Annotated in this window: 106 protein-coding genes, 19 tRNA genes, 4 pseudogenes and 2 riboswitches (1 of these 131 running past the window's edge); of the genes and pseudogenes, 23 read left to right on the forward strand and 106 right to left on the reverse strand. The window is 39.9% G+C overall.

What is annotated here, in order from left to right:
- Positions 1-25: the 5' portion of a hypothetical protein gene (locus B5D59_RS12275; RefSeq protein ID WP_040759370.1), read on the reverse strand. Its footprint begins 212 nt before the window's first position; the window shows 25 of its 237 coding nt (coding positions 1-25); it begins with the start codon at positions 23-25; its stop codon lies off the left edge, out of view.
- An 89-nt stretch (positions 26-114) separates the two neighbouring features.
- Here B5D59_RS12275 and B5D59_RS12280 point away from each other — a divergent pair, with 89 nt between their 5' ends.
- Together B5D59_RS12280 and B5D59_RS12285 are read left to right on the forward strand one after the other, a co-directional pair.
- Positions 115-552 carry a YaiI/YqxD family protein gene (locus B5D59_RS12280; RefSeq protein WP_040759371.1) on the forward strand — a complete coding sequence of 146 codons (438 nt, stop codon included), beginning with the start codon at positions 115-117 and terminating at the stop codon, positions 550-552.
- Positions 553-591: 39 nt separating this feature from the next.
- Positions 592-900, forward strand: coding sequence for an FtsX-like permease family protein (locus B5D59_RS12285; RefSeq protein ID WP_040759373.1), 309 nt, complete (start codon positions 592-594; stop codon positions 898-900).
- 121 nt (positions 901-1021) lie between these two features.
- Here the strand turns inward: B5D59_RS12285 and B5D59_RS12290 are convergent, their stop codons facing one another.
- From B5D59_RS12290 to B5D59_RS12340, 11 genes and pseudogenes are all read right to left on the reverse strand, one after another.
- Positions 1022-1669 (reverse strand): zf-HC2 domain-containing protein, encoded by a 648-nt coding sequence (locus tag B5D59_RS12290; protein WP_139366010.1) that lies wholly within the window; start codon positions 1667-1669, stop codon positions 1022-1024.
- A 4-nt stretch (positions 1670-1673) separates the two neighbouring features.
- Entirely contained in the window at positions 1674-2156 is a 483-nt protein-coding gene (locus tag B5D59_RS12295; RefSeq protein WP_009497909.1) for an RNA polymerase sigma factor, read from the reverse strand.
- 456 nt (positions 2157-2612) lie between these two features.
- Positions 2613-3712, reverse strand: a pseudogene (locus B5D59_RS12300) (threonine synthase).
- A 610-nt stretch (positions 3713-4322) separates the two neighbouring features.
- Positions 4323-4961: a FusB/FusC family EF-G-binding protein gene (locus B5D59_RS12305; protein ID WP_040759375.1), complete on the reverse strand. Its 639-nt coding sequence runs from the start codon at positions 4959-4961 to the stop codon at positions 4323-4325.
- A 395-nt stretch (positions 4962-5356) separates the two neighbouring features.
- Positions 5357-5683: a YnfA family protein gene (locus B5D59_RS12310; RefSeq protein ID WP_009497914.1), complete on the reverse strand. Its 327-nt coding sequence runs from the start codon at positions 5681-5683 to the stop codon at positions 5357-5359.
- Positions 5684-5771: 88 nt separating this feature from the next.
- Positions 5772-6335 carry a phosphoglycerate mutase family protein gene (locus B5D59_RS12315; RefSeq protein WP_078818167.1) on the reverse strand — a complete coding sequence of 188 codons (564 nt, stop codon included), beginning with the start codon at positions 6333-6335 and terminating at the stop codon, positions 5772-5774.
- 168 nt (positions 6336-6503) lie between these two features.
- On the reverse strand, positions 6504-7025 hold the full coding sequence (locus tag B5D59_RS12320) for a GrpB family protein (RefSeq protein WP_078818241.1): 522 nt from the start codon (positions 7023-7025) through the stop codon (positions 6504-6506).
- Between the two features lie 126 nt (positions 7026-7151).
- Positions 7152-7346: a DUF6980 family protein gene (locus B5D59_RS18715; RefSeq protein ID WP_078818168.1), complete on the reverse strand. Its 195-nt coding sequence runs from the start codon at positions 7344-7346 to the stop codon at positions 7152-7154.
- 120 nt (positions 7347-7466) lie between these two features.
- Positions 7467-7814, reverse strand: a complete 348-nt coding sequence (locus B5D59_RS12330) for a hypothetical protein (protein WP_009497916.1) — start codon at positions 7812-7814, stop codon at positions 7467-7469.
- A 295-nt stretch (positions 7815-8109) separates the two neighbouring features.
- Complete coding sequence (locus B5D59_RS12335) at positions 8110-8493, reverse strand: hypothetical protein (protein WP_245799518.1); 384 nt, start codon at positions 8491-8493, stop codon at positions 8110-8112.
- 588 nt (positions 8494-9081) lie between these two features.
- Complete coding sequence (locus B5D59_RS12340; RefSeq protein WP_078818169.1) at positions 9082-9645, reverse strand: DUF6434 domain-containing protein; 564 nt, start codon at positions 9643-9645, stop codon at positions 9082-9084.
- A 230-nt stretch (positions 9646-9875) separates the two neighbouring features.
- Between B5D59_RS12340 and B5D59_RS12345 the strand changes: the two genes are divergently transcribed.
- Positions 9876-11276, forward strand: a complete 1401-nt coding sequence (locus tag B5D59_RS12345; protein ID WP_078818170.1) for a vWA domain-containing protein — start codon at positions 9876-9878, stop codon at positions 11274-11276.
- 60 nt (positions 11277-11336) lie between these two features.
- Here B5D59_RS12345 and B5D59_RS12350 read toward each other — a convergent pair whose 3' ends face one another.
- Positions 11337-12095 (reverse strand): class I SAM-dependent methyltransferase, encoded by a 759-nt coding sequence (locus tag B5D59_RS12350; RefSeq protein ID WP_078818171.1) that lies wholly within the window; start codon positions 12093-12095, stop codon positions 11337-11339.
- A gap of 174 nt (positions 12096-12269) precedes the next feature.
- Positions 12270-12367: riboswitch (guanidine-I (ykkC/yxkD leader) on the forward strand.
- A gap of 65 nt (positions 12368-12432) precedes the next feature.
- Between B5D59_RS12350 and B5D59_RS12355 the strand changes: the two genes are divergently transcribed.
- Together B5D59_RS12355 and B5D59_RS12360 are read left to right on the forward strand one after the other, a co-directional pair.
- Positions 12433-12774 (forward strand): DMT family transporter, encoded by a 342-nt coding sequence (locus tag B5D59_RS12355; protein ID WP_078818172.1) that lies wholly within the window; start codon positions 12433-12435, stop codon positions 12772-12774.
- Positions 12774-13088, forward strand: coding sequence for a DMT family transporter (locus B5D59_RS12360; RefSeq protein WP_078818173.1), 315 nt, complete (start codon positions 12774-12776; stop codon positions 13086-13088). The genes B5D59_RS12355 and B5D59_RS12360 overlap by 1 nt, the downstream gene beginning before the upstream one ends.
- 50 nt (positions 13089-13138) lie before the next feature.
- Here the strand turns inward: B5D59_RS12360 and B5D59_RS12365 are convergent, their stop codons facing one another.
- The 9 genes from B5D59_RS12365 to B5D59_RS12405 all read right to left on the reverse strand — a co-directional run bounded on the left by B5D59_RS12365 (position 13139) and on the right by B5D59_RS12405 (position 18126).
- The gene (locus tag B5D59_RS12365) at positions 13139-13414 is read right to left on the reverse strand and encodes a hypothetical protein (RefSeq protein ID WP_078818174.1); all 276 of its coding nucleotides are present in this window, start codon (positions 13412-13414) and stop codon (positions 13139-13141) included.
- Positions 13415-13514: 100 nt separating this feature from the next.
- On the reverse strand, positions 13515-14732 hold the full coding sequence (locus B5D59_RS12370) for an MFS transporter (RefSeq protein ID WP_040759677.1): 1218 nt from the start codon (positions 14730-14732) through the stop codon (positions 13515-13517).
- Positions 14733-14783: 51 nt separating this feature from the next.
- On the reverse strand, positions 14784-14981 hold the full coding sequence (locus B5D59_RS18720; protein WP_040759380.1) for a hypothetical protein: 198 nt from the start codon (positions 14979-14981) through the stop codon (positions 14784-14786).
- A gap of 264 nt (positions 14982-15245) precedes the next feature.
- A complete protein-coding gene (locus B5D59_RS12380) occupies positions 15246-15755 on the reverse strand; it encodes a YfiT family bacillithiol transferase (protein ID WP_078818175.1) in 510 nt (169 codons plus the stop codon).
- A gap of 55 nt (positions 15756-15810) precedes the next feature.
- Positions 15811-16335, reverse strand: a complete 525-nt coding sequence (locus B5D59_RS12385) for a hypothetical protein (protein ID WP_078818243.1) — start codon at positions 16333-16335, stop codon at positions 15811-15813.
- A gap of 73 nt (positions 16336-16408) precedes the next feature.
- Positions 16409-16636 (reverse strand): hypothetical protein, encoded by a 228-nt coding sequence (locus B5D59_RS12390; RefSeq protein ID WP_078818176.1) that lies wholly within the window; start codon positions 16634-16636, stop codon positions 16409-16411.
- 71 nt (positions 16637-16707) lie between these two features.
- Positions 16708-17160, reverse strand: a complete 453-nt coding sequence (locus B5D59_RS12395) for a GNAT family N-acetyltransferase (protein ID WP_078818177.1) — start codon at positions 17158-17160, stop codon at positions 16708-16710.
- Positions 17161-17270: 110 nt separating this feature from the next.
- Positions 17271-17564 carry a hypothetical protein gene (locus tag B5D59_RS12400; RefSeq protein WP_009497931.1) on the reverse strand — a complete coding sequence of 98 codons (294 nt, stop codon included), beginning with the start codon at positions 17562-17564 and terminating at the stop codon, positions 17271-17273.
- A 91-nt stretch (positions 17565-17655) separates the two neighbouring features.
- Positions 17656-18126, reverse strand: a complete 471-nt coding sequence (locus B5D59_RS12405) for a methyltransferase family protein (protein ID WP_217698592.1) — start codon at positions 18124-18126, stop codon at positions 17656-17658.
- Between the two features lie 436 nt (positions 18127-18562).
- Between B5D59_RS12405 and B5D59_RS12410 the strand changes: the two genes are divergently transcribed.
- Entirely contained in the window at positions 18563-18979 is a 417-nt protein-coding gene (locus B5D59_RS12410; protein WP_342746531.1) for a hypothetical protein, read from the forward strand.
- A gap of 50 nt (positions 18980-19029) precedes the next feature.
- Here the strand turns inward: B5D59_RS12410 and B5D59_RS12415 are convergent, their stop codons facing one another.
- The 26 genes from B5D59_RS12415 to B5D59_RS12540 all read right to left on the reverse strand — a co-directional run bounded on the left by B5D59_RS12415 (position 19030) and on the right by B5D59_RS12540 (position 48569).
- Entirely contained in the window at positions 19030-20214 is a 1185-nt protein-coding gene (locus B5D59_RS12415; protein WP_078818179.1) for an MFS transporter, read from the reverse strand.
- Positions 20215-20389: 175 nt separating this feature from the next.
- Entirely contained in the window at positions 20390-21247 is an 858-nt protein-coding gene (fba, locus tag B5D59_RS12420; RefSeq protein ID WP_078818180.1) for a class II fructose-1,6-bisphosphate aldolase, read from the reverse strand.
- A 101-nt stretch (positions 21248-21348) separates the two neighbouring features.
- Positions 21349-22437, reverse strand: a complete 1089-nt coding sequence (locus B5D59_RS12425) for a tartrate dehydrogenase (protein WP_078818181.1) — start codon at positions 22435-22437, stop codon at positions 21349-21351.
- A gap of 27 nt (positions 22438-22464) precedes the next feature.
- Positions 22465-23892: an aldehyde dehydrogenase family protein gene (locus B5D59_RS12430; RefSeq protein WP_078818182.1), complete on the reverse strand. Its 1428-nt coding sequence runs from the start codon at positions 23890-23892 to the stop codon at positions 22465-22467.
- A 186-nt stretch (positions 23893-24078) separates the two neighbouring features.
- Positions 24079-25038 (reverse strand): transketolase family protein, encoded by a 960-nt coding sequence (locus B5D59_RS12435; protein WP_078818183.1) that lies wholly within the window; start codon positions 25036-25038, stop codon positions 24079-24081.
- On the reverse strand, positions 25035-25892 hold the full coding sequence (locus tag B5D59_RS12440; RefSeq protein WP_078818184.1) for a transketolase: 858 nt from the start codon (positions 25890-25892) through the stop codon (positions 25035-25037). Before B5D59_RS12440 ends, B5D59_RS12435 begins: the two co-directional genes overlap by 4 nt.
- 91 nt (positions 25893-25983) lie before the next feature.
- Complete coding sequence (locus B5D59_RS12445; protein WP_176132582.1) at positions 25984-26964, reverse strand: sugar ABC transporter substrate-binding protein; 981 nt, start codon at positions 26962-26964, stop codon at positions 25984-25986.
- Positions 26965-27038: 74 nt separating this feature from the next.
- Positions 27039-28070, reverse strand: coding sequence for an inositol 2-dehydrogenase (gene iolG, locus B5D59_RS12450; RefSeq protein WP_139366014.1), 1032 nt, complete (start codon positions 28068-28070; stop codon positions 27039-27041).
- A gap of 52 nt (positions 28071-28122) precedes the next feature.
- Positions 28123-29106, reverse strand: a complete 984-nt coding sequence (locus tag B5D59_RS12455) for a sugar ABC transporter substrate-binding protein (RefSeq protein ID WP_078818187.1) — start codon at positions 29104-29106, stop codon at positions 28123-28125.
- Between the two features lie 137 nt (positions 29107-29243).
- Positions 29244-30224, reverse strand: a complete 981-nt coding sequence (locus B5D59_RS12460) for a sugar ABC transporter substrate-binding protein (RefSeq protein WP_176132583.1) — start codon at positions 30222-30224, stop codon at positions 29244-29246.
- A gap of 182 nt (positions 30225-30406) precedes the next feature.
- Positions 30407-31426 (reverse strand): zinc-dependent alcohol dehydrogenase, encoded by a 1020-nt coding sequence (locus B5D59_RS12465; protein WP_078818189.1) that lies wholly within the window; start codon positions 31424-31426, stop codon positions 30407-30409.
- Between the two features lie 21 nt (positions 31427-31447).
- Positions 31448-32278 (reverse strand): sugar phosphate isomerase/epimerase family protein, encoded by an 831-nt coding sequence (locus B5D59_RS12470; RefSeq protein ID WP_078818190.1) that lies wholly within the window; start codon positions 32276-32278, stop codon positions 31448-31450.
- Positions 32279-32302: 24 nt separating this feature from the next.
- A complete protein-coding gene (locus tag B5D59_RS12475) occupies positions 32303-33289 on the reverse strand; it encodes a sugar ABC transporter substrate-binding protein (protein ID WP_176132584.1) in 987 nt (328 codons plus the stop codon).
- A gap of 60 nt (positions 33290-33349) precedes the next feature.
- Positions 33350-34378 carry a Gfo/Idh/MocA family protein gene (locus tag B5D59_RS12480; RefSeq protein WP_078818192.1) on the reverse strand — a complete coding sequence of 343 codons (1029 nt, stop codon included), beginning with the start codon at positions 34376-34378 and terminating at the stop codon, positions 33350-33352.
- Between the two features lie 39 nt (positions 34379-34417).
- On the reverse strand, positions 34418-35428 hold the full coding sequence (locus B5D59_RS12485; protein ID WP_078818193.1) for an ABC transporter permease: 1011 nt from the start codon (positions 35426-35428) through the stop codon (positions 34418-34420).
- Positions 35429-35434: 6 nt separating this feature from the next.
- On the reverse strand, positions 35435-36919 hold the full coding sequence (locus tag B5D59_RS12490) for a sugar ABC transporter ATP-binding protein (protein ID WP_078818194.1): 1485 nt from the start codon (positions 36917-36919) through the stop codon (positions 35435-35437).
- Between the two features lie 239 nt (positions 36920-37158).
- Positions 37159-38001: a sugar phosphate isomerase/epimerase family protein gene (locus B5D59_RS12495; protein ID WP_078818195.1), complete on the reverse strand. Its 843-nt coding sequence runs from the start codon at positions 37999-38001 to the stop codon at positions 37159-37161.
- Between the two features lie 43 nt (positions 38002-38044).
- On the reverse strand, positions 38045-39070 hold the full coding sequence (locus tag B5D59_RS12500; RefSeq protein WP_078818196.1) for a Gfo/Idh/MocA family oxidoreductase: 1026 nt from the start codon (positions 39068-39070) through the stop codon (positions 38045-38047).
- 94 nt (positions 39071-39164) lie between these two features.
- The gene (gene iolE / locus B5D59_RS12505; protein WP_078818197.1) at positions 39165-40088 is read right to left on the reverse strand and encodes a myo-inosose-2 dehydratase; all 924 of its coding nucleotides are present in this window, start codon (positions 40086-40088) and stop codon (positions 39165-39167) included.
- 37 nt (positions 40089-40125) lie between these two features.
- On the reverse strand, positions 40126-40932 hold the full coding sequence (gene iolB / locus B5D59_RS12510; RefSeq protein WP_078818198.1) for a 5-deoxy-glucuronate isomerase: 807 nt from the start codon (positions 40930-40932) through the stop codon (positions 40126-40128).
- Positions 40933-40953: 21 nt separating this feature from the next.
- Positions 40954-42825 carry a 3D-(3,5/4)-trihydroxycyclohexane-1,2-dione acylhydrolase (decyclizing) gene (iolD, locus tag B5D59_RS12515; RefSeq protein ID WP_078818199.1) on the reverse strand — a complete coding sequence of 624 codons (1872 nt, stop codon included), beginning with the start codon at positions 42823-42825 and terminating at the stop codon, positions 40954-40956.
- A gap of 27 nt (positions 42826-42852) precedes the next feature.
- Positions 42853-43854 (reverse strand): inositol 2-dehydrogenase, encoded by a 1002-nt coding sequence (gene iolG / locus B5D59_RS12520; protein ID WP_139366015.1) that lies wholly within the window; start codon positions 43852-43854, stop codon positions 42853-42855.
- A 116-nt stretch (positions 43855-43970) separates the two neighbouring features.
- Positions 43971-45161: a diphosphate--fructose-6-phosphate 1-phosphotransferase gene (locus B5D59_RS12525; protein WP_245799519.1), complete on the reverse strand. Its 1191-nt coding sequence runs from the start codon at positions 45159-45161 to the stop codon at positions 43971-43973.
- 677 nt (positions 45162-45838) lie between these two features.
- The gene (locus B5D59_RS12530; RefSeq protein WP_078818202.1) at positions 45839-46843 is read right to left on the reverse strand and encodes a LacI family DNA-binding transcriptional regulator; all 1005 of its coding nucleotides are present in this window, start codon (positions 46841-46843) and stop codon (positions 45839-45841) included.
- A gap of 411 nt (positions 46844-47254) precedes the next feature.
- Positions 47255-47554 carry a cupin domain-containing protein gene (locus tag B5D59_RS12535; RefSeq protein WP_078818203.1) on the reverse strand — a complete coding sequence of 100 codons (300 nt, stop codon included), beginning with the start codon at positions 47552-47554 and terminating at the stop codon, positions 47255-47257.
- Positions 47541-48569, reverse strand: coding sequence for an LLM class flavin-dependent oxidoreductase (locus B5D59_RS12540; protein WP_078818204.1), 1029 nt, complete (start codon positions 48567-48569; stop codon positions 47541-47543). The genes B5D59_RS12535 and B5D59_RS12540 overlap by 14 nt, the downstream gene beginning before the upstream one ends.
- Positions 48570-48662: 93 nt before the next feature.
- Here B5D59_RS12540 and B5D59_RS12545 point away from each other — a divergent pair, with 93 nt between their 5' ends.
- Both B5D59_RS12545 and B5D59_RS12550 read left to right on the forward strand, forming a co-directional pair.
- A complete protein-coding gene (locus tag B5D59_RS12545) occupies positions 48663-49742 on the forward strand; it encodes a type III polyketide synthase (RefSeq protein WP_078818205.1) in 1080 nt (359 codons plus the stop codon).
- A gap of 1 nt (position 49743) precedes the next feature.
- On the forward strand, positions 49744-50271 hold the full coding sequence (locus B5D59_RS12550) for an isoprenylcysteine carboxyl methyltransferase family protein (RefSeq protein WP_078818206.1): 528 nt from the start codon (positions 49744-49746) through the stop codon (positions 50269-50271).
- Between the two features lie 307 nt (positions 50272-50578).
- Here the strand turns inward: B5D59_RS12550 and B5D59_RS12555 are convergent, their stop codons facing one another.
- The 3 genes from B5D59_RS12555 to B5D59_RS12565 all read right to left on the reverse strand — a co-directional run bounded on the left by B5D59_RS12555 (position 50579) and on the right by B5D59_RS12565 (position 53897).
- Complete coding sequence (locus B5D59_RS12555; RefSeq protein ID WP_078818207.1) at positions 50579-51691, reverse strand: TolB family protein; 1113 nt, start codon at positions 51689-51691, stop codon at positions 50579-50581.
- Between the two features lie 64 nt (positions 51692-51755).
- Positions 51756-53222: a HAMP domain-containing sensor histidine kinase gene (locus B5D59_RS12560; protein WP_078818208.1), complete on the reverse strand. Its 1467-nt coding sequence runs from the start codon at positions 53220-53222 to the stop codon at positions 51756-51758.
- 3 nt (positions 53223-53225) lie between these two features.
- Entirely contained in the window at positions 53226-53897 is a 672-nt protein-coding gene (locus B5D59_RS12565; protein ID WP_340759523.1) for a response regulator transcription factor, read from the reverse strand.
- A gap of 375 nt (positions 53898-54272) precedes the next feature.
- Here B5D59_RS12565 and B5D59_RS12570 point away from each other — a divergent pair, with 375 nt between their 5' ends.
- Together B5D59_RS12570 and B5D59_RS12575 are read left to right on the forward strand one after the other, a co-directional pair.
- Positions 54273-54602 carry a PadR family transcriptional regulator gene (locus B5D59_RS12570; protein WP_078818210.1) on the forward strand — a complete coding sequence of 110 codons (330 nt, stop codon included), beginning with the start codon at positions 54273-54275 and terminating at the stop codon, positions 54600-54602.
- A gap of 15 nt (positions 54603-54617) precedes the next feature.
- Positions 54618-55814, forward strand: coding sequence for a chromate transporter (locus tag B5D59_RS12575; RefSeq protein ID WP_078818211.1), 1197 nt, complete (start codon positions 54618-54620; stop codon positions 55812-55814).
- 161 nt (positions 55815-55975) lie between these two features.
- Here B5D59_RS12575 and B5D59_RS12580 read toward each other — a convergent pair whose 3' ends face one another.
- A complete protein-coding gene (locus tag B5D59_RS12580; protein ID WP_078818244.1) occupies positions 55976-56533 on the reverse strand; it encodes a YdhK family protein in 558 nt (185 codons plus the stop codon).
- Between the two features lie 341 nt (positions 56534-56874).
- Positions 56875-58365, reverse strand: a complete 1491-nt coding sequence (locus B5D59_RS12585) for a multicopper oxidase family protein (protein WP_425441355.1) — start codon at positions 58363-58365, stop codon at positions 56875-56877.
- Positions 58366-58628: 263 nt separating this feature from the next.
- On the opposite strand from B5D59_RS12585, the gene B5D59_RS18585 reads away from it, so the two are divergent.
- Both B5D59_RS18585 and B5D59_RS18590 read left to right on the forward strand, forming a co-directional pair.
- Entirely contained in the window at positions 58629-59252 is a 624-nt protein-coding gene (locus tag B5D59_RS18585; protein WP_281250672.1) for an HAD family hydrolase, read from the forward strand.
- Between the two features lie 22 nt (positions 59253-59274).
- Positions 59275-59715 carry an HAD-IC family P-type ATPase gene (locus tag B5D59_RS18590; RefSeq protein WP_281250673.1) on the forward strand — a complete coding sequence of 147 codons (441 nt, stop codon included), beginning with the start codon at positions 59275-59277 and terminating at the stop codon, positions 59713-59715.
- Positions 59716-59814: 99 nt separating this feature from the next.
- On the opposite strand, the gene B5D59_RS12595 is transcribed toward B5D59_RS18590, so the two are convergent.
- From B5D59_RS12595 to B5D59_RS18260, 10 genes and pseudogenes are all read right to left on the reverse strand, one after another.
- A complete protein-coding gene (locus tag B5D59_RS12595; RefSeq protein ID WP_078818213.1) occupies positions 59815-60525 on the reverse strand; it encodes a cytochrome c biogenesis CcdA family protein in 711 nt (236 codons plus the stop codon).
- Positions 60526-60606: 81 nt separating this feature from the next.
- Entirely contained in the window at positions 60607-61341 is a 735-nt protein-coding gene (locus B5D59_RS12600; RefSeq protein ID WP_078818214.1) for an urease accessory protein UreH domain-containing protein, read from the reverse strand.
- Between the two features lie 92 nt (positions 61342-61433).
- Positions 61434-61598, reverse strand: coding sequence for a hypothetical protein (locus B5D59_RS18255; protein ID WP_176132585.1), 165 nt, complete (start codon positions 61596-61598; stop codon positions 61434-61436).
- Positions 61599-61613: 15 nt separating this feature from the next.
- Positions 61614-62291, reverse strand: coding sequence for a response regulator transcription factor (locus B5D59_RS12605; protein ID WP_078818215.1), 678 nt, complete (start codon positions 62289-62291; stop codon positions 61614-61616).
- A gap of 18 nt (positions 62292-62309) precedes the next feature.
- Complete coding sequence (locus tag B5D59_RS12610) at positions 62310-63617, reverse strand: HAMP domain-containing sensor histidine kinase (RefSeq protein ID WP_245799520.1); 1308 nt, start codon at positions 63615-63617, stop codon at positions 62310-62312.
- A 504-nt stretch (positions 63618-64121) separates the two neighbouring features.
- Complete coding sequence (locus B5D59_RS18595) at positions 64122-64331, reverse strand: excalibur calcium-binding domain-containing protein (protein WP_425441356.1); 210 nt, start codon at positions 64329-64331, stop codon at positions 64122-64124.
- Positions 64332-64391: 60 nt separating this feature from the next.
- Positions 64392-64669 (reverse strand): annotated as a pseudogene (locus tag B5D59_RS18600) (thermonuclease family protein); the annotation flags it as partial.
- Between the two features lie 54 nt (positions 64670-64723).
- Positions 64724-65182: pseudogene (locus B5D59_RS18725) on the reverse strand (M56 family metallopeptidase); the annotation flags it as partial.
- A 385-nt stretch (positions 65183-65567) separates the two neighbouring features.
- Entirely contained in the window at positions 65568-65855 is a 288-nt protein-coding gene (locus B5D59_RS12635; RefSeq protein WP_342746532.1) for a BlaI/MecI/CopY family transcriptional regulator, read from the reverse strand.
- Positions 65856-65913: 58 nt separating this feature from the next.
- Entirely contained in the window at positions 65914-66153 is a 240-nt protein-coding gene (locus B5D59_RS18260) for a hypothetical protein (RefSeq protein ID WP_078818220.1), read from the reverse strand.
- Positions 66154-66648: 495 nt separating this feature from the next.
- On the opposite strand from B5D59_RS18260, the gene B5D59_RS12645 reads away from it, so the two are divergent.
- On the forward strand, positions 66649-67641 hold the full coding sequence (locus B5D59_RS12645; RefSeq protein WP_078818221.1) for a M23 family metallopeptidase: 993 nt from the start codon (positions 66649-66651) through the stop codon (positions 67639-67641).
- An 888-nt stretch (positions 67642-68529) separates the two neighbouring features.
- Here B5D59_RS12645 and arsC read toward each other — a convergent pair.
- From arsC to B5D59_RS12680, 7 genes and pseudogenes are all read right to left on the reverse strand, one after another.
- Positions 68530-68943: an arsenate reductase (thioredoxin) gene (arsC, locus tag B5D59_RS12650; RefSeq protein ID WP_078818222.1), complete on the reverse strand. Its 414-nt coding sequence runs from the start codon at positions 68941-68943 to the stop codon at positions 68530-68532.
- Between the two features lie 26 nt (positions 68944-68969).
- Positions 68970-69200: pseudogene (locus B5D59_RS12655) on the reverse strand (ArsB/NhaD family transporter); the annotation flags it as partial.
- Between the two features lie 92 nt (positions 69201-69292).
- Complete coding sequence (locus B5D59_RS12660) at positions 69293-69640, reverse strand: ArsR/SmtB family transcription factor (protein WP_078818223.1); 348 nt, start codon at positions 69638-69640, stop codon at positions 69293-69295.
- A 141-nt stretch (positions 69641-69781) separates the two neighbouring features.
- Complete coding sequence (locus B5D59_RS18605; protein ID WP_078818224.1) at positions 69782-70510, reverse strand: thermonuclease family protein; 729 nt, start codon at positions 70508-70510, stop codon at positions 69782-69784.
- 19 nt (positions 70511-70529) lie between these two features.
- Positions 70530-70871 (reverse strand): fluoride efflux transporter FluC, encoded by a 342-nt coding sequence (locus B5D59_RS12670; protein ID WP_078818225.1) that lies wholly within the window; start codon positions 70869-70871, stop codon positions 70530-70532.
- The gene (locus B5D59_RS12675) at positions 70872-71243 is read right to left on the reverse strand and encodes a fluoride efflux transporter FluC (RefSeq protein ID WP_078818226.1); all 372 of its coding nucleotides are present in this window, start codon (positions 71241-71243) and stop codon (positions 70872-70874) included. It lies immediately after the preceding gene.
- A gap of 29 nt (positions 71244-71272) precedes the next feature.
- Positions 71273-72061 carry an alpha/beta fold hydrolase gene (locus tag B5D59_RS12680; RefSeq protein ID WP_245799521.1) on the reverse strand — a complete coding sequence of 263 codons (789 nt, stop codon included), beginning with the start codon at positions 72059-72061 and terminating at the stop codon, positions 71273-71275.
- Positions 72062-72178: 117 nt separating this feature from the next.
- Between B5D59_RS12680 and B5D59_RS12685 the strand changes: the two genes are divergently transcribed.
- Positions 72179-72694, forward strand: a complete 516-nt coding sequence (locus tag B5D59_RS12685) for a gamma carbonic anhydrase (RefSeq protein ID WP_009497963.1) — start codon at positions 72179-72181, stop codon at positions 72692-72694.
- 182 nt (positions 72695-72876) lie between these two features.
- On the opposite strand, the gene B5D59_RS12690 is transcribed toward B5D59_RS12685, so the two are convergent.
- Positions 72877-73518 carry a metal-dependent hydrolase gene (locus tag B5D59_RS12690; protein WP_009497964.1) on the reverse strand — a complete coding sequence of 214 codons (642 nt, stop codon included), beginning with the start codon at positions 73516-73518 and terminating at the stop codon, positions 72877-72879.
- Between the two features lie 169 nt (positions 73519-73687).
- Positions 73688-74845, reverse strand: a complete 1158-nt coding sequence (gene tnpB / locus B5D59_RS12695) for an IS200/IS605 family element RNA-guided endonuclease TnpB (RefSeq protein ID WP_078818228.1) — start codon at positions 74843-74845, stop codon at positions 73688-73690.
- Between the two features lie 171 nt (positions 74846-75016).
- Between tnpB and B5D59_RS12700 the strand changes: the two genes are divergently transcribed.
- Positions 75017-76729 (forward strand): ABC transporter ATP-binding protein, encoded by a 1713-nt coding sequence (locus B5D59_RS12700; RefSeq protein WP_078818229.1) that lies wholly within the window; start codon positions 75017-75019, stop codon positions 76727-76729.
- A 42-nt stretch (positions 76730-76771) separates the two neighbouring features.
- Here B5D59_RS12700 and B5D59_RS12705 read toward each other — a convergent pair whose 3' ends face one another.
- A complete protein-coding gene (locus B5D59_RS12705; RefSeq protein WP_009497968.1) occupies positions 76772-77629 on the reverse strand; it encodes a YitT family protein in 858 nt (285 codons plus the stop codon).
- Positions 77630-77893: 264 nt separating this feature from the next.
- Here B5D59_RS12705 and B5D59_RS12710 point away from each other — a divergent pair, with 264 nt between their 5' ends.
- Complete coding sequence (locus B5D59_RS12710; protein ID WP_009497969.1) at positions 77894-78058, forward strand: Fur-regulated basic protein FbpA; 165 nt, start codon at positions 77894-77896, stop codon at positions 78056-78058.
- A 131-nt stretch (positions 78059-78189) separates the two neighbouring features.
- Here B5D59_RS12710 and B5D59_RS12715 read toward each other — a convergent pair whose 3' ends face one another.
- Positions 78190-78423, reverse strand: a complete 234-nt coding sequence (locus B5D59_RS12715; RefSeq protein WP_040759390.1) for a YkuS family protein — start codon at positions 78421-78423, stop codon at positions 78190-78192.
- A 187-nt stretch (positions 78424-78610) separates the two neighbouring features.
- Between B5D59_RS12715 and B5D59_RS12720 the strand changes: the two genes are divergently transcribed.
- Positions 78611-79186 (forward strand): hypothetical protein, encoded by a 576-nt coding sequence (locus B5D59_RS12720; protein ID WP_245799528.1) that lies wholly within the window; start codon positions 78611-78613, stop codon positions 79184-79186.
- A gap of 24 nt (positions 79187-79210) precedes the next feature.
- Complete coding sequence (locus B5D59_RS12725; protein WP_245799522.1) at positions 79211-79630, forward strand: hypothetical protein; 420 nt, start codon at positions 79211-79213, stop codon at positions 79628-79630.
- 31 nt (positions 79631-79661) lie between these two features.
- On the opposite strand, the gene B5D59_RS12730 is transcribed toward B5D59_RS12725, so the two are convergent.
- On the reverse strand, positions 79662-81098 hold the full coding sequence (locus B5D59_RS12730; RefSeq protein ID WP_245799523.1) for an amidase: 1437 nt from the start codon (positions 81096-81098) through the stop codon (positions 79662-79664).
- Between the two features lie 108 nt (positions 81099-81206).
- Complete coding sequence (metK, locus tag B5D59_RS12735) at positions 81207-82418, reverse strand: methionine adenosyltransferase (RefSeq protein ID WP_078818230.1); 1212 nt, start codon at positions 82416-82418, stop codon at positions 81207-81209.
- Between the two features lie 177 nt (positions 82419-82595).
- Positions 82596-82715: riboswitch (SAM riboswitch) on the reverse strand.
- Between the two features lie 170 nt (positions 82716-82885).
- Between metK and pckA the strand changes: the two genes are divergently transcribed.
- Complete coding sequence (pckA, locus tag B5D59_RS12740) at positions 82886-84472, forward strand: phosphoenolpyruvate carboxykinase (ATP) (RefSeq protein WP_009497976.1); 1587 nt, start codon at positions 82886-82888, stop codon at positions 84470-84472.
- Between the two features lie 47 nt (positions 84473-84519).
- Here pckA and B5D59_RS12745 read toward each other — a convergent pair whose 3' ends face one another.
- From B5D59_RS12745 to B5D59_RS12770, 6 genes are all read right to left on the reverse strand, one after another.
- Positions 84520-85317 (reverse strand): alpha/beta hydrolase family protein, encoded by a 798-nt coding sequence (locus tag B5D59_RS12745; RefSeq protein WP_078818231.1) that lies wholly within the window; start codon positions 85315-85317, stop codon positions 84520-84522.
- Entirely contained in the window at positions 85310-85768 is a 459-nt protein-coding gene (locus B5D59_RS12750; RefSeq protein WP_009497978.1) for an NUDIX hydrolase, read from the reverse strand. Before B5D59_RS12750 ends, B5D59_RS12745 begins: the two co-directional genes overlap by 8 nt.
- 47 nt (positions 85769-85815) lie before the next feature.
- A complete protein-coding gene (locus B5D59_RS12755; protein ID WP_040759391.1) occupies positions 85816-86130 on the reverse strand; it encodes a hypothetical protein in 315 nt (104 codons plus the stop codon).
- 319 nt (positions 86131-86449) lie between these two features.
- The gene (locus tag B5D59_RS12760) at positions 86450-87772 is read right to left on the reverse strand and encodes an NAD-dependent malic enzyme (RefSeq protein ID WP_078818233.1); all 1323 of its coding nucleotides are present in this window, start codon (positions 87770-87772) and stop codon (positions 86450-86452) included.
- 111 nt (positions 87773-87883) lie between these two features.
- Positions 87884-88057, reverse strand: coding sequence for a putative motility protein (locus tag B5D59_RS12765; protein WP_009497982.1), 174 nt, complete (start codon positions 88055-88057; stop codon positions 87884-87886).
- A gap of 65 nt (positions 88058-88122) precedes the next feature.
- Entirely contained in the window at positions 88123-88572 is a 450-nt protein-coding gene (locus B5D59_RS12770) for a Dps family protein (protein ID WP_009497983.1), read from the reverse strand.
- A gap of 95 nt (positions 88573-88667) precedes the next feature.
- On the opposite strand from B5D59_RS12770, the gene yidD reads away from it, so the two are divergent.
- Both yidD and B5D59_RS12780 read left to right on the forward strand, forming a co-directional pair.
- Positions 88668-88901 (forward strand): membrane protein insertion efficiency factor YidD, encoded by a 234-nt coding sequence (gene yidD, locus B5D59_RS12775; protein ID WP_425441354.1) that lies wholly within the window; start codon positions 88668-88670, stop codon positions 88899-88901.
- Positions 88902-88997: 96 nt separating this feature from the next.
- Positions 88998-89978, forward strand: a complete 981-nt coding sequence (locus B5D59_RS12780) for a metal ABC transporter solute-binding protein, Zn/Mn family (RefSeq protein WP_009497985.1) — start codon at positions 88998-89000, stop codon at positions 89976-89978.
- 25 nt (positions 89979-90003) lie between these two features.
- Here B5D59_RS12780 and B5D59_RS12785 read toward each other — a convergent pair whose 3' ends face one another.
- The 5 genes from B5D59_RS12785 to B5D59_RS12805 form a co-directional block, all read right to left on the reverse strand.
- On the reverse strand, positions 90004-91443 hold the full coding sequence (locus B5D59_RS12785) for an o-succinylbenzoate--CoA ligase (RefSeq protein ID WP_009497986.1): 1440 nt from the start codon (positions 91441-91443) through the stop codon (positions 90004-90006).
- Between the two features lie 69 nt (positions 91444-91512).
- Positions 91513-92331 (reverse strand): 1,4-dihydroxy-2-naphthoyl-CoA synthase, encoded by an 819-nt coding sequence (gene menB / locus B5D59_RS12790; RefSeq protein ID WP_009497987.1) that lies wholly within the window; start codon positions 92329-92331, stop codon positions 91513-91515.
- 12 nt (positions 92332-92343) lie between these two features.
- Positions 92344-93174 carry a 2-succinyl-6-hydroxy-2,4-cyclohexadiene-1-carboxylate synthase gene (gene menH, locus B5D59_RS12795; protein ID WP_139366016.1) on the reverse strand — a complete coding sequence of 277 codons (831 nt, stop codon included), beginning with the start codon at positions 93172-93174 and terminating at the stop codon, positions 92344-92346.
- On the reverse strand, positions 93164-94885 hold the full coding sequence (gene menD, locus B5D59_RS12800) for a 2-succinyl-5-enolpyruvyl-6-hydroxy-3-cyclohexene-1-carboxylic-acid synthase (protein WP_078818234.1): 1722 nt from the start codon (positions 94883-94885) through the stop codon (positions 93164-93166). Before menD ends, menH begins: the two co-directional genes overlap by 11 nt.
- Entirely contained in the window at positions 94878-96254 is a 1377-nt protein-coding gene (locus B5D59_RS12805) for an isochorismate synthase (protein WP_078818235.1), read from the reverse strand. The genes menD and B5D59_RS12805 overlap by 8 nt, the downstream gene beginning before the upstream one ends.
- A gap of 234 nt (positions 96255-96488) precedes the next feature.
- Between B5D59_RS12805 and B5D59_RS12810 the strand changes: the two genes are divergently transcribed.
- Positions 96489-97400 (forward strand): 1,4-dihydroxy-2-naphthoate polyprenyltransferase, encoded by a 912-nt coding sequence (locus B5D59_RS12810; protein ID WP_078818236.1) that lies wholly within the window; start codon positions 96489-96491, stop codon positions 97398-97400.
- Between the two features lie 149 nt (positions 97401-97549).
- Positions 97550-98293, forward strand: a complete 744-nt coding sequence (locus B5D59_RS12815) for a TraR/DksA C4-type zinc finger protein (protein WP_245799524.1) — start codon at positions 97550-97552, stop codon at positions 98291-98293.
- A gap of 215 nt (positions 98294-98508) precedes the next feature.
- Here B5D59_RS12815 and B5D59_RS12820 read toward each other — a convergent pair.
- The 19 genes from B5D59_RS12820 to B5D59_RS12910 form a co-directional block, all read right to left on the reverse strand.
- Positions 98509-98580 (reverse strand) — tRNA-Glu (locus B5D59_RS12820).
- Between the two features lie 8 nt (positions 98581-98588).
- A tRNA-Ser gene (locus B5D59_RS12825) sits at positions 98589-98679 on the reverse strand.
- 4 nt (positions 98680-98683) lie between these two features.
- A tRNA-Asn gene (locus B5D59_RS12830) sits at positions 98684-98758 on the reverse strand.
- Position 98759: 1 nt separating this feature from the next.
- A tRNA-Ile gene (locus B5D59_RS12835) sits at positions 98760-98836 on the reverse strand.
- Between the two features lie 4 nt (positions 98837-98840).
- A tRNA-Gly gene (locus B5D59_RS12840) sits at positions 98841-98914 on the reverse strand.
- A 5-nt stretch (positions 98915-98919) separates the two neighbouring features.
- Positions 98920-98995: transfer RNA gene (locus B5D59_RS12845), tRNA-Phe, on the reverse strand.
- A 25-nt stretch (positions 98996-99020) separates the two neighbouring features.
- A tRNA-Asp gene (locus B5D59_RS12850) sits at positions 99021-99096 on the reverse strand.
- A 1-nt stretch (position 99097) separates the two neighbouring features.
- A tRNA-Met gene (locus B5D59_RS12855) sits at positions 99098-99172 on the reverse strand.
- Positions 99173-99263: 91 nt separating this feature from the next.
- Positions 99264-99356: transfer RNA gene (locus B5D59_RS12860), tRNA-Ser, on the reverse strand.
- 15 nt (positions 99357-99371) lie between these two features.
- Positions 99372-99448 (reverse strand) — tRNA-Ile (locus B5D59_RS12865).
- Between the two features lie 5 nt (positions 99449-99453).
- A tRNA-Met gene (locus B5D59_RS12870) sits at positions 99454-99527 on the reverse strand.
- A 29-nt stretch (positions 99528-99556) separates the two neighbouring features.
- Positions 99557-99632: transfer RNA gene (locus B5D59_RS12875), tRNA-Ala, on the reverse strand.
- A 6-nt stretch (positions 99633-99638) separates the two neighbouring features.
- Positions 99639-99715, reverse strand: a tRNA-Pro gene (locus B5D59_RS12880).
- Positions 99716-99745: 30 nt separating this feature from the next.
- A tRNA-Arg gene (locus tag B5D59_RS12885) sits at positions 99746-99822 on the reverse strand.
- A gap of 11 nt (positions 99823-99833) precedes the next feature.
- Positions 99834-99922: transfer RNA gene (locus B5D59_RS12890), tRNA-Leu, on the reverse strand.
- Positions 99923-99933: 11 nt separating this feature from the next.
- Positions 99934-100005, reverse strand: a tRNA-Gly gene (locus B5D59_RS12895).
- Between the two features lie 7 nt (positions 100006-100012).
- Positions 100013-100094 (reverse strand) — tRNA-Leu (locus tag B5D59_RS12900).
- Positions 100095-100119: 25 nt separating this feature from the next.
- A tRNA-Lys gene (locus tag B5D59_RS12905) sits at positions 100120-100195 on the reverse strand.
- Between the two features lie 10 nt (positions 100196-100205).
- A tRNA-Thr gene (locus B5D59_RS12910) sits at positions 100206-100281 on the reverse strand.
- Between the last annotated feature and the right edge of the window lie 7 nt (positions 100282-100288).

Below are 100288 nucleotides of genomic sequence, written 5' to 3' on the forward strand. Positions count from 1 at the left end.
TTTCGCCCTTCGGTAAATCAGCCATACATGTCACCTCAGTCTCCTGTTTTCCCTTATCTTTCCCCAAATTTGTTATACTAAACCTACTAAGTGAAGCGGAAGGAGTTCGACATTTTGACAACTATTTTAGTGGATGCGGACGGCTGCCCAGTCATTCAAGAAACCATTGCGCTTGCCAATGAATTCAAGTTGCCTTGCGTGTTGATTTGCGACACGGCCCATGAAATGCATCGAGAAGGCGCGGAGACAATTACCGTTTCAAAAGGCGCAGATGCCGTGGACTTTGTATTGGTGAACCGAATCAAAAAAGGCGATATTGTCATCACTCAGGATTATGGATTGGCTGCAATGGCGTTGGCGAAACAAGGTTTGCCAATCGATCAAAATGGCAGACTGTATACAAACGAAAACATCGACCAATTGCTTGCCGCGCGACACCAAGCGCAGAAAATCAGACGTGCTGGAGGAAGATTGCGGGGTCCGAGAAAACGGACGGCTGAGCAGACGGAAGGATTTGTGTCCAGCTTGCGGAAATTGTGCAGCTCGTTATAGAAGGAGTAAATTCTATGGATACAGGCAGGTGTTGAAGAAGTGTTAAAATTATTGATCATGCTTTTTTGTCTATTCATTGCACTGCGGCTTCTTTTTAAAAAAAGACAAATCATTTTAGGTTTATCCGTTAAACAAGTCTTCCTTTCAGTTGTTGCATACCTAGTTGCCGTATTAATTGGGACCGTTTGTATTTATTATATTGGGAACTGGATTGCAAAGAGCTTTGCAAGTCCCTTTCTTCAATATGCTGTATTCATATTGATCATTATTGTTACGTTTGCGTTCGTTCAACCCTTATTGCACAAAGCGGTTAACAGAATCACTGACGGCAAATTGTTCAATGATTAAAAAGCATCGGATAAAAAAGATCCCTTTTGATTTTTCAAAAGGGATCTTTTTATTGAAGTGAATGCTTATTTTCATAGACCATCTCGCAGGTTTGTTTCTAAACTTTAACTCTCTGTTTATATCATTCAATTTCGTATAGATCTTTTACAAGTATTTCCTCAGTTCTATCTTTATAATGTATGGTTACTTTATCTTCATCTTTTATTTTTAGTTGTTTTCCATCATCAAGCAAAAGTGTATTGTTATCTACAAAAGTATATCGAACACTAATTCCATCTTTCAAAAGTTTTGCCGAAGGAGAAAAATCGTCTCTCATTTCATAGACAAATATAGAATTTATATATCCTTCATCCGAATTTTCCATCGTTAAAAGATAGCGGTTTTCTTTAGATGGTTTGAAGGTAAGTGTAGTAGTCATATCTTGGCTATGAATGTTTGCCTCCACGTTGTCGGCATCTGCTAATCGCATGTCTACAAACGCAAAATAATAAATCGCAATCAATAGAAGAAAAACGGATACTAATGATGAGACAATAACCAAAACCTTTTTTCTGTTGTTGCTGCGTACTTTTTTGAAGTAATCAATATTTCTTTTTTCCTTTGTTCGCTCATTTTCATCTTTTCGGAAAAACTCTTCTTTCATCTCGTTTAGATAACTTCTGCATTCTTCACATTGCGCCATGTGTTTATTCATTTGATTGTTGGTCTTCTCACTAGTTAGCCCTTCGATATAAGCAGAGGCTAAATCCTTAAAAACATTATGTTCCATTGCTTTATTCACCCTTCCTTAATTCTAATTTTGCTCGGTAAAATGTTACTCTTGCCCAGTTTTCTGTTCTTTCAAATACGGTTCCTATCTCTTTAAAAGATAAGTCACCCAACAATCGAAGATATAGTATTTCTCTTTTTTCCTCACTAAGCCGCCGTGCTTTTTTAAAGAATTCCATTACATCTTCATGTCGTATATACTCTTCCTCCAGATCGTAAAATTTTGTTTCTTCAAGACTTAGTGATGTTACCAGCTGCTGTTTTTTATTATTGCGATTGGTTTCTTGTAACCAAACGTTTTTAGCAATCGAACAAAGCCATGTAGAGAATTTTGCTTTACCATTGCTATGATAGTTATTAATGGACTTTACTGCTTGATAAAATGTTTCTTGTGTTAATTCTTCTGCTGAATGAAAGTCATTCGTTAAAGTGAACAAATACTTGAAAATAAAATCTCCATATTCTTGATATATAGTATCTTTATCCACTGCCTACCTCCCTCGTCCAACTTGGAATGATTCGAATTCGAGTAACCTATCTCAATGATAGGTATTTTGTTGATCTAATTTACCATTTCTTTATAGTAAATCAACATCTCAAATGGCTAATCACTTATATATCCATAAATTTCAGGTTTCGTTACAACATTTTTAAATTTTCCATTCAAAACTTTGCATAAAAAAATAAACATCTTATAAAAAGACGCAGATATGCATTTATTTAACTATACGAAAGGATCGATCACAAGACTTATTGAATAAAAGAACTAATTACTTAGGAGACCGAATAGGATAAGGTCTACTTTGCACATTCAAAAAAACACAAGTGGTTTCAATCCTCCACTTGTGTTTTTTGCGTATTTATGAAAGTTTATAAGCTAATTCCTCGCTAACAATATAGGGCTTTGAACTAAAGTTTGATTTTTATGGAAGCATCCTTTAATTCTAATTCGACTTAATGCCAGCTCCACATAAAAGGACCATAATCACCTCATCTTGAGATTTCGAATACTTTAAGTACCCTGCATAATTAATAGCTGAAGTGATTTCTACATAGAATCCTTTCGCTGCAAGTTTTTTACGAGATTCAGCTATTGCTTCTTCGCCAAATGTAATAAATGTGCCTTCAGTTTCTCGGATTGCTTCTAATATTTGCTTCGACCTTGCTGGCACTGCAATGGCAATCCCCTCTGCTAAAGTTCCTTCAATACGAACGGGCTTTGCAATTAACTCTTGTTTTTCAAACGCTTTAGCCAGTGGTGCGCAATTTTCAGCTTGAATGGCTACAATCTTTGGCATACGTTCAATTTTTTCCACCTCTAAAAGTTCCTTGAAACCATAATATACACCTAATACTAATGTTCCGTTGCCTACTGGAACAATCACTGTATCGGGTGCTTTTTTAACTGCTTAAAAATCTCAAACGCATATGTTTTCGTTCCTTCGTAAAAATATGGATTATAGACATGCCTGGCATAAAAAACTTGTTCTTCTTCAACAGCTAATTGGGCCGCAACAGCCACATCTTCTCTTATCCTTTTAATAGCTTTAACCTTTGCTCCATGTGCCTTAATTTGCGCAAGTTTTTTGGGTGAAGTATCGGCACTCACATAAACATCACATTCAATTCCGGCTCTTGCACCATAAGCAGCAATTGCTGTTCCTGCATTCCCACTACTGTCTGCAATCATTTTTTTCACGCCTAGTTGTTTTGCCAGAGTTACTAATACTGCAGCGCCACGATCTTTAAATGAAAGTGTCGGCATCATAAATTCTTTTTTCACAAAAGTACTTGACTCTGCTTCATCTAATACAAGTAAAGGCGTTTGACCTTCACCTAGAGTAACAGATGACCATCCTGCCAAATCTTCTCCAGCGTTCACTGAAGACGCATATCGCCAAATCGATGGATGGCTTGTCCATGGATCTTTTATTGAACCTACTTCGGATTTTAACAGGTTCAGCAGTTCGCCACATTCACATTTCCAGCGAGTTTCTTAAATCGGAAAAGTTTCATTACATACTGAACAAATATAATTAGTCATTTTCATCGTCTCCATTATTCGATATTCCCTATTGCTTCATATTCAATTTTAATACAAAGATGTAGAAGGAAATGAAGCAGCCCTCCCAATGGAATAAGCATGAATGTGTATCCATAAAAACTTGTCCCGCAGACCTAGAATTTTTTAAAGTCGTGGAACAAAGGCTTGAAGATAGACCTGAATTGAAAGTTGAGAGTAGGATTTATATGTGGTGCTCATTCTCCTAATTAAGAGAGCAGATCACGCTGAAGGAAGTGGGCAAAAAAATATGGGTGCTTTGGCGAGCCCGTAATGACACGGACTGACAAAACACCCTTCAATAGCTAGAAAAAAACACTTATTCCATTGTCCCGATGACCAAGAAAGCAACCGGCCTCATTGAGTGGCTCGCCTAACCAATAAGCAGACATTTTTAGGGGGTAAAATGAGTATTATTGGTCGTGCCTTTGGCTAATGGACTTACCAATACTATACCCAATCCTTCCAACTCAAAACTTATTTTAGTTACAAATTCATTTTCTTAGAAATTAGACGTTAAATGATCAATAAAAAAATTGGTATTTTAACTTGACGCGCCAGGTCGCTAGTTACACTATTTTCCACTATTGTTTTATTTTACGTTATCGACAAAATCATATACTTTTTCCAAAGAAAGCAAATGGTGATTACAATCTTCAGTATCTCGACAGATATAATTCCCTTTTTTTGTATAGGTTCCAGCAATATTGCCTTTTGTTTTTGTCATAAACATACAAACAGGAGTCAATCGGTTACATATTGCACAAATTTGCTTAGTTTTCGTTTCATCAAATGTACCGGTTAACCCAATCATGCCCTTCCGAGTAGGAACGACCATATATCTTTTTTTCGTTCCAAAATCGTCATAACTAAAAAAAGACATTCTATTATAGTTCAGACTTTCTTTCGGCAACTTCATTTTTTTCACTTTTGGGAAAAGCTTTTGCAACTTCTGCTCTGAAAGCTCCTTGAACGGAATGATGTAAGCTTCGATTTCTACTAGATATTGTTCGGCTGTTTCCTTATCTACAACATTTACTATTTGGTTAAGTAGGTTCCTTTGTGCGGCTGTTACCCCCGCAAACAAATCTACTGTTTTTTCGATTGACAGTGATTCTATCGCGCCAATGACTTGTTGATCATTCACTGTTGCGTGACCATTCACTAGTTGTAATACCTGTCGTTTTATAAAATTAAACTGATCGTTTCTTATAAATTGTTCGTTCTTCATTTCTGTCAGCTCCTCTGTTTTTATGATGATCAAACAAAGTGCAAAGCCTTTAAATCGGAAATGGAGAAACTACATTCAAGCGATTAGATAACCATTCGCCCCATGCAAAGAATCGCCTTTTGATCATCTGGCTTTGCATGAGTCTTTTTAGAAGCTGGCAATGCCATTTGAGTTGCCATCTTCACATCACCTCCCGAAATATCGCCCTCTTTCTAATAGGCGCTACGTCGTTTATCATACAACTTTCTGTCTTTCGAGACAATATTTTTGTAAACGAATTGCATGTATATAAAACAAACAATAGACTAGTACTACACAAATAACCTATTGTTAACGGCTTTTTTCCCTTAATAATTAAAGTTCCCTATACTTGAATTGGAACAGATTATTTTGTATCATTGACGTGGTGCAAACAATATCACTGAAACACCAACCAAGCAGATACCTGCCCCTATAAAATCATATATATCAGGTGTTTTTTTATCAATTCCCCACCCCCATAATACGGATAGAAAGACAAAGACGCCTCCATATGCTGCATACACCCTACCAAAGGATGGGAATGTCTGGAATGTAACTACCACACCGTATAAAACTAATGCTATCCCTCCGAATAGCCCTAAAACAGCAGATTTATCCTCTCGCAACCATTGCCATATTAAATAACCTCCACCGATTTCAGCTAAGCCAGCTAAAAGGAAAATAATAACGACCTTAAACATCTTTAAAACCTCATCTCTTGAATTTCTGCAAACAATATAGCACGTTTATGCGACATGCATGCGATTGTTTATTAAACCATCACACGTGTCAATTTAATAAAGTGTATGTGGTACAATTCCAGTGCTTTGAACTTGACCTTTTCTTACCTTCCCACCCCATTTTCTGAAGCTCTTTTGCGATCAGCATGTTAAAAAAACCATGACCTACCAATACTATCGATGTATGTATTTCAGCGTATACTGCTAATAATTCTGATGCCTTTTCAGCTCGATCTTTTGCTTCTTTCAAGGACTCACAATCTCTTGAATAGCCCAAAAACCATAAACACCTTAAAATCAGGCTCCAAGTACTCGGACTTAGTTTGATACTCCCCACTGATGGATTGGGCAATTCTGTTTCACGAAACAAGGGGTCTGATACAGCTAATAAATTGGGTTTTAACAATCTTGCTGATTCTATAGACCTTTCTAAATCACTTGAAAAAACAATATTTGCCGATGCTATTCTATCAAGCGTATCTTCCGGATAAAAGTTTTCTTCAAAAACCCCTTGATTATCATACTTTCCAACCCAAATCTTAAACTCTTTACATTTCATTCGATTACTATCAGTACACGTAGATCTACCATGCCTAATTAATGAGATTTCCATAGTAACTCTCCTGCTATTCATTTTATGATAATATACCACTAAATGGCCATTTTACTGAATAGGCGGAGGTCCATAATCTGGAATTACGATCGTTTGTTAAAACCTATTTTGTAAGTACCATTTGATATTTCATAATTTGGTCCGATTCCAAAAGATAACAATTACAATTCACCTTTTACTTTTTCTCTTCCATTCTAGCGCCATTCGTTCCAAGTTCTGTACGAAGTTATTTTTACCGTCACTGTATCCTTCAATATCTTTTGGGAACTGTCGGGCAAGTCGCTCCTTTATATCCCCATATTCTTCCGCCGTTCCTTTATGTGAATTAAGATAATCGCGTACTGCAAGATGTCGCTCAATCTGAGTAAAATTATCGGCTTGTAATATATGTAGTTGATGTGTCCTGTTTTCTCCGCCTTTTCTAAAATACCTTCTTCCTTTCATACCCAATTCTCCAAGCGCCTCGTAACCTATTTCAAACATTTTTTCGTTATATTTATTGATATTCTCAATATCTTTGACTATTGGCATAATATCAATGATAGGCTTGGACTTTAAACCCGGAACCGCCGTGCTTCCAATGTGGTGAATCTCAATAATCTCTTCTTTTAATATCTCCTTAATCTTTTCCGCTTCCATTTTGAACAGTTTAACCCAGTTTTCATCATAGTTTGTTACAACAATATTCATAGCACGGTTCACCACGATATCTTACCTCCTTCAATTCCCTTGTTTGCACTCATTTTTATTCAGCTGCTTGGCTCGTTTTTGGAAAATACTGATTCAACTGTCGAACTTCATAAGAAGGATAGTAAATTATAATTTCGAACTACACCACGGACAGAATTCAATTCTTACACTTGAAGAGCCACCATCATGGATTACCAACCCGTATTCGATGTCTTTAGCATAAAAAATTATTATTTTATCAGGACATTCAAATGGATCGCTATGCACATCACATTTGAAATTTGCGTGGTATTCCATATCTTCACAACAGTGTTTTTTCATATATTTCTCCTCCTAAATTTAGCGTTCCATTTGTACGAGATGGACGCAATTATTCGCTGCTATAACGGATAGAGATTGTAATGCCATGCCCTATGAAGGAGAAGCTTTCAAGAGAAGTTATTATAGTATTAGCTGGTGCACCTCCCCAATAATGAACATTATTAAGCCGATCAGTGAAAGCATTATACCTACATAGAAAGGCCACGGATTGTCTTCTCTTTCCTTATCATATGTAAAAAGGGTTACTATGCAAAAGATAAGAGTAATGACAGGAATGAAGCCGTATTGAGGACCGAATGCAAATGCTATCCCACCAAAGATTAATCCAATAAGACCATAGGGATTTTGAGTTGGAATCCGGTCTAGATATTCCTTTTCATTCTCGGATAAACCATCCTTTTTGTCTCCCCATACATCTATATCTTTCATTTCATTGAGCAATTCTATTAACTTGTTAAACGATTTCATAAATCAAATCCACCTCATCATTTGATAGGTAATTCACTTTAAAAGTTTTGGCATTTTGAACTATGTGCGTCTAATTTGCGAGCCCTATACTGTCTTCTAGCCTTATTCGAAATCAGGTCAACTTCAGAAAGAGCACACTAAAATCCATTAGTGCACTCAACTATTGACTGTATGTGTGTATTTATCAAAGATTATAAGTAAACGCTATCTATCTGTATGCATGTGAATAATTATATCTTCTACTTGATTTTTTCTAGACATACGGCTCCCATTATTGCATCCGATAGTTAAAAATCTATCTAGCTAAATCTGTGAAAAACTCCCTCATATCTTCAGGTAATGCTTCAACTGCAAGAACTTTTAATCTTTCAGTTCCTGGCGAAGTCATAATTATATAAGTTTTTTTCTTATATTCAAATAAAGTAAACTGCCCTAGGCTATCTGCTGAATGCTTTTGAATATAATTGAAATCTTCCTCTGAAAAATAGTCTTCATAGCCATCCAATATAAGTTTTTGTGCCTGCTCAAAACTATCTGAAAAATGCAGTTTTTGATATAATTCAAGTGAATTTTTAGGTGTGAAAAAATAGATATAATATACTGATCCACTAACTATAAATAAGAACAAAACAAAGAAGACAATCCAATCTTTTTGCGTTTTTTTCCTTAAAGCTCTCAAGTTTCATCCCCTCTGCATTAATAATTCTTCCCTCTCATAATTGTAAATCCCCTCTTTTTAAACCCATGTTATCTTCTCTTTAAGTAAAATTATTCCTTTTATCAAGAATATTGTTAGTGAAATTAGGGAAGTTTTATACCTTGTTTTTTGAACGAAAAGAAATGTAAAACTTCTACTAAGATTTATTATTTTTTAACCGTTTATCTAGCATTAGCGATGATTCTTATTTCATTATCGTATCCTTTATTTGAATGTCTTTCTAGCATAACTTTCTACTATTTATCTTAAAATGCATCTACTCATTATCTTTTGTGTAAATCTTTTTTAGCGTTGTATTAATATTAACTAGAGCTATCAATATAAAGCCAAGCATTATGAAAGTTATAATTTCACCTGTAAAAAAAGACACGACACCAAATATCAAGGCATATAGCCCATACAAACTGTTATTCATATACAAAACCCCTCTTTTACGACAAACTTGTTCATTTGTTCAACGTTTATGCTGATTCCTATTTCAAAATTAATTCCAGTTCTAGAATAACCTCACCCTATATTAGCATATATTGTAAAATTATAAAAAGCTATTCACCCTTTATATTTATTGCTACCTGGCAGAACTTTAATTTTATTCCAAGCTTTAATTGCATCTTCTCGTTTTTTATTTTTGTTTTGAGGATCCGCAAAATAATCTCTGATGAATTGATTGTATTCGAATTGCGGGCCTATTTGTTTGTTATAGGATGGGTCTTTTTTTCTTTCTTCTTCCTCGTACCACGCTTCCACCACGTCCCGATATGTTTTTCCTGCATTGGCCTTAAAATAATTTTGAATATGCGTGGAGAAATGAAACTTCGGGATGACTGACTGGAAGAAGCCTCTAACTACCTGACTACAACGATGATTTTCTGCAATCACTGTATCTAAATTTAATTCTTCTAATTTTGTTTCTGTCGAGAAAGAACTTCTTTTCCTTGTTGGCTTTTCAATTTTTCCGGTATCGAGAAATATTGCTATTCTCTCTGTAAGTTCAGTTTTAGAACCTGAAGCACTTATCCCATTTTCTCTACAGAAAGATTGTAATTCCTCTTTTAGCCAATAAAAATCACGAAAATTATGTACATCTAAATCCCTTGTTAATTCAGGCCTCAATTATCCTACCTCCGATTTTAAATTCCGAATTAATGAATGCCAATATATTCTCTGTCTTAAAGATAGCCATTACCACCCATTCAGCCCCCCCCTTTTTAACTACTATTACATTATAAACTTGTATTCTTCACCATGCCTTTTTCCTATTTATATATGAAAATCTTTAACCAAATTTAAATAGTGCTACAATATTAAAAATACATTCTATATTTCTGAGATAAGGAGACCTAATGAAACTAAAACACTTTTTATTGTGGACTGCTTTGATTTTCATCCTAGCTGCTTGTGATGGAAAGAAATCAGTCTCAAACGAACCCAATGCCCCAAAAGATGTAGAGGCAACTGAGAAAGAAAAAGGATCTGAAACTGATAATGAGACTAAAAAGCAAATTATAGCTGAAGACATTGAGCCTGCCCCACTTCCGCAAACATTAGCTGAGTTAGCTGAATTACCACCTGGTTATACAGGTCCCCAGCTTTTTGGAATACATGAGGAAGACCATCCGAAATTGGATGAATTAACTGCACACTTACCTGATATTTCTGGTGAACCTACAGAGGCACAGCTTGATCACTACTATAATGAAATTTTGGCAGTATTCCAACATGATTTTAAAGGTCCTGAAGAGTTACTTGCCAAGATGCGCTTTCAAGCTATTGGCAACCCGGATATTGAAGATTCCCGGATGCAGTTTAAGGAAAACTTAAATGTCCTTGTGGTACTTGATGCTTCCGGAAGCATGGGAAAAAATCTTGGCGGAGAAACGCAAATGGCCGCAGCGAAAAAGGCCATCACTAATTTTGTGGAAGGCCTGCCTGCCGAAGCCAATGTGGGGCTGCGAATATATGGACATGAAGGTACAGGCAATGCTTCTGACAAAGCCCGTTCGTGTGCAAGCAGTGATTTAATCTATCCAATAGGAAAATACGACAATGCGAATTTTAAAACTTCTTTAGAAAAAGCACAACCGGCTGGATGGACGCCAATTCAATTGGCGATCAACGAAGCTCAGAAAGATTTAGCAGGATTCAAAGGAGATCAAAACACCAATATCGTTTATTTGGTCAGTGACGGGGTTTCAACCTGTGATGACGATCCCGTTGCCGCCGCCAAACAGCTTTATGACTCTGATATTACTCCCATTGTCAATGTCATCGGATTTAATGTCGACAATGAAGGTCAAAAACAGTTGAAAGAAGTAGCCAGAGCAACAGAGGGCACATACGAAGACGTGCAAAATGCAGAAGGACTACAAAACGAGTTAGATCAAATGAAGGAAATAGCGAAAAATTGGAAAAAGTGGAAAGATCAAAAAACAACGAGTATAAATCATGACAAGATAAAAAACTCGCTCGATATCTTTGGCTATGAAGCAGGTGAGTATAAAAAAAGGGTAGATGAAGGAAGTCAAGTTGGAGTAGCCCTACAATATTTATATCAGGATCAAAATTTGATGTCGCGGGAAACCCACGACTATTTAAGAAAAAGAAATTCTGAATACCACAACTGGATTGAAGAAGAATATATTAAATTAAAACGAGAATTAGAAGAACTCAACGAAAAGAAGATTGATGAAGCGTTACAATTACTCGAAGAAAAGTTTAATGAAAATGTGCCAAGAGATTCCTAATACAGGAATCTCTTTTTTTACGGGCTCACTCTCACTGAATAGGCAGCCACTTTTAATAGATTACTTTTTAACAATGGCTTCAAATGTTATGGTTTGAGTTCGGTCTGTTGGATATTGTCCATACTTATAATCTGCTGAGATCATTATATCCTCAAATCCAATCCGTTCAAGGATCATTTTAAATTCTTCAACTCCATACCAACGAAGCGGGAATCGCTCTAGTTCTGTTTGTACAAGTGTTCCGCTGTCCCACTTTTCATAGCGATTATGAGACACAGTGTATTGATTAATATGGTCAACTTCAACAATTTTACTTTCTAATGTAATCATCCCGCCACCCTTAGATTCCCAAGATCTCGTCGAAACTTTGTTTGTCGTTACTTCGGTTTGTAAAAATATGTCCAGTATAAGCTTACCGCCATTAGAAAGATGATTGAAAAAGTTTTTTAGAGCTTTAATTGAGTCTTCTCTTTTATATAGAAGCAAAAAGGTTCCAGTTGGCACGATAATCGCTTCATATTCTGTATCTAAAGAAAATGACTCCATTTTCCCTTCAAATAATTTCGGGTGCAGGCCCCTATTTTCACAGTTATGACGGCATATTTTTAACATCTCTTCTGAAACATCGAAACCGTCAACTTTTAAACCTTTTTCTAATAGTGGTATAAGGATACGTCCCGTTCCGACACCTGGCTCGAGGATGCTCCCCTTACAAGAAGACAATCTTTCGCTATAAAATTCTACATCCCCAAATGAAAGACCAATATATTTGTCTATATCGTATACTTCTGAAGAAAGCCTATTGTAATAACCCAACATATACTTTTCCCTTCTTTCTAATTTGATTTAACATGCCCTTAGTTTACTATAAATCTATGTGTTAAGATACTCATTCCTTAACAGTCTAATGCGGTTGGATCTAGTAATTGCGCTTGATTAATGAATATATCTTTTTAATCAAAAAGGGTGTATACTATTAGACAATAGAATAACTAAAATGTTTTCTAGGGTTCCGCAACTATTTTGTTGGTCTGGTCCGAGAGAAAACTCACAGTCATGCTGTGTCACGGAAGGATAAAAGCCTGGGAGAAACTGTTCAACAGTTTTTTCCAGGTTTTTTTATTTTGCAGAAAAAATAACAGGAGGTGTTCTGTATATGAATACAGATTGGATCAAAGTAATCATTGCAGCTTTTTTTGAAATTGGTTGGGTTATTGGATTAAAGCATGCAAACAACTTTTGGGAGTGGACAGGGACGGTTGTTTGTATCGTCGTTAGTTTTTACCTGATGATTATGGCAGGGGAAAAACTTCCTGTAGGAACAGTCTACGCCGTCTTTGTAGGACTAGGAACTGCTGGAACAGTATTTGCAGACATCATATTTTTTGGTGAATCGTTTAAAATAGCGAAAATTGTTTTGGTCATGGTTTTATTGGGTGGGGTTATTGGCTTGAAATTAGTGACGAAAAATCCTGTTCCAGAAGGAGATGAGTTGTAATGGCATGGGTTTCTTTAGTGGTTGCAGGTTTATTTGAAATGTTTGGTGTTGCCATGATCAATAAGTTGCACAAGGATCGAAACTGGCAGGCATTTGTTTTGTTGGTGGCGGGATTCGGAGCAAGTTTTCTATTCCTTGCTCATTCAATGAAAACATTACCTATGGGAACAGCCTACGCCATTTGGACAGGAATTGGGGCTTCGGGCGGTGCGATTTTAGGAATGGTTCTGTACGGTGAACCAAAAGATTCGAAAAGAATGTTTTTCATTGCACTGGTTCTAGGTGCAGCAATCGGATTAAAACTGATTTCATAAACCATCATTGGAAAGCCTATTTTGTAAGTAGGCTTTCCTTTTTCAAAACTCTAATTTTTCATCCAAGTTAATACGCGGATAATTTGAAATGGTTCTGTCCAAATAATTATGAAACTTAATAAAAAAAACGCAACCACTGATGAAAACTTTGCCGCACCCTTTTCTCCCCTAACCATTGCCCAAAAGCATAGAAACGATCCAACAATTAACGAACCAAGCCCTAAGACCATAAGGAGTTCAAAAGATTCCTTAAAAATATATGAGAAACCAATTAACAGAACACCAATAATTGCAAATAGAGTTGACAAAACACTAAAACTTCTCATAGCAGTCCCTCCTCTTCACTCATTATACCGAATAGTAATTTAATTCGGAAAGTTGATATAAGATATTGTAATTCTGGAGACGCACTCTGTACGGAACAACTTAATAAAAAGCCTTTTTTGTTTTATCCAAAACAACTATACTCATAATAATTCCTAGAATCAAAAAGGCGAAGGAACCTATACTATATATGAACCGAATCTCATACGACTCAGCAAGAACACCAACTGCCGCAGTAAATAGAATGATTAATAATGCCTCTAATATGCCAAAGATACTTGAAAACCTCCCCATGATATGGACCGATACATTATTTTGATAAAATGTTAAAAAACCAGTATTCCCAAATGATATTGCGAATGTTAATGTTAAAAATCCTATAGCTGCCCAAGTAAAATCTTGTGAGTATGCAAAGATCAAATAACCGATTGGTGTAAAAATTGCACCTACGCCGATAAGGATGTTCGTTTTTAAACGACCAGCGAATAAAGCGTTTGTTAATGAGCCTATTATAATTCCTATTCCCGCGATACTTACCAGAAATCCATAAGAACTTTCAGATAACAGGAGAACTTTTGTTGCGAATGCGGCTTCTAATGAATCTAACGCTGTCATAAATACTGTAATTCCACTAAAGAGAACATAAACCAATGTAATATGCATGTTTGATTTACTAAAACTTAGAATTTCTCTCCAATCATTCCTGATTACTTTAATGCTCACTTTTTCGGCTCTAACTGTTTCCTCGCTTAATTCTAAATTGGGAAGTAAAAAGATTACTATAGCCGACATACATAATGCTAGAGAATTCAGCTGAATAGCAAGATATGGAGAACCTATAATAAACAAAAAACCTGCAATGGAAGGTCCTAGTATAAACCCGCTTGAATTAATAAAATTTCTAAGCGCATTAAATCTTTGTCGATCTGTCTTCGGTATAAGCTTCGTCATATAAACCATAGATGCAGGCTCAAAAATAGAACTCGCAATATTGATGATAAAAACCAATAGATAGATGAAAAACAGTGAATCCATAAATGGGAGTAGGAATATAAAAACTGCTCTGATTAAGTCGAGAAAAATCATTAAATTCCTTTTATTTAACCTGTCAATAAAACTCCCCGCCCAAAAATTTGTACACAAAGCAGCAAAGGGTATTAGGATATAAAGAACGGAAACTGCCAATGGGGAACCTGTCATATCTAATACAATCAGGTTCAGAGCAATTAAATAAATCCAGGCACCCAGATTGGATACGCCAATACCTAACAGCAGTAATAAGGGGTTTTTCCACTTACTAGATTTCAACATCTTATCCACTCCTAAATTCATTGTTTATAGACAGTAAAAAAGAATCCCACCCCCAAGTCATTAGACTTGAGGACGAGACTCCCTGAATTTAGAAGTTCGCGGTGCCACCCCAGTTTGTTCTTGTGTTGCCACAAAAACCTTTTCAAGTACGCCTACTGTGTAATGTAGGATATACTCTATCTCGATAACGGGAGAAACCGGCACATAATCAATATCATGAAGACAATATCCTATGGCAGCTCTGAGGCTTGGTTCCATGTACTTGTACATCCTCCTTCGCAGCTAACGGAGTTCTCTGTCATGCTTAAGCACATATACTCTTCTCTTCATCGCTTTTTAATTAATATATATATTACCACAATTCAAAAATATTTAAAATAAGGATGATTTTTATAGTATCTTAGTCAAAGCACGTATCTTGCTTCAGAAAGACGCCCTTTAATTGAAAAAATCGCTGAATTATTTTTTGTTTTTAAAAAGTGGCTTATCAAAGTTCGATACGCCACTTTCGTACATATTGTATTAGTTTGATAAAGCGATTTTTATATGAGCTAAGTGGTGCTCTTCGTGCCATGCTAACTTTGCCACTTTTGCAGCAACTGTTATTTTACCATCTATCTGATGAATAAACGCACGATCCAATTGCTCTTCAGTTAAATTATTTCCTAAAAATACGATACGCTCATTTATACCTTCTAGCATTTGAATAGAACTTTCTACAGGAAGCCTTGTATCCGGTTGAACAGCCCATTTTTCTTCGTCAAAAGCTGTTACTGTTGGATTCTCATCTGTTAAAGCCAGCTTCAAACGTTGATACATATTCAACTGAGAATCTGCAATGTGATGAACCAGTTGACGAACTGTCCAGCTCCCGTCACGATAGGTTCTGCTCAATTCTTCATCACTTAATGAAGCGACAGTTCCCCTTAATCGAATCGTGAAAGTTTCGATTTCCTTTAGCCATCCTTGAATATTTTCTAATGTCACATTTTCAGGAACTTGTAATCTCCCAATTGGATATCTCACATCCATTTTCATTCCCCTCTCCCTAGTCGTTATTTCTTTTACCTATTTATTATTACATAGTTTATTTTTTAATACCCCATTTAGTAATTGCATACATAATTTCTTTTGGGTTAGGGTCGTGTTCTACATATCCTCCATAACGGGAAACTAGAACACCATAGCTGAAATCTTGACCAATAATCCATATATCATCATAGTTTATACAGTTCCATAAAACGCTAAAATTTCTTACTATCCATTTTCCATCAACCAGAAATATTGGACTATCATCTATCCCTCCTAAAAATAAATAAACTTTTTTCTCTGCAATAGCACACCCTTGAACATACTCCATAACCTCTTGTTCCCAACTAAATTCCTTTCTGAAATCGCTATAAGTAAGCGCAAAATCATTTTTATGCAAATCAAAGTTCCATTTTTCATGAACTTTTTCTAGTATTTTTTCTAATTCCGGAGAAGTGATCAATTCGCTTTTCTCAATAACAACAGACATATCTGGAGGCAGAAGTTTCATTAATTCTACCCTTAGACTTTTTTGTTTGTTGATTCTTAGCTTCTGTTTTAAGAGCATTTTTCGTTCATTCATATTCCTGCCCCCATTAACGACATAAGTATTTATGCTTTTTGTGGCTAAAAAAATTGCTTTCCAACTACCTATTTTATTCAATGATCTCGCCTGAATAAACTCTCAGTTTTTCCTTGGCAATTACCGTTGCACTTTTTAAGTTGTCGGTGAGTGAAAAGCCAGTAGATTTTTGTATCCAAGTGTCCCATTCACTATCCCACAAATAAACATCTATCTCTAATAGCCCGTCTCGTGAACGTTTATTAATTTCAACTTTATACGCCTTACTTGGAGCGTATATTTCTTTAAGAAGTTCATGCATGACTCCAAATTCTCCTATAAATATGTATTCCTTGTTCAACTAGTGCATCTGTTTGTTGAAAACTTGTTCACCTATAAATCTTGAGATAAACGAACCATATCTCTGCATTGAATACCATTTTCAAAGATTTTCTCAGAATAATGCCTAACGAAAAAGTCCATATCTACACCAGTTATTCTAAATCCGCATTTTTGATAAAGAGCCAGTTGCCCAATGCTTGAATTTCCTGTTCCTATTTCAATGGTTTTGTAGCCTTTTGTCTTAGCTATCTTTATTGCATCCAACACCAACCGTTTGCCAATCCCTCTACCTTGTTGACTTTCAATAACCGCAACATTCACCAGCTCGACCGTCTCAGGTCTTGTTGGAAGCAATACATAGGCTCCAATCGTCTGCTGTTCGACCTCACCTATAAAACACTCACCCCTAGTGACATACTCTTCAATAATTTCTCGTGAAGGATCAGCCAATAACAATAATTCCATTGGAGTTTTTTCGCCTTCATTAAGTTTCCTAATAACCATTTTCACGTCTTCCAATTCCCTTCATATTTCTTATATGTTGTTCTGCAATATGCTCTGACTGACTAAAACTGTGTTCCAGAACGCACTTAATAGCGGCATACTTCCAGTAATTAATTTTTATGATTATTTCTAAAGTTAAACAATTCATTGCCCGACAAGACAATGAATACAACATAGAAAATAAACGCGACTCCGCTCGTAGCCACGTAAAAATACCACGCTCCTAACAATAACAGCTTTGTCATGATACAGCTGATGAGTACTGTTAGCCCCGCTCCTAACACATTTTTGATCGCTGTGGAGGGTAAAAACTTGTAAATTACTTGGTAAAACAAAAATCCAATAGCAGCACTCATTACTACTGTAAACACGAACACAGAGAAAATGGTTAGATAGGCCAACATAAAAAAACCCTCCCTATAAATTCAAATGACTCTCTAAAAAAAGAAGAGCATACTGAACTATTCAATTAGCGTTCTCGTATAGTCACTCTTCTCAAAGATACCTACGAACTTTTTTTCGATATCGATTGTATTCATCACCATAAATTTCTTCCAAAGAACCTTCTTCACGAAGAACCTGACGATTAATAAACCAAAACCCGACAATTAGATACAGCAACAATATCCAATTTGGGATGACTAAAAATATTCCTGACAAGATAAACAAAAATGCCGAATAAATCGGATTTCTGCTGATGGAAAATACACCTGATGTGATAAGCTCTCCTGGATGATCCTTATCTATTCCTACACGAAAGCTTTTGCCAAAAGCAATTAAACTAAGCAAAAATAGGATAAGTCCAATTATACAAAATGCAATACCTATCCAACTTATAATTTTGTTGTTAAATAAAAAACTTCCTAGTATTGGGAGGTCAAGAACAGATGTCACTATAATATAAAAATACAATAGAACAAATGGAATTACGATATAATCCTTTTTATCCAACTCCCCAAACTTCATAGCTTCGATTCCTTTTTCCGCAAGATCGCAACGCGGGCAAGAACCATAATAATAACTAAGATAAGTGTGGTTACCGCAAAATAATCCAATAGGATCACCTCCAAATTTTAATACTATGCATCGTTTGCTGCAATTTTTAAAAATTGAACCGGCATAAATTTCTCTCCCAATATTTCTGGTTTTAGTATAGGTACACTCGAATTCCCCTTATATTTCTTTCATCTACTTGCATCGGGAGCTGTTCTTCCACTTTCAGCATTTCACCCAATACTTCTAGGTTATTATAATGAATTCCCCTTACCATTACAGTATAATCAGATTATTAAGATTAATATTCTGTTAGGAGGTAAAATTAGTGCATTTAACATACAAGCTTTTAATTTTCTTGACTCTACTTCTTCTAGTTTCCGGGTGTTCTCAAAAAGAGGAAAGTATATTGAAACTGCCTGAAGACATACCCGACTTTGTAAAAGAAACGGATTTTGACAGTATCGATTGGGATCATAAAGCAGTTCGTCTTTCGGATCAAATGATTGGGAATGAAAATAAATCTGGAGTCATTGGCATTGATATGCCAAGCCTGCAAACTCAAAAATGGATGTGGCATTTGTGGGGATTAGAAAACCCAGTAAATAAAAAATTTACAGTGATCGGTTATCATAGAGAAACGGGAACGGTCCATCAGGTTTTAACATCTGGCTGGACAATCGGTCTTTCGGGAGAAAACAATGGAGCGGATGCACATACCCCCTCCAATGTACAAATACCAGAGGCGGGAGAATGGGCATTCCTGCAATATATTGAAGGCGAATTATTCGATACATTGGTTTATAAGATTGCTGAATACCTTTAGAGAGGATGAATCCAGAATTCTCACTGAGCATTGGAATCTATTTGAGTGAGTCACTTAAACAATACAATAACAATAACGGTTGCTCCTAATGAAAGCATACCAGTATACATGAATACTTCATGCAACCCGATGCTTTCTGCGATTATACCCGCTAGTAAAGGACCGAAAAATATACCCAACGCATAAAAAGACTGAAAGAAACCCATTGCAGACATCTTCAAATCTTTCGGACTAACTCTGACAACTTCACTAAGTAAAAGTGGAAAGATTAATCCTAATGTTAAACCGCTTCCCACATGAAGAATGCTAAGTGTAAATAAAGAGCTTGCTAATGGGACGAGCACAATAAACAACCCTGTAAGACCGAAGCTACTAGACAGTACAATTTTATTATAGCGGCTGTTCATTTTATAAAAGACAAGTCCTAATGAAGCTAGCGCATGGGGGATGAAAAATGCACACGTTAGCCAAATAAAAGATTTTTCCGGTATTCCGAGAGAATCCGCTATAATATAACTAAATCCAAAAATAGTAATAAATAAAATTGCATGTGCAATCAATGATAAGAATGTCAACATTTTTATTTGTGGAATCATGATCGTTTTCTTTATATGTAATCCAATATTTGATTTTGCAGTCGTCACTTTTTCAATTGACACCACTTTAATATTCCAGGCAAAGTAAATACCAATTATTGATGCAGCCGCTCCAATCCAAAATGGAAAATGCCAACCGAATAAATGAACAAGATAACCGCTGATTGTCATGCTTAAAAACTGAGTTGAGACTGTCACAAACTGCAAAATCCCCATCGCTTTTGCAGATTTATCTGCACTAAAATAATAGGCGTACAGCACTGTAGCCATCACCCACATAGATGCCGTGATCCCTGCAAGCAGGCGAGCAATTAATATCATCATAACAGAGTCAAAAAAGACCAATAGTAAACTGCTCAAAAGTGCTATAACAAAGCTGCCAACTAATAATTGCTTGCGAATATTATGCAATCGGTCTGATAAGATACCAAGCGGTAATCTAAGTAGAACCTGTGTAATTCCATAACTCCCCAAAATAATCCCGATCGTGGAATAGGAAAAATTAATCGACTGCAGATATACACCGAAAACAGGTGCATAAATATAAATGGTAAACCAAAAACAAAATATCACTGCAATAAAATTAATATGGTCTTTCAAGCTAATCTCGTTGTCTTGCTTTTTTTCTACTGACCTCAACGCCCTACACCTCCAGAATGTATTAATTATTTTTCTTTTTCAAAGGATAAATGATACCTGATCATCTAATCCTACATTCCTTTGACACAATAAACCCCCTTGTGACTACTACATCCCCTCAGAATGGGGTAGCCTCAAGGGGGTGTTCATATGCTTCTTTTCTTGCTAAATGAATTCATGCTTGTTGAGAGCTTCCAAACTCACGCATTTTTTCGATTACAGTTTCTTTAATCGCTTCTCGCATCGGTCCTAGATACTTTCGAGGATCATACACATTCAGATCTTCCAATAGAACGTTTCGTACCGCTTTCGTTCCCTCGATTTGATTTTCTGTATTAACATTTATTTTAGAAGTACCTAATGAAATCGCGCGCTGAATATCTTTTGTCGGGATCCCTGTTCCCCCATGCAGCACTAAAGGCAAGTTGGACTGATTTGAGATAATTTCCATTTCCTCAAAACCAAGATTCGGTTCTCCTTTATAAGGTCCGTGGACGGAGCCGAGTGCGGGTGCAAGGCAATCGATATTCGTATTGTCCACAAGCTTTTTACATTCCACCGGATCAGCATAAATAACACCGTCCGCAACGACATCGTCTTCTTCCCCACCTACAACACCCAGTTCAGCTTCTACAGAAACACCACGTTCATGTGCATACATGACCACTTTATTCGTTAGTTCAATATTTTCGGTGAGTGGCTTAGAAGAAGCATCAATCATGACAGATGTAAAGCCCGCATCGATTGCTGCTTTACATTTCTCGAAACTAGAACCATGATCCAAATGAATTGCTACAGGGACGGTCGTTCCATAATCATGCATAAGCCCCTTTACTATATTAACGACTACTGTAAAGCCCCCCATATAACGCGCTGCCCCTTCCGATACACCGAGAATTACAGGCGACTTTTCCTCTTCGGCGGCTTGTAAAATGGCTTGAGCATACTCCAAATTGTTCACGTTAAACTGACCGACTGCATACCCTGCTTTTTTCCCTTTATTCATCATTTCCTTCATTGAAACTAATGCCATCTAAAATTCCTCCTTGGGCTTATAAAGACGGGTGCTTTGTCTGAAGATATCACCAGTCTTAACTGAATATAAAATGATTCATATTACTCTTGCTAGTTTTGTTATTTTAAAATGGTGGGCGCATGTTTTTCTTCTAATTGTTTGACGATACGGTCTCCTACTTCAGAAGTAGTGGCATTTCCACCTAGATCTGGCGTCATAACTGTTTTCTCTTCCATCACTTTCTCAATCGCTGTAAGCAAGCTTTCTCCGATATCTTCGTATCCGAAAAAATCAAACATTTGACTTGCAGACCAGATAGCAGCAAGCGGATTGGCAATGCCCTGTTTAGCTATATCAGGAGCTGAACCATGAATTGGCTCGAACATCGACGGATAAACTTTTTCTGGATTAATGTTTGCTCCCGCAGCAAGACCCATTCCTCCTGCTAGCGCTGCGCCGATATCCGTTAAAATGTCACCAAATAAATTTGACGTGACTACCACCTCAAAGCGTTTCGGATCTTTAATCATGTGCATGGCTGCGGCATCTACAAGATAGGAGTATGTTTTAACTTGCGGATACTCTTTGCTCACTTCCTCGAATACTTGATCCCAGAACACCATAGAGTAATTCAATGCGTTCGCTTTACTGATACTGGTCACTGATTTCCCTAACCGGACTGCTTCTTCAAAAGCATAGCGAATAATTCGTTCTGTACCTTTTCGGGAAAAGACTCCCGTTTGTAAAACAACCTCTTCCGGCTTTCCTTTAAAAAGCCAATCACCTGCACCTGCATATTCGCCCTCACTGTTCTCACGGATAAACAGCATATCGATGTTTTCTTTATTCTCCTCAACAAGTGGACATGGGGCACCGTTCAATAGTGTTATTGGGCGGATATTTACATACTGATCAAAGTCTTTCCGAATTCGTAATAATAAGTCCCAAAGTGATATGTGATCGGGCACCCCAGGAAATCCGACAGCGCCGAGATAAATAGCGTCAAACGACTTAAGCTGCTCGATTCCATCATCGGCCATCATCTTTCCATTCTCTAAGTAATATTCGCATCCCCATGGAAAGTACGTAAATTCGAATTGCATACGTCCATCCAATTCAGCAGCTTTTTTCATCACTTTAATACCTTCTTCAATTACTTCGGGTCCGATACCATCGCCTGGGATTACCGCTACTTTGAATATATCCATTTCTGATCCATCCTTCTTTACTTTATGTTATTCTTCTATATTGACGACCACAGTAACGGTTTCAACAAGTTCCTGAATAGCATATGCTGGTCCCTCTTTACCGTTTCCACTTTCTTTCACGCCTCCATAAGGCATCTGATCTGTCCGATAACAACATGTATCGTTAATGACAACTCCGCCAACTTCAAGTAAATAAGGAATTCGATAAGATAAATTCAAGTCAGCCGTATATATGCCTGCTTGTAAGCCATATTTGGAATCGTTGATTAGATCTATCGCTTCTTCGATTGTTTTATAGCTTGAAACTGTAACAACCGGCGCAAATAATTCTTCGTCGACTACTTTCATTCCCTTTTTAACATTCGTGATTACAGTCGGGGAAAAAAGATTCTTTGTCCGCTTACCGCCTGTTACGATATTGGCCCCTTCTTGCCTAGCCTCTTCTACCCAACTTTCTACACGTTCCGCCTCAACTTCGCTAATCATCGGACCAACATTCGTGTCAGGATTTAATGGATCTCCTACTTTCAAACGTGAAACTTCATCTAAAAATCTCTCCATAAATCGATCAAGTACGGATTCTTGAACATAAATTCGTTGTACCGAAATACAAATCTGCCCAGCATGAGCAAACGCCATTTTTGCCAGTTTATCGGCTGCCTTTTCAACATCCGCATCATCATGAACGATCGTCGCAGAGTTAGAGCCGAGTTCTAAGGTGGCTTTTCTCAAACCGATTGTTTTTTGGATATGTTTGCCGACACCTGGAGATCCTGTAAATGTATAGTGTGCGATTCGCTGATCATTTAAAAGTTGTTCTCCCACCGTTCTACCGCTGCCGATCACACATTGAGCATAGCCCTTTGGAACACCCGCTTCTTCCAACAATTCACATAGCTTAACAGTAATTGTTGAAGTGTCAGAGGCCGGCTTAATTATAACAGGGTTACCTGCAGCAAGAGATGGAGCAACTTTATGAACAACCAGATTTAATGGAAAATTAAATGGTGTAATGGCGGCTACCACACCGATCGGTTTTTTTATAGTATAAAGAAAGCGACCTTGCGCGTTATAGTTTGGGATAATTTCCCCTACAAGTTTCTTTGTTTCATCAGCTGCCATCTGGAATGTAGCCACCGATCTTTTTACTTCTGTTCTAGCATCGGTAATAGGCTTACCACCTTCTTCGGCAATCATTTTGGCAAACTGTTCACTATTCTGCTCCAATAATTGTGCGACACGCATTAATACTCTATATCGCTCATCTGGTGCAAATGCTACTTTCTTGTAGGCTGTCACGGCGGCGGTAACTGCCCGATCGACTAACTCTTCACTTGCCACACTAATTTCTGAAAAAAGTTCACCTGTAAATTTATTGTAGATTTTATGTGTTTCCTTAGTAGAGACCCATTCACCATCGATCAACAATCTTTCTTTCACTTGGTTTGTTTGCATATCATTATCTCCAATCTTTTATATTGCTTAACTGGTTGTTTTCTTAGTCAAACTTCAGTAATCAGGTAAGAACCTAACCATAGACCAGACAATAACGTCTGGCTCATGGTGCTGACTCCCTTTTGTTTGACCTTTTATAAATTCATTAGAAAATTCAATATCCCATATTACTTAGAAAAAATTTTATCAAAGACCTTTTTTCTTCAATGCTTCTTTAACGGCTTTCACAATATGGCGAGGTGAGATTTCATACTTTTCCAACATTTCTTCATTAGGACCTGATTCAGAGTTCCTGTCTTTTACCCCTACGCGTAACATAGGTACTGGTTTTTCCTCAACGAGTACTTCTGCAACTGCACTGCCAAGTCCTCCGTAAATACTGTGCTCTTCAGCTGTAACGATTACGCCCGTTGCTTCTGCAGCTTTTACGATAGCTGCTTTATCAAGCGGTTTAATTGTAGGCATATGCAAGACCGATACTGAAATACCATCCGCTTCAAGTTGTTCCGCCGCTTCGAGTGAACGGCTTGTTTGTGTTCCGGTTGATATAATTGTGATATCTGTGCCTTCTTTTAGTAGAACTGCTTTCCCAATTTCAAACTTGTAATCATTATCAAAAATAGTCGGGTATGGATCACGAGCCAAGCGGATGTAGACCGGTCCTTTATACTCGTGGACAGCTTCCATCATCTTTTTGACTTCTACACCGTCTGCCGGCGCTAACACCGTCATATTTACAAGTGTACGGAAAATAGCCAAGTCCTCTAACGCCTGATGTGTTTTTCCTGTCAATCCTGTCAATAGACCACTGTAGGCACCAATTATTTTGACGTCTAAATTGGGTTGAGCAATTTGTACTTGTATTTGATCAATCGATCGTTTAGATAAAAAGGCAGCAAATGAAGTAGCCCAAGGCTGCAATCCTGTTGAAGCCAACCCTGCCGCAACGCTCATCATATTTTGCTCTGCAATGCCCATTTGTAAGAACTTCTTTGGATTATTTGAAGCGACCGTATCCACTTTTGTAGAATTCGCTAAATCACCATCCAATGCGTAGACCTTTTCATCTTCCACTGACAATTGCAATAATGTTTCACCAAATACATCTCTCATTGATACTTTTTCCGCCAATTGAGTACTTTTCATTTGTCAAACCCCTTTTCTAGTTCTTTTACTGCTCCAGTTAATTCGTCATCTGTTGGAATACGTGAGTGCCATAAATATGCATTTTCCATAAAGGTTACACCTTTACCTTTTATCGTATTGGCAATAATAATTGTAGGTTTTCCAGTCACTTTACGTGCTTCAGCAAAAGCTGAACTAATTTCTTCCGGATTATGACCATCAATACTGATCACGTTCCAGCCAAAAGCCTCCCAGCGTTTTTCAGGTTCATGCACCGGAATTTCCCGTGCTTCATTTTCACCATTCCAACCAAACTGCTGAAGTTTATTGTAATCAAGGATTGCTACAAGATTATCGAGCTTATATTTCGAAGCAACATCAGCCGCTTCCCATACTTGACCTTCTTGCGATTCACCATCGCCAATCATACAATACGTACGGTAGTCTTTATTCTGGAGCTTCGCACCAAGCGCCATTCCCACTGCAGCGGAAATTCCCATACCAAGTGACCCTGTTGACATATCAAGCCCTGGTAATGTGTTCATATCAGGGTGAGCTTGTAGACGTGAGTTCAGCGAGTCAAATGTTTTCAACTCTTCTATCGGGAGGTATCCTCTTAATGCTAAAACACAGTAAAGTCCAATTGCTGAATGACCTTTTGATAATACAAACCGATCACGCTCCGCTGCATGTGGATCTGCAGGATCAATATTCATTTCATTGAAGTATAGGTTGACAAGTACATCAACAGCTGACATCGGTCCTCCGATATGACCAGCACCCGCATGATAAACTGTTTCAATAATTAAACGTCTTGCTTCTGATGCCCGTTTCGTTAAATCTGTTAACTTTTCTTCATTAAGTAATAAATTCATTTGAAATTCCTCCTTGATTTCTGTAAATAACAAACATCTAATGCCAGTTAAGCGCTTAACTTAATAGTAAAAAAATAAAGTCTGAAAAGTTTTATTTAGCTAGGATTTTCTTTAGATTCCCTAGGATTTCGCTTGCATTTTCTTCTGTAATAACATCTATTTCTGTCGTAATTTCTTTATCTACAGCTTCATTATTTATAGCTTTTACAATGCTTTCTACCCCTTTATAACCCATGTCATACGTCTTGACAGCAACCGAAGCATTCAATGAACCTTCCTTGATTGACTCAACTGCTCCGATTATACCGTCTATCCCTATCGATATAATTTCTTTGCCTTTTGATTTACTAGCATTCAGCGCGCCAAGGGCCATCTCATCGTTAACGCCGATCACACCTTTTATTTCAGGATGCGCCTGTAAGATATCTTCCATCACAGACGTGGCTTTCAAACGATCCCAGTCTGCCGCTTGCGATGCAACTACTTTCATCCCCGCTTCTTCGAGAGCTTCAAGTGCACCTTTAGTGCGTGCTGCACTTGTTGGCGTGCCTGAAATCCCTTCAAGTATTGCTACCTCATCGCCTGGCTCTAGCTGCGAGGCCAATTTCTCCCCTGCCAACTTTCCAGAGTTCTGGTCGTCATTTCCGATGAAAGTAAGCTTGTTTTCCCAATCAACATCACTATCTAAAAGGGCAACAGGAATATTCTTCTCATGAAACTTTTCTAGTATAGGAACGACAGTATCTGGCTGACTTGGTGTCAATACCAGCCCTGCTGTGTTTTTATTTAATACATCTTCAAGTTGATTGATTTGTTCCATAAAGTTGGTTTGTTCTGAAGGAGCAATGACTGTACCTTTAATACCAAAATCTTCAAACGCGTCTTTTGCACCAGCCTCAATAAACTTAAAGTATTCCGTATTTAAAGTTTTAAGTACAACATAAACTTCTTTTTCTTTTAATGCATCAGTAGAATCGGTCTTCTCAACTTTTTTATCACTTCCTTCGCTACATGCAGTTAACATGAGTACGACTAAAAAAGTCGGAATTAGATATGTGAATAACTTTTTCATCCCAGCTACCCCTTTTTTAGATTTATTTCCTCTTAATAAATGAATGATCATTTATTAAGAGGAAGATACGGAGGTTAATTACTTTTCACTGTACTTAAAGACTCGTTAAATATTTTTACTGGTCGTCTCTCTTTTAATGAAAGGTCTGCGGCTTTTGCTATTCTTTCTGCTTGTAGACCATCATTTCCCGTACAAAGAAGTGGCTTATTGTGTAAAATTGACTCAATAAATGCGTACGTTTCAGTAATATACGCATCTTTATAACGTTCTAAGAAGAAGTATTTTAATTTATCTTTAAAGACTCCCTCTTCTGTACTTATTTCTGCGCTAGTTGGACGATCGTTTTCAACTGTTATACTTCCTTTAGAACCAAAAACTTCAACACGTTGATCATATCCATAAACAGCTTTACGGCTATTATCGATAATACCTATTGCTCCATTTTCAAATTTCAAAGTAATAACCGCAGTATCAATATCTCCAGCCTTTCCTATATTCGGATCTATTAAATTATCACCCTGAGCATAAACTTCTACTACTTCACTTCCAGTTACATAACGAGCCATATCAAAGTCATGAATTGACATATCAAAAAACAACCCGCCTGATTTTTCAATATATTCAATCGGCGGTGGAGCCGGGTCCCGAGAAGTGATTTTGACAATATGAGGTTCACCAATTACCCCGTTTTTCACAGTTGTATGAACCTTATGGAAGTTCCTATCAAATCTACGATTGAATCCGATCTGCATTTTGACGCCTGCTTCTTCTACAACCGCTAATGCTATTTCCGTATCCTCTACTGAGAAACTAACTGGTTTTTCACAAAAAATATGTTTCCCTTTCTCAGCAGCTTGTTTAATAATTGGTATATGTGTATCTGTCGGTGAACAGATTAAAATTGCTTCAATTTCATTATCATTAAGTATTTCCTCATAGTCTGTTACAACATTTTCAATGCCCAGTTCTTTTGCCCACTCTCTTACACTATCAGCAAATATGTCGGAGATTGTTTTAATTCTAATTTGCGGAATCGGTGTGATATTCTCAGCATGCATACGTCCAATTCTTCCCGCTCCGATAATACCAATCGTTAATTTGCTCAATACCATCACTCACTTTACTAAAGTTTAGTTAATCGGTTTTCTATAATTTAGTTTATTTACCTAGTTTTTTATCTAATTCGATTGATTTGTCGGCTGCATTTTCTTTAGTAATAACTTCCACACCACTATCAATTTGTTTCTCTATATCCTCTTTATCAATAGCCTTTAGTGCATTTTCCACACCAAGATAGCCCATCTCATAAGGTTTTTGTTCTACAGTAGCAGTTACTCCACCATTACTAATTGACTTCAAAGCATCAGATGTTCCATCAATACCTACTATTGTAATATCATTATTCTTGGATTCTACAATCTTTAAAGCTCCCATTGCCATTTCATCATTTGCTGTAAATACACCTTTTACTTTTGGATGTGCCGTTATAATATTTTCCATCACTGTCACAGCTTTCACTCGATCAAAGTCGGCTGCTTGTGAAGTAACAACTTTAAAGCCTAGTTCTTTCATTGTATCTTTGACGCCTTTTACCCTGTCTTCACTTACAGCAGTTCCTGATACTCCCTCTAAAATAGCAACTTCATCACCTTTTGATAACTTAGATGCCAAAAACTCACCAGCTTCTTTTCCTGCCGTATAATTATCCGTGCCAATATAAGTCGCCTTCTCATCCCAATCTAGGTCGGTATCTATGAGGAGTACCGGAATACCTTTTTCGTGATATCTTTTTAAGACTGGAAGTGTAGATTCAGTACTTGGCATTACGACCAAGGCATCCGGATTAGCATTTAATTGATCTTCAAGAATATTAATTAGTTTTTCAGCTTCAACCTCAGAAGCTGCAGCTAAAAATGTACCGTCTACATCAAAGTCTTTAAATGCTTGTTTCGCTCCGGCCTCTGCTAATTTAAAGTATTCTTGATTTATACCTTTCAAGATAACTGCTACCTTAGGTTTTCCACTTTTGTCCGAACCGTTATCATTTTTACTTCCTTCAACAGTCCCTTCACTACAACCAGACAAAAATATTAAAACTGCCACAAAGGATATTAGCATAGCGATGAGTGGTTTTCTCTTCATGATTATTCTCCTCTTAAAACATTCATTATTTTTCGGTTCAGTTATATGTGTAGCTTTAGTTTTTAACGAGAATACCACACATACTTATAAACAAAAGTTTCACAATACCTTCTCTAACTAAAAAGGATTTAGGTTTGTTATTTTTTCAGATAGTCATTGAGCATATCAATTTGTTCCTCAACATTATCCTTAGTTATAACAGAGGTACCTGAATCAATTCTTTTCTCTACTTCCTCGCCTTTTCTTGCTTTATATGCCGAGTATACTGATTGGTAACCAATTTGATAAGGGCTTTGTGATACATTTGCAAGCATCTTTCCTTCCAGAACTGCTTGTAATCCATCCGGTGTCCCATCAAACCCTATAAGATGAATACCTGTTGCTTTTTTATTTTCCAATGTTGTGTATGCACCAAGTGCCATTTCATCAGCTGTTGCGAAGACCGCTTTAACATCTGGATTAGATGTTAGAATATTTTCCATAACATTAACCGCCTTAACTCGATCACTTTCTGCGTCTTGTACGATAAATTCAATATTTTTGTCTTTTAAGGCATCTTGGAATCCTTTGGTCCGTTCTTCATGAGTCTCGCTTCCAAATGGACCTCTAATAATCGCTACTTTATCTCCGCCGCTTAAAAATTCACTTAAATATTCTCCACCTAGTTTTCCAGCATCATAATTTTTCGTACCGATATAAGTAACTTTATCTTCAAAATCCATATCTGTATCTGCAATTACTACTGAGATATCTTTTTTGTGAGCAGTATTTAAAACTGAGATCATTGCGTCGGGTTGACTTGCAGCCACGACAAGGGCATCTACACCAGTAGCTATTTGATCTTCTATCATTTTTACTTGTTGTTCAAATTGCGTTTCTTCCTGTGGGCCTAAAAATGAAACCTCAACACCAAGTTCTTCGGCTGCATCGTTTGCACCAGCCATTAAAACTTTCCAGTACTCTGAATTTATCGTCTTTAATATAAAGCCGAATTTATATGATTCATCTTCATCTGACTTTTCAGCCCCTTTTACACTGTTTTTCTCAGCACCGTTACAAGCAGACAACAACAAAAGTACAGAACACAGTGACAAAAACAACATTATTTTCTTAGTCATCTTCATAACATCCATTCCCTTCTCGGCTCTATTGTGTTTCATCGTCGTACTTGCCGGTAATCATATATTCGGTTGGTGTTTTAAAAAATTCTACTTTTTCAATTGATCTAAAGAAAACTCAATTACTCGTTTGTTATAATTTTTTTCTCCCCATGTTTTTTCTATCCGACCTATTCTCTATATTACTTTTCTTCAGGATAGACAATTATCTTTATTGCTTCTCCTTTTTTCATCGTCTCAATTCCTTCATGTATATTATTTAATGCAACCTTATGAGTAACGAGTTCTTTTAAATTCAACAAATTTGCTTCTAAAATTTTGATAACCTTTGGGAAATCATTATTTTGAATAAATGTACCCTGAACTGTTATTTCATTTCTTGTAATATCGTATTGTTTAATTAATGGCTGTGCATGTTCATTCATTCCAACTAGTAAAATCTGTCCACCTTTTCTTACTAAAGTCATCGCTTGATCAAATAACGATCCTACACAATCTATTACAACATCTGCACCAATACCAGTTTCTTCGATTACGACCTGAAAAACATCTTGTTTTTTTGGATTGACTGTATGAGTAGCACCCGATTTCAGTGAATAATCTAATCGGTAATCTGAATAGTCTATACATACAATCTTTCCGGCACCCGATGCTTTAAGCACCTGGGTAAAAAGTTGCCCCATTGGACCAGCGCCTATAATAACAACACTGTCGCCCGGTTGGACATTTACTTTTTCACTCCCATTAATAACACAAGATAAAGGTTCCGCTAATACGGCTATTTCAGCAGGAACTTTTTTTGAAATTTTATGAACATTTCTTGCTGGAACAACGCTGTAAGTAGCCCAACCACCATCAACAAAAATACCAATAGATGAACTATTTTCACACATATTTTGTTGTCCAGTTTGACAGTAATGACAAAAACCACATACTGTTGTTGGATCTACTACCACTCTATCTCCAACCACAACATTTTTCACTGATTCACCAATCTCAACAATTTCCCCTATATATTCATGCCCTTGAACAACACCTGCTGTAGCAGGGTGACCCGGCGAATCAGCCAAAATATGAACATCTGTACCGCATATACTGGCTGCTTCAACTTTGATCTTTACATCTAGGTCTGTTTGCAACATCGGTTCTTCTCGTTCTTCTAAAACTAAACTACCTATTTCCTTAAATACACCAGCTAACAAATACATCCCCTCCTGACAAGGTTAATTATCTTCAAAGCTCTCCTTTAAAAACACTAGAGATTCTTCTGCATAAGTATATATCCAATCCATATTGTCCTTTTCAGCCAAAAAAGGATTCGCACCGGGTGCACTACATTCCACAACAATAGTCCCGTTAAATTTCAATCTCTGTAACTCTGCAAAAAAAGGTGCGAATGAAATTTGTCCTCTTCCAAGACTTTGTCTATTACTATCAGCCACATGTACGATAGACAATATATCAATTACTTTCTGAACTGGGCTAATCATATCAACCTCTTCTATGTTCATATGGTACGTATCAATCAACGTTTTAACTTTAGGATGATTTATTTCCTTAACAAAACGACTTGCATCATCCGCTGTATTTACAATACAACTCTCATATCTATTAAGTGGTTCGATAATCAATTCAATTTCTACCCGTTCCGCCACTCTTGCTAACTGGCGTACAGAGTCAATTGCCCAATTCCAATCTTCTGATCCTTTTCCCATCTGCGCAGACTTTCCTACTGCCGCAGGGCAAACAACCAGGTATTTCCCTTGAATTAGCCTAGTTGCTTGAATTTGTTTCTTAAAATATTCGATAGCCTTATTTCTTTCAAAGTGATTGGAATTAGCTAAATCTTTGTGTTCGTTTGGCCAATCAGCATCCCCCGTTAATCCACTAACTTTAAGATTTAATTCTTTAGATAGACGATTGATAATTTTCGAATAGTGAATCGCTTGACTAGCTTGTATTTCTATAGCATCATAGCCTGTCTTTTTTACAAAACGCATGACTTTATCAATCGGTACATCCCCAAACGTCCAACTACAAATTGAATACTCCATATCATTGCCTCCAATAAAAAGAGTTTAAGGCATGTTATTTAAATAACCATTTACTTTTTTAATTTCTTCTTCAACGTTTTCTTTTGTTATTACAAGTGCCCCCGAATCAATTCTTTTCTCTACCTCTTCACCTTTTTTTGCTTTGTATGCTGATTGTACTGATTGATAACCAATTTGGTATGGATTCTGCGCTACATTTGCAAGCATCTTTCCTTCTTGAACTGCTTGTAATCCATCGGGTGTTCCATCAAATCCAATAAGGTGAATACCTGTTGCGTTTTTATTTTCCAATGTTGTATATGTACCAAGCGCCATTTCGTCCGATGTAGCAAAGACTGCTTTAATATCCGGGTTAGATGTTAATATATTCTCCATAATATTAACTGCCTTGACCCGATCACTTTGGGCATCTTGGACAATAAATTCAATGTTTTTATCTTTCAGAGCATCCTGAAATCCTTTAGTCCTTTCATCATGAAGCTTGCTTCCAGACTGTCCCCTAATAATTGCTACCTTATCCCCTGTATTTAACAATTCATCCAAATAATCTCCACCTAATTTTGCAGCATCATAATTTTCTGTGCCGATGAAAGTCACTTTATCATCAAAGTTAACGTCTGCATCTGCGATTACTATTGGTATTTTCTTTGTATGCGCATTATTTAAAACTGAAATCATAGCATCAGGTTGACTTGCAGCAACAATAAGTGCATCAGCACCAGTAGCTATATGATCTTCCACCATTTTTACTTGTTGTTCAAATTGTGTTTCCTCTGGCGGTCCTAAAAATGAAACCTCAACGCCAAGTTCTTCTGCTGCATCTTTTGCTCCTGCCATTTGAATTTTCCAGTATTCAGAGTTTAGTGTCATTAATACAGCTCCAAACTTATATGACTCATCAGTTTCTTTTATTTCAGCAGAGCTTTCTTTTTCAACAGAATTACAAGCCGCCAACAATAAAATTACAGAACATAGTGTCAAAAATAATACTTTCTTTCTAATCATCTTCATAAAATACATTCCCCCTCTTGGCTCTATTAATGTTTCAAAGTCATATTGACAGGTAAGTATTTATTCGGCTGTTACTTTTGCAGATTCTACTTTTACAAATTCACCTTTTTCAATTGATTTAAAACAAGCTTCAATTGCTTGTATATTATTAATCGTTTTTTGTGCATAGTGTTTTTCGGCATCTTGGTCTTCATCAGATAAAATCCATTCAGATATTTTTTCGATTTGTAACTTATACTGTTTTCCTACAATACTTTCTTGTCTTACTTCACCTTTAGCTGTGCCAACAATAACCAATCCTTCATCATCAAATAATTGTGGTGCGTAGGCACGTGGCACAGCTATCGTCCCTTTAGTCCCTACTATTTCATACTGTTGTCTTCTAACTTGTTCCAGTGACGCGTCGAACACAGCTTTTATGCCGTTTTCCAATTTGGCAATCCCTTGTACTGACATATCTACTTGGTATTTGGGGTCTACCCGTGCCGAAACGAAAACCTCTTCAATTTTCGAGCCCGTGATATTAGCTATTGAATGCAGACAATAACAACCTACATCATATAAACTTCCGCCACCTAAAGATCGCTGGGTTCGAATATCATTTTCAACACCTTCTAATAAAAATGAAAAGCTTGCTCGTATCAGCTTCACTTTACCGATCTCACCCGAGGCGATGATTTCCTTTACCCTGTCATGTTGTGGGTGAAATTGATACATGAAAGCCTCCAAGAATATAACATTTCGTTCATTACAAAATGTAATCATTCCTTCAGCTTCTTTTTTTGTAAGTGCTGCCGGCTTTTCGCATAGAATATGCTTGCCTTTTTCTGCTGCCTTTTCTACCCATACGCGATGCAACGTATTTGGCAAAGGGATATACACAGCATCAATTTCTTTATCATCTAATAAAGAATCATAATCAGAATAGACTTTTTGAATACCAAACTTTTCAGCAATTGAGCTGACCTGTTTATTTGAACTGGCTATTGCTGTTACAACCGCATTATCTGCCTCTAAAAAAGCTGGTATCAATTCTTCTTGAGCAATTCTAGCTGTACTTAAAATTCCCCACCTAACACAATTATTCATCTTTACGCCTCCATTTACTTGTGATCAGTGTGTAAAAAATTACTTTCCGCTTTTCTTTCTTCGAAGGACATCTACATATACTGCTAATACAATAACTGCTCCTATTACAACAGTCTGCAAATCTGACGTTGTACCCAACAAATTCAGACCGTTACGTAGAACTGCAATAATTAATACTCCAATAAGTGTTCCCCAGACAGTTCCTACCCCTCCGAGAAAACTTGCACCGCCAATAATAACTGCAGCAATAGCATCCAATTCATAAGTCAGCCCCGCAATAGGCGATGCAGAGTTTGTCCGCCCTATTAATACTAAACCACCTAGTGCAGCCATAAAACCACTCAATGTGTATACAGTGATTAGCACGCGGTCAACCGGAATTCCTGACAACCGTGCCGCCTCTTTATTACCTCCGATGGCATATATATATCTTCCTGTAGAGGTTCGATTAAGGAATATATGAAAAATCACATAAACGATAATGACCAATAAGAAACTTACAGGGATCAATCCTATACTTTCTTGCCCCGTATAATTCATTAAATAGGAAAATCCAAAAATAGGTGATGCACCTGTTAAAATTAACGCCAAACCACGGAAAACATTCATCGTTCCGAGTGTAGAGATAAAAGGGTGAGGTAAACGTAATTTTGTTAACAAAAGCCCATTTATAAGTCCGGCGATCGCTCCAACTGCCAAGCAAACAATTAAACCGATAAGTGGCGGCATGCCCCACGTTACTGAAACCAAACCAGCCATAACAATTGAAACTGCGAGAATTGAACCAACTGAAAGATCAATCCCTGCTGTCAAAATAGGTAAAAGCATTCCTAAAGCTAACAATGCGTTAATAGATGATTGTCTGGCAATATTGGTTAGATTGTCTATTTGTAAAAAGCTTGGCGAGAGGATAGCCAGTATACTCGATAGCCCGATTAATCCGAATAATGGTCCGAACTTATTAAAAGCTGCTTTAACGCTCCATTTTTTGGCTGGTTTATCATGTGGCAGTATTTCTTTTTCACTTGCTATAGTTGTAGTATCTTTCATAGATCATCATCCTCCTGTTGCTGCTTTCATAATATTTTCTTGATTCGCCTCTTCTCGCATTAGATCGCCTGTAATTTTGCCTTCATGCATAACTAATATTCTATCTGCAATTCCGAGTATCTCTGGCAATTCAGAAGATATGATAATAACACAGACACCCGATTCCACTAGCTTATTAATCAGATTATATACTTCGACTTTTGCACCTACATCAATACCTCTTGTCGGTTCATCGAAGATAAAGACCTTTGCTTCAGTAAACAACCATTTTGCTATGACAACTTTTTGCTGATTTCCTCCACTAAAATTCCGCGCAATCAGATTCACATTATTTGGTCTGATTTTTAATTCTTTCACATAATTATCCGCTACCTTTTGCTGTGCACTTACACTAATTAATCCTTTGCTTTTAACCCTATTTAATTTCGCGATTGTTTTATTAAATATGAGAGATTGATCTAAAAATAAACCTTCTTCTTTTCTGTCTTCTGTAATAAAGGCGATTCCTGCATCTATTGCATCTTGCGGATGACGAATATTTGTTTCTTCACCGAATATATATATATTTCCAGAAGCCTTTGGGTCAGCGCCAAATATAGCTCTAACCATTTCGGTTCTTCCAGCTCCGACAAGACCAGAAATACCTAAAATTTCTCCTTGATATGCTGTAAAGTTAATAGACTCTGATTCAGGATCAAGTTTCAAGTTTTCAACTCTCAATCCTTCTTTACCTTTATCAAACTTTATTTTAGGAAACTTATTATCTAACGATCTTCCCACCATTAATGTAATCATCTGATCAATGGAAGTGGTGTCAACCGGCACCGTTTGTACATTGGCACCATCTCGTAGTACCGTAATTCGATCGCCGATTCGTTTTATTTCTTCCAGACGGTGAGAAATATAGATAAACGTGATTCCTTCTTTTCGCAGCCTTTCGATCGTCAGTAACAGCTGCTCTGCTTCACTTGCGCTTAGACTAGAAGTTGGTTCATCCATAATAATTAATCTGGCATTCAATGAAAGCGCTTTCGCTATTTCGACTAATTGTTGTTGACCTACACCTAAGTTCCCGATAAGCTCATCAGGATCTACTCGCTGACCTAGTCTTTCCATTAACGCTTTTGAATCTTTTCTCATTTGTTTACGATCCAAGAGAGAATACTTACTTCCTCTCTTCTTTTCATGCCCTAAAAAGATGTTTTCCATCACTGACAATTCTGGGATGAGATTTAGTTCCTGATAAATTGTCGCAATTCCTGCTTCAATCGCATCTTTTGGACGGGTTACATTTAAAACTTTTCCGTCCCACCAAACCTCTCCCTTATCTTTTGTATAGGCACCTGTTAAAATTTTTATAATCGTTGACTTACCTGCTCCATTTTCTCCTAGTAAAACATGGACTTCTCCTTCTTCAACGTCTAAATTAATGTCATGTAAGACTTGAACGCCTGAGAAAGATTTACTGATATCCTTAACTTGTAGAAGCATGATTAATACCTCCTTCAACTGGTTTAAGAAGTTTCTATACTAGTCTCGTGTACTTACGTTAATATATATGCTTCCAAATTATCGCTTTAGATAAATCAAGACTGCAATATAAAGGAAGTGGAAATTCGCTTTTCATCATTGCTTTTAACTAATGCAAAGAGAACAATTCACTCCCTTTATATAGAGACAACCTACCGATCTTGTGAATTAACTAACCGTCGACTTAACTTGCTGCCTTGTTATTTCAAACTCGTACTCGTTTCATTGGCTGTTTCAAAAACTACATTTTCAAGAATAGAGATGTCCTTTTTCAAAAGTTCCATTGGATCTGTATCCTGTAAAGATAAGGGCAGCTGATCATAATAATTTTCTAAATGAAGCCAACCACTATATCCTTTCTCTTTTAAAACTTCCATCGTCTCAAAAAATCCGGAATCTCCTTCACCTAATAGGGAACCACTTAAAGAACCATCCGCTCCATCTTTCACATGAACTTCACATATATATGGGAATAGTTCACGAACCATCTCAGCTGTATTATAATTCTTCCTTAAATAGTAGTTCTGAGTATCAAAATAAAGTTTTAAATTAGGTCTATCCACTAACTTGAAAAGCTTTTTTGTTTCTTCAATTGATAATAAATTTTCTGTCGCAATCATGAGACCATATTTCTCAGCTTCATCGCAAGCGTTTTTAAGACAATCAACGACTGTATTAAAATCTTGCTCCGTTTTTATTTCGCCGTCCTCAAAACTAGCAAGCATGACGATTGGAACTTCCATGGAATTTGCAATTTCTATAGCTTTTGATATTGCCTGTAATACAATTTCTTTTTCAGGAGTGCCATCCTTTCTCGTCATCCCATAATTATCCAGTTCTCTAACTGCCAGAGCAGTGATTGTCACTCCATACTTTTCAGTAAATTCTTTATAAGCTTCTTGCACAACCTGTAACGATAAAGGAAAGCCTCGATCATGACTGCCGATATCTAACTGAATACCCTTTAAACCGAGATCCGCAATTGTTTTTATTGCATAAGGTCCATCAACCGGAAGAGACCACTGGCAAACACCAAGCTTCATAATTCCTCACCTCTATTGATTAGTCTTCTATAGAACAAGACACTCACTTTACTTTTTGAAGTCCTACTTGCACTGTTTCACCAGTGTTAAACGACTTAGTTGCAGCGGCAGCTATTTCTAATGCTGCTTTACCGTCTACTTCCGTGCAGGCTGGTCGTTCGCCATTCTTGAGACAATCAATAAAGTGAATCATCTCTAACAAATAAGCATCTTGGAAGCGAGATGGAAAGTCTTGGATTAAGTCATGCATGCTTCCTTTTTTCGTAAATATTTTGACGTCATTATTTCTCATTGAACCGATTTGGATAGCCCCTTCTGTCCCGACGACTTCACCACGGATATCGTAGGCGTACGGCGCAACACGCATGGTTTCAATATCCCCTGCCGCACCTGATTCAAAATTGAAATAAGACAAACCTTGATCCACATCGTTATATTTCTTCATGAACTTGTTGGATTCCAATAAAATATTTCCAGTCGATGAAATCGAAGTAATTTCTTGATTCATGAGGAAACGTGCAATATCGTAATCATGAATTGCAACATCTAGAAAAATGCCGCCACTATGTTTTATAAATTCTTCATGTGGTACATTGCCATCTCTGCTAACCCCTTTAAAGTAAAGTGGTACGCCGATATCTCCCGCGGCAATTCTAATTTTTGCTTCAGCGTATGCCGGATCAAATCTTCTCATAAAGCCGACTTGGCAAATCGTATTGTATTTTCGAATTACTTCAATGGCTTCATCCGCTTCATCTAAATGCTGAGTTAATGGCTTTTCAATAAAAATTTGTTTGCCATTCTTAGCGGCCAGTTTAATCATTTCTGCATGTGTACTTGTCGGAGTTACAATAATGACCGCATCAATCATGTCATCTTCGAACGCATCGATTGGATTTCTAGACCATTTTTCAACCCCTAGTTCTTTAGCAACTTGTTCCGCTCTTCCTTCAAGTGGATCGATAACACTTACCAATTTGGCGCTCTTTACTTTAAATGCAAGGTTTTCAGCATGCCAATAACCGAGTCTTCCCAATCCCAATACTGCACAGTTAATAAATTCTTTCATTTACAACCATCTCCTTTACTATCAGCAGTTAATTTATAACTTTCTAAAATTGTTCAATTAAATTGCATTCCCGATTTTCAACATCCGTTAGTTCTTATTTAACACTAGATAATTCCCCTGCAATGCTTTCGATAAATGCCTTTGATTTTTTAGCATACACATATGGATTGCATTTTAAAGGATCTTGTTCTCCTTCGATCAATGCCCAGTTGGAATAGCCTTTTTCAATTAGAGCGTTAAAGATGCTATGGAAATCTAGACAACCGTCTCCCGGCACTGTGAAAAGTCCATTTTTAATGCATTGTCGAATACTATATTTTTCAGTTCTTGCTTTATCTAATATGTCTTGTCTAATATCTTTTAAATGAATATATTTAATTCGATCATAATATTTTTCTAATAACTGGACCGGGTCATTGCCGCCGTAGTAACCATGCCCCGTATCATACAACATGGAAACGAATTCAGGATCGCTCATTTCCATTAAACGATCGATTTCTTCAGGTTGTTCCACGACTGTTCCAGCATGATGATGGTATACAAGATGCATGCCATTTTCTCGACAAATTTCACCTGCCTTGTTGAGCCCTTCCACCATGTATTTCCACCCATCGTCATCCAAGCGCTGGACAAATATTTCGTCTTGTCCGCGAGTCGGATCTTGATTAAGCATTGATCCGCCTATTTCAGCTGTGCTGACTACCTTACAACCAAAACTCTTTAAAAATTCCACGTGTTTGCGATATGCCTCAAGTTCACTTTCATGGCGATCGGGATCAGAAAAAAAGACAGATTTCCATTGGGTTGTTAGCTGTAATTTATATTTATCTAACGCTTGTTTCAGTTCCACTGGATCTTTGGGGAACTTTCGACTAATCTCTGTTCCCTTAAAACCGAGCATTGATATTTCTTCCATTACTTGATCATAAGTATAAAAGTCTCCATGTTCTTGCACATCTTCTCCAACCCAATTAATAGGATGAATTCCTAATTTAAAAGGAAGATTGACTGTTGACATCTTTATCCCTCCTGCTAGCAATTTATATAAAGTGTTTTTACTTCATTAACCACTCATGATCTTTATCATTCGTAAATTTCCAAGTTCGGATTGGACCTGCCATCACATTCAAATAATATAAATCATAACCAGGTGGCGCTGAGACAGGGTGATAGCCTTCTGGAACAATTACAACGTCGCCGTCTTTTACAACAATCGTTTCATCCAAAGATTTATCATCTGTGTAGACTCGTTGCACTGCAAATCCTCTATCGGCCGGGTTAATTCTATGATAGTAGGTCTCTTCCAAATAAACTTCTTGCGGATAATTATCTTCGTCATGCTTATGTGGCGGATAACTTGACCAGTTCCCCCCAGGTGTGAAAACCTCAATAACGAATAAACTATCTGCAGGTTTATCTTCTGGTAAAATACCGTGAATTTCACGCTGCATACTGCCTGATCCGCGTTTTGCAACGTCAACATCTTCCGGTCCGACAAGCCTTGCCTCATACGTACCTTTACCAGGTGCCTTACAAACAGCAATTTCTACCTTAGTTAATGCTTCGATTTTAATTTGATCATTGTTTGGAATGTATACAGTATAAGCAGGTATTTTCTCGAAAATATTCATTCTCTTTCCGATGTTTTCCCATGTTTGCAATTTTGAAGAGGCATTGACACTACCGGAAAGAATAACGACTGCCATCTCTTGGTCCTTAGTTTCTTGTTCGAAAGTTTGCCCTTCTTTTAGTTCATATACTTCAAATCCGATATATTCCCAGTTTGCCGATTCGGGGCTAATGTTAATCAGGTTCCCATCTTCTGCTGCTTTTCCTGCTGATTTCACTAATAATTTAGACATGGTGTTTCCTCCAATTTTTTATTAATATTGTCTTGCTTGTTTCGCTTTTGCCTCCATTGCTTCGTGGGCTATTTGTACTTTTTCATCAGTAGATACTTCGGCCACTCCTAAACGCCACCATGATTCAAATCCTGTTGTACATGTACCAGGTAACACTTTAATGTCAATTAATGTTGACACGGTTTCCTTCTTGGATTGTTCCAGCGCGTCTTGTAACTGCTCTAATGTATGAACTGTATAACCTTTTGCGCCCATACTTCTCGCATTTGCGGCAAAATCTAACTGAAGAAAATCTCCCGATAGTTTATTATCTTCCTCTGAACGATAGCGGAATTCATTACCGAAGCCGTCGCTACCCTGCCCTACTTGTAAGTTGTGAATGCATTGGTATCCATTGTTATCCAAAAGAATGATATTGATTTTCTTTTTTTCTTGTAAACTTGTAACCAGTTCTGAGTGCATCATCAGATAACTACCGTCACCAACCAGTGAGTAGACTTCACGATCTGGTTCTGCCAGTTTAATGCCGAGTGCTCCTGCAACTTCATATCCCATACAAGAGAATCCGTATTCCATATGATACGTTTTAGGGTCTGTACTTCTCCATAAACGATGTAAGTCTCCCGGCATACTGCCTGCAGCTGCCACGATGATATCTCTGCCCCCAATAAATTTATTGACTTCACCAAGAACTCTAGTTTGTGATAAACCATCTTCACGGACATCATTATAATATTTATCCACTATTTGATCCCATTTACCTTTTAGTTCTTCGAGCCTTTCAGGTTTATGCTGATTTTGATACTCTTTAGTTTGCAATGCCTTTGTCAACAGCTCAAGTGCTGTTTTTGCATCTGCTACTAGCATTTGCGCATCTAATTTCATTGCATCGAAAGCGCTTACGTTAATACTCAAAAACTCTACATCAGGATTTGCGAATGCCGTTTTTGATGAGGTTGAAAAATCGGAAAGCCTTGTACCAATTGCAATAACCAAATCTGCTTCCTTGGCGAGTATATTGGTTGCTTCTGAACCACTTGCTCCAACGCCGCCCATATTCATTTTATTTTTCCAAGATAGCGCACTTTTCCCGGCTTGTGTTTCTCCAACCGGAATAGTGAATGTTTCTGCAAACTCAGTGAGTTCTTCAGCAGCGGAAGAGTAATGGACACCCCCACCTGCAATGATGATAGGATTCTTCTTTTTCATAATTAAATCTACAGCGTGTTGAATAGCTTGTTCTGAAGGCGTTCTACGCTCTATGTAATGAACTCGCTTTTTAAAGAAGTCTACAGGATAATCATAAGCTTCTGCCTGCACATCCTGCGGGAGCGACAATGTTACTGCTCCTGTATCTACTGGATCTGTTAACACGCGCATGGCATTTAATGCCGCAGTCATTAGTTGCTCTGGTCTTGAAATACGATCCCAATACTTACTGACCGGTTTGAAGGCATCGCTTGCTGAAATTGTGTAATCCGATGTCACTTCAACTTGCTGAAGTACAGGATCAGGTTGGCGACTTGCGAATATATCACCAGGTAATAGTAGGACTGGGATTCTATTAACTGTTGCTGTTGCAGCAGCTGCAACCATATTTAGAGCACCTGGGCCTACTGATGAAGTACACGCATAAATTTCTAATCTATTTTTCTGTTTTGCATAGGCAGTCGCAGTATGTACCATCCCTTGCTCATTTTTCCCTTGCAGATAGGTAAGCCCACCTGATTGGCGTTCAAGCGCTTCTCCCATACCAGTTACATTCCCATGGCCAAATATCCCAAATACCCCTTTAACAAATTTGTTTTCTTTGCCATCAAACTCAATGTATTGGTTATCTAAGAATTTTAAAAGTGCCTGTGCCATAGTTAAACGAATTGTTTTAGTTTTCATTTTCAGTTCCCCTTTTTCAATGATTTTTTAAAGATACACAATTTGTTTCTTTTTAAAAGATTCAGTTGCTGCTACAGCAACTGCCAAAGCTATTTTCCCATCGATTTCATTGACCATTGGTTTTTCACCGTTTTGAATACAGTTTATAAACCCTTCCAATTCAAGTAAGAAAGCATCTTGGAATTTTGTTGAGAAGTTTGGAATAGTATCATGGAAACTTTTGTTTTTTGTCATGATAATATTGTTATGGCGTTGAAGGGAGCCGATTTGGATTGTACCTTCCGTGCCAACCACCTCACCCCTCACATCGTATCCAAATGTGGAATTTCTGCTCCCTTCTATATCTGCTGATGCCCCATTAGTAAATTCTACAAATGTCATAGACTGATCAACGTCATTGTACTTTTTCATGAAAGGATGGACGAGTACTTCACCAAATGCACGTACGGATTTCACTTCATATCCCAACAAGAAGCGTGCAATATCAAAATCATGAATGCATAAATCAATAAAAATTCCACCACTTGTCTTTATATATTCTTCCGGCGGAGAGCCGGGATCACGACTTAACCCTTTAAAGTAAATTGGTTCCCCAATGTCTCCTTGAGCGATTCTTCTTTTCGCTTCCATATAAGATGGATCAAAACGTCGCATGAAACCTACCTGACAAAAAACCTTATTTTCCTGGACTTCCTTAATCACCATATCCGCTTCTTCTAATCTTTCGGTTAACGGTTTATCTACAAATATATGCTTTTTGCTTCTGGCTGCTCGTATGATTAAATTAGCATGAGTTTTTGTCGGAGTCACAATAATAACTGCATCAATAGATGGGTCATCGAATACCTCTTGTGGATCATTTGTCCAGTTTCGCACGCCTAATTCTCGGGCTGCTCGCTCAGCGCTTTCTTTTCTAGAAGCTACAATTGCGACGACTTCTGCTCCTGGTATATGGTTCGCAACATTTTCCGCATGAACAAATCCAAGTCTGCCTACGCCAATCACGGCACAGCGAACTTTTTTTCCCAATAACTCCACCTCGCTTTTCATATTTCAAAAACCAGTCATTGTATACAATTCTGCCATTTTATATTAAGATAAAATGTTCAGTAAAGCGCTTAACTAAAACCGTTAAAGAAATGTTTTTAATATACTACCTTGTACATTGGCAGCCCATTTTCCATCGGAATCAATATTTCACCTTGAATAATTGGGCGTACATACTCTTTGAACTCGTTTGTCATCGTATTTTGGTGAGCATCATACCACTCCTGAGGTACGTAGCGTTCCTTCCCAGCCATTTCTTTCAGCGGAATTGTTTCATAAGTGATGTGATAGTTTTTTATACTCACATCTCTCTTCATACTGATCATTACGCCTGTATAACCATCCATCGCATACTGCCATGCTACTCTCCCAATCTTATAAGCTTCATTAATATCTGTTTTTGATGCAAGGACAATACTACTTCTTTGCCAAATACTCGAATCAATTGAACGAGTACTAATCCCCGTCTGTTCTTCAACTATATCCTTCAAATGGGCTGCTACTCCACCTAGTTTGGCTCTTCCTAAAACATCATACTCCAAATCTTCTTCACAAACTAAATGACCATTCAGCTTCCGTATTCCTTCAGAAACGACTAGTACTGTATTTCTTTTTTCATGATTTGCTTTAACTATTTTACTTAAGCAATCCTGCAAATCAAACGGAACTTCCGGGATGTAAATTAGTAATTGACTATCATCATCGGTCTGTCCCTCTGCCAGCGAGCATGCACCTGCCAACCAACCCGTATGTCTTCCCATCGTTTCAATAATTGAGACACGGCTGTTTTTAGTATAACTCGCCATATCCATTTTCATGTCAAGCACTGAAGTAGCCAAAAACTTTGCTGCACTTCCATAACCAGGTGAATGATCAGTGCCCAGTAAATCATTATCTATTGATTTGGGAATGCCAATGACAATTAATTCATATCCTACAACCCTCGCGTATTCATCAATTGCTTTTGCCACACTCATTGAGCCATTACCACCGATATAAAAAATATATCGTACATCATTTTTTCTTAAAACTTCTATTATGGACTTAAAATCATCAGAACTTAATTTATGACGCCACGTACCAAGTGCAGCCCCCGGAGTCCAACGCAACCGATATCTTTCTTGAGCAGTTATATCGGTCAGCTTATGAAAAGTTTCATACAATAATCCATGAATTCCGCCTGCTGCTCCTAAGATTTCACCTGTAAATGACGTACTTAAAATTTCATCTATTATGCCGACCACAGAATTATTAATTACAGCTGTAGGACCACCCGACTGAACTATCAAACAGTTCCCTCTCAACTTCTCACATCCTCTCTTTATTTGAACTGGAAAATTAATTATCTTATACATTGTTGTACCATTTAATAAATTAAGGTAAGCGCTTTCCTATTATAGTTTAATATCTGAATATTTATTATCTACTATGTATTCAGTATACTTTATTTATTTTTGGGGGTCAACCTAATAATTAATTTTTCATCCCTGAAAAAATAGGTTAAATATTAATTTAAGTCATAAGTCTATTTTACTTTATAGTTAAATTTAACTATAAAGATATTTCAATATTCGCTACTGTCTATCACTTTTTATTCAAACTCAATTCATGTATATAAAATGTTAGAGGCATCCATATACACGTTTGTTAATCAGCTTATGCGTCAAGCTTCCCACAAATTCTCACCCATACTTTTTAATAAAACTTCAAATTCTTATCCAACTTCGGGTCTAAAGTAATACAGTTTGAAACATGATGACTTTTTAAAATTCAGTAATATTTTCTTGCGTTATCGGGGCATTTGCAAGTTTGATCTTCCTGTTCATGAAGTTGAAACTCGACCAAAATTAAACCACAACACCATATGAGCATTGCTTTTGTTTCTCTATTTATAAATCCAATTTACTCCAATCAATCTAATTACTCATTAAACTCTTGAATTACTTCATTAATCCGCAAATCTTAGTTACATTCTATTATTTGTAGATTCCCGCTCTACAACTGAAGGTAAAAGTGTTATTCGAATTTTCTCTTTTTGCTCTCCACTAATCATTGAAACAATTAAATCCATTACTTGTTTACCCATACTCTGAATTGGTTGTCCAATAGTAGTTAAAGGCGGTTCAACAATTCTTGCAATTAAAGTATTATCAAAACCAATAACCGAAAGCCGTTCTGGTACGCTCACTCCATTTTCTTTTGCTGCCTGAAGTGCTCCTGCAGCCAATAAATCATTACATGCAAAAATTGCTGTAGGTATATTGCTACTACTCAAATACTTATGTGTAATAGCTTTACCAGCTTCTACAGTACTTTCCCCTATATATTCAAAATTCATCGAGAACTTTCGATTATTTTCTTCTAAAGCTTGCTTAAATCCGCGAATACGTTCCCTATTACTCCAAACATCTCTTGCAATTACGTCAATATTTTCATGACCTAACCCTATTAAATAAGAAGCCGCTTGATAACCGCCCATGAAATCATCTAATGCTACTCCATTGATAGAGAACATTGGAAAATCTCTTGCAACGATGGCTACTGGTGTTTTCTCTTTTATTAGCTTTTCTACTTCTTCTAAATGCTCGAAGCCGGAAGCTAAAATAAATCCGTCTACACTTTTCTGCTTTAGAAGAGCCAAATATTTATTCTCTTTTTCTATTTTATAGTCTGTGTTGCATATGACCAAGTTGTAGCCCAATTCTTGTCCACGATCTTCAATACTCCTAGCCAGTTCTGAAAAAAAGGGGTTGGCTATATCCGGAATTAGTAACCCGATTGTTTTTGTTTGCTTCCCCATTAATGCTGATGCCATCATATTTGGCTTATAATCGAGTTCTTCTATTATTTGATGTACTTTTCTTTTAGTTTTTTCACTGATGTGACCCGTTTCATTAATCACCTTTGAAACGGTTGCAATTGAAACATTGGCTGCTTTTGCTACATCATATATTGTTGCATTTACTTTCACTTTCGTCTCTCCTCTTCTAAAGTAAAAATACTTGGTAATTTATATTACATTTTAACATTTACTAATAAAATGAGCATGTTAAAGATAGGTAAGCGCTTTCTTCAATTATATCTCATATTATTTATTTTTCAATATTTGATTTTTCAAATAAATAATTATGACATTTAATTTTAACTTACGTTCAGCATTTTCCCACATTCTAGCTATCCTTAACGACACTTTACGTTTCGAAATGTCTTGATACCAAGGGTTCAAAAAATTCCTGATCAGTAGGCATCTATTGGTCTGTGATAGAGCGATTATTCGATCCTTCGTTTTAAGATTCCAATAATTACCCCATAAATAATACCTCTATAATAGAGCCGTCCTAAAGGTCATTTTCCAACAACTTTTATTGGACAGCTCCTAACATTATGGTTTCACCTGAACTAACACTAAATCCGTATCGTCAATTGCATGCAGGCTATGCTTTTCAAGCGGCGTCATGTGCAGAATGTGTTCAGGTGTCACCTCAACCGGCTTCCCTTCCACCGTAAAACGTACCTTTCCTTTACGTACAATAATAATCGCTTCGTTTTTTGAATCATGTTCAGCAATTTCCTCGCCTGCTTTTAGCTGGATGTTCGTCAATGTGGCATTGTCCACTCCAACTACTTTTCCTATGTGCTTTTCTTTGTCATTCAGCTGATTCTTCGTGTCAATCAGTTTCATTTTCTTTCGCTCCTTTCAAAAATTCATTCGCAATCAACTCAAATGATTTCAGCTTATCATAAAAGTAATAAGTTATTGTGACAAGCATGATTTCTTCGGCTTGAAAGTCATCCGCCAGCCGTTCGAGTTGCTTGCGAACAGTTTCTGGAGTACCTACGCTCATACGCTCGCGATTGAGCTGTACGAGTTCCCATTCGAGTGAACTGTATTCATACTCAGCCGCCTGCTCAGGTGTTGGAGTTCCCTCAACCGGCATTCCTTGCTGTTGCATGATCAGCAATAAATCCAATGAAGACGCCACGCGATTCGCCTCTTCCTCTGTTTCAGCACAAATACAGAAAACCGCCAAGGCTTGTTCCGGTTGCTGATAATAATCGGAGGCTTGAAAGTTAGTGCGGTAGTGTTTTGCAGCTTCCACGCCACCCTCACTATTAATGAATTGTGCAAACACATACGGCAAACCTTTTTCTGCCGCTAAACTTGCTGACCCCTCATTCGTACCAAGCATCCATACCGGCGGTGCACTCTGCGTAATCGGAGTCGCTTTTAACCCTTCATATTTATGGTCTTCAGGCAATGCATCATGTAAATACATCAGCAATTCATCCACTTGATCTGGAAATTGTTCTCTGTTTTGATACTGTCCTTTGTTTAAGGCATATGTCGCTCGCGGCATTCCGCCCGGTGCCCTGCCCATTCCGGCGTCAATTCGTCCGGGAAACAGCGCTTCGAGCACTTTAAAGTTTTCTGCCACCTTATAAGGGGAATAGTGAGGTAGCATGACACCGCCAGACCCGATGCGGATAGTGGAAGTGATAGTGGCCAAATGTGCCATTAAGATTTCAGGAGATGAACCTGCCAATGTGGATGCATCATGATGTTCTGACACCCAAAAACGAGTATATCCCCACTCCTCCGCTTTTAACGCTAGCTCGGCTGTCTGCTGGAGAGCTTCGTGAGCGTTTTGCCCGTCTGAAATAGGCGATTGATCCAAGATACTTAATTTGACCTTCAAGACAAGTCCTCCTCTTCTGTTGCATATAGTTTACAAGAAGTCTCAGCATAACTCACCACTCTAGCTCATTATAATTTTTAACGGAGGTTGCCTATGCCAACAATTCATTCTGTCAGTACCGTTTATCCGCCAGTTGAAATCAAGCAAGAAGAAGCCATGTCGTTTGCCCGTTCTTTGTTTTCGGATTCATTTAAAAACATTGATCGTTTACTTCAAGTGTTTCAAAATGGAGAGATTAATACACGGCAAGTATGCATGCCGATTGAATGGTATGCTGAACCGCATGATTTTGAAACTCGAAATAATGTCTATATCAAACACGCCGTAGAGCTTGGTAAGACAGCGGTGGAACAATGTCTCAATAATACAGCCACACTTGCGCGTCCGGTAAACTTTGCTGAAATTGATGCAATCTTCTTCATTTCAAGCAGCGGTCTGGCCACGCCAAGTATCGATGCGCGCCTTATTAATCAATTGCCGTTTCGTCATGATATCAAACGTATTCCGATTTGGGGACTTGGTTGTGCAGGCGGTGCTTCGGGCATGAGCCGCGCATTTGATTATTGCAAAGCGTACCCCGAATCAAATGTACTCGTCCTGGCGATTGAACTATGCAGTTTGACGTTCCAGCGTGACGATGTATCAAAAAGCAATTTAGTGGGTGTATCTTTATTTTCTGACGGTGTTGCTTGTGCACTCGTTTCAGGAGAACAGTCGACAGTGAAAAGTATACGTCCGATGCCTTCCATCCGCGCGACTTCCTCTCGCTTCATGCCGGACTCAGAGGACGTCATGGGGTGGGATATCAAAAATGATGGCCTTCATGTTGTGTTTTCGAAAAGCATCCCGACCATCATCAAGAGCTGGCTTGGACCGGTCGTCCACCAGTTTGTCGAAGAACAAGAGCTGTCAATGTCCGACATTAATCATTTCGTCGCACATCCAGGGGGCAAGAAAGTGCTGGACGCTTATCAGGCCGCGCTTCATTTGGATACCAATGAAACCGCTACTTCGAAAAAAGTCTTGCAGCACCACGGCAATATGTCGTCTCCTACTGTGCTGTATGTGCTGAAAGAATTTATTGAACAACAGCCGGCTGTGGGAGAACGTGGGTTGATGGCTGCTCTCGGTCCTGGCTTCTGCGGAGAGCTTCTGTTGCTGGAGTGGCAGTAAGATGAGCGGTTTATTCTTGATTGTCTTCATTATCGTGGTCATACAGCGATTGGTGGAGCTCGCTGTAGCAAAGCGCAATGAACGGTGGATGCTCGGCCAAGGCGCGATTGAAGTTGGTTCGGCACATTATAAGTGGATGGTGCTGATGCATACTGCATTTTTCGTCTCATTGCTTGTGGAAGTACTCATTTTTAATCGTCCTTTGCCGGCTTTTTGGAGCATCCTGCTGGCAATTTTTCTGCTGATGCAAGTACTGCGTGTTTGGTGTCTTTCATCGCTAGGCAAGTTTTGGAATACAAAGATCCTCATCTTGCCAGGGGCGAACGTTCAGAAAAAAGGGCCTTACCGCTGGATCCGCCATCCGAATTATGTAATTGTGACTACGGAATTGATCGTCTTGCCCTTATTGTTCAATGCGTATATTACCGCTGGATTATTCTTTATTCTAAATCTGTGGATGCTGTCGGTTCGGATTCCGGCGGAGGAAAGAGCACTGCGGGAGCTTACGGATTATAATGAGGTGTTTTAATTCGAAAGGATGATGTCCGGTAAATACGGGAGTTTTTGTTTCATCCAGTCGGTTGGTAAACAGAGAAAAGGTGTGGCGCAGGGCTGGATTGGTGCGGTTCAGAAGCTGATTGATTCGGTTCTGAAGGTGTTTGGTTCGTTTCGGAGATAGTTTGGTTCGGATGGAGAGTTGATTGGTGCGTTTCTGAATCTGATTGGTGTGGCTACCGCATACTTTGGCTCGTTTCGCTGCTTTACTTACCGATCGTGCAAAAAAGACTGTTACTGAAAGCCGTTTTGGACTTTCAGGACAGTCTGTGTTTTGATATTTATTTATCCAATTCAATTTTAAAAACTTCTATTGCATCGATTTTGTCATTGCCCGGAACCGTCGTACTGATATAAGCTTTGCTTGAATCATCGCTCCAATAACCCGTCTCCGAAATCACGGCAAATAATTCTGCATTTTGCATAAGCAGCGCAGGCTTTGTTAGTTTGCCTTCTACAAACTCCGCTACATAGACATTGGTTTTATATTCATTGCCAACTTGCACCGGCGTATCAAATAAAATTTTACTCTTATCCGGCGATAGTTTATAAAACGGCACCCATATGCCTTCTTTATCCTCTCCACCCGCTACAAGCTGTGTCACATGTCCTGTTGATAGATCCAGCGTATAAATACCCGATTTGCCTTTGTATTCATCATTGAAAATGATCGTCTGCTCATCTAAAAACTGAAAGCGGTCCATTGAATTTATCCCTTCCAAAGATGAAAGTTTTTTCACATCTCCATTATCCAATAAATGATACAAGCCATATCCTTCTTTTAAAGTATTACCTGCAATATATATTCCTTCCTCGCTCGATTGAAATGAATTGATAGCCATATCGTCACTATTGAAAATTTCATAAATATCCCAACTGAACTTTTGACCAGTCTCCAATACTGTCTTTTCCACTGTAAAATTTTCACCCGTATGTTTCACTTGAATGACCGACGAACCCTTAACATCTCCAAAGTACGTACTCCATTCCTCCGTAGCATTGCCAATAAATTTTTTCGTGCCGTTTTGGAAATCATGTACGTAAAACTTTTCATTTATATGTGAAATTGCTCGCTGTTCGTCATCCGATATAGAGGTGAACGGTGTTCCCATCACCTTTTCCTCTTTTTTGCTCTCTACATCATACTTATACATTGCGTTGTGTTGATTGAAATACAGCTGATTCCCTTTAAAACCTGTGTAATCCGCTGTAATTTCAATGGGAAACGTAGCTTCATGCGTGATGAGTAGATGGTTCTCATCCAACGCACTTTCAAGTTTTACATTGTCACTTAACGTGACAGTCTTTGGCGCCGCTTCTCCGGAAAGTGAACAGCCTGCTGCCAGCATACTGCTTAACGTGAGTACCGCAATTCCATGCCATTTTCTTTTCATTTTCATAACCTCCTGTTAGTAGCGTACAGATTGATCATAAGTAAATGTTGTTGCCAACCATGCTTTACTTGTTGCCGACATGTTTCTGTTGAGGTATTTTTATTTTGATTTCAGCCTGTCCATTTTTCTCTTCAAACTGAATCGTTCCGTGATGACGTGCCGTAATATCCGCACATATGAATAATCCTAAGCCTGAACTGCCTTCCGATTTACTGTGCACAAATGGTTCGAATATATTGTCGGCAATGGCCGGAGGGATAGGCACGCATGGATTGGTCACCATGATTTCTTGGTCTACAGTGATTTCAATAACGCACCCTGATATTCCATGCAGGATGGCATTATCAATTACATTAATAAAGAGCTGCTGGATTTCATTCGGATTGCCCTCCACTATATAAGGACGGCCCTGTAGGTGAATCTTCATGTCGCGTGGAGCTGCCATCATTTGCAGGTCTTCACAGACAGATTGCAGAATCGGATACACATCTACAGTTTCATGAATGGAAGCGGGCACATGCGATTGGTATTTTGACAGTGCTAGTAATTGAGTGACCATTTCATTTAGACGTTCGCTCTCTTTTCTTATTTTCAAAGAAGCTTTTTGTAGAAATTCTATGTCGTCAAATGCTCTTTCACCTATTATTTGGGCATAGCCTGAAATGGTTGTCAGCGGTGTTTTCAGTTCATGGGTAATATTATGGAAGAAAGTTGTGCGTTTTTCTTCGAGCACTACCACTTTGTCTTTCTCCTGTTCAATCGTTTGAATATGCTGCTGAATTTGCAATTGCATCTGCTGGAAATTCTGAGCCAGTTCACCTATTTCATCGGATGCCTTGTTTGCAGAAATTGGCTGATAGTCGCCTGTTGTCATCCTTTTCGTTGCACTTGTCACTTCTTTAACTCTTTGGATGAATTGATTAACTAATAACAATGAAATTAAATAGACGCCGCAAAACAAAAGTATGGTAAGCAAGGTGAATGCCCGAAGCAGGCTTTTATTATGTAAAAAAACATCCGTGTAATCTGCTGTAAAACGAACGACTCCATAGAGCGTATCATTCAGATAAAGCGGGTAAGCGAAATAGAGAAGTGTCCCCTCCCGCAGAGGTTGAATGGTATAAGAAGATTTATTTTGAAAAGCTTGTTTTAACTCCTCGCTGCTGTTCTTCCCTACACTTGCTTGATAGCGTTGTTGTTCCATCAGAATTGGGTGATCGATTGGCACAGCTTCATATAAAAACCGCCCTTCGCTATCAAACAGAGCTACACTTTGGTTATTCAATTTACTTAACTCATTCGCAAGTCTATCACTGTGTTCAACGATGAAATTTCCGTCTTGCGGATGCAGCTGTTCAAATTGCTTTATAAATTGAGTCGACGAATATTGCAGAGAGGTCACAGCTTCTTCGAGATTGGTCATCGTATATTTTTCAAGTATTTTCGCCATGATTTGATTGCTCAGAACAGCTGCAAAGAAAAACAAGATGAAAAAAACAATGAAGAATTTCTTCCGGATCGTTAGTTTCATTGCTCAATATCCTCTCATTCTATAACCTACACCGAATACCGTCTCGATGAGTGATGAATCAAGCTTCTTACGAATTCGTTGAACATGTACGTCCACTGTTCGCAGTCCGCCTTCATAATCCATTTCCCAGACAGTGTCGAGAATTTCTTCTCTTGAAAATACTTGATTCCGATGTTGAGCGAATAATAGTAAGAGTTCATATTCCTTCGGCTTTAATGTGACCAATTGTCTATCCTTGAAAACGGCGTGGGCACGTGGCTCAATATGGATACTCTCATTGACGTGAATCAATCGATATGGCGTCTGGTTGCGTCGAAGTAACACATTCACACGCGCAAGAACTTCCCGAATATCGAATGGCTTCGTCATATAATCTTCTGCCCCGAGTTCGAGCCCTACAACTTTGTCTACGATATCATCGCGCGCCGTCAGCATGAGAATCGGGGAATTTGTCATGACCGTAATCTTTTTGCAAAGCTCAAAGCCCGTCGTATCGGGCAGCATGATATCTAAAATAATAAGATCGATCTCTATCCCTTGAAGAAATTCTAACGCCTTCACTCCTGAAGATGCACCAATGACTCGAAACCCTGCTTTCCGTAAAGCATACGATAGTATATCGTAGATCGATTCTTCATCTTCTATAATTAAGATCGTCTTTTGTACATGTTCCATTTTCATCTTCTCCTACTTCTAAGCTATATCCAGTATAGCGTGAACTTGTTGCTAAGTTGTTGCTTGGTTAAATAAAGAGCCCGTTGAGCCGATATGCTTCTCCTTCAAACACCCAAAATTCGTTTACACAATTACAATTTTAAGGATAATGATAGCTTTTGACAGGAAACCAGAGAGTATTGTTCTAGCAGATAAATTCAAACTATCATATTTCCATTTAACACATTTAGGTATTATACATGATTAGACAAAAACAACTGAAGATGAATTGGCATACTGTTAAGAATATGTAAACTTTCATCAATCGGACTAGCCAGACAGTATTAACAGTGTTATATTCTCAATAACGGTTACCGATATTGACTTTCGTTATTAATGACAGGAGGTGAGAATTTGGAAAACGACAAAGTGTTACGCAAGCTTTTTCTTGGTTTTATTCACATACATATTTTGCATCACGCAAAAGAACATCCCGTTTTTGGTGTGTGGATGCTAGAAGAACTTAGAGAACACGGCTATACCATCAGCCCAGGTACTCTTTATCCAATATTACATTCCATGGAATCAGACGGTCTTCTAATGAAGGAGGAACGTAAAGTGGAGGGGAAAATAAGAAAATATTATACGATAACTGAAAAAGGAGATCTAATACTGATTGAGGCGAGGAAAAAGGCATACGAACTCTTTAAAGAAATCAATGACTAATAAAAGGAGTTACTAATGAATCAAACGAATCCGCGTAGGAAAATTACATCACTTTTAGAAATATTTTTAGTTTCATTAAGACTCGGTTTTACATCTTTTGGGGGACCAATCGCTCATTTGGGGTACTTTCATGAGGAATATGTACGTCGAAGAAAATGGATGGATGAAAAAAGTTATGCTGATTTAGTTGCGTTAGCTCAATTCCTGCCAGGACCGGCGAGCAGCCAAGTAGGAATAGGCATAGGAGTTATGAGAGCAGGAGTTTTAGGAGGGATTATTTCTTTTTTAGGATTTACACTCCCCTCAGTTGTTGCTTTAATACTATTTGCTTTGCTACTCAAAGAATTTGATATCGGAACTGCCGGTTGGATTCATGGATTAAAAATTGTAGCGGTAGCTGTCGTTGCCCATGCCATAATGGGCATGTCAAAAAACTTAACTCCTGATATCAAAAGAAAAGCCATTGCTTTATTCGCTCTAGTCGGTACACTGGTTTGGCAAACAGCTTTCACTCAAATAGGCGTTATATTACTAGCTGCACTCCTTGGGTTTCTTCTTTACAAACAACCTGAAGAATCCGAAGAAACAAGCTCGCCATTCCCAATCGCTAAAAGAATTTCAGTGATTTTTCTAGCACTGTTTTTCAGTTTGCTTTTTCTATTGCCGATCCTGCGAGAAATAACTGGTTCCTATTGGGTAGCTATGTTTGATAGCTTTTATCGAGCCGGCTCATTAGTTTTTGGTGGCGGGCATGTTGTTTTACCTTTATTAGAACAAGAATTTGTACCTACCGGATGGTTAAGTGAGGCATCTTTCTTAGCTGGTTATGGAGCAACACAAGCAGTACCCGGTCCTCTATTCACCTTCGCTGCCTATTTAGGCACTGTTATGAATGGTTGGCTCGGCGGATTGGTCGCAACGGGCGCGATCTTCTTACCAGCTTTCCTTCTGATCCTTGGTGCATTGCCTTTTTGGGATAGTTTACGGAACAACCCTAAAATTAAAGGCGCAATATTGGGCGTGAATGCAGCAGTAGTCGGAATCTTAATCTCCGCCTTTTATTTTCCGATTTGGACAAGTTCCATCTTAGCACCTGTGGATTTTGCCTTAGCCTCAATTTTGTTTAGTATGCTCGCCTACTGGAAACTTCCTCCCTGGATTATTGTAGTTTCCGGGGCTGTAGGCGGATCGCTGTTGGCAATGTTTCAATAAATATGTAAAGCACCACTCGATAAATTTGAGTGGTGTAACTAGTCAATTAAATTTCTTACCTCACAATCTGACCATTTCAAATTATGATTCCTAGCCCACAATATGCTAAGCGATCGATGTCTCCCCTGTTATCCCTCGCCTAATATTCCTTAGGTAAATCTTCAGTTACCAGAAAGTTCGCTTTCCGTAACCCATTTATGGTTTGTAACTCTCTCACCGCCAGTAGTCGGATTGTAATCAACCATATATACAGTTGTGTGTTCAGCTGAATCAATCTCCGCCACGGCACCTTCCATTCCTTGCATATGATCAGCCAGTAAGGTAGCCTCACTTCCTTTTTCTAAAGTCTTGTCATCTGCATCTTTTAATTCTTCCTGGATTACCCATTTATGATTCTCCACCCGCTTTCCATCCGTCGTTGATGTATATGAAACGGTATAGGCTACGGTATCATATGCACCTACTATTGTTGCTTCGGCACCTTCCATCCCTTTCATATGATCTGTCTCAATGATTGCTGTGCTTCCAACTTGATATGTTGGATTTTCCGCTTTTTTTAAGGTTGGCGGGACCTCACCTGATCCAGAATGCTCCATTTCCATGTTCTCATGTTGGGGTTCATTATTAGTACCTGAGTTTTCTCCATCGCTGTTATTCTTACCACATCCACTGATGACCATCATGATTGCGATGGTGAAAATTAGTACATATGGTTTCATTTTCATTCATTAACACCTCTCAATTTGATTTGAAATATGATTTTTTTCTGCAGGCCTCTAGATATTCTCCGAACTTGGTATTCATGAGATCTACCTCCAATTTGTTTTCGGTAGTATTTTGCCCTTTACAGAAGGTTTAAAACGCAAAAGTAAAAACTCCTTAAAAAATCCTTATTTTATCTGTATCATGGCTTTTTTCTTTTCCACTATGTTGTGTTAGAAACATGATGTGAGCCATCTTTAAATAACAGATTAGAAAGCCTAATAATTTCATTAATAATAGTCAAACAGCCAGTGCAATCTAATCAGCACTGGCTATCACGATCTTCGCGTATTATCTATTATTCAATCTTAACTTGCCCCATCATGCCATTGTCTTCATGTTCAAGGATATGGCAATGGAACATATATACACCTTTATGTTTAAATTGTATAGCTATCTTCACTCTTTCATCCGGTTTAATGGATATACTATCTTTCCATCCACGTTCATTTTCCGGTGGCTCTGCTCCATCTCGTGAGAGAATTTTAAATTGTGTGCCGTGGATATGGAATGGATGAATCATACCACCCATCATATCCGGCTTATTGTAAATCTCCCATACTTCAGTGACCCCTTGCTGTTGTGTGAAGTCAATACGTTTCGGATCAAATTTCTTTCCATTTATCGTTACCATGTCCATCATGCCAAAAAGTTCAATTGTCTTGGTAACCGGCAAATCCTGCTCTTCCTCTGTCAATGAAAAATCATTCATCTCCACTGGAGTCTTACTAGTTGATGCACTTTTGTTCGAAACCTCAAATGGTAAAAGAACTGACTCCTCTTCATTTATTAACGCCAGGTCATCATCTGTCTGGATCTTTGAAAAATCAATGATGATTTCCGCTCTCTCAGAAGGCGTCAGGGTAATTTCATTTAACGTAACCGGTTCATTTAAGAAACCACCATCCGTTGCAATTTGAACGAACGAATTTCCCGTATTCAGCTTGAAGGTGAAGTTCCTTGCATTTGATCCATTTAATAAGCGTAAACGAACCTTCTCTTTATTTACAGTTAACTTTGGATTTAACGTACCATTTACCAATAATGTATCTCCGATTGTGCCATCTTCATTCTTAGCTGCGTTATAATTCAATTGTTTTTGCTCATCAAATGTCCGATCTTGAAAAATCAATGGGATATCATTTTCCCCGTATTCATCTGGTAGTTCAAGTCTTTCGGAATTGTTATCAGAAATATAAATTAATCCTGCAAGCCCGTTGTAAACCTGCTCAGCAGTTTTACCCATGGGGTGGGGGTGGAACCATAAAGTTGATGCCTCTTGATCCACTTTGAACTCAATTATTTTTTCCTCTCCCGGTTTAAGAGCATCGTGGGGACCCCCATCGACATCTCCTGCAACCTCTAACCCATGCCAATGGAAAGTAGTTTCTTCATCCAATTCATTTACCGTTTTAATTTTCACTGTTTCGCCTTTTTCAAAACGAAGCATAGGTCCCAAAAAAGATCCGTTGTATCCGTAAGTGTCTGACTCAACGCCGTCAAATATTTCGGTTTTTCCTTTTTCCGCGCGGACAGTGTAGACGATTCCTTCTTCGTCTTTTTCTGACTTAAGAAGGGATGGGATTTTCAATTCATTTTTACCCGTTGAATCATTTAAACTGACCACCTGATCGTGACTCATGTGTCCCTCTATCATGGAGTGGTCCGTTTCTCCTTTGTTTTGACCCTCCGTTGTATGATCCATACTCTGGACAGGCTCTGTTTTATTATTGCTGCAACCACTTATTATGAAAATGCTAATTGCCGCAGCAGCAAGCTTCATCTTAATTTCCATCGATTTTCCCCTTTCTTTTTTATTGCGATTTTAGTGTAACAAGAAAGTATGAAAAAAATATGCAGAGAACATTATATTTGGAAAATGTCACCATGTGCGCAAAGACTTGACTTAATTGATACGAATTATAGGATAATGGATTTACTGATTACGAAAATCGGCAGTGAAACATACCTTTCACAAGTAATCACCTTAGTAAAGGAAGCGCAAGAATCCAAATCACGGGCTCAAGACCTGGCGAACGTGCCGCAAAATGGTTGTTTTACGGTGCATTAGCAGCAGGGCTGATCACGTTCATTATTTGGATTTCCCTTGGCTATCCTGTTTCCTTCGCAATGGAAAGAGTGGTGACAGTACTAATCATTGCTTGTCCACATGCTGTAGGCCTGGCAGCTCCTTTGGTTGTGGCAGTTTCAACATCACTAGCAGCTAAAAATGGACTTCTCATACGAAATCGAGCTGCTTTTGAATGTGCCCAAAATATTGAAGCCATCGTTTTCGATAAAACCGGTTCACTTACAAAAGGCGAATTTGGCGTAACAAACATTTACACTTTTGAAAACTTCAGTGCAAAAGACGTTATTTCTTTTGCAGCCGCGGTTGAAGCACAATCCCAATACCCTCTTGCGAAAGGTGTAACTAGGAAAGCAGAAGAGATGGGCATCCCTCTGCAGCGAGTGGGAAATTTTCAATCACTCGCTGGGAAGGGATTGGAAGGGACTGTGCATGGCAAACAAGTCATGGTCGTCAGTCCCGGTTATGTGAAAGAGTTGAATCTAAAATTTGATAATGTTCAATTTGATCAATGGTCTTCTGAAGAAAAGACGGTAGTATTTACGTTGATTAATAAAAAACTTGTCGGTTATGATCCCCCTTGCTAATATCGTTCGCGAAACTGCTATAGTGGCAGTCAAAAAGTTAAAAGAAATAAATGTCAAATCAATCATGCTTACAGGAGATACTGAAAAAGTGGCGCATTATGTAGGTAAACAACTCGCAATGGAAGAGATCTTTGCTGAAGTCCTTCCACACGAGAAGTCCGAAAAGATAGAGCATATACAAAAAGTTGAACAACTTCGGACTGCAATGACTGGAGATGGTGTAAATGATGCTCCCGCCCTTGCAAAAGCAGACTTAGGCATTGCTGTAGGTGCAGGTACCGATGTAGCTATCGAAACCGCCGATGTTGTTCTTGTTAAAAGCAATCCGCTTGACGTCGTAAATATTATCAAACTTTCAAGGGCAACCTATCGTAAAATGATACAAAACCTGTGGTGGGCTGCTGGATACAATATCATTGCAATCCATTGGCTGCAGGGCCCCTATATAAATTCGGCAGACTAATCATGTTTCAATCTCTTCCCTATCAATTTGCTTCTAAGTAGTTGTATCCTTTTATGCGTATGAATGTAAACTCGCGATAAATAAAATTGAACACGAATATCAGAATCCCATAAAACCACCAAAAAACGGACTAAGCCAAATAATAATGTACGTCAAACCATCGAAGAAGAGTAGTACACCTAACGCGATCATCATATAGCCTCCGATTTTCGTAATGGTTAGATTGTGTTTTTGTATCCATGAAACCCGGGTAATAAATAAGGACAAAAAGAAAAAGGGAATCGCGAATCCGAGAACGTATGCACTCATATACCATACACCTAAACCAGGATTTTGGGATGCCATCATGAAAATAGCTCCTGTGATTGGTCCCGTACATGGAGTCCACCCTGCTGCAAATGCAAGTCCAATGAGGAACGTACCGAAATAACCGGCAGGACGATTCTTAAATTGTAACTTTTTCTCCTGCATTAGAAACTTAGGCGTAAAGAAACCTAGAATCATTAAACCGAAAATAACAATGAAAATCGCACCTACCTGGCGAAGGACGTCTTGATATTGATAAAAAAATGTACCAACAAGTGATGAGCTATACCCGAGAAAGATGAAGATAACTGAAAAACCGCTTAAGAAAAAGATTGTATGGAAGATTCCACTCTTCCTATATCGTTTTTTATCTGATTTAAGCTCATCAAGCGACATTCCCGTTATGTAAGATATAAAAGCTGGATATAACGGTAATGTGCATGGTGAAATAAAATTCAGAAACCCTGCACCAAACGCAAGAAACAAATTCAAATCCGCAAACATCTATCTTATCTCCTTTTTCGAACAATCCTACAAAACAGAATCGTCTTTAACATCGCTAGTAGCTATAACCAATACGATGATTCAAATCCCCCAATAGGTGATCGTATCCAAGATGCCAATGACGATTAGTACAAAGCCTGCAAACCGTTGTATAACTCTTCCTACTCTCATGCTTCGCTTCATTATTAGACGCTTTGCATCGAAAAACCATATTAAAAAGAACAATAAGAGGAGAGGAAGAGAAGTTGCAATCCCAAAAACGGCTGGTAGAACGAAGCCATACGAAGTCGTCACAACGATGGGCATAAGCCAAAGAAAAAAAAGGACGAACATAGTCGGACAGAAAGCAAGTGAAAAACTAGCTCCCAATAAAAAGGAGCCCAGCTTCCCTTCACGGAGCTTCATCGGGATACTCATTGTTATGCGTTGAAGAAACCCTAGTTTGAGAACACCCATCAAAACCAGACCCGTCAGTATAATTAGGGGTCCAATCACTTTACGAAATAGAGGGAAATAATCTGTCATTTTCATTTCAAATGATTGGCCAAATAAATATGCCAGTAATCCTAGGGAGCTAAAGACAGCAACTTTCCCGCCAATAAAGAAAAGAATCTCAACCCATTCTGTTTTCATTTGAACCGTACGATTCCCGTAAAATGTGATTGCACTCATATTTCCGGTCAATTGACAAGGCGCAACAGCACCTAGTAAACCCAATAATAGAACATAGATTATTGGAACATCCGCAAACGAATGTACAAGTGTCGTAAGCGGTTCACTTATTATTTGACTGATCTTCGACATCAATCCATACATCTATGAAGCACCGTCCATTTTCTTATTTCGCTAATTTCCCGTTTTTCGCAAATCTATCTCAATTGAGACTTCCACCATTTGTAATATGAATATCATTCGTATGTATTCCGATGGCAATCGATATATCCCAAACCATGTAAGTGTTCAAATGTATCATTTTTTACTTCGTCAAACGCATACAGTTTACTTTCTTTGTTACAGGCCGACATAATCGCGACTAGCGATAGCAATCCCACAATAATTTTGAACCTTTTCATCATGAGCTCTTCTTTTCAGTTCCACTTATAACCAATTCCCCATACTGTCTTCAAAAACTCATCAATTGGAAATCCAGCCGTTTTTAATTTATCCCTCAAATTTCGGATATGCGAGTCTACGGTACGGATATCTGTGTAGGTATTATATTCCCATGCAGCATGTAATAACTGTTCTCGTGTAAACGTCTTTTTAGGCCGTGAAATCAAAGCTTCAATAATATAAAATTCTTTTAGTGTCAGCTGCACTTTTAAATATTCATATTGTAATGAATAGGTTTCCTTGTCCAGTTTGAAATCACCATAAATAATTTTCTCCTTTTCCTTTTGGTCTTCAGGATAACGGCGCAATAGTGCATTTACCCTTGATAATAATTCTCTTTCATCAAAAGGCTTCGTAATATAATCATCCGCTCCCGTATCTAGCCCTTTCACCATATCAAGCTTGTCTGTCCTGGCCGTTAACATAATAATAGGGACGTCCGAAAACTCACGGATCTTTTCACACACTTCCCATCCATCCATTTCAGGCATCATGACATCCAACAAAATAAGACTAACCCTTTCTTTAATTAGCGTTTCCAACGCCTTCTTCCCCCTTGTCTCTTTGATACACCTGAAGCCGTGTGGAATCAGAAATAATTCAATGAGGTCTAGCATCCTCTGTTCATCATCAATTAGTAAAATTGTTCTCATACGAGCTTTGACCTCTCTTCAAATTATAATCGTGAACGTGCTACCTTCTCCTAAATTACTTATGACATCAATGCTACCGTCATGTGCTTCGACAAGTTCCTTGACGATTGCCAGACCGATTCCTGATCCTCCCGATGTTCGTGAGCGTGATTTTTCCACCCGATAGAGTTTTTCAAAAATGAAGTCAATTTCCTCTAAAGGAATGCCGATTCCAACATCTACAACAGAAATGACTGATTTCTTTCCTTTCTTGGAAACCTTCATTTTAACCGTTGATTGTTCTAATGAATATTTCAAAGCATTATCTAGTAAATTCAACACAATTTGCTCCAAACGCAATGGGTCAGCATGGATTTTGAAATCCATATCGCAAATTAAGTCCAATTTAAGTTTTTTTAATTTAAATGAAGGTTCGACTAGCTTAAAAATATCCTCAAAAAACGGACGTGCCTCAAAATATTCCTTTGACACTGTGAAGGTGTTTTCATCCATTTTCGCTAGATCCAATAAGTTTTTGACAAGTTCTTTCATTCGATCCGACTCTTCCGCAATAATCACTAGATAGTGTTGACGTTCTTGTTCAGACACTCCTTGTCTAATAGCCACTTTCGAATAACCAATCAAATAAGTCAATGGTGTGCTTAATTCATGGGCAACAGATGCGAGAAACTCATTGCGCTCCGTTTTTAACCGTTCTAAATCATCCGCAAGCTTTTGAATGGAAGTTGATAATTCGCCCAGTTCGTCACTTCCTATGAACGGTAGGCTTACCTTGAAATTGCCCTTGCTTAATTTCTCTGTTGCTTTCTTCATACGGATTAAGGGACGTGTAAGAAATTTGGAAAGAACAGCATATATTATTAATAATGCGACTACACTTGTTACTCCTGCCAGACCAAAATGCAAATTTAATTTCCCTACTAACTGTTCAATAGGATGTGTACTTTGAAACATTATTACATAACCGGATTGACTTGGATTCACTTTATAAGGATGTGCGCTAACAATGTATGACGATCTTTTCCAATCTGAGACCAAAATCTGATCAATCTGCAAATCGAGATCGTTTACTTGCGGGAGATCTCTTTTTAGTGTTTCTATATTTTCCTCTGAACTACGGATTATTTCGCCTTGATTATTTGTAATAAGGACTTCTCGTTCCTCATCTTTTTCCATCAAGACGATATGCTTCATAGTGGTATCTGAATAATTTTCACTAAGAACGTCTCGATGATTAGAACCGGTTGCCAATAAGCGGGAGAACTCTTCATCAACCCTTGTATGAATGATGTTCTGATGAAGATAAAGGATAAGGGATGTTTCCATGATTAATACTGCAATAAAAAAATATGCGGTTAACTTTATAGAGATTCTGTTCACTTGAACATTCGCCCCTCTCCTGAAATTTAGTATAAGAAATAATTATGGAGTAAATATGCAGAAAGTGATGTATCTATATTCAAAAGTGATTTTCCGCTATATTCATGACAGCTTTGTGACTGTATAGTTTTTAATAGAACTTCAGTATAGTGATTATTATAAATAAATACTGCACGGGTGTACTGTTCGGTGAAGATAAAACGCTTAATGAGCGCGCTAAGCAACTTTATGATCGGGTTCAATGCTGTTATGATCACTTGGAAGGAGTTTATGAGCGGCAAACGGCGAGCTATGAGCGGCAACTGGGATTTATGAGCGTAGACAAGGAGTTTATGATCGCCGGCAGACAAATAAGGCTAGAAAAAGAATAAGAGCTGCCAAGAAGCCATTTTTCAATGACTTTCCCGACAGCCCTTTTACTTTTTTTAAAGCAACGTCTTCCGCTTCTAGCTATTCACAAGCAAAGCCATCTCGATCTCCATCCATTTTGATGGAGTAGGCGGGGTGGCCTTTTTTCACGCCATTTGGATACTTCTTCCGTAACACTGTGCAATTCTGAAACACTTCTGTAGGTTCATCTGAAACTGTTGTCTCTATTTTCTCTTTTACTGGATATGCATAGCTATCAAAACCACGATCTGTCGCATAATCCTCTAACATCCAAATTCCAACGCCCGACTTTTTGGCTTGTTGCTCCGCTTTCTCAAATTCATCCAAATAACGTGTATTTGGCAGATACACATAAGCTACTCTTGCCAAGCCTTCTTTCAATAATTGCTCCTGTACGCTTTTTCCGTATATATATACGCCAGCAATCTGCCGTATTTATCGTATTTTTCACCGATATTAAACTCAATCTCTGGCTTCCCTTTTTGCAACAGCTCTTGATTGCGCACTTTCGCTTCTAGGCCAAACGGCTGCTTGCCAAGTCGGGGATGGTTCGTTTCTGGTATGTCGATCAATAGATAGCGCACATTCTGCTCTTTGCCTTCATACATGATTTTTATTGTAACGCTGTCTTATCGCTATAAAAACAAGCGTACATATATAAATTATATCACTAGTGTCGCATAAATAAACTTTTTCATTGGTTTCATTTCTAATAACATCATTAATCGCTTTTTAAGGATAATTTTGTTTCCAAATAAAAAAGCACTATAAAAAACAGGAGTTTCAAGTGAATCTTCTAACATGTTTAAAATTGTTTCACCGTATCTCTTTCTTTCAGCATAAGACATTTCAAATACAACTTCTTCGTCACAAGATAATTCGCTCCATATGTGAATCTCCTTACATAGAATATGAACGAATAGATTAAATCAGTGTAAAGAACTTACTATTAACATAAACAATTTTATGCATACATCTTTTCGTTTAAAATGAATCAACTCATGATGAAGCACCATGTTTAATTCAACAGTAGGTATTTTCCTAGTCGATAATAGAATCGTTGGATTGTGTAACCCAATGAGGGCTGGACTTGCTATTTGATCATTGTACACAAGTTTTAAATACGTCTTATTCTTAGCTTTTCTTTATGGCTATCCAACAACTGATAAGCATCATTAACGACTACTATTGAGATATTATTTTTTAAATTTTCCATAATAATATACATTCCAGCCACCAAAAATGATGGCTCCAACTCCTCAAATACTTAAGTATACCAACACCCATTCAAAAGAAATATATTGTTCAGGAATTATTTCTCTCCAATAGCCTGTCTGTATAGCAGTAATAGTGCTATTCTGTTCTGTTGAAAGAAAAGAGAGCCCTCGTACAATCAGCCAAACAGGTACAAGAAAGAAGATTTAGAACAAGAATACACTCCACAACAGTGCTTCCCACAACAGATAATACGATAAGATTTTCAAATAACTCGCTCACATTATGCATCTATTTCTCTGAAAACCATTGTTTTAAATCTTTGATATCTTCTTTCGAAATATCCTCACCGTCATAAAGTGTAGATAAGAAGTTTCTCACAGAACCTTGATACAATACGACGAGTAGGCTTTGAGCTCTCCATCTTTTGTACTCTTTGAGAGATAGACAGGGAAGTAAGTATTTGCACGGACCTTGTTTATTGGCTAATAACAGCCCCTTGTCAACCAATCTTGAGAAAAAAGTAGCGATTGTCAATCCTTTCCAAGCCCTATAATTTCGAGAAAAAATCTCTAACAATTAATTGGATTGTCCGGGACCGCCTATCTCCCATATCACTTGCATCAACTCCATTTCTTTATCCGATAACTTTTGAAACTCCTTCATCGTGTACACTTAGCAAATCATTATGTGAGTCCACACTTTTGACTACTACAATGTTGTAGTAGTCAAATGTTTTATTTTTTCTTTTCGAATTCTTTAAATGCACTTTCCAATGGTAAGCGACAAAGAAAAACTGACCTTTGCTATCATATAGAGCTACGCTTTGCGCGTTCAATTTGCTCAGTTCATTCGCAATCGCATCATACTCTTCCATAAAAAGTTTTCGTCTTGCGAATGTAGCTGTTTAAATTGCCTCATCAAATCACCAAGTCTAAAACCGAAGAAATTTGTATTACCTCACCTAATTTTAGCCACACTAATGAATAAAAGAGAATAAAGGGTGAAATTATGGTAATTAGAATTGTTACAACTCTCGTACTGATCTTTTATTCTATCTTTGGTCTGTATTGGTGGGGGTTGAAAACACCCGTAGCTAGATACCTATCATCAACATTTATCAAAAGAGAATATTGCTGTCTTGATTGAAAAGCTGCTGAGGAAGCAATAAGTTACTAATATTGTGACTCTTACCTAAAATTCAGAATCAAAAATTCTTTACTTCACTGTTTTTGAGTAAAGTAATAACTAATTTCTGTGATCTAATTATGCTAACCGGGTAGTTCAAAACGAGAAGGAAAACATCGAGAAAGTACTCATAAAAAAATGCAAATAGGGAACTTTATGAATGCACCGAAAAGGAGGTTTTTGAATGCGGCACTGGTTTCTATTGCCGATTTATTTAATCATGCTGTCCTTATTTTTTTTCGTCGTTGTTTCAGCTCAAGAACAACCAACCCAGGAAAAATTATTGGAAGAACGAATGAACTACTATTTAAAATTCGAGAACGAATTTGTCCCTTGGTACTATTTAGCTGCTGTAGACCAGTTTGAACGCAACATCCAACAAGTACGTAATGATATTCCAAATAAGGAAGGAATCATTGCTCTCCAATTTACCAAAGACTATTGGATGGGTGAGCTTAATCCAAATAAGGAAGATACATCACCGTTGTCTATTGCAATTTTCGCAGGAAAAGGATTGGACGGAAATGGGGACGGTTACGCTGATCTGGAGGATAATGAGGATGTGCTTTTTACGATGGCTACTTTTTTAAGTGGATACGGAAGTGCTGAAGAGGAATTTTCTTTGGCTTTATGGGATTACTATAAGCGTGAAGAAACCGTCAATCAAATTATTACCATTGCGAATCTTTATAAACACTTTGAAACGTTGGATTTGGATGAGCACGCCTTTCCTATTCCCATCAAGCACAATTATAGTTTTCAAGGTACTTGGGGAGCTAACAGAGGATGGGGCGGTCGAAGAATACACGAAGGAACCGATTTGTTTGCCTCCTATGGAGTTCCTGTCCAGTCAACATCTTACGGAATTATTGAAACATTGGGATGGAATGAATACGGAGGATGGAGAATAGGTATTCGTGATATCCATAATACGTACCATTATTTTGCTCATTTAGCTTATTTTAATGAAGGTCTTAAAGAAGGCGACATTGTTGAACCTAGAACTACTATCGGCTATGTCGGCAATTCTGGATATGGAAAGAAAGGTACCTCAGGTAAATTTCCTCCTCATCTTCACTACGGTATGTATAAAGATAATGGACGGACGGAGTGGGCTTTCGATCCATACCCCTCCCTTAGACTTTGGGAAAGACAAGACAGGAATACTGACCGTTAGTAATTTTGTGGGAAGGCAATTCATAGGTACGAATCGTTAAAAGAGAATGAAGGAGTTCCTCCACGCTCTTTCTTACATTCTCCAAAGGTTTTGAAATGTTCCAATTCCCTCAGGATCTATTCCACACCGACCTACCCTTGCCTAAACAGCGCCGCTACCATCATCGATTTCATTAACGATGATGATAGCGGCGCTTAATTTTGATACAGAGATTTTTTCAGTGTCCTCTACCCAAAAGGAGCGGTTTTTTATAATTTGGGCTTACTTTGAAGAAGTTCCGCTATTTACTGTTCATACTAACCCTGATTATCTCTTCTAGCGATATACTCATCATACGCAGCTTGCACCTTATCAGATTTCCGTGAAACTCAAGGGCTAATTTGATTCAGCAAATATAATACCTAAAGCAAACAGCCTGTCACGATAACAAAAGTAAGAAGACCATCTTTTATTGGATTAATCAAAGCAAAATATATACGAGCAATGTTGAAAAAAAATAGATAGAGCGTAAGCCCCCAATCTGTATTCAGCAATAGTCTCTTACCTGCTTCGTCAATGTTATACGGCCAAGGCGAGAAAAGTGTCACATGCTCTCACGTGCTAACATGCGCTGATACTGTACCTTTTTTCAATACAAAGAATGGTAAGATGCGCTTGCCGCCGCTAAACCGATTGATCCTGCACCAATGACAGCTACCTGTAGATCAGGCTCGCAACAACCTGTGTTTTGTTCACAGCAAGTTGATGGTTAAATAATGTTAAATTCTATTATAAAAACTCCTCTATGTTTTCCACTGATATATATGAGAAAATAAAAAGTTAGCTTATAATTGCTCCTTGATCTCTTGAAATATTTGTATACTCTGCCTATTTTTTATTATACGTTCATTACTTACTGGCAAATAGTTGAATTCGTTCACCAATTTCATCCCGCACACGCTGGAACTCTGCCCAAATGTCTTCTTCCGTCCCGGTTGCTTTAGCCGGGTCGTCAAATCCCCAATGTTCACGACGAATTGATGGAGGAGTCTTAGGGCATTTATCCGCAGCATCCCCGCAAAGTGTAACGACTAAATCCGCATTGTTAAGAATCTGAGAATCTATTGTGTTTGATGTTTGATTTGAGATATCAATCCCAATCTCGCTCATTACCATTATTGCCTTAGGGTTTACTCCATGTGCTTCAATACCAGCACTAAGTACATTCCATTCCTGACCGAGAATTTTCCTCCCCCAGCCTTCTGCCATCTGGCTGCGGCACGAGTTTCCTGTGCAAAGAAAGTACAAAGTTTTTTTCGTCATAACTATAATCCCCTTTTCTAATCAATTTAGATGATCAATAACCATACATACAGTCCGATCGGTGTAATAAATAGCGTAGGGATCGTTAAGATTATACCGACTTTAAAATATGATCCCCAGCCTATTTTCACTCCCTTTTGAGAAAGCACATGCAGCCACAACAAAGTTGCCAGTGAACTGATTGGCATAATTTTAGGCCCGAGATCTGATCCGATCACATTTCCATAGATGAAAGATTCACGAACGGCACCTGTTGTTAGACAAATTTTTGGGCTGGCAGGTAACAAAAACTAACGTTATTGCAAAGATTGCTATCGCAATACTAGTTGTAACCAATCAATTTTCCTCCCTAGCCACATGAAATACGTAAACCTTGTTTTTCCAAGTCGTTAATCGATTCATCCTGTCCCGGCAATTGGTCAAGAATACTTTTAATCAGCAGGTAATCCTCATGCTCAGAATTGATCGAATAAAAGATCCATTGTCCTCTCCGCTCTTCTCTTACCAGCTCAATATCTCTCAATTTACGCAGATGTTGGCTAATGGCTGGCTGGCTCATCTTAAAAATCCCCACGAACTCACAGACGCAACATTCATGAGAGGATAGTAATTTCATCATCGTCAAACGTGTCTTATCACCTAGCAATTTTAAAAGTTGTGAGGCGCGCTGTAAATCGACAGTTTCTTTTGGTTTCATTTTATAACCTCCTTGAAAACAGTATATAATGATATGCTTATATGACCAACAAAGAATATAAAAAATCCCGACTTCGATATAAATATTATCGTCATCGGGATTCATTTATATTATTGAACACAATTTTTATTTTGCTGAAATTCACTCACATGCCCTGCCATCATTATTCCGATCCAAATGAGAAGCGTATGCAGGGTGTCCTTTTTTGACGCCGTCAGGATATTGTTTTCGCAGTTCCGTGCAGTTTGGGTATATTCCCTTTTCTCCACTTACAGACTGTTTGGCTGTCTCATTGGCCGGATGCTTATCGCTATCAAAACCACGATCTGTCGCATAATCCTCTAACGTCCAAATTCCAACACCAGACTTTTTAGCGTGTTGCTCTGCTTTCTCAAATTCATCCAAATAACGTGTATTTGGCGGATACACATAAGCTACTCTCGCCAATCCTTCTTTCAATAGTTGCTCCTGCACGCTTTTTCCGTCTATGTATATATACGCCAGCAATCTGCCGTATTTATCGTATTTTTCACCGATATCAAACTCAATCTCTAGCTTCCCTTTTTGCAACAGCTCTTGATTGCGCACTTTCGCTTCTTGGCCAAACGGCTGCTTGCCCAGTCGAGGATGGTTTGTTTCAGGTGTGTCGATCAATAGATAACGCACATTCTGCTCTTTGCCTTCATACATGATTTTTATTGTATCACCATCAATCGTCTTGACCAATTCGACTGGAATCAAGCCATCGCGGCTCGGTTCTTTTTTTTCTTCCATTAATTCAGGAAAATAGACAGCCGCGATCGCGACTACTACGGCAATCAGAAAAGAGCCGACCCATTTTTTTCCCGTATTCTTTTTCTTTGTACTCATTTAATTAAAATCCTCTTTTCTACAAACTAAATCCAATATAGGCCAAGCCGACTCCCAACCCGAATGTCAGCACAGTATAGGCCGCTGAACGCCCTATTCGGCCTTCTTTCCAATACGTCCAAATTTCTTTCATTAAGGTGGAGTATGTCGTCAACGCTCCCGCCACGCCTGTCGCCCAAAACAACGTCCACTGCAATGGCAGCTCCATGCCGACAATCCAACCAATGAAAAAGCTGCCTATGCTGTTAACGAGTAACGTCCCAAATGGCAAGACGCTTCCGTTCAGTCGGTTTGATACTTCAAATCGCAAAATTGCTCCAAGAAACCCGCCAAAGCCAACCGCCACTATATGCCATATCATTCAGGTCACCTTCCTTGCCAATGTAAATCCGAAAGCCGCCATGGTAAGACCTCCGAATAAACAACAGAAGACATATGCACCTGCAATTACCATCAAACCGTCCTTCAGCAACTGGATTGTCTCTAAGCTAACGGCAGAAAACGTTGTGAAGGCGCCTAGGAATCCAACCGTGATAACCGTAACTGCAAGAGGAGAAAGATGCCCGCCAAGCCTTGCTCGTTCCACTAGAATACACAGCAACAATGTCCCGACCATATTTACAGCAAACGTGGCAACAGGAAAAGCACCATTGACGATCCATAACTGACCGACCAGTAAGCGGGTTACCGCACCGATTGCCCCTGCAATTCCTATGTATAGTCGCACTCTCATTTATTCACGTCCTCCAGCTAAGTTTCATTTCATTCAATTACATAGCCTAATGAACGAAGCACATTTTTCATGAAGGACCGCATATATACGTAAACTTCTTCACGCTCAGGCTCTTGCATGACGTCGTGGTACAGATCTTTCCATCTCTTATCCTGCAGTTCGGATAAATTTTGTGCTTGTGCCCATTTGCGAGAGTAATCGGGATCCGTTATTTCATCCGCTTCTCCCGTCAGCAGCAGAAATGGGACATCCTGTATCACCGAGTCCTTCTGCATGACATTCTTCAATAGAATTTGCAATTCTCGATACCAGCTTGCTGTAATGACCGAAGTATACAATGCATCGTCTTTGTATTGCTCTAGAAATTCAGCATTACGCGATAGCAAAGCCGGCGTGATTTCATGGTTTAGCTTCATCGATTGAGATAATTTCGTTAACATCTGTGCCAGCAACGGCGGTTGATGTTCCAAATGCAGCCAAGGCGAGGAACAAATAATACCCGCGCATTCCACCTGTTCCATCTGCATTATTCGAAGAAGGCATGTCGCACCTAATCCATGTCCATATAAAAACAGCGGTAAGTTGTCGTCGAGCCCTGTCATAACCAATTGTTTAATAAATCGACGATATTCTTTAAATGTTTCCGAATGAACGGTCAAGCCTTCTTTTCCATGACCAGGCAAATCTCCTGTCACGACATGGAAGCCATCATTCCTCAATCGCTGAATGAGCCAAACATACCGACGATGATGTTCATATGCATTATGGACAATTACTACTACAGCTTTCGGCTGGCCTTCCGCTTCCCACTTCCACATGGCCATCACTCCTCATTTAGCTTTATTACTTTATGGAATGCCCTTCTTTTGTATCGGAAAAACCAAATCTTTGTTAGGATAAATTATACATGATTTTTTGGAAAAGAGGAGATTTCATTGATTTATCCATACGAAGGAAAAATACCTGAGATCGATCCATCTGTATATATTGCAGATTATGTAACCATTTCAGGTGATGTCACGATCGGTCCCGAATCATCCATTTGGTTCAATACGGTTATTCGCGGCGATGTGTCCCCGACAATTATCGGCCGAAAAGTGAACATCCAAGATTTTTGTTGTCTGCATCAAAGTCCGAAATTCCCGCTTATTTTAGAGGATGAGGTGACGATTGGACATAAAGTGATGCTACACAGCTGCACGATCAAAAAAGGAGCACTGGTTGGGATGGGCGCAACGATTCTGGATGGAGCTGAAATCGGGGAAGGCGCATTTATCGGAGCGGGCAGCTTGGTGACCCCTGGCAAGAAAATTCCGCCTAACACCTTAGCGCTCGGTTCTCCGGCTCGAGTCGTTCGTGATTTGACCGACGAAGACCGTGCCGACATGACGCGTATCGTGAACGAATACGCACGTAAAGGACAATTGTATAAAGTGCTGCAAGACGAATAAGCACTAGCACCCATTCTTTTGTGGAATGGGTGCTTTTGGTGCGGTAAGCAGAATGAATGGCTCGGTTCCATACAGGATTGGTTCGGTGTATATGCTCTTTGGTGCGTTCCGTCCGTACTTTCGCTCGGTAGAATGCCAGTTTGGTTCGGTGCAGGTTTTTTTGGCGCGGTCCACCATCTTATTCAGAACACTCGATTCCAAACAGGCGCAAACGGTTTCACTCCTCTGCGATTCATTGGCAGTATTTTCATATCCGCCACTATATGACTGATATAACCAGCCAGCCCTGCCTCGAAGACTCCTTTCATCGGCCACTCCAGCATCAGATGATGTAAAATGAAAGCGAAAAAAACGATGCCTAGTACAGAATGCGTATATGACCGGTGCGGAAGAAAGGAAGCGATGATAATATAGCTTCCGGCCAGAAGGATTCCAGTTGAATTATGTAAATACAATCCGAACAGTACGACGAATATTCCTGTCAATGTCAACAGCCGTCTTTGGGTAATGAGCTGCGACAGAACAACCAGCGCCAGTCCTGCAAATCCATATGTCAGATCGGAAGTCTGGAATCCTCTGCTAATAGATTGATAGACGATAATCAGCAACAAAGCCACGCCTAATAATCGTAAAACAGTTTTACTAATCTGCTTTGAAAGCGTGACCCGATTAGCTGCCAGACCATTCGTATCGAGGTCCGGCACAAGTGCTGAAGCTCCTCCTACTGCTGTACAGAGCAGAACGGTCATTGGATCCGATTGTGCCTTGAAGCCGGCAACTGCTCCAACTGTAGCCCCAACAACTAAATGTGAAGTTCCTTTCATTAAATAAACCCTCTCTGTCTGCAAAATTCTAAGTTGTACGTAATCTAGCTACTCTTAATGCTTTCCTACTGATCTTCCTATATACTGATACCAGTTGAACTACTCCCACTTTCACTACGTTTAGAAGTGGGAGATTCCTAAGATCACCGGCGTAACCGCCAGTTATTGATTAGGCTATCCCCGCAGCCCCTGCGGTTAGAAGTCTGTCCGCTTCCTTTTTAAGATTTATACTTGCGTTAAGATCTCGGTCGTAATGGACTCCGCATCCTGGACAGTCCCATTCACGCAAGGCAAGATTCTTAACGTCTTTGTTTCTATAGCCACAAGATGAGCAAAGTTGGCTTGAAGGGAATGTTTTACCTACAGAAACAACCTGTTTTCCGTACCACTTCGCTTTATATTCAAGCATTGTTCTGAATTCTGACCAACTTACTTCGCTAATCGCCTTGGCCAACTTGTGGTTTTTGAGCATATTGGATACTTGCAAATCTTCTATTCCGATTACATCGTGGTTTTTGATGATATCGGTTGAGATTTTATGCAAGTAATCCTTTCGCTTATTCGCAATGCTTTCTTGGATACGCGCAACTTTGACACGTTGTTTTTGATAATTTCTCGCTTCACTTAGCTTACATTTTCTTTTGATAGCCAGCTCTCTCCGTCTTGAGAGAATCCGTTGAGCTTTTGCTAACTTCTTCTCTAATGAACGAAAGTACTTGGGATTGTTATACACTGTGCCATCTGATAAGACTGCAAACTCTTTCAAACCCACATCAACACCCACGGAGGAATTCGTTTTAGGTACTTCTTGTACTTCTGTTTCCACAAGAATCGAAACGAAATATTTGTCCGAAGAAGTATGTCGAATCGTTGCATTCATGATTCGACCCTTCACTTCACGACTTCGCGAAAATTTTATCATGCCCAACTTAGGGAGTTTAATTTTGTTGCCAACGATTGCGATATTGCCATTTGTTTGTTTTGTTGTGTACGATTGAACATCATGATTTTTTGATTTAAAGCGGGGTGCTTTGTTTTGTTTTTTGAAAAGTCTTGTATAAGCGTCAGCCAAGTTTTTTAAGGAAGATTGAAGGGAAATGCTATCCACTTCGTTTAACCAAATGGTACTTTCTTGCTTTTTTAACTGAGTTAGTTCAGCGGAACAGGTAGTGTACGAGAGTCCTTTCCCTGTCTCTTTATACGTGCTGTCCCATTTAGCCAAAAAGTGGTTAAAAACAAAGCGGCTACAGCCAATGGTTTTTGCGATTAAAATACGTTGTTCTTTGTTCGGATGAATTTGAAACCGATAAGCTTTGTGGATCAGCATGAAATTCACCTCCACCAAAAAGAATGTACGTTCTCATTATAACCGACTGACATACTCTTTGGCTAGCGCCAACCGATATTTATCACCCACTTACCCATTGGGCTACGCCCTACACATTCCTTGAAGTGGGCGTCTTCTGTCGGAAAATGATAAAACGAAAGGAATTACTACATGATTACACAATTTTTCTCTTACTACAAGCCACACCGGCGCTTATTCCTCATCGATTTTTTCAGTGCCATATTTGTCGCCTTGCTTGAGCTGGCTTTTCCATTAGCCGTTCAATGGTTTATTGACGGTCTATTGCCTTCAGGTGACTGGAGCCGAATTGTCACTGTCAGCTTTTTATTGCTCCTCGTTTATTTGCTAAGTACGTTTTTACACTATATCGTCAGCTATCTAGGCCATAAACTGGGGATCAATATCGAAACCGATATGCGGCGTGAACTTTTCGAGCATGTGCAACGGCAGTCATTCCGGTTTTTCGACAATACCAAAACAGGACATATTATGACACGCATCACGACAGATTTATTCGATATCGGAGAACTTGCCCACCACGGTCCTGAGGATGCATTCATTGCGATCATGACTATTCTTGGTGCATTCGGACTAATGTATACGATCAATCCCGAGCTGGCGCTTATCGCCATTGTCATGGTTCCCTTGCTTGCTGTTGTTGTAACGTTCTGCAATAAGAAAATGAATGCTGCCTGGCATAAGATGTATGACAATATTGCTGATGTCAACGGCAGAGTGGAGGATGCGGTTTCAGGATCACGCGTTGTTAAATCTTTCACCAATGAAGAGTTTGAGCTGCGTCGTTTCCAACAAGACAATGCGCGTTTCCGAACTGCCAAGCTAGTCGCATATAAAGTGATGGCGTGGGCCACCTCCTCCATGTACATGCTCACACGTCTCGTCACACTTGTGATCTTGATCGTCGGCGCTTGGTTCACGGTCAACAATAAATTGAGTTATGGTGAATTGGTCAGTTTTATTTTATTTAGCAATATATTGATCAAGCCAATCGACAAGATCAGTGCGCTGTTGGAATTGTACCCAAAAGGAATGGCGGGCTTCGGTCGTTTCCGCGAATTGATCAACCAAGCTCCAGAAATTAAAGATGCTCCGGATGCTATCGAAGTGGACCATTTGCGTGGGGACATCCGGCTTTCCAACGTCACTTTTGGCTACGAAGCGGAAAAGCCTGTATTGCGTAATATCGACTTGTCCATTCAGGCTGGACAGACTGTCGCGTTCGTCGGTCCATCAGGTGCAGGGAAAACCACCATTTGCTCACTCATTCCAAGATTTTACGAAGTCAATGAAGGAGCGATTTCCATTGACGGTCTGGACATTCGGCAAATGACGCAAAAATCGTTGCGCAGCCAAATCGGGATTGTCCAGCAAGATGTGTTTTTATTTACAGGAACGATTCGGGAGAATATTGCGTACGGCAAATTAGACGCAACAGATGAAGAAGTTTATGAAGCGGCTCATAAAGCACATCTTGCCGATTTGATCAGCAGCATGCCGGATGGTTATGAAACTCAAATTGGGGAAAGAGGACTGAAGTTATCCGGCGGTCAGAAACAACGATTGGCCATCGCTCGGATGTTTTTAAAAAACCCGCCTATCCTTATTCTGGACGAGGCGACATCTGCACTTGACACCGGGACGGAACGGATCATTCAGAAATCACTCGAGGAACTTTCCGTAAATCGGACTACCCTCGTCATCGCCCATCGATTGACAACGATCCGCAACGCCGATCGGGTCATCGTCATGACGGAAGACGGAATCGAAGAACAAGGCACCTATGAAGAGCTGGTGCACCAAAATGGAACATTTACCAAATTGCATATGGCGAATCAAGTCTAATGAGAAAAACCAAGCGCAAAATGTCGCTTGGTTTTTTATTCATCAGGCAAGCTTCTCGCCTTCTTTTCTGAAGAAACCGAAAATCCCTACCGTCTGGACAATATTTGTGAATGCTTGGGGATCGGTTTCATTAATGATCCGTTCCAAGTCATATAATTCATAACGTGTAATAACGACATACAGCATATTTTTATCTTCTTTCGAATAGGCCCCTTTTGCCGGCAAAATCGTTATACCTCTGACCATTTGTCTGTGAATCGCTTGCTGCAAATCATCCGCCTGCTTCGTAATAATCATCGCTGTAACCTTCTCATGACGCGTGTGAATCATATCAATAACAGAAGTCGTTACATACAAAGCGACCATTGTATACAATGCATTTTCGGGCTCGTAGAGAATACCTGCAAAGGCGATGATGATTCCATTGAGAATCAAAAAATAGACTCCGATCGGTTTATCCTGCATTCGCGATAAAATCATCGCTACGATGTCCATGCCGCCTGTAGAGGCCCCTAGTTTTAAAGAAAACCCTATACCCACCCCGGCCAAGACGCCACCGAATACGGCGTTTAGAAGGATATCGCTGGAAATGGAACGAACCGGCAGTACCTCAAGGAAAAACGTAGCGCACGCAACCGACACGATGCTGTAGATAGTAAAACCTTTTCCGACTTTGAACCAACCTAGAATAAAAACCGGAATATTGAAAAGAAGTAACAAGACTCCTGTACTGATCGTTATATTCAAGTGATCAGTCAGGACACTCGACACTAACTGGGCCGCACCTGCAAAACCGCTTGCATAGACATTCGCACTGATAAGAAAGAAATTTAACGATACCGCTACGAGGAGTGAGCCTAAGATAACGACTGCAATCCGTTTCGCTTCAATAAAAAACATAGCGACCTCCTATGATGGGTTACATTTTACGTACGAAATAGATTATAGCTATTCTTTCCTCGTAATGGTACCCCTAAACTTTAAAATTTTGGTGGCGATCTCATTGTTTTTTAATTCGTGCACATGATTGTCATAGTTGAGCTGATCGCCCATCCTCTTCCATTTCAAAAGAGAAAATTCGTATTCTTCCAACTACTTGATCTGAAGTTTAACAATGATAAAAAGCGGCTATAGTTAGGAGGGAATCAAGGAGGAAACAATACGATGAAAAGAAATGAAAACATAGTGGAAACTAAACGAGATGAACTAATTGATGAACTGGTATCAAATGGGGTATTCAAAATTGATGGCAAGCAATTGTACGAATTGCCACTACGTTCTTTAATGCAAGAATATGAAGCTGTCGACCAACCTGAAACACAATTATAATTTTAGAAAAGAGACGTCCTTAAAAATGGGACGTCTCTTTTTAATGAAGTGAATTTCTTCCATTGCCTCACCGTAAAAAAGGCTGTCACTGAAAGAAATCTCAAACTTTCAGGACAGCCTCGTTACTACACTTAACGTTGTAATCTTTTTTCGACATCATTGACGATATCATCAACAGAGTTCCCTTCGATGCTGACGACCGGGAAATCAAATTGATCCACGTTGACGTCACTCAACGCACGTACAACGCCCATGTCATACCCTTTTAAATTTTCATCGCTCTCGAACATTTTCACTTCATGTCCTTTTTCCTCTAACGCTAGTTTTACGTCATCAAATGGGTTTTCTACTGCAATTTTAGCCATTTTCCATTCCTCCTCTATCTTTTTACTACTGCTCAATAGTATGTATTTTCCCCGGAATGAAGAAACTAAACCCGGTACTACAAGTTAGATGATTCTTTCCCTTGAGCGCGGGATTCACTGCGACAAAAAAAGGGTATCCAATTGCTATAGAATTTCATCAGTAAGGAGAGGACACCGATTGTTTGGTATGAAAGATCTTCTTGGGCTTGTCATTTCAGCCTTTATTATATTGCCTGTTGTTATCTTTCTTCGCGAATCCGGATACTTTATCGTCAGCGGATTGTTTGGAGTCAAGAACCCGCGTCTTACAGTTGGTTCTGGACCACGAATATTTAAATTTTGGTTTTTGGATGTCCGAAAATATTACCATGTGTATAGCTGGTTCTCCTTTGATTCGATTAAATCCAAAAGTAACTTTGCGTATATTTGTATTTATTTAGGACCTATACTCAGTAACCTTACGGTGGCTGTTGGCATCAATGCCTTGCTCGCAAACGGCTTTTTAGACGACTATAAGACATTCTGGAGCCGTTTTATATTTTATTCATTTTATTATGTTTTATTTGACGCTATTCCCATGATCACCGTAAACGGCAAGCCGAATAACGGCATGGTGATTTACGAACTCCTGCGTTACGGTAAACGAGTCGACTACAATGAAGAACCGATTATTCGCGGTACGACGGAAGTAGAAAAAGAGTATCAGCAGGAGATTAAGGAAATTGAGAAAGTGAAAGAGCAAGAACGTCAAAAAAGGAATTGAACAGTTGAAGGAAGGAGATTTTTGATGAGGCAGTTTGGAAAACTTATAATAATTGGTACCATCGCAGGGATTGCACTAGCGCTCTTTCTGAAAGTTATTCAGATACTTATTGGAAATCAAGCCTATGTGCTGCTTTTCAACTTTGATTACGTTCCAGTAATTCAAGATTGGGAGCCGCAACTTTTGGTAGGATACTTATTTCACTTTATTACTTGTATCGTAAGTGCAGTCGCTTTGTTTTATCTGTTGCGGATTATCCAGCGGGAATACCTGATAGCTCCGTATGTTTTAGTCTATACCGTTGGCGGTGGCATTTTATTCTCGCTGACAGGATTATCTGAACAACCACCTGCCATTACAGATGGGGCAGCCTGGTTCTATTGGACGGCCGCACACGCTGTATTCGGTCTGATAGTAGGTGGTTTGATTAAAAACTGGAAATAAATAGAATCAATTATGCTAAAACATAATTGATTCATATGAAAGATGGGATAACTCTCGAATAGCCTTTATACTCTTCCTCTAGACGTGCGCCCAGTGCAAACAACGCATCTTCATTCCCGATTTTGCTCACTAGTTGTACACCAAGCGGCATGCCGTCTCGATCCGCTCCAATAGGGATTGTCAAAGCAGGAAGCCCCCACACATTGGCATACGCGACGTAAGGAATATATTGCAGAAATGTCTTCCGAATGGAGAATAACTCTTTGTATACGATACCGTGCGAAAGGGCTGCCGTATGATAAACAGGCAAAACAAGGATTCGCTTATCCAGATAGCGGTCTAATTCCGCATCACCTTTTTCAATAATGGTTTCGATCTCAGCTACTCGTTCCGCTGAAGGTTTGAATAAAGAGGCACCAATTAAAGCCCAGGATAAATACCGATGCAAATCGGTTTGTTTGCCCGCCTTGTCTAATAAAAATTCACGCACCGGCCGGATCGGACGTGTGCCGAATGCTTCTACTGCTGCTCCACTCGCGCCGTCAATGGACATGATCTCTTGCCATAATTCCGCTGATTCTTGAAAATGAGGAGGTATGTCCTCTCTAATAGGAAATTCTGTCGACAGAAATCCTTTGATCGCCTGTAAGAAGCCTTCTGTCTCCTTAGATAGCGGCAGCTTCATATCGGGCAAGAACGTTACAGTATATTGATTCAACTCATTTTCCATAGGTAGTTCATCCGCAATGATGCTGTAAAGCAGTTTTGCATCCCGTACCGATTTTGTCATCGGCCCGATTCCAAGCATTCTTTGCTGTAATGGATGCTCTTCGGCAGGATAGCTGCCGATTGATGAAACTTGCGAATTTCCTGATTTGAAGCCAATGACCCCAGTAAAATGACTTGGGAAACGGATGGATCCTCCGATATCTGAACCTATTCCCGCTGCAGCCGCCCCTAGAGCAATCGCCGCACCTTCTCCGCCACTCGAGCCGCCTACTGTCCTAGAGAGGTCGTAGGGATTGTTGGTGCGGCCATACAATGCATTGTCGGTCTCCTGACAAAAACAGAGTGCCGGTGTATTTGTCTTGCCGATCAGGATGGCGCCTTCCGCTTTTAATCGACGGACAATTTCCGCGTCTGTCGTTTGCATCTGTCCCTTACGATACGGCAATCCGCCTGTCGTCTGCATCCCAGCCACATCGAATGATTCCTTCATACTAATAGGTACGCCAAATAATTTCCCTGTCATCTTCATTGTATTCCGTTCTTTGTCTGCTTGATCCGCTTCGGCCAACGCCTTAGTAAATCGCTCTTCCACTAAAAAGTTCACAGCTGGATTGGTTGCCTGACATTGTGCAATATAAGCCTCCGTCGCTTGACGTGAAGTAATCTGCCCGCTATCTAACTCCGCTTTCAATTGCACAGCATCCATATCGAGCACAGATGTATGTTGTAGTGTAGTCAATAAATTTCCCCTTTCCCAATTTCTGAATGTTCTTTATTTTATATTATACTATAAAAAAAAGGCAGGAAGAAGGATATTAATCCCTCTTTCTGCCTTCAACTATCTTTTTTATTGTTTCACATCATTTTTAATTGCTAATTCTAATAATGCATCTGCCTTATCCGTTTTCTCCCACGGCAAATCAATATCCGTACGGCCAAAATGACCGTATGCAGCCGTTTGTTGATAGATCGGACGACGAAGATCAAGCATTTTAATGATGCCTGCAGGTCGCAGATCAAACAACTCGCGAACAAATTCGACTAAGAGTGCTTCGGATAGACGGCCTGTATCGAATGTATTAATTGAAATGGATACCGGGCTTGCCACACCGATTGCATAGGCAAGTTGTACTTCACAATGCTCTGCCAATCCTGCCGCCACAATATTTTTCGCAACATAGCGTGCAGCATAGGAAGCAGAACGATCAACTTTTGTTGCATCTTTACCAGAAAATGCACCGCCGCCATGACGAGAATATCCGCCATATGTATCCACGATGATTTTTCTTCCAGTGAGTCCCGCATCTCCCTGAGGACCACCCACAACAAAACTTCCTGTCGGATTAATGAAGTATTTCGTCTGTTCGTCCAATAGGTGAGCAGGTACGACCGCGTCGATTACTACTTCTTTAATATCCTTCTCGATTTGTTCCATTGTCGCTTCCGGATGATGCTGTGTCGAAATAACAATCGTATCAATCCGCACAGGTTTGTTGTCTTCGTCATACTCTACAGTTACTTGCGTTTTACCATCAGGACGCAGGTAAGAAATCAACTCTTCTTTACGCGCTTGCGCAAGTCGGAATGCCAGCTTGTGGGAAAGACTGATCGGAAGCGGCATTAATTCAGGTGTTTCATTACAAGCGTAACCAAACATCAATCCTTGGTCACCCGCTCCGATGGCATCCAGTTCTTCGTCTGTCATAGAGCCTTCACGAGCTTCGAGCGCAACGTTGACACTCGCGGCAATTTCAGGTGATTGCTCATCAATAGAAGTTAAAACAGCAGAAGTTTCATAATCGAAACCGTATTTCGCACGTGTGTACCCAATTTCTTTCACAGTATCACGAACTACTCTTGGGATATCTACGTAGGTAGTGGTAGTGATTTCACCCATTACCAATACGAGTCCTGTCGTAATACTCGTTTCACATGCCACACGGGCATTCGCATCTTCCTTTAATATCGCATCCAAAATCGCATCCGATATTTGGTCGCACATCTTGTCAGGATGGCCTTCAGTAACTGATTCTGATGTAAACAGTCGACGGTTTGTCATTTTTGTTTCCCCCTCAATCAACATGATACGGTACTCTCTTAAGTCCCTGGTAAAGCTCCACGCCTGAATTGACGTCAATCATATACCATAAGGATTCAGGGCTAGACAATATAAAAAGCCCCCTACTCACTTTCTAGCAATGAGTAAAAGGCAAAATTTCACGCGCAGCACCTTTCACTCTTATCGTCCAAGGAATTTAACCTTGCTTCAGGTTTGGCACCTTCGCGCTAGACTACTGTCTTTTGCAGGTTGCCGGGTTTCATAGGGCCTGTACCCTCCACCAACTCGGGATAAGAGTATCCGTTCATGTCACATAGTATAAAAAAGTTGTGATTTTGTCAATTTTTTTATCTCAAATCACTTGAGTTTTTAATTAGTATAGATTATTATTCTTAATGTGTTATACTATTTACGAATTAAGATGTTCTACTCAAATAAAACGACTACGCAAAGGACGGTATGTAAATATGATATCTGCAAAAATTGATGATAGTTTAAAAAGTCTTCTATCAGGAAGCAACGTGACGATCCAAGCGTCTGTGGCAGAATTAACCGAAAAGGCAGTCGCTAAAGGAGAAGCCGAACTCTCAGCAGATGGCGCTCTAGCAGCACGCACAGGTAAATATACTGGACGCTCTCCGAAGGATAAATTTATCGTCGAAGATGCAGTGTCCAAAGATAAAGTAGATTGGGGAAGCGTCAACAAGCCAATCTCCCCTGACGTATTTGATTCATTATACACGAAAGTCATCGATCATTTGAAGCAAAAGGATGAACTCTTCGTTTTCAAAGGATACGCAGGTGCAGATAAAGACTCTCAGTTATCCATACAAGTTGTCAATGAATTGGCTTGGCAAAACCAGTTTGTTCACCAATTATTCATCCGTCCAACTGCAGAAGAACTACAGTCACACGAAGCGCAATTCACAATCTTGGCTGCCCCTTCTTTCAAAGCGGATCCAGAAGTGGATGGCACAAATTCAGAGACATTCATCATCATGTCCCTTGAAAAACGAATTGTCTTGATCGGCGGAACAGAGTACGCAGGAGAAATGAAAAAATCTATTTTCTCTGCGATGAATTTCTTGCTTCCAGAACAAGGCATCCTATCGATGCACTGTTCAGCTAACGTTGGAGAAGACGGCGATGTGGCACTGTTCTTCGGTCTTTCAGGAACAGGTAAAACAACACTTTCCGCAGACGCTGACCGCAAGTTGATCGGTGACGACGAGCACGGCTGGTCTGATAACGGTGTATTCAATATCGAAGGCGGATGCTACGCGAAATGTATCAACCTTTCTGAAGAAAAAGAACCTGAAATCTTTGGCGCGATCCGTTTCGGTTCCGTGTTGGAAAACGTTGTATTGGACGAAGATACACGTATACCGGATTATGATGACAATTCATTAACTGAAAATACACGGGCTGCTTACCCGATTGAAAATATCGAAAATATTGTGACACCGTCTATTGCGGGTCATCCGAAAAACATCATCTTCTTAACGGCTGATGCTTCCGGCGTATTGCCTCCAATCTCGATTCTGACAAAAGAACAGGCAATGTACCACTTCTTAAGTGGCTTCACATCGAAATTGGCAGGTACGGAGCGTGGAATCACTGCTCCAGAACCAACATTCTCTACTTGCTTCGGTTCACCGTTCTTACCTCTTCCGGCTGCAACGTATGCAGAGATGCTTGGTAAGAAAATTGACGAACACGGCGCAAAAGTGTTCTTGGTTAATACTGGCTGGACCGGCGGAATATTCGGTGTCGGTTCTCGTATGAACTTAGGTTACACACGAACTATGGTTCGCGCGGCAATTGCCGGTAAGTTGGATAATGTAGAGACTAAGACAAATGAAATCTTTGGACTCGAAATGCCTCTTGAAATCGAAGGCGTGCCAAGCAATGTGTTACACCCACGTTACGCTTGGGAAAATCCTGAAGAATATGATGCAGAAGCGAAGCGTCTTGCAGCAGCTTTCCGTGAAAACTTCAAGAAATTCAACCATGTTTCTGAAGAGATCGCAATCAAAGGCGGCCCGATCGCATAATTTATTTAAAAAATCCTTGCAGAGTATTTCTGCAAGGATTTTTTTGATTATCGGCTTTTGCTTTTCATCCAATCCACTGCTTCTTTCACTAGTTTGCGGTTCATCTCGGGCGGAATGTAATGGGTAAATCCTTCTAAATACCATGTTTCGTATTCTTTATTGGCATCGCGCAGCGCATTTTCTAGTAACAGTGCTTGCTCAAATGAAACATTTGTGTCCGCCGTTCCATGGATGATCAAAGTAGGTATTTCAATATCGTGCACGCGGAACAAAGCGGTCCGCTCACGATAGGCATCCGGCATATTATTTGGTGTGCCTCCAATTACCCTCTTCATCATTCGCCGCATATCTTCACGTTCTTTATAAGTGAACACGACATCAGACACTCCTGCCCACGTCACCATCGATGTTAAATCCTCACGTAATATGGCGGTCCATAATGCCATAATGCCCCCTCGAGAGAAAGAAAAGAGATGAATCCGTTCTGAATCGACAGACGCTTGCTGTTTCAGTACTTCCACTCCGGCAACCGCATCATTGCGGTCCTCTCCTGCAAACTCGTCCTTCCCCTCGCCCCCTCGGTTGCCCCTATAATAAGGAGCAAACACGACCAAACCGTGTGAAGCAAACTGTGCAATGCGGGCGGGTCGTACCATTCCAACATGTTGGATTCCACCCCGTAAATACAGCAAGCCATCATAACGCCCTTCAGCTGTCGGTGTAGCGAGCAGTCCTTTAACCTGCAAGCCGTCAGACCAATACGTTACCTCTTCCAACCTCACACGAGGATTCGGCGATGGATACTCCTTACGCTTGATAATATCCCCGTCAGTGCGTTCAGTCATTCGCTTCCACCCACTTCCTGAGCTCTCCCATGCCGCGGTCTTTCATATGGAAGCTAAGCTCCGTGCAGGCGGCAAGCTCCGCGTCTGTCATCCAGACAGCGCCTTCTGTCTCAAGTAACGTATAGTCTCGCTCGACATGAACGACATTTCCTGTGAAAACAGCTTTGCAGAAAGGCGGATCGGTAAAGACAACGTATTCTGCAAAGGAGTGTACATTATCAATCGTCACGCCGGTTTCTTCCAATGTTTCTCGAATGGCGGCTTGTTCAATCATCTCGCCTGCCTCCGCTTTTCCTCCTGGAAACTCAATTCCGCGAATTCGATGTTTTGTCAGTAGCCACCGATCATTATGTTTGATCACAACGAGTACATGGCGTGATTCAATCCGGTGTTGATTCGGCCCAAATGTCAGTTCAACGTTGGCACCTTTTAAGTCTTCAAACTTTAGCATATGGCTCACGTCCTTTCCTATAGTGTAGCGGAAAGACGTGTGCCGAATCAACGAAAGAAGGGCAGCTTCTCAATAAAGCGTTTGGATTCATCGTCCGTGTATTCATGAATTAAGGCATAGACTTTCATCATCCGCCGATCGATATCGTGGTTGTCGCGGTCATAGTGGTAAGGTATATATGGCAGATGAGAGCGCAGAAAGTTGCGGAACTCCAAGCGGTCCATTTGGGCAAATAATCGTTCAAAAACAGGGTATGCTTCTTTTGAGACCTCTACTTTATATTCCCACGGGGAGGCGTGCGGATCGATTAGGACTTGCTGATTGGTGACGGAGACATACATCGTGTATTTTTGTTCGCTCATAACCATCCTACTTTCTTTTTTTAGGTAGCATGGCTATAACCGAAAAAAATATTCTAATTTTAAAGGCGAATGATGTGTTTTTGCCTAAGGTAATTCCAGCTTTCTACACCGGGAATTGCGCTTCAGCCAGTACGCTTTCCGTGGGGCATGCGGTGATCCTCCTTCTTACGCGCTATCCCCTGGAAGTCTCATTGAAATATAGATTTGAAAATATTATATAAAAATAATAAAGAGGTGCTTCTTACTTCGATCCTCAAAATCCTAGACAAAAAAACAAAAACCTATTAACCTCCACGAATTGTTAATAGGCTCCATGTTTTTATTTTGCTTGTTCTTCGTAGACAACTCTTTCCACTGCCAACGCGACATTTATATGCACATTGGGATCCAGTGGATGAGGCACCAGATCGTCGCGTTTTGTGCTGTCGACGATGGCAAGTGCCGCCGCAATAAGCATTGGGTAGGTAATGGCTTTTGCATTTGCGTTCAATGCACCGCGGAAGATGCCTGGAAAACCGAGGACGTTGTTCACTAAGCGGCCGTCTGCTGCATAAGCTGCGCCAGCCTCCAAAGCTTCGTCAGGGGCAATTTCCGCATTCGGATTCGACAGTGCCAAGATGATTTGTCCTTTGCGGATCATTTCCGGTTTGATTAAATTTGCAACTCCCGTCGTTGCAATGACGAGATCACATGTCTCCATGATCTCTTCCATTGAATCTGCAACTGTTCCACCAAATCCCGCCAACATGGCCTTGGCTTTCGGGTTCAGGTCGGTCCCCTTCATCTCTTTCACGCCATAGGCCATGAACATTCTACTGATTGCTAGGCCCGCTGCCCCTAAACCAATTTGTCCGACTGATGCATTTGCTAGGTCCACGCCGACATGTTGACTTGCCGTTAATGCGGCTGCTAGTGCAACGACTGCTGTCCCATGCTGATCATCGTGCATGACGGGAATCGGCAATTCTTTCTTCAAACGTTCTTCGATTTCAAAACAATGAGGTGAGCCGATGTCTTCCAATAAAATCGCACCAAATCCTTTGTGGATATGCTTCACTGTTTCTACAACTTGGTCGGGATCACTCGTATCCAATAAAATTGGAACCCCGCTGATGCCGACAAATTGATCAAACAGCACGGCTTTCCCTTCCATTACGGGCATGCCTGCAACTGGGCCAATATCTCCTAGTCCTAGAATGGCCGTTCCGTCCGTTACAATGGCTACAGTATTGGAAATGCCCGTGAAATAATTCGCCTGTTCCGGATCTTCTTGAATTGTTTTACAGACATTCGCAACACCGGGTGTATAGACTCTACGGAGGTCTGCCAGCGAACGAATCTCATGCGTGGCTTTCATATGGATTTTTCCGCCTTCATGCGCCTGAAGAACGTCATCTGTTACAGTATGAACTTTTATGCCGCCTTTTAAATTGTCTATGGCTTCCACGATTTCTTCCAAATGAGCCTTGTCATTGCATTGTAACGCGATTTCTCGAATCGTAGAAAGTGTTCCTACCTTAATCGTCTGGATATCTCCGATGTCGCCGTTCAACTGCCCAATCGCCATCGTTACTTTGCCGAGATTTCCCGGTTTGGAAGGTGTTTCGATTATCAAATTACGCAAAAATTGGCCATGCCCCATAATGGTCAACCTCCTATAAAAGTTATTTAATTTATTTTTTCACAGTGTTTCATTTCGATGCCATCGCTAAAAAAACACACATCTCAATCATACGAGACGTGTGTTTTGCAATCAAGCCTTGATATCCACAGATGCCCCTTTATGGGGATGAGTAGCGGCAGGCAGATTATTCAGCATTTCGGCTGCAGCAGAAGTTTCCATTGAAAGAGCTTTCGTCATAACACTCATTTGAACGGTTGATTGCAAGCTTCTCAACTGACTGGACATGATTGAATTGATATCCATTTCGTTCACTCCTTCCTACTATTCACTTCTTACTATCGGCCGATTTCATGCGAAATGAAGGATTTTCATTCATTCGTTTCGCCTAAAAATGCATTCAGCATCCATTGGTGTTTTTCGATGCTCTGATAAACCGCATTGAGCATATCTTCTGTCATATCATCTGAATCTTTTGAAGCGAGATCCATTCCCTTTTTCAACGATTTCATAATCTTATCAAAATCATCTACTAACGCTTGGACCATATCATTCGCTTTTTCCGTTCCATTTGCCTCGCTCACTACCGAACTTTCCAAATGCTCAGATAGCGTAGCAGTCGGTTTTCCGCCTAATGTCAGTACTCGCTCTGCAATTTCATCCATATGCACTGTCGCTTCGTCGTATAACTCTTCAAATTTTGCGTGGAGAGTAAAGAAATGACTTCCTTTTACATACCAATGATAATTATGCAACTTTGCATACATTACAGACCACGTAGATACTTGCTTGTTCAATTCTTGAATTAATTCCTTAGACATAAAAAAACACTCTCCTAATCATTTTTAAGCTTCTCTCTTTTATTTTACCACTTTTGCCAGTAAACTAAACCTAATTACATCGGAAGGTGATTCATATGTTGAAGAAAGTCTTATTATTAGGTATACGTTTCTATCAAAAGTTCATATCACCTATGTTTCCGCCTTCTTGCCGGTTTTATCCTACCTGTTCACATTATGGAGTAGAAGCAATTGAAACACACGGCGCACTCAAAGGCAGCTGGCTTGCTGTGAAACGAATATTGAAATGTCATCCTTTTCACGAAGGCGGGTTTGATCCAATCCCAATGAAGAAGTCTAGAAAAAAATGAAGTAAACGAATGTTGCATTCACAAAAATAATCTTGTATGATGAGTAAGTTACCTAAATAGTAATCATTCCTATTACCGTCATGGAGGCCTATTAAAATGAAAAATCGTTACTTTCTCGCAGCTGTTGCCCTATTGCTTTTGCTAAGCGGATGCAGCAAAAAGGCAGTAGATGAAAATGAATCTCCTTCATCCACTAAGCTTCTTATTTACACGACCGTCTATCCCCTTCAATATTTTACAGAACGTATTGGCGGAGAGTTTGTTGACGTTCAATCCATTTATCCGCCTGGAACAGATGAACACGTTTTCGAACCCACTCAAAAAGATATGATGTCCTTAGCGAAAGCGGATCTGTTCTTTTACGTCGGGCTTGGCTTAGAAGGTTTTGTTCAGAAAACCGAAAAGACGTTGCAAAATGAACATGTGCAACTCGTTTCTATTGCAGATGATATAGACCCGGAAGAGTTGGAGCCAGGACATTCACATGATCACGAAGGTCATTCACATGAACACGAGGAGGAAGACCATAATCACGATCATGGTCATGATTCCGCAGTTGATCCGCATGTATGGATCTCGCCCTTTTTAAGCACGTTGCTCGCCGAGAAGATTAAAGATGAGTTAACCGATGAATTGCCGGAACACGCAGACCAATTCCAAGAAAATTTCGATACACTGTATGACGATTTGGAAAAATTGGATCGCCAATATAAAACAATGGCGGATGAAGCACCGAATAAAACGTTCTTTGTCTCACACGCTGCCTTTGGTTATTTAGCGGATACGTATGGGCTTCAGCAACTTGCTGTCTCGGGACTTGACTCACAAAACGAACCTTCCCAAAAACAGTTGGCTGCACTTGTTCAAGAAGCAAAAGAGAAAGACATTCAATATATTTTATTCGAACAAAATGTCAGCTCTAAATTAGCAGAAGTCATTCAGAAAGAACTCAATGCAGAAGTACTGACTCTGCACAATTTGAGTGTGTTGACAAATGAAGATATCGATAATGATGAAGATTACTTTTCTCTGATGGAACAGAATCTTCAAGTATTAAAAAAAGCATTAAGCAACTAACAGTGGGGTTGACTCCACTGTTTTTTTATAGACTTTTTTTCAATTCGAAACGCATTAACTTATTGGACGCATTGCGCGGCAGCTGATCGACAAATCGAATCTCTTTCGGTACTTTGTAGCGAGCTAAGTGTTGCGCGCAATACGCCAGTATCTCCTGTTCTGAAACCTGATCGCTTATGAGGAAGGCTACTGGGACTTGTCCCCATTGGTCGTCATCTTTTGCGCAAACCCCCGCTTCCCTAACTGCGGGATGTGCCAATAGGACGTTTTCAATTTCAGCAGGATAGATGTTCTCTCCGCCAGAAATAATTAAGTCTGCGCGTCGATCAACGATGAATAAATATCCCTCTTCATCTAAATATCCAGCATCACCCGTAGCGAGCCAGCCATCTCCCGTGAGTGGTGAACGGTTACTTTGGCTTCCAATATACCCTGGTGTGACATGTGGACCTTTTATAAGGACCTCACCCACTTCTCTCGCCTGATCTGTCCCTTTAATTTTAATCTGATTAAAAAACAGCGGCTTTCCGGCAGATCCTAATTTACGAACAGCATCTACTTTCCCGAGAGTCGCAGTTTGAGAAGAAGTTTCCGTCATGCCGTACGTCTGTAAAATAGGCAAACCGCACTCAGCAGCCCTTTCTAAATAATCAAGCGGGACGGGCCCACCGCCGACCAGCATCGTCCGGAATGTCGGATGGGCTTTACTGTTCCCTTCTTCTATGACCCGAACAATTTGATCTAATGTCAACGCAACAACTGACATAGCCGTTACTGTTCCTGCTGTAATCTGTGCTGCGGCCTCTTTTGCATCAAATTTTTCGTAAAGTCGCGTCTCCATTCCATAAATAACGGAACGAATGATAATTGATAAGCCGCTAATATGGAATAACGGCATCATACAAAGCCAAGAATCTCGATCCGTTAATCCTAGATTCAACACAGAAGCCAGAGCACTAGATGTATGATTGCCGGCTGTCTGACGCACGCCTTTTGGAACGCCTGTGGTGCCTGAAGTATACATGACCGAAAGCGTCCGATCTTCTTCCCACAGTTCCACTACCTCGAATTCTTTTCGTTCCGCTTGGCGAATAGTTGAATAGGACAAACATTCCACTCCGTCTAGAATAGGAGTCTGGGCAACCCGGTCATCGACGACCACTATCTCAACTTCCGCATCGTTAATTTGCCATTCTAGTTCGTCTTCAGTAAGTCGGCTATTGAGAAACACTACTTCCACACTCAATAACCAGGACGCATGAATGAATAACACGGTCTCTTCATTGGAATGGCTCAATAAAGCTACTCTATCACCCGATGCAATATTAAAACTATGTAGCTGTTGTGCGATTCCAAGCGACGCTTCGTACAATTCACGGAAAGTCCATTGCCCTTCCTTTCCCACCAAAGCGGACAGCTCTGGAGACACCTTCGCACGCTGATGCAACCAATTCGGGATCATCATAAGAAACTACAACCTCCAATTAAATAGTGTAATGAAAAAGCTGCCCATTATAGGCAGCTTTTAAAACGTTTAAGGGAAACGCGGGAACTGATCGAAGTCCGGTTTGCGTTTTTCTTTAAATGCATCGCGTCCTTCTTTCGCTTCATCCGTTGTGTAATAAAGAAGTGTAGCGTCTCCAGCCATTTGCTGAAGTCCAGCCAGTCCATCCGTATCCGCATTCATTGCAGCTTTCAAGAAGCGCAATGCAGTCGGACTCTTACTCAACATTTCCTCACACCATTGTACGGTTTCATCTTCCAATTGATCGTAAGGAACAACTGTGTTGACCAGACCCATGTCGAGTGCTTCCTGCGCATCATATTGACGGCATAAGTACCAGATTTCACGCGCTTTCTTATGGCCCACAATACGCGCTAAGTAACCAGATCCGTAACCAGCATCGAATGAACCAACAGTCGGTCCAGTCTGTCCGAAACGTGCATTATCAGCTGCAATTGTCAAATCACAAACAACATGCAGAACGTGGCCGCCACCGATTGCATAACCAGCAACCATTGCGACAACCGGCTTCGGAATTACGCGAATTAGACGTTGCAGATCCAACACGTTCAAGCGAGGAATCTCATCGTCACCTACGTATCCACCGTGACCGCGAACAGATTGGTCGCCTCCTGAACAGAAAGCCTTTTCTCCTTCACCTGTTAACACGATGACACCGATACGTTGATCATCTCTTGCTCGTGAAAATGCATCAATCATTTCAGAAACGGTTTTCGGCCGGAATGCATTTCGCACTTCTGGACGATTGATCGTAATTTTTGCAATGCCGTTGTACATTTCATATTTAATATCATCATATGTACGAAGCGTTTCCCATTGACGGGTCATACTAACTCCTCCTCATTTTCCAACTGTTTTCAGATAGCTCTTTATCATTGTAGCAAATTGCCGCGGTTTTTCCACATGAATTGCATGTCCCGCGTCTTTTATCGTTTCATGCAAGGCATTTGGCAATAATCGTTTCATTTCCCGGGCAATATTTTCAAATTTCTCATCTTCACTTCCCGTGATGAGCAAAACTGGAAACTCAAAATGCGTCAACTCATCCCAATATGATGGCTGACTTCCTGTCCCAATTCCCCTCAGACTATTTGCCAAGCCAAGCGGCTGCTGCTTCAGTCGCTCAAGCCGCACAGCCAGCTGCTTCTCATCCGAAAGTTTTTTTTGCGAATGAAAAAGGGGAATTTCCTGCCAAAAATCGACGAATTTCTCGATTCCTTCGTTTTCGATTCGCTCCGCTAACTTTGCGTCTGCAACACAGCGTGTAGTCCGTTCAGCTTCCGTTCCTAAACCAGGTGAACTGCTTTCTAGTATCAAGCCGGCAATTTGGTCGGAATACGTTGCGGCATAGCCAAGCGCTACTCTTCCGCCCATTGAATACCCTAACAGAATGGGCTGCTCAATGTGTAGATCTGCCAATAACTGATGCAAATCTTCAATCTGTTCATTCATTTGATAACGTTCTGGCTCCGTTGGAGAGGCCGTTCTGCCGTGACCAATTAAATCGACCGTGATGACATAATGCTGTGTCAGAAGTATATCGATCGTTTCCCGCCATGTATCTGTTGAGCCCGTAAAGCCATGCAACAGGACAATCGCCGGTAATTGCTCATCTCCATGGCGTTCTACATAGGTTTGAATTCCACGGATGTCCATGACTTCAGCCTTCAATGCATTCCACCCTCTTCGCGATTTCTCGCCATACCGTCCGATGTGCTTCCACATTATCCGCACGATTCGTAAAGACTTCAATCATTCGCAGGCTGGACGTTTTAGTCGCTTGCATTACGTTTTCAAATGCCTCCACTGTAGACACCGCATCATACTGCGCTTCATACATCGCCGCAATATGATTGAATGTCAAATTCGTCGGAGTACCGAATAATTGCTCATAATAGTCTTCCACAGATGCTTGAGGCAGATAGGAGAAGATGCCCCCGCCATTATTATTGACGATGATAATCGTTAAATCTGTCTCCTGTAATCTGGATATGATCAATCCATTCAAATCATGTAAAAACGCCAAATCACCAATTAATAAATAGGTAGTTCGTTTGCGGCCTTCTTGGATACCAAGAGCAGTCGAAACTACGCCATCGATACCATTTGTCCCCCGATTGCAAAATAGCGAAATATCTTTTTCGGTCTTCTTAAAATACGTATCCAAATCACGTATCGGCATACTGCTGCTGCACACGACATCAGCTTTATTAGGCAGATGTGCAATGAACTGACGCACGATATGCCCTTCATCTCCGTTAAAATACATTTCATCATTGAGCACATCAGTGGAAATCTGGTTCGCTTGAAGCCATTGATTTGTATAGTCAGTCCGTTCAAGACAGACATCCATCTCCTGCCAAACACTCCTTGCTGTAGTTTGCAAATGATGCGTTGTCAGACCTAAGGGATCGCGATAATTTGGGGATTCATCCACTACAATATATGTTTTTGGACAGACCCTCTTTAAAAACAACGTTAATGGCTTAGAAACAGGCTGTGGTCCGAAACGGATGACACAGTCTGGCTGTACCCCTTCGCTAAATGTTTCACTTTTTAACAATGCGTCATATTGATCGATACATAAATCGATACAGTCAGCTGGTACCTGCGAACGCAAATTGGATAGCGGGTCACATAATACCGGCCACTGAAGCAACTTAGCAAATTGCCAGAACTGCTCTTTCTGCAATTCAGGCGGCTGTTCACCGATGATCAAAATACCTCGCTTTGACTTAGTTATCGCTTGCTGTAAGAAATCCTTCATGTCATTAGACAACGAGGCTTCACCGATGAATTGCTGTTGGAACCTGCTGACCGGTGCCTGTCCTTCTAAATCAATTAGCAACGGCTCCCGAAACGGCACATTCAGATGGACAGGACCCTGTGGTGCAGTTTTCGCAACAGCAAGCAGCCGGACTGCCCGCTGTTCCATGTAATTCAGAATTTCTGCACGGTTTTCGGGAACAGGAAAGTCTACACTTTCTTTAACGTGCTCCCCAAACATACGAATCTGGTCTATCGCCTGCGGAGCACCGACTTCACGCAGTTCATGCGGACGGTCTGCGGTGATGACAATAAGAGGCAGACGAGCATAATAGGCCTCTGTTACTGCCGGATGATAATTCGATGCAGCAGTACCCGACGTACATAGCAGAACGACTGGCCGTCCAGTCGCTTTCACCAGTCCGAGTGCATAAAATGCTGCAGAACGTTCATCTGTTTGAATAAAAGTCTGCATATCTTCGGACTTTGAGAATGCATAAGCAAGCGGCGTCGATCTGGAACCTGGACTGATGACCGCCTTATTGGCTCCTTGTTGCACCAAAGTTTCTGTTAGACGAAGCACATAGTTCGTCAATCCTGCACGATGATCATTCATGTAAACTTCCTCCGAGCGCACGCAAAACAGGTCTGAATTTTACCCATGTTTCCTTATACTCTTCAGTCGGCATGGAATCCGCCACGATACCTCCGCCTGCATATAGATAGGCATCTTTGCCAGACAGCAGTCCTGAACGAATTGCGACAGCAAACTCTCCATTTCCTGCTGCATCCGTCCAACCAATCGGTCCTGCATAAAACCCTCTGTCCATTTGCTCTTCATCCCGAATGATCGCAAGCGCCTTCTTGCGCGGAACCCCGCCGAGGGCAGGCGTCGGATGAAGGGCTTCCACGAGACGGAAAATGTCCTGATCTTCAGCTAATTTTCCTTCCACTGGCGTGAATAAATGTTGAATATCTCGGACCTTCAATAGTTTTGGTGTTTTATTCACATGCAAGGAGGAACAGAACTCAGAAAATACTTCCGTAATCATATCTACTACATATTGATGTTCTTCCCGATTTTTCTTGTCACGCAGCAATTGTTCGCCAAGCTGCTGATCTTCAAGGGCTGTTTTTCCACGATGTATGGAGCCGGCTACACAGGCTGAATATGCTTGTCCTTTTGAAATTTCCACAAGTCGCTCAGGAGTCGCACCAAAAAACATCTCTTCTCCTATTTGCAAACCGAAATGATAGCTCGCTTGCTGTTCATTCGTAATTGCGTGCAGGGCAGTTGCTTTTTGAAATTCCTCTTCAAAAGACAATTTGATCTTACGCGCAATGACAACTTTCTCCGCCACCTGCGCTTTAATTTGGGAAGTCACATTCTCGACTGCCTCCATATAGCGATCAGTAGCCAATTCCGTCTGTGAAACGATCGCTGGCTTACCTTGTAATGTGAACTCATCTACTTGCGCAATATGAATCAAGCGGTCACGTTCTTGACGCAGCCCTTCAAACTGAGCAGCTGCCTCTAGCTCGTCTGTAACATAATTGATCGATACGTATGTCTTACCGTTATCAATTTTCAATTGAATCAATGGCACCGTGAAATACGCTGCCGGGAATGCAGTCCATTCATCATCCTGTCTCGTTTGTGGATCGAATGAAAACCCTCCGAACAGCACAGGATCCATATCTTTTTCCTCTTTGATCAGTCTTCCGTAAAGGGCTTTCCATTGTCTGGATATCGATTGAAAGCGGTGTGTGTCAGCAGTCAGTACGGCTGCCTGACCAACGCCAACCAGCTTGACTGTTTTATCTGCATTTTGCCAAAAAAAACGATGATCGCCATAATGTGAACGCCCTGCTTCAAAAAAGGCAAGCGGATCAAGCGTTTCCACTTCTATTGTTTCCGTAAAAAAACGAGCTTCCGTTCCTACAGTCTGACCTAAATTCGCTCGATCGGTCAATTTCCGGTTCATCCTACTCTCTCCTTACTATCATTCAATATGTTGTCGATAAATTTCTTCCAGCCATATAGTAGCCGGACTATAAGTACCTCTATTCTATCACATCGAATGCTTTACTTAGTATGATAAGTCTTCCTGTTCTCGAGGTCCTTCGATAAATGCGTTCGGTTGACCAATCACCATACCTAACAGATTGCTTTTGTTGTATAATAGTAAGTATTGATTATAAATAAGGAGAGATTACACGTGCAACACACAATAGAATCTACTACCGGCTGGCGCGTTTGGTGGCAGCTCACAAGACCGCACACATTAACCGCAGCCTTTGCACCTGTCTTTTTAGGCACCATGATCGCACTGCAATATGGAGCCATTCATTTTCCGCTATTCCTGGCTATGCTGACGGCAAGCTTATTCTTGCAAATGGCAACGAATATGTTCAATGAATACTACGACTTCAAGAGGGGGCTCGATGATGAGCACTCTATCGGCATTGGCGGCACAATTGTACGAAATGGCGTGAAACCGAAAACTGTCCTTAATTTAGCATTGCTATTATATGGCCTGTCGGTTCTTCTAGGCATCTACATTTGCATGCAAACTTCCTGGGTTCTTGCAGTAGTTGGATCCATCGCCATGTTGATCGGCTATCTTTATACCGGCGGTCCCTACCCCATCGCATATACACCATTTGGTGAGTTAGTATCCGGTTTTGTTATGGGAATGCTGTTGATTTTAATTGCTTTCTTCATACAGACAGGAACTATTACAGGAAATGCAATCTTACTGTCCGTGCCAAGTATGCTGCTCGTCGCAGCGATCATGATGGCAAACAATATACGTGATATCGTAGGAGACACCAAAGGCGGCCGCAAGACATTAGCAATTCTGACAGGACGCTCAAATGCTGTCACCATACTCGCCTCATTCTTTATCGTGTCCTATGTTTGGATTATCGTACTTGTTCTTACTGGTCATGTATCCGCTTGGGCTTTACTTGTTCTTCTAAGTATACCTAAACCGCTTCATGCAATTAAAACGTTCAGGCAATACGAGCAACCGATTCACGTGATGCCGGCTATGAAAGACACAGGAGTGACCAATACATTGTTTGGATTTCTTCTCGGCATCGGAATACTTATCGCTCATTTCATCTGAATAAACCATATCTCAAACGTCTACACTGCAAAAGGTAGGCGTTTTTTTGTTGGAAAGGTTTACGCTTCCTAAGAAATAGGGAATGACTGAAGTAATAAAGCTTTCCCCAAACGCCATTACTATTTAAGGAAAGCCATACAGAAAGGGTCGTGAATGAATTGCTAACTACACAACAAATACAAACTTTAGAAAAAGAACTACATGCTATGGAAGAACGTTTAACCCAGACCGAAAAGGAAACAGAGATGGTGCAGTCAGCCCAAGATTCGGTTGGAGAGCTATCAATGTACGATAATCATCCAGCTGATATGGGAACTGAATTGTATGAACGTGAAAAGGATCTAGCGCTGAACACACATGCGGAAGACGAGCTGGGAAAAGTCCAGCATGCACTCCAGGCTATCAAAGACGGAACGTACGGGACGTGTGAAGTATGCGGAAAGAACATTCAATACGAACGTTTAGAAGCCATTCCGTATACAACTGTATGTATTGAAGATGCAGAACAATCCGTTCCCGAGGATCGTCCAGTAGAGGAAGATATTTTAATTATGGCAGAACCGAATTCATTTGCCGAACGTAGATCCGGTGACAGAAGAGATTACGAAGACAGTTTCCAAGAAATCGCAAGGTCCGGCACTTCCGAAACTCCTTCTGATTTTAGCGGTAATGAAAATCGTGATTATGCTGATCTTTATGATGATGATAGTGACGAAGCTACAGAGGAATATGAAGATTTTGCTGTATCAGATATCAGAGGTAAACCTGCTGGCGTCGTGCACAGTGAGGAATCAGAAGAATACAAAGAAGAGCTCGATGCAGAAGGGTTAGAATCACCTCTTGGCGATATACCTTATCATAAAGGCGACAGTTATGTAGATGATAAAAAATAAAGAAAAAAGGCTGGTACTGAAAGTTATTGTAACTTTCAGCACCAGCCTTTCCATATGTAATAATATAACCGGGCAAGAGACTCGGAGAACCGCGAGTATCGTCGGAATGAACCTTAAAGCTTTCAGACCACACGCTGCTGCTAATTTTATATTTAGCAATCTACTAAATAAAAAGAGACAATGCACAATTATATGTGCATTGTCTCTTTTTGGTATGACCCCTACGGGATTCGAACCCGTGTTACCGCCGTGAAAGGGCGGTGTCTTAACCGCTTGACCAAGGGGCCAAAACGTATGGCGGAGAAGGAGGGATTCGAACCCTCGCGCCGCTTTCGCGACCTACACCCTTAGCAGGGGCGCCTCTTGAGCCACTTGAGTACTTCCCCATATTGGCTCCGCAGGTAGGATTCGAACCTACGACCGATCGGTTAACAGCCGATTGCTCTACCACTGAGCTACTGCGGAATGGTGGGCCTAAGTGGACTCGAACCACCGACCTCACGCTTATCAGGCGTGCGCTCTAACCAGCTGAGCTATAGGCCCCTCATGGAGCGGGTGAAGGGAATCGAACCCTCATCATCAGCTTGGAAGGCTGAGGTTTTACCACTAAACTACACCCGCATTAATGGTGGCTCAGGACGGAATCGAACCGCCGACACAAGGATTTTCAGTCCTTTGCTCTACCGACTGAGCTACTGAGCCACATTGTAATTCTTTAAAATAAAAATGGCGGTCCCGACGGGAATCGAACCCGCGATCTCCTGCGTGACAGGCAGGCATGTTAACCGCTACACCACGGGACCTTGGTTGCGGGGGCAGGATTTGAACCTGCGACCTTTGGGTTATGAGCCCAACGAGCTACCACTGCTCCACCCCGCGACAATAAAATACTTTCAAACTTCTTTTTCAACCCGACTACATTATTGTAACATAACAAGTTAGCAAAGTAAAGGGTTTGTTTTAATAAATATGGCGGAGGAAGAGGGATTCGAACCCCCGCGGGCTTTAACACCCCTGTCGGTTTTCAAGACCGATCCCTTCAGCCGGGCTTGGGTATTCCTCCGTACATTAATTAAACTGGTGGACCTTGCAGGACTCGAACCTGCGACCGGACGGTTATGAGCCGTCTGCTCTAACCAACTGAGCTAAAGGTCCTTAGATAGCGGCGGAGGGGATCGAACCCACGACCTTACGGGTATGAACCGTACGCTCTAGCCAGCTGAGCTACGCCGCCACAATTAGTCAGTTATAAACTTATATTATTGGTGGAGCCTAGCGGGATCGAACCGCTGACCTCCTGCGTGCAAGGCAGGCGCTCTCCCAGCTGAGCTAAGGCCCCAATAAGTGGTCGGGAAGACAGGATTCGAACCTGCGACCCCTTGGTCCCAAACCAAGTGCTCTACCAAGCTGAGCTACTTCCCGACTATGTTATGTATAATTTTTGATTAAATATGGCGCGCCCGGCAGGAGTCGAACCCACAACCTTCTGATCCGTAGTCAGACGCTCTATCCAATTGAGCTACGGGCGCATATTTATAAATGGTGCCGAGAACCGGAATCGAACCGGTACGGTAGTCACCTACCGCAGGATTTTAAGTCCTGTGCGTCTGCCAGTTCCGCCACCCCGGCAAGAGTGAAAAAGCGGAAGACGGGATTCGAACCCGCGACCCCGACCTTGGCAAGGTCGTATTCTACCACTGAACTACTTCCGCAAAAAAGTGCGGGTGAAGGGAGTCGAACCCCCACGCCCGAAGGCACTAGATCCTAAGTCTAGCGTGTCTGCCAGTTCCACCACACCCGCAGTATGTTGGCATTTGCCAATAAAGTGGTGAGCCATACAGGATTCGAACCTGTGACCCTCTGATTAAAAGTCAGATGCTCTACCAACTGAGCTAATGGCTCGTACATGAAGTGGTGCCGGCGAAAGGACTTGAACCCTCAACCTACTGATTACAAGTCAGTTGCTCTACCAGTTGAGCTACACCGGCAAAAGTG

This window comes from Sporosarcina newyorkensis, from assembly GCF_900167515.1.
GTDB lineage: Bacteria > Bacillota > Bacilli > Bacillales_A > Planococcaceae > Sporosarcina > Sporosarcina newyorkensis.

What these genes read in the sequence shown, in the direction of transcription:
- B5D59_RS12290 (WP_139366010.1), bottom strand. Translation starts at nt 1,669, where the DNA reads ATGGAACATAATGTTTTTAAGGATTTAGCCTCTGCTTATATCGAAGGG.
- B5D59_RS12305 (WP_040759375.1), bottom strand. Translation starts at nt 4,961, where the DNA reads ATGAAGAACGAACAATTTATAAGAAACGATCAGTTTAATTTTATAAAA.
- B5D59_RS12310 (WP_009497914.1), bottom strand. Translation starts at nt 5,683, where the DNA reads ATGTTTAAGGTCGTTATTATTTTCCTTTTAGCTGGCTTAGCTGAAATC.
- B5D59_RS12315 (WP_078818167.1), bottom strand. Translation starts at nt 6,335, where the DNA reads ATGGAAATCTCATTAATTAGGCATGGTAGATCTACGTGTACTGATAGT.
- B5D59_RS12320 (WP_078818241.1), bottom strand. Translation starts at nt 7,025, where the DNA reads ATGAATATTGTTGTAACAAACTATGATGAAAACTGGGTTAAACTGTTC.
- B5D59_RS18715 (WP_078818168.1), bottom strand. Translation starts at nt 7,346, where the DNA reads ATGAAAAAACACTGTTGTGAAGATATGGAATACCACGCAAATTTCAAA.
- B5D59_RS12330 (WP_009497916.1), bottom strand. Translation starts at nt 7,814, where the DNA reads ATGAAATCGTTTAACAAGTTAATAGAATTGCTCAATGAAATGAAAGAT.
- B5D59_RS12345 (WP_078818170.1), top strand. Translation starts at nt 9,876, where the DNA reads ATGAAACTAAAACACTTTTTATTGTGGACTGCTTTGATTTTCATCCTA.
- B5D59_RS12350 (WP_078818171.1), bottom strand. Translation starts at nt 12,095, where the DNA reads ATGTTGGGTTATTACAATAGGCTTTCTTCAGAAGTATACGATATAGAC.
- B5D59_RS12355 (WP_078818172.1), top strand. Translation starts at nt 12,433, where the DNA reads ATGAATACAGATTGGATCAAAGTAATCATTGCAGCTTTTTTTGAAATT.
- B5D59_RS12360 (WP_078818173.1), top strand. Translation starts at nt 12,774, where the DNA reads ATGGCATGGGTTTCTTTAGTGGTTGCAGGTTTATTTGAAATGTTTGGT.
- B5D59_RS12365 (WP_078818174.1), bottom strand. Translation starts at nt 13,414, where the DNA reads ATGAGAAGTTTTAGTGTTTTGTCAACTCTATTTGCAATTATTGGTGTT.
- B5D59_RS18720 (WP_040759380.1), bottom strand. Translation starts at nt 14,981, where the DNA reads ATGGAACCAAGCCTCAGAGCTGCCATAGGATATTGTCTTCATGATATT.
- B5D59_RS12380 (WP_078818175.1), bottom strand. Translation starts at nt 15,755, where the DNA reads ATGGATGTGAGATATCCAATTGGGAGATTACAAGTTCCTGAAAATGTG.
- B5D59_RS12385 (WP_078818243.1), bottom strand. Translation starts at nt 16,335, where the DNA reads ATGAATGAACGAAAAATGCTCTTAAAACAGAAGCTAAGAATCAACAAA.
- B5D59_RS12390 (WP_078818176.1), bottom strand. Translation starts at nt 16,636, where the DNA reads ATGCATGAACTTCTTAAAGAAATATACGCTCCAAGTAAGGCGTATAAA.
- B5D59_RS12395 (WP_078818177.1), bottom strand. Translation starts at nt 17,160, where the DNA reads ATGGTTATTAGGAAACTTAATGAAGGCGAAAAAACTCCAATGGAATTA.
- B5D59_RS12400 (WP_009497931.1), bottom strand. Translation starts at nt 17,564, where the DNA reads ATGTTGGCCTATCTAACCATTTTCTCTGTGTTCGTGTTTACAGTAGTA.
- B5D59_RS12405 (WP_217698592.1), bottom strand. Translation starts at nt 18,126, where the DNA reads ATGAAGTTTGGGGAGTTGGATAAAAAGGATTATATCGTAATTCCATTT.
- fba (WP_078818180.1), bottom strand. Translation starts at nt 21,247, where the DNA reads ATGGCATTAGTTTCAATGAAGGAAATGATGAATAAAGGGAAAAAAGCA.
- B5D59_RS12425 (WP_078818181.1), bottom strand. Translation starts at nt 22,437, where the DNA reads ATGGATATATTCAAAGTAGCGGTAATCCCAGGCGATGGTATCGGACCC.
- B5D59_RS12430 (WP_078818182.1), bottom strand. Translation starts at nt 23,892, where the DNA reads ATGCAAACAAACCAAGTGAAAGAAAGATTGTTGATCGATGGTGAATGG.
- B5D59_RS12435 (WP_078818183.1), bottom strand. Translation starts at nt 25,038, where the DNA reads ATGAAAAGTACTCAATTGGCGGAAAAAGTATCAATGAGAGATGTATTT.
- B5D59_RS12440 (WP_078818184.1), bottom strand. Translation starts at nt 25,892, where the DNA reads ATGAATTTATTACTTAATGAAGAAAAGTTAACAGATTTAACGAAACGG.
- B5D59_RS12445 (WP_176132582.1), bottom strand. Translation starts at nt 26,964, where the DNA reads ATGAAAAAGTTATTCACATATCTAATTCCGACTTTTTTAGTCGTACTC.
- B5D59_RS12455 (WP_078818187.1), bottom strand. Translation starts at nt 29,106, where the DNA reads ATGAAGAGAAAACCACTCATCGCTATGCTAATATCCTTTGTGGCAGTT.
- B5D59_RS12460 (WP_176132583.1), bottom strand. Translation starts at nt 30,224, where the DNA reads ATGACTAAGAAAATAATGTTGTTTTTGTCACTGTGTTCTGTACTTTTG.
- B5D59_RS12470 (WP_078818190.1), bottom strand. Translation starts at nt 32,278, where the DNA reads ATGGAGTATTCAATTTGTAGTTGGACGTTTGGGGATGTACCGATTGAT.
- B5D59_RS12475 (WP_176132584.1), bottom strand. Translation starts at nt 33,289, where the DNA reads ATGAAGATGATTAGAAAGAAAGTATTATTTTTGACACTATGTTCTGTA.
- B5D59_RS12480 (WP_078818192.1), bottom strand. Translation starts at nt 34,378, where the DNA reads ATGAATAATTGTGTTAGGTGGGGAATTTTAAGTACAGCTAGAATTGCT.
- B5D59_RS12485 (WP_078818193.1), bottom strand. Translation starts at nt 35,428, where the DNA reads ATGAAAGATACTACAACTATAGCAAGTGAAAAAGAAATACTGCCACAT.
- B5D59_RS12490 (WP_078818194.1), bottom strand. Translation starts at nt 36,919, where the DNA reads ATGCTTCTACAAGTTAAGGATATCAGTAAATCTTTCTCAGGCGTTCAA.
- B5D59_RS12495 (WP_078818195.1), bottom strand. Translation starts at nt 38,001, where the DNA reads ATGAAGCTTGGTGTTTGCCAGTGGTCTCTTCCGGTTGATGGACCTTAT.
- B5D59_RS12500 (WP_078818196.1), bottom strand. Translation starts at nt 39,070, where the DNA reads ATGAAAGAATTTATTAACTGTGCAGTATTGGGATTGGGAAGACTCGGT.
- iolE (WP_078818197.1), bottom strand. Translation starts at nt 40,088, where the DNA reads ATGTCAACAGTCAATCTTCCTTTTAAATTAGGAATTCATCCTATTAAT.
- iolB (WP_078818198.1), bottom strand. Translation starts at nt 40,932, where the DNA reads ATGTCTAAATTATTAGTGAAATCAGCAGGAAAAGCAGCAGAAGATGGG.
- iolD (WP_078818199.1), bottom strand. Translation starts at nt 42,825, where the DNA reads ATGAAAACTAAAACAATTCGTTTAACTATGGCACAGGCACTTTTAAAA.
- B5D59_RS12535 (WP_078818203.1), bottom strand. Translation starts at nt 47,554, where the DNA reads ATGAAACTGATTGACACGAAGAATCAGCTGAATGACAAAGAAAAGCAC.
- B5D59_RS12545 (WP_078818205.1), top strand. Translation starts at nt 48,663, where the DNA reads ATGCCAACAATTCATTCTGTCAGTACCGTTTATCCGCCAGTTGAAATC.
- B5D59_RS12550 (WP_078818206.1), top strand. Translation starts at nt 49,744, where the DNA reads ATGAGCGGTTTATTCTTGATTGTCTTCATTATCGTGGTCATACAGCGA.
- B5D59_RS12555 (WP_078818207.1), bottom strand. Translation starts at nt 51,691, where the DNA reads ATGAAAAGAAAATGGCATGGAATTGCGGTACTCACGTTAAGCAGTATG.
- B5D59_RS12560 (WP_078818208.1), bottom strand. Translation starts at nt 53,222, where the DNA reads ATGAAACTAACGATCCGGAAGAAATTCTTCATTGTTTTTTTCATCTTG.
- B5D59_RS12565 (WP_340759523.1), bottom strand. Translation starts at nt 53,897, where the DNA reads ATGGAACATGTACAAAAGACGATCTTAATTATAGAAGATGAAGAATCG.
- B5D59_RS12570 (WP_078818210.1), top strand. Translation starts at nt 54,273, where the DNA reads ATGACAGGAGGTGAGAATTTGGAAAACGACAAAGTGTTACGCAAGCTT.
- B5D59_RS12575 (WP_078818211.1), top strand. Translation starts at nt 54,618, where the DNA reads ATGAATCAAACGAATCCGCGTAGGAAAATTACATCACTTTTAGAAATA.
- B5D59_RS12580 (WP_078818244.1), bottom strand. Translation starts at nt 56,533, where the DNA reads ATGAAACCATATGTACTAATTTTCACCATCGCAATCATGATGGTCATC.
- B5D59_RS12595 (WP_078818213.1), bottom strand. Translation starts at nt 60,525, where the DNA reads ATGTTTGCGGATTTGAATTTGTTTCTTGCGTTTGGTGCAGGGTTTCTG.
- B5D59_RS12600 (WP_078818214.1), bottom strand. Translation starts at nt 61,341, where the DNA reads ATGTATGGATTGATGTCGAAGATCAGTCAAATAATAAGTGAACCGCTT.
- B5D59_RS18255 (WP_176132585.1), bottom strand. Translation starts at nt 61,598, where the DNA reads ATGAAAAGGTTCAAAATTATTGTGGGATTGCTATCGCTAGTCGCGATT.
- B5D59_RS12605 (WP_078818215.1), bottom strand. Translation starts at nt 62,291, where the DNA reads ATGAGAACAATTTTACTAATTGATGATGAACAGAGGATGCTAGACCTC.
- B5D59_RS12610 (WP_245799520.1), bottom strand. Translation starts at nt 63,617, where the DNA reads ATGGAAACATCCCTTATCCTTTATCTTCATCAGAACATCATTCATACA.
- B5D59_RS18595 (WP_425441356.1), bottom strand. Translation starts at nt 64,331, where the DNA reads ATGTTAGAGGATTATGCGACAGATCGTGGTTTTGATAGCTATGCATAT.
- B5D59_RS18260 (WP_078818220.1), bottom strand. Translation starts at nt 66,153, where the DNA reads ATGGAAGAGTATGATGCGATTGCGAATGAACTGAGCAAATTGAACGCG.
- B5D59_RS12645 (WP_078818221.1), top strand. Translation starts at nt 66,649, where the DNA reads ATGCGGCACTGGTTTCTATTGCCGATTTATTTAATCATGCTGTCCTTA.
- arsC (WP_078818222.1), bottom strand. Translation starts at nt 68,943, where the DNA reads ATGACGAAAAAAACTTTGTACTTTCTTTGCACAGGAAACTCGTGCCGC.
- B5D59_RS12660 (WP_078818223.1), bottom strand. Translation starts at nt 69,640, where the DNA reads ATGAAACCAAAAGAAACTGTCGATTTACAGCGCGCCTCACAACTTTTA.
- B5D59_RS18605 (WP_078818224.1), bottom strand. Translation starts at nt 70,510, where the DNA reads ATGAGTACAAAGAAAAAGAATACGGGAAAAAAATGGGTCGGCTCTTTT.
- B5D59_RS12670 (WP_078818225.1), bottom strand. Translation starts at nt 70,871, where the DNA reads ATGATATGGCATATAGTGGCGGTTGGCTTTGGCGGGTTTCTTGGAGCA.
- B5D59_RS12675 (WP_078818226.1), bottom strand. Translation starts at nt 71,243, where the DNA reads ATGAGAGTGCGACTATACATAGGAATTGCAGGGGCAATCGGTGCGGTA.
- B5D59_RS12680 (WP_245799521.1), bottom strand. Translation starts at nt 72,061, where the DNA reads ATGTGGAAGTGGGAAGCGGAAGGCCAGCCGAAAGCTGTAGTAGTAATT.
- B5D59_RS12690 (WP_009497964.1), bottom strand. Translation starts at nt 73,518, where the DNA reads ATGAAAGGAACTTCACATTTAGTTGTTGGGGCTACAGTTGGAGCAGTT.
- tnpB (WP_078818228.1), bottom strand. Translation starts at nt 74,845, where the DNA reads ATGCTGATCCACAAAGCTTATCGGTTTCAAATTCATCCGAACAAAGAA.
- B5D59_RS12700 (WP_078818229.1), top strand. Translation starts at nt 75,017, where the DNA reads ATGATTACACAATTTTTCTCTTACTACAAGCCACACCGGCGCTTATTC.
- B5D59_RS12705 (WP_009497968.1), bottom strand. Translation starts at nt 77,629, where the DNA reads ATGTTTTTTATTGAAGCGAAACGGATTGCAGTCGTTATCTTAGGCTCA.
- B5D59_RS12710 (WP_009497969.1), top strand. Translation starts at nt 77,894, where the DNA reads ATGAAAAGAAATGAAAACATAGTGGAAACTAAACGAGATGAACTAATT.
- B5D59_RS12715 (WP_040759390.1), bottom strand. Translation starts at nt 78,423, where the DNA reads ATGGCTAAAATTGCAGTAGAAAACCCATTTGATGACGTAAAACTAGCG.
- B5D59_RS12720 (WP_245799528.1), top strand. Translation starts at nt 78,611, where the DNA reads ATGAAAGATCTTCTTGGGCTTGTCATTTCAGCCTTTATTATATTGCCT.
- B5D59_RS12725 (WP_245799522.1), top strand. Translation starts at nt 79,211, where the DNA reads ATGAGGCAGTTTGGAAAACTTATAATAATTGGTACCATCGCAGGGATT.
- metK (WP_078818230.1), bottom strand. Translation starts at nt 82,418, where the DNA reads ATGACAAACCGTCGACTGTTTACATCAGAATCAGTTACTGAAGGCCAT.
- pckA (WP_009497976.1), top strand. Translation starts at nt 82,886, where the DNA reads ATGATATCTGCAAAAATTGATGATAGTTTAAAAAGTCTTCTATCAGGA.
- B5D59_RS12745 (WP_078818231.1), bottom strand. Translation starts at nt 85,317, where the DNA reads ATGACTGAACGCACTGACGGGGATATTATCAAGCGTAAGGAGTATCCA.
- B5D59_RS12750 (WP_009497978.1), bottom strand. Translation starts at nt 85,768, where the DNA reads ATGCTAAAGTTTGAAGACTTAAAAGGTGCCAACGTTGAACTGACATTT.
- B5D59_RS12755 (WP_040759391.1), bottom strand. Translation starts at nt 86,130, where the DNA reads ATGAGCGAACAAAAATACACGATGTATGTCTCCGTCACCAATCAGCAA.
- B5D59_RS12760 (WP_078818233.1), bottom strand. Translation starts at nt 87,772, where the DNA reads ATGGGGCATGGCCAATTTTTGCGTAATTTGATAATCGAAACACCTTCC.
- B5D59_RS12765 (WP_009497982.1), bottom strand. Translation starts at nt 88,057, where the DNA reads ATGGATATCAATTCAATCATGTCCAGTCAGTTGAGAAGCTTGCAATCA.
- B5D59_RS12770 (WP_009497983.1), bottom strand. Translation starts at nt 88,572, where the DNA reads ATGTCTAAGGAATTAATTCAAGAATTGAACAAGCAAGTATCTACGTGG.
- yidD (WP_425441354.1), top strand. Translation starts at nt 88,668, where the DNA reads ATGTTGAAGAAAGTCTTATTATTAGGTATACGTTTCTATCAAAAGTTC.
- B5D59_RS12780 (WP_009497985.1), top strand. Translation starts at nt 88,998, where the DNA reads ATGAAAAATCGTTACTTTCTCGCAGCTGTTGCCCTATTGCTTTTGCTA.
- B5D59_RS12785 (WP_009497986.1), bottom strand. Translation starts at nt 91,443, where the DNA reads ATGATGATCCCGAATTGGTTGCATCAGCGTGCGAAGGTGTCTCCAGAG.
- menB (WP_009497987.1), bottom strand. Translation starts at nt 92,331, where the DNA reads ATGACCCGTCAATGGGAAACGCTTCGTACATATGATGATATTAAATAT.
- menD (WP_078818234.1), bottom strand. Translation starts at nt 94,885, where the DNA reads ATGAATGATCATCGTGCAGGATTGACGAACTATGTGCTTCGTCTAACA.
- B5D59_RS12805 (WP_078818235.1), bottom strand. Translation starts at nt 96,254, where the DNA reads ATGAACCGGAAATTGACCGATCGAGCGAATTTAGGTCAGACTGTAGGA.